Here is a 97,930-nt window from a genome sequence, read left to right as displayed (position 1 = left end):
CACGGGGGGGGGGGTTTGGGGGGGGGATTTGGGATGTTTCCTTTCCCCTCTTCCTCTCCCCCCCCCCCCCTGCCCCCCCCCTCCCCCCCTTCCCCCCCCCCCCCCCCCCGGCTCCGACGGCCCCACGGCCGGCGGCGGCGCCCGGATCCCCCGCCGGGCGCCGCCGCCTCTTCCGTACGGCCTTCTGTGCATGCGCCCCGTTCGGGCGGGTTGCATAGGATCGGTGTGTGATCATCCACGGCAACCGGACCGGAGCGGCGGCAGCCGCCGCCCTCGTCGCCCTCGCGCTGCTCGCGGGCGGCTGTACGGAGGCCTCGGGCGGCGTCCGGGGGACCCCCGGGTCCGCGGGGCTGCGCGACCCGTACTTCCCGAAGCTCGGCAACGGCGGGTACGACGTGGGGCACTACGCGCTGTCCCTGGCGTACGACCCCCGGACCGGGCGGCTCGACGGCACGGCCGAGATCACCGCCCGTGCCACCCAGGACCTCAGCGCCTTCAACCTCGACCTCGCCGGCCTCGCGGTGAGCGCGGCGACCGTCGACGGCGCGCCCGCGGCCCACCACCGGGCCGGGAACGAGCTGACGCTCCGGCCGCGCGAGGAGATCCCGGAGGGTGCGGAGTTCCGGGCCACCGTCCGGTACGCGGGGGTGCCCGAGCCGATCACGGACGCGGACGGCTCCGAGGAGGGCTGGATGCGCACGGCAGGCGGGGCGGTCGCCGTCGGCGAGCCGCAGGGCTCGATGAGCTGGTTCCCCGGCAACCACCATCCCTCCGACAAGGCCGCGTACGACATCACGCTGACCGTCCCGGCCGGTCTCGACGCCTTCTCCAACGGGGTCATGACCGAGCGGCGGACGGGGGCGGACGGCCGCGTCACCACCGTCTGGCACACGGCCGAGCCGATGGCGAGCTATCTCGCGACGGTGGCGATCGGCCGGTACGAGACGTCGACGGCGTCCGCGCCCGGCCCGGACGCGGACGGGGGCGACGGCTCCGGGGCGGGGTCCGACGCCGGTGCCGTGCCCGTCCTGACCGCCGCCGAGCGGCCGGTCGCGGAGGCCAGCGCCCCGCTGCGGAGCGAGATCCCGACGATCCTCGGCCGCCAGGCGGAACGTTTCGGCCCCTATCCCTTCTCCGCCGCCGGCGCGATCGTCATGACGGACGGGACCCTCGGCTACGCCCTGGAGACCCAGACCCGGCCGGTCTTCCCCGCCGCCTCCTTCGACCGGGAGACCCTCGTCCACGAGCTGGCCCATCAGTGGTTCGGCGACTCGGTCACCCCCGCCGGCTGGCGGGACCTGTGGCTGAACGAGGGCTTCGCGACGTACGCCGAGTGGCTGTATGCCGAGGAGTACGAGGACGTCCCCGCGCGCACCCGCTTCGAGACGGCCTTCGCCCAGGACGCCAACTGGGCCTTCCCGCCCGCCGCCCCGCCGTCCGCCGAGAACCTCTTCGACCCGCCCGTCTACCAGCGCGGGGCGATGGTCCTGCACAAGCTCCGCGAGACCGTCGGCGACCGGGTCTTCGACGAGATCCTGCGCGGCTGGCCCGCGAAGTACCGGCACGCCAACGCCACCACCGGCGACTTCACGGCCTACGCGGAGAGCGTGTCGGGCAAGGACCTCGACGCGCTGTGGGACGTCTGGCTGTACGGCGACGGGAAGCCGGCGCGTCCGTAGGGGGTCAGCCGAGGGGCTTGCGCAGCACGACGCAGGGCCGGCCGTGGGCGAGGTCAGGGCGCCGGGCGGTCTCCTCGTAACCGAGGGCGGTCCAGAAGGCCAGGGCGTCCGGGTTGTTCTCCAGCACGGCGAGCCGCAGTCCCGTGCGGCCCTCGGCGCGGAAGCGCTCCTCGACGTGGGCGGCGAGGCGGCGGCCGTGGCCGGCGCGCCGCTCCTCGGCGTGGACCATGAGGAGGCCGAGCCACGGGTCCGGGTCCGCCGGGTCGGGGTGGCGGCCGAGCGTCACGGCGACGGCCACGAGCCGGCCCCCGGAGCGGGCGAGCAGCACCTGGGCGGTGGGCTGGGCGAGCTCGTCGGCGAGCGCGGCGGCGACCTGCTCGGGCCGGATGTCGGACGGGTCCGGGAAGTCGCCGGTGAGCTGCTGGAACCCGGCGTTCGACGCGTACAGCGCGGTGAGTTCGGTCAGCAGCGCCCCGGGGAGGGCGGCGCCGTCCTCCAGGGCCTTGGGGGCGAGGGCTTCGACGATCACGCGCACAGGGTAGAGCCCCGGCCGGGACGTTCCGGCCGGGGCTCCACCGAGGTGCGACGGATCAGAGGTTGACGCCGAAGTCGCGGGCGATGCCCTCCAGGCCGGAGGCGTAGCCCTGGCCGACGGCGCGGAACTTCCACTCGGCGCCGTTGCGGTAGAGCTCGCCGAAGACCATGGCGGTCTCGACGGCCGCGTCCTCGGAGAGGTCGTAGCGGGCGAGCTCGGCGCCGCCGGCCTGGTTGACGATGCGGATGTACGCGTTGCGCACCTGGCCGAAGTTCTGCGAGCGGCTCACCGCGTCGTAGATCGAGACGGGGAAGACGATCTTGTCGACGTTCGGCGGGAGGGCCGCCAGGTTGACGTTGATCTGCTCGTCGTCGCCGCCGCCCTCGCCGGTGCGGTTGTCACCGGTGTGGACGATGGTCTGGTCCGGCGTCGACTTGTTGTTGAAGAAGACGAAGTGCGCGTCGGACGCGACCTTGCCGGCGGCGTCCACGCCGATCGCCGAGGCGTCGAGGTCGAAGTCGGTGCCGGTGGTGGTGCGGACGTCCCAGCCGAGGCCCACGGTGACGGCGGCGAGGCCGGGGGCCTCCTTGGTCAGGGAGACGTTGCCGCCCTTGGACAGGCTCACAGCCATGGAAAGTCCCTTTCATCGTGATGTCGTCGCCTGGAGAAACGCGTGCGCGGCTCCGGCGGTTCCCGACCGTTCCTCCCCGGGGTTCCCCGTGGGGTTCGCGGTGAAAACAGGATGACTCCCCCGGCCCCTTCCGGGGAACATGGGGGGCATGTCCGGTCCCTATCCCATCCGCGGCTCCGTCTCGCTCCCCGAGGCCGAGCTCCAGTGGCGTTTCTCGCGCTCGTCGGGGCCGGGCGGGCAGCACGTCAACACCAGTGACTCGCAGGTGGAGCTCCGTTTCGACCTCGCGGCCACCACCTCGCTCCCCGAGGTGTGGAAGGCGCGGGCGCTGGAGCGGCTCGCCTCCCGGCTGGTGGGCGGCGTCGTGACGGTCCGCGCCTCGGAGCACCGCTCCCAGTGGCGCAACCGCGAGACGGCCGCCGTCCGGCTCGCCGCCCTCCTCGCGGAGGCGACGGCCCCGCCGCCGAAGCCCCGCCGGCCGACGAAGATCCCCCGCGGGATCAACGAGCGGCGGCTGCGCGAGAAGAAGCAGCGCTCCGAGACCAAGCGGACCCGCCGGTCCCGCGACTGGGGCTGACCGGGGTCCGCGCTCGGCTCCTGGTCCTGCTGGACCGGGTCGAAGGGAGGAGTCCACCCCGGCGCCCCGGGCACCGGGGTCAGGACAGGTGGCGGTACTTCCCCTGGAAGTACGTGAGCGGGCCGCGGGCGGTGGCCGGGGAGAGGGCGGCCGTCAGGACGCGGCCCACGACCAGCGTGTGGTCGCCGGCGACGACCCGGCTCTCGGTGCGGCACTCCAGGGTGGCCAGCGCGTCGCCCATCAGCGGGGCGCCGCTCTCCTCGCCGCGGGTGTACGGCAGGTCGGCGAAGAGCAGCCGGTCGCTGACCCGGTTCTTCATGGCGAAGCGGCCGGCGACGTGCCGCTGGTCCTCGGCGAGCATCGACACGGCCCAGACGGGCACGTCGGTGAGCAGGTCGTCCATGCGGGAGCCGTTGCGGAGGCTGACCAGGACCAGGGGCGGGTCGAGGGAGACCGACATGAAGGCGGTGGCCGTCATGCCGACGTCCTCGCCGCGCGGACCGTCGTCGGGGTCGTGCGCGGTCACCAGGACCACGCCTGCCGCGAGGCGGGACATGGCCGCCCGGAACTCGTCGTTGCTCACCCCCTCAGCATGAGGGACGGCCAGGTCGGTGACGGGGGGCGGGGCGGGGGTCTTCTGCAGCACACCGGCCACGCTAGGCCGGTGCCCCGGTCCGCCGCATCGGGCCCGGGGACCAGTCCGGCACCCCCCGCCGGTCCTAGTCCCTGTCCGGAAATCGCCCCCTGGCCGCGCCCGGCGGGCCGCGTCGCCCTATGGCGCGCGGCCTCAGGAGGAAAGGCACGACCCGCAATGACCTGCTGTGACTTGAGTCACAGAGGGCAGTATTTGCTGACCCTGTGTACCGGGTGCGCAGCTCGCTGTGATTCAGTGGCAGTGACAGTGCAACACGTAGCCGATGAGAACCCTGGAGTTGCTGTCGAGGTCTCGGGGAGAGCGAGCGATGGAGACCGAGTCGGAGCCGTACGTCCGTCTCTCGACCCTGCGGCAGCTGCATCAGGTCGTGGCGGACCTCAACACTGCGCGCAGTCTGGCGGACACCCTGCAGACCGTCGCCGACGGTGTGGTCGCGGGCCTCAACTACGAGCTGGCCTGCGTCAACCTCGTACGCCCCGACGGTGACCTCGTCGTCGCCGCCTTCGCCGGAAGCTCCGCCGCCGAGGCCCTGATCACCGGCCGGGTCGGCTCCCGCGCCTCCTGGGAACGGCGTCTGTCCATGGGCTCCGCCTGGGGCGACCTGCGGTTCATACCGCACACCGAGGGCTGGGTGCTGATGGAGGACGACGTCCCCCAGTGGCACACCGACGGCCCGGCGCCCCGCTTCGAGGACGAGTGGCACCCGCACGACCGGCTGTACGCCCCGATGTACGCCTCCGGATCCGGCCGCGAACTCCTCGGCGTCATATCCGTCGACCGCCCGCGCAACGGACGGCACCCGGGACCCTGGGGCCAGGAGGCGCTCCAGATGTACGCCTCCCAGTCCGCCATCGCCATCAGCAACGCCCGGCTCCGCTCGAACATGCAGCGCGCCCTCGTCCGCCTGGAGCGGGAGCAGCAGGCCCTGCGCGCCAGCGAGGAATCCTTCCGGCAGGCCTTCGAGTACGCCCCGTCCGGCATGGCGATCGCCGAGATGGGCGGCGACCAGCACGGCCGGCTGCTGCGGACCAACGACGCCCTGTGCCGGCTCCTCGGCCGGCCCGCCTCGGTGATGCGGCGCTACTCCTTCGCCGACCTCGTCCACCCCGAGGACATAGGCACCCTGCTCCGGACCTCCGCCGAGGGCGGCCGGGCCGAGCTGCGGCTCGGCCGGCGCGACGGCACCTACGTCTGGGTCTCCCTGCGCAACTCGGTCGTCGCCGACACGGCCGACGGGCCGCGCTTCCTCCTCACCCACGTCGAGGACATCGAGGAGCGCAAGCGGCACGAGCTCCAGCTCGCCCACCGGGCCTCGCACGACGCCCTCACCGGACTCCCCAACAGCGCCGAACTGCGCTCCCGCCTCTCCGCCCGCATCTGCGAGCGCCCGTCCGCGCCGGGGGACGAGGCGGCGTACGGCGCGTACGACTCCGCCCGGGACGGCGGGTACGGGGCCAGCCACGGCTCCTCGTACGACACCTCCTACGACCCGGCGTACGACCCCGGGCCCGATCCGCAGACCTACGAGCACGAACACGAGCACGGCTTCGGTTTCGAGCCGGCCGGCGGCGCCGGGCCCTACGACCACCACGTGCACGCGGTCGCCCCCTCGGGCGGCGAGGTCGACGACGGCACCAAGGGGCTCGCGGTCCTCTTCTGCGACCTCGACGGCTTCAAGTCGATCAACGACCGCTTCGGGCACCACACCGGCGACGCCGTCCTCATCGAGGTCGCCCGCCGGCTCACCACCGGCGTGCGGGACGGCGACACGGTGGCGCGGCTCGGCGGGGACGAGTTCGTCGTCCTCGCCGACGGCCTCGGCGCCGCCGACGCCGCCGACCTGGCCGTGCGCCTGCGCAACGCGATCATCCCGCCCATCCGGGTCGACGGCCGGGCGGTCCGGGTCGGCGCCAGTTTCGGCATCGGCTGGGCCGAATGCGGGATGACCGTCGAAGAGGTCCTGAACTCCGCCGACCAGCGGATGTACGTCGAGAAGCGGTCCCGCGCCAAGGTGCACCGCCGGGCCGGCTGAGTCGCGCGCTCGTCCGTTCGGGGTAGGCTCGGCCGGTCGGCGACGGCTGGCGAGCATGGAGAGGATGACCCGGATGGCTGCCGGTAACGACGGCGCGAGCAAGCCCGAGGAAGACGATCCGTTCGGCTACCTGTACGCGGACGGGCAGGCGGCGGGCGCGCAGCCCCCACAGGGCGGCGGCTACGGCTACCCCGGCCCCGCCGCGGCGCAGCCGGGCGTGCCCCGCACCTCGTACAACCAGGTCAGGACGGTCGGCGAGCGCCAGTACGGCGGTCAGCCCCAGGGGCACCACCAGCCCTACGTCCCCCCGCAGCAGCAGGGCCCCTACGGCCAGCCGCAGGCGCAGTACGCCGCGCCCGAGACGTACGGCGGCCAGCCCACCCGCCACTCCCCGGCCCCGCCCCAGCGCGGCGGCTCCGGCCGCGGCCCCAACACCCGGGGCCTCCTCATCGGTGCCGTCGCGGTCGTCGCGGTCGTCGTCGTCGGCATCGCCGCCGCCGTGATCAGCAACTCCGGCGACGACACGTCCGACCGGTCCGGCGGCACCCCCTCCACCGCCCCCTCCTCCCAGCCCTCCGAACAGCCCAGCGGCGACCCCAGCCCGGACAAGACCCCGGAGGAACTGCCGAAGCAGGACGCGGCGACGCTGAAGCTCGGCGGCTCGGCCCTCACGGAGACCACCGTGAAGGGGGCCGAGGGCGCCGGCGGCGTGTACGTGTCGGGGTTCAACGCGATCGGGTCCTCGGTCACCTGGAAGGCGCACATGCCGTCGGACGGCAAGTACCGCCTGACCGTGCGCTACGCCATCCCGGCCGTCGACGCCAACGCCACCCTGACGGTCAACGGCAAGGCGAACTCCTCCCCGCTCGGCCTGAAGAACTTCGTCCACTCCACGGACCCGAACCTCGAGAAGAACTGGCAGACCACCTGGGCGCCGGTCACCCTCAAGAAGGGCGAGAACGAGATCCGCATCTCGTGCGAGCAGGGCAACCAGTGCAACGTCCTGCTGGACTGGCTGGAAGTCACTCCGGAACTCGGTCAGTAGCGGACCCGGTCCCTCAGAGGTCCTCCTCCGTCACCTTCACCCGCGTCAGCAGCTCCTCGTAGGCCGCGGCGTCGTACTCGCCGGCCACCGGGGAGAGGACCGTCGCCGCCGAGAGGGCGACGGCGCGGGTGAGGCGTTCGGGCCAGGGGGTGCCGTCGACGAGGCCGGAGAGCAGGCCCGCGACGGCGGAGTCGCCGGCGCCGGTGGGGTTGCCGCGCACGGCCGTGGGCGGCACGGCGCGCCAGACCCCCTCGGGGGTGACGGCGAGCAGGCCCTCGGGGCCGAGCGAGGAGATCACGGCGCGGGCGCCGCGGCGCCGGGCGTCGCGGGTGGCGCGGTGGGGTTCGCGGGAGCCGGTGAGCCGGGCGAGTTCGTCGGCGTTGGGCTTGACGAGGTCGGGACGGGCGGCGATGCCGCGCCGCAGGGGTTCGCCGCTGGTGTCGAGGAGGACGGGCACGGCGGCGGCGCGGGCGAGCCGGACGAGTTCGGCGTACGCGCCCACGTGGACGCCCGGCGGGAGGCTGCCGCAGAGGGCGACCGCCCGGGCGCCGTCGAGGAGTTCGGCGAAGCGGGTGCGGAAGGCGGTCCACTCGGCGGCGGTGACGGCCGGGCCGGGTTCGTTGAGCTGGGTGGTGTCGCCGGTGGCGGCGTCGACGACGGCGACGGTGCGGCGGCTGGATCCGGCGGTCTCGACGAGCGCGTCCCGTACGGGGGTGGCGGCGAGCTGGGTCCGGAGCGTCGCTCCGGTGGCGCCGCCCGCGAAGCCGGTGGCGACGGTCTCGTGACCGAGGGCGGCGAGCACGCGGGCGACGTTGAGGCCCTTGCCGCCGGGGCGTTCGATGACCTGGGTGACGCGGTGGGTGGCGTGCGGGGTGAGGGCGGGGACCCGATAGGTCAGGTCCAGCGCCGTGTTGAGGGTGACTGTGAGGATCACCTGTCCACCCCCGTACTCCGTACTCCGTGTGAAGTCCTGCGGAACACGTGTTCCGACGGGCACCGATCATGCCAAACGAAAGGCGATCGGCCCAGACCCCCGGCCGACCGCCTCGCGCATGACTCCTGATCAGACCGCTGCGGCCGCCGTGGGGTCGACGATCCACTCGCCCCTGCGCATGACGCCCTTGAGCTCGAAGTCGGCGTCGAGGACGACGATGTCGGCGTCCTTGCCGGGCTCCAGGGAGCCGACGCGGTCGTAGGCACCGAGGAGGCGGGCGGGGTTGGCGGAGAGGGCCTGGACGACGGACTCGACGGGGAGGCCGTCGACGGTGACGGCGCGCTTGAAGGCGCGGTCGAGGGTGAGGGTGGAGCCGGCGATGGAGCCGCCCTCGACGAGGCGGGCGACGCTGTCCTTCACCTCGACCTCCAGCGGGCCGAGCATGTAGCGGCCGTCGCCGAAGCCGGCGGCGTCCATGGCGTCGGTGATGAAGGCGACGCGCTCGGGGCCGGCGTGGTGGAAGGCGAGCTCCAGGGCGGCCGGGTGGAGGTGGGTGCCGTCGTTGATGAGCTCGACGGTGATCCGCTCGTCCTCCAGGAGGGCGGCGATCGGGCCGGGGGCGCGGTGGCCGAGGGCGGGCATCGCGTTGAAGAGGTGGGTGGCGACGGTGGCGCCGGCGTCGATGGCCGCGACGGTCTGCTCGTACGTGGCGTCGGTGTGGCCGATGGCGGCGATCACGCCGTGCTCGGCGAGGAGGCGCACGGAGTCCAGGCCGCCGGGCAGCTCGGTGGCGAGGGTGACCATCCGGGCCTGGCCGCGGCCGGCGTCGATCAGCTTGCGGACCTCGGCCGGGTCGGGGTCGCGGAGCAGCGTCTCGTCGTGGGCGCCCTTGCGGCAGGGGGAGATGAAGGGGCCCTCGAAGTGGAGGCCGGCGATCTCGCCCTGTTCGGCGAGCTCGGAGAGCAGGCCGGCGCGCCGGGCGAGGAAGTCCATCTCGCCGGTGACGAAGGAGGCGACGACGGTGGTCGTGCCGTGCAGGCGGTGGGTGTGGACGCCCTGGAGGACCTCGTCGGCGGTGCCGGAGGTGAAGGAGGCGCCGCCGCCGCCGTGGTTGTGCATGTCGACGAAGCCGGGGACGAGCCAGTGGCCGGCCAGGTCGACGCGGGGGGCTCCCTCGGGGGCGGAGCCGGTGATGCGGCCGCCTTCGACGATCACGCGTCCGTTCTCGACGATCCCGGTGGGCAGCACGACGTGTGCGCCGGCGAGAACCTTGTGATCGGCCATCAGGCGGAATCCTCCGAGTCGGTGGGGGGCTGGTCGGCGAGCAGGTCCCAGGCGAGGAGGCCCGCGCCCAGGCATCCGGCGGTGTCCCCGAGGGCCGCCGGGACGATGGCGGGCAGCTTCTGGAACGTGACTCGCTCCTCCACCGCGGCCCGGAGTGGTGTGAACAAGGTTTCCCCGGCCTCGGCCAGCCCGCCACCGATGATGAGCGTGCGGGGGTCCAGCAGGGTGAGGGCGGTGACGAGGCCGTCGGCGAGGGCGTCGACGGCGTCCTGCCAGACCCGCGTGGCGGCGGCGTCGCCGGATTCGACGGCCTTGGCGCAGTCGGCGGCGTCGGCGTCCGGGTCGCCGCTGGCGGCGGCCCATGCCTGGGAGACGGCGGAGGCGGAGGCGTACCGCTCCAGGCAGCCGCGCTGGCCGCAGCCGCAGTCGGTGCCGCCGGGGCGGACGACGATGTGGCCGATCTCGCCGGCGTAGCCGTGGGCGCCGGCCTCGATGCGGTCGCCGATGCCGATGGCGCCGGCGATGCCGGTGCCGAGGGGGACGAAGAGGAAGCGGTCGGCGCCGTTGCCGGCGCCGATGCGGCCTTCGGCGAGGCCGCCGGTGCGCACGTCGTGGCCGAGGGCGACGGGGATGCCGTCGAGCCGGCGGCTGAGGAGTTCGCGCATGGGAACGTCGCGCCAGCCGAGGTTGGCGGCGTAGACCGCGATGCCGTTCTCGGCGTCGACGATTCCGGGGACGGCGACTCCGGCCGCGGCGGCGGGTTCGCCGTACCGCTCCTGTCCGAGGGTACGGAGGTCCTCGGCGAAGCCGAGGATGGTCTCCACGACGGCCTCGGGGCCGCGCCTGCGGCCGGTGGCGCGGCGGGCCTCGTGGAGGAGGGTGCCGTCTGCCCCGACCAGGGCGGCCTTCATGCCGGTGCCGCCCACATCGAGGGCGATGACGTGTCTCACGGAGGACAGTTTGGCGCGCGGGGACCCAAAAGGTCTAGTCCACTGCCGAGGATTGTTGCGTACGGATACAAATTCGAGGTCCGGACTGCGTTGCGGAAGTGATACCCAAGTGGTGTAGACCTCATGCCCGGACGCACGAGAGACTTGCGGCCCTGCGACGAGCAAACACGCAGCTCAGCGCAGCTCAACGACGAGCAAAAGGTGGATGAAGCCGTGGAGCGGCGACGATTCCTTGGACTGACCGCGGCCGCCGCCGCCCTCGGGCTGACCTCCACGGTCGCCGGGTGCGGCTCCCTGGGGGGCGACTCCGGCGATGTGACCCTCCGGCTGGTCGCCGCCGAGTACGACCTGACCGGCGGCGACTCCACCAAGAAGTACTGGACCGACCTCGTCGCCGCCTTCGAGGCCGAGCACCCGGGCGTCACGGTCGAGATCCAGATCGAGTCCTGGGACGACGTCGACCGCAAGGTCGCCGAGATGGTCGCCGCCGGCGATGCCCCCGACATCGCGCAGATCGGCGCCTACGCCGACTACGCGGCCGCCGACAAGCTCTACGCGGCCGACGAGATCCTCTCGATCCCCGTCCAGGCCAACTTCCTCGCGCCGCTGGTCGCCGCCGGCGAGTCCAAGCGGACCCAGTACGGCCTGCCCTTCGTCGCCTCCACCCGGCCCCTCTTCTACAACGAGGACCTCTTCGCCGAGGCCGGGCTGAAGGCCCCCAAGACCTGGGACGAGCTCGCCGCGGCCGCCGAGAAGCTGAAGGACAACGGTGTCCGCACCCCCTTCGCGCTGCCCCTCGGTCCCGAGGAGGCCCAGGCCGAGACGCTGATGTGGCTGCTCAGCGGCGGCGGCGGCTGGACCGACGCCACCGACCACTACGCCGTCGACTCCGACGCCAACGTCCGCACCTTCGAGTGGCTGCGGACGAACCTGGTCGGCAAGGGCCTCACGGGCCCCGTCGCCCCCGGCAAGCTCAACCGCAAGGCCGCCTTCGCCGCCTTCGCGCGCGGCGAGGTCGGCATGCTCAACGGCCACCCCTCCCTCGTGAAGGAGGCCGCCAAGAAGGGCGTCAAGGTCGGCCAGGTCCCGCTGCCCGGCATCGACGGCACGCCCAAGAGCTCCATGGGCGTCGCCGACTGGATCATGGGCTTCAAGCAGAACGGCCACCGCAAGGAGATCGGCGACTTCCTCAACTTCGCCTTCAGCGACGAGAACGTCCTGAAGTTCGCCGGGGACAACGACCTCCTGCCGGTCACCGTCAGCGCCTCCGCCCGCATGGAGACCGACCCCGAGTACGCCAACCTGCGCGAGTTCCTCAAGGGTCTGCCCAACGCCCAGCTGCCGCCGGTCGGCAAGACCTCCTGGGCCAAGGTCAGCGAGAACGTCAAGCAGAACATCGGCAAGGCGGTCTCCCCGGACGGGAAGCCGGCCGCCGTCCTCGGCGCGATAGGCCGGGTGGCGACGGCGGCCGAGGCCGCCGAGTGACGCCCCGGCGGCCCACGGCGTGAGCCGCGTGGGCCGCCGGGTAATAGGTTGGTCGTATGACCGCGAGTGAGGAACGAGACGAGGACGGCCTCGCCGCGCGCGAACAGGCACTCCTCGCCGTCGAGCGCCGCTCCTGGCCCGGCCCCGGCGCCAAGGAGCGGGCCGTCCGCGAGCGGCTCGGCCTCTCGCCGACCCGCTACTACCAGCTGCTCAACGCCCTCCTCGACGACCCGCGGGCCCTCGCCCACGACCCGGTGACGGTCAACCGGCTCCGCCGGGTCCGGGAGGAGAAGCAGCGGCGACGCTAGGGCGCCCCGCCCCGCCCCCGCCTCCGCGCCCCTGCGGCCCCGCTGACGCGGCGGCCGTACGTCGGTAGGGTCGGGAGCATGGTCAGCAGCCTTCCGCACCCGACCACGTCCGCCGGCCGCGACGGCCTGGCCGCGCTCCTCGCGCGGCCCGAGAAGGCCGTCGTCGCCCTCGACTTCGACGGCACCCTCGCCGAGATCGTCGCCGACCCCGAACAGGCCCGCGCCCATCCCGGCGCGGTGGCCGCCCTCTCCGCCCTCGCCCCCGAGGTCGCCTCCGTCGCCGTCGTGACGGGCCGGCCCGCCGGGGTCGCCGTCCGCTACGGCGGCTTCGCCGGCGTCCCGGGCCTGGAGCACCTCGTCGTCCTCGGGCACTACGGCGCCGAACGCTGGGACGCCGTCACCGGGACCGTCCACGCCGCCGACCCGCACCCGGGCGTGGCGTCCGTCCGCGCCGAGCTCCCCGGCTTCCTCGACCGGGCCGGCGCCTGGCCCGGGGTCTGGATCGAGGAGAAGGGCCGGGCGGTCGCCGTGCACACCCGGCGCGCGCTCGACCCGGAAGGCGCCTTCGAGGCGCTCAAGGGGCCCCTCGGCGAGCTCGCCACCCACCACGGCCTGGTCGTCGAGCCGGGCCGCATGGTCCTGGAGCTGCGGCCTCCGGGCATGGACAAGGGCGTGGCCCTCGCCGCGTACCTCCGCGAGGTGGGCGCCGGGTCCGTGCTCTACGCCGGGGACGACCTCGGCGACCTGCCCGCCTTCGCCGCCGTCGAGAAGCTCCGTGCCGACGGCACCCCCGGCCTGCTGGTCTGCAGCGGCTCCACCGAGGTCCCGGAGCTCTCCGGCCGCGCCGACCTCTCGGTCGACGGACCGCCCGGGGTGGTCACCTTCCTGACGGACCTCGCCCGGGCCGTGCGCGAGCGCTGAGCCCGGAACGGCGGCGGGACCGGCGGGGAAGCCCCCGGCCCCCCGTCCGGTCCCGTCGTTCAGTCGAGCAGGAGGTCGACCAGGCCGGTCAGGCCCTCCTCGCCGCCGCCCATGTCCAGGCGGCGGCGCATCAGCGCGAAGTACGGCCGGAGCAGCTCCGGGCTGACGCCCTGTCCCGCGGCCGTGTCCAGGAAGGTGGGCGTGCCCGCCACCTGCATCGCCAGGCGGGAGACGACGTCCGTGGTGTGGTCGCCGCTCGCCAGGCGCCGGCCGGTCTCCGCGACGGCCGGGCCGGCCATCGCGGAGATCCACTTCCCGAGCAGCGGAGCGAACGCGACGGGGTCGACGTCCTCCCTGCGGACCAGCGCGAAGGCGTGGGCGACGCCCGCGAACATCCCGTACATGGCGCTCAGCAGGGCCACGTCGTGGAGGGCCGCGAAGCCGGCGTCCTCGCCGACGTACGCGGTGCCCACCGGCACGGCCAGCGTCTCCCGGTGCTCCTCGAACAGCTCCCGCGAACCGCTGTAGAACACGTACCCCCCGGCCTGCGGCACCCCCACCATCGGCGGTACGGCCATGATGCCGCCGTCCAGGTAGCGGGCCCCGCGCCCCTCGGCCCAGGCGGCACGGGCCCGGGCCGCGGCGGGGGTCGTGGTCGTGAGGTTGACGAGGTCCCTGCCGGTGAGGTCGACGCCGTCGACGGCCTCCTCGACGGAGGCGTCGTCGAGGAGGCAGAGGACGACCGGGCCGCCCGCGGCGACGGCCCCGGCGGCGGTGGCGGCCGCCACCGCCCCCTCGGCGACCAGCGGGGCGGCCCGGCCCGGGGTGCGGTTCCAGACGGTCAGGGGGTGCCCGGCGGCGAGCCAGGCACGGGCCAGGGCCGTGCCCATCGCGCCGAGGCCGAGGAGGGTGACGGGGGACTTCCCGGGAGGGTGAGCTGTCATGCCCACCAGGCTGCGCCGGCGTTCCGGCCTGCTCAAGTACCCACTTGGGAGTGGGTGGTTACCCTGAGGTGAGTGAACAGGCCAGAGGGGTGGGGGAGATGGCGACGCTGAACCGGCCCGGTGCCGAGGACGGTCACGTCTGCGGGATCGACGCCGCGCTGGAGGTGATCGGCGGCAAGTGGAAGGTCCTCATCCTGTGGGCCCTGCACGAACGGCCGCACCGGCGCTTCGGCGAGCTGCGCCGGCTCGTCCCCGGCATCACCGAGAAGGTCCTCGCCTCGCACCTGCGCGAGCTGGAGGCGGACGGGGTCGTGGAACGCGTCTCGTACGCCGAGGTCCCGCCCCGCGTCGAGTACGCCCTGACCCCGGCCGGCCTGCGGCTCAACGACGCCCTGGAGCCCCTCGCCGCCTGGGGCCGGGACCGGGCCGGGTCCCCTACCGGCTGAGGGCCTCCAGCTGGTCCAGGAACCAGCGCTGCGGGGGCAGGGCGGTGGCCGTGGCGGCGAGGCGCTTGGTGCGGTCGGCGCGGTCGGCGTCGGGCATCGACAGGGCGGTGTGGAGGGCCTCGGCGGTCGCGGAGACGTCGAAGGGGTTCACCGTGAGGGCGTCGTCCTTCAGCTCCTCGTAGGCGCCGGCGCCGGTGGACAGGACGAGGGCGCAGCCGGCCTCGGAGACGACCGGTATCTCCTTGGCGACGAGGTTCATGCCGTCGCGGACGGGGTTCACCAGGGCGACGTCCGCGAGGCGGTACGCGGCCAGGGAGCGGGCGAAGTCGTCCTGGACGGAGACCAGGACGGGCTGCCAGTCGGGGGTGCCGAACTCGGCGTTGATCCGCTCGGCCAGTTCGCCCACCGAGGCGGTGTAGGCGCGGTAGACGTCGAGGTCCTGGCGCGAGGGGTAGGCCGAGGCGAGGTGGACCACGCGCCCGCGCCACTCGGGATGGACCGTGAGCAGCTCGCGGTAGGCGAGGAGGCCGCGCAGGATGTTCTTCGACAGTTCGGTGCGGTCGACGCGGACGATGGTCCGCCGGTCGCCGACCTCCGCGCGGAGCCGGGCGAGCTTCTCGTCGACCTCGGGCCGGTGGGCGAGGGCCCGGAGCTCGTCGGCGTCGACGCCGAGGGGGTGGACGGAGACCCGGGTCGCGCCGGTCCCGCCGTCCGCGCACGCCTCGAACGAGGCCGCCCAGACCCGGGTGTGGAAGCCCAGCTCGTCGGCGCCGAGCATGCCGGCCATCAGCTCCTCGCGGATGTCGTCCGGGAGCATGCGCAGGTAGTCGGGGGAGGCCCAGGGGGTGTGGGTGAAGTGGGAGATGCGCAGGTCGGGGCGGAGGGCGCGGAGCTGCCCGGGGACGAGGGCGAGGTGGTAGTCCTGGACGAGGACCGCGGCCCCCTCGGCGGCCTCCTCGGCGAGGGCCTCGGCGAAGGCGCGGTTGTAGGCGCGGTAGGAGGCCCAGCGGCGGCGGAACGCGGCGTCGAAGACGGGGGCGCGGGGGATGTCGTAGAGGTGGTGGTGGAGGAACCACAGCACGGAGTTCGCGATGCCGTTGTAGGCGTCGTCGTAGACGTCCGGGGGGATCTCCAGCATGCGGACGCCGGGCTCGCCGATGCCGCGCCGGACGGCCTCCCGGTCGCCCTCGCCGAGGGCGGCGCAGACCCACAGGCTCTCCTGGGGCGTGTCCGAGGACACGGCGCTCAGGCCCGAGACCAGGCCGCCGCCGCCCCTTCGGGCGTCGAGTGAGCCGTCTTCGCCGCGTACGTACGAGACCGGGCCCCGGTTGGATGCCACGAGCACAGTAGCCATGTGGCGAACCTAGCCCGTCCCGTAAACGCTCAAACGTACGTATACGAGACGGGTGGATCCGGCCACGCTGCGTCGTCGCAGGTCAGCGCTGCGGCCGGGCGTCCCACCTGCCCTGTCGCCGGTGGCGTGGCGGGCCCGCCGCGGGATCAGTCGCGGCGGCCGCGCAGCGCGGCCCTGGCGACGAGGCCGGTCGCCGCGAGTGCGACGGCGAGGGCGCCGAGCAGCCAGAGGCGCTCGTCGCCGGCCCCGGCCGAGGAGCCGCCGCGGGGCGTGCCGGGGGCCTGGTGGCCGTTCCGCGCCGCGTGGGTGACGGTGGCGGCGCGGCCGCCCGGGACGGCTCCGGCGGGGCCGTCCGGCCGGTTCGTGCGGGAGGCCGGGCCGGGGTCCGTGCGGACGGCGGCGTGCGGCGTCGCGCCGTACCGCTCGCCGGGGGGCCCGGCTCCGTCCGCGGCGGCCGGTGCGGACGCCGTGAACGCGAGCGAGCCCGCCGTGAGGACGACGGCCGCCGTGCGGCCGATGACCGCCGGCAGGCGGCCCGGGTGGTGGTGTCTGCAGCCCATGAAGCGCAAAGGTATGCAGAACGGATCATCAGGGGGCGTTACGCCACGCGGCGGCGCGCGTACTCCGCGATCTCGGCCATCGGGGGCCGCTCCTCGGTGTCCACGGCGTAGGTCCGCGGCTCGAAGCCCTTCTCGCCCCGCTCGAACTGGGTCAGCCGGGGCCGCACCAGATGGCCCCGCGACAGCCGCAGCTGCGCGGTCCGGTAGATCGCCGCCGCCATCCGGCCCAGCGCCTGCCCGTCCTGGTGCCGGTGCCGCCGCACCCCCACGTCCACCTGGGCGAGCGCGTCCAGGCCCACCGTGTGCAGCGCGTCGACCAGCAGCCCCAGCTCGACCCCGTACCCCACCGGGAACGGCAGCCGTTCGAGGAGCGAGCGCCGCGCCGCGTACTCGCCGCCCAGCGGCTGCACGAAGCCGGCCAGCTGCGGCCAGTGCAGATTGAGCAGCGGACGCGCCACCAGCTCCGTCACCCGGCCGCCCTGGGCCGGGGCCGCGCCGGGCGCCGCCCCGTCGGGGGCGTCGCCGAACGGGCGGTCGTACATCGCCTTCACGAAGTCGACGTCCGGGTCGGTGAGCAGCGGGCCCACGATCCCCGTCACGAAGTCCGCGGAGAACTCCCGCAGGTCGGCGTCGACGAAGCACACCACGTCCCCGCGCGTCGCCATCAGCGACCGCCACAGGACCTCGCCCTTGCCGGGCACGGCCGGTATCCGGGGGAGTATCGCGTCGCGGGCGACCACCCGCGCCCCGGCCGCCGCCGCCACCTCCGCCGTGCGGTCCGTGGAGCCCGAGTCGATCACCACCAGCTCGTCGACGAGCGGCGCCGCGTCCGACATCAGCTCGCGGCGGATGACGGCGACGATGTCCCCGACCGTCGCCTCCTCGTTCAGCGCGGGCAGCACCACGCTGACGGTCGTCGAACGCTTGGCGGCGAGGATCCGCTCCAGCGGCCGGTCGGCCACTGACCAGGACCGCCGGTCCAGCCAGCGCTCCACCTCTTCCAGCACGTGATCTCCATCTCGCGTTACGGACGGCCGGTCCAAGCATCCGGGCCTTCGGTTACAGTCTTGAACAACGCGGATCCCCGATGCACGTCGGGGTGCCGACCGCGTCGGAGCACGGGAACGAAAGTCCACCGCGCTTCACAATCGAATACCGCTCATCCAGAGGGGCAGAGGGAAACGGCCCGTTGAAGCCCCGGCAACCCTCCAGTCGGTTACTCGTCCTCCAGCGAGGTCCCCGGCTAGGGAAGGTGCCAAATCCGTCTCATGGCGAAAAATTCGTCATGGGAAAGATGAGGAGAAAGGGCCTCGCCTCCATGGCTGCACAGACTGTCGCCTCCGCCACCACCGTCGACCTCGGTCCCGCTTCCGGGCTTTCGTGTCGCGAATGCGGAGAGCTCTTCCCGCTCGGTCCGATCTTCGCCTGTTCGCTCTGTTTCGGACCTCTTGAGGTCGCGTACGACCTTCCGACCGGCGACCCCGAGGCGCTGCGCAAGCAGATCGAGGCCGGTCCGGCCAACATCTGGCGCTACGCCCCGCTGCTGCCCGTCCCGGCCGACGTCGCCGAGAAGCCGAACCTGAACCCCGGCTGGACCAAGCTCGTCCAGGCCGACAACCTCGCCCGCGAGATCGGTGTCGCCCCCGGCAGGCTCTTCGTCAAGGACGACTCCGGCAACCCGACCCACTCCTTCAAGGACCGGGTCGTCGCGCAGGCCCTCGAAGCCGCCCGCGCCTTCGGCTTCACCACCCTCTCCTGCTCCTCCACCGGCAACCTGGCCGGCGCCGTCGGCGCCGCTGCCGCCCGCGCCGGCTTCCGCTCCTGCGTCTTCATCCCGCACGACCTGGAGCAGGGCAAGGTCGTCATGGCCGGTGTCTACGGCGGTGACCTGGTCGCCATCGAGGGCAACTACGACGACGTCAACCGCTTCTGCTCGGAGCTCATCGGCGACCCGCTGGGCGAGGGCTGGGGCTTCGTGAACGTCAACCTCCGCCCGTACTACGGCGAGGGCTCCAAGACGCTGGCGTACGAGATCTGCGAGCAGCTCGGCTGGGTCATCCCCGACCAGCTCGTCATCCCGATCGCCTCCGGATCGCAGCTCACCAAGATCGACAAGGGCCTGCAGGAGCTCATCAAGCTGGGCCTCGTCGAGGACAAGCCGTACAAGATCTTCGGCGCCCAGGCCGAGGGCTGTTCCCCGGTCTCCGCGGCCTTCAAGGCCGGCCACGACGTCGTCCGCCCGCAGAAGCCGAACACGATCGCCAAGTCGCTGGCCATCGGCAACCCGGCCGACGGCCCCTACGTCCTGGACATCGCCCGCCGCACCGGCGGCGCCGTGGAGGACGTGAACGACGAGCAGGTCGTGGACGCCATCAAGCTGCTCGCGCAGGCCGAGGGCATCTTCGCCGAGACCGCGGGCGGCGTGACCGTCGGCGTCACCCGGAAGCTCGTCGAGGCCGGTCTGATCGACCCGGAGCTCACCACCGTCGTCCTCAACACCGGCGACGGCCTCAAGACCCTCGACGCGGTGGCCGACACCTCTCAGGCGACCGTCACCATCCGCCCGAGCCTGGACGCGTTCCGCGACGCCGGCCTGGCCCTCTGAAAGGTTACGAAGACATGGCCGTGAACGTCCGCATCCCCACCATCCTCCGCACGTACACCGGCGGTCGGTCCGAGGTGCAGGCCGAGGGCGCGACCCTCGCCGAGGTCATCGCCGACCTGGAGAAGAACCACACGGGCATCGCCGCCCGCGTCCTGGACGACCAGGGCAAGCTGCGCCGCTTCGTCAACGTCTACGTGAACGACGACGACGTGCGCTTCGAGCAGGGTCTGGAGACGGCCACCCCGGCCGGTGCCGGCGTCTCGATCATCCCCGCGGTGGCCGGCGGCTGCTGAGCCGTTCCGCGTCCCGTCCCTCGTGAATTGCCCCTTCCGCGTCAATAAGCGGAAGGGGCAATTCTGCATGGTTGAGCGGGGTAGAGTTGGGGAAGTCCCCTCCGCTGCTCATGCCGGACGCATATGAAAAGGCGTCTCCGCGCGACAAGAAGCAGCCAAAGTCCCGGTGCGTTGTGTACGTTCTGCGCCTTTTGCCGGGCCCGACTTGCCCCGGCATCCAGGGGATTCTCCCCAATTCCCCTTTCCGCCTGGCCCAGAATTCTCGCTCGAATGACCTGTTGCAGAGGGCAGTTGGGCAGATACATTCAGCGGCGGTCGACGCGTTCCGGCGCAGGGTCTGACCCGGGTTCCGCGAGGTGCGGGTCCCGCGCAAGGGCCAGTAATAGGGGAGTTAGGCATGGCTCAGGGCACCGTCAAGTGGTTCAACGCGGAGAAGGGCTACGGCTTCATCGCGGTCGACGGTGGTGCGGATGTTTTCGTCCACTACAGCGCGATCCAGATGGATGGCTACCGCAGCCTCGAAGAGGGACAGCGAGTCGAGTTCGAGATCTCGCAGGGCCAGAAGGGTCCGCAGGCGGACATGGTCAAGCTCGCCGTCTGAGCGCGGCGCGATCGGCCACCGACGCAACGCCGTCGAGGGGTCCGCATCCCTGAGGGGATGCGGACCCCTCACGCGTTCCCGCTCCTTCCCCCGCGCCCCCGCTCACCCCTCCCGCCACGTCCCGATCGTCGAGAATCGCTTGCCCCCTCCCGCCGCCCGACCATCGCCCCTCATCGACGTTCCTCCGGAACGGCTTGCACTCTCCTATGCCGAGTGCTAATCATTGGCGTTAGCACTCGGAAGGTGAGAGTGCTTACGAGGATCGGGCAGATGAGGCCCGCGGCCAGGTGGGGCAAGGAACCATCGGGCACGCAGGCCGTCCGTCGCGGGCGTCGGCGCGGTCCTGGAGCGTTATCCACCCCATGTCCGGGAGGACCACTTCACATGGCCAAGATCATCGCGTTCGACGAGGAGGCCCGGCGCGGTCTCGAGCGCGGCATGAACCAGCTCGCTGACGCCGTCAAGGTCACCCTCGGCCCCAAGGGCCGCAACGTCGTCCTCGAGAAGAAGTGGGGCGCCCCCACGATCACCAACGATGGTGTCTCCATCGCCAAGGAGATCGAGCTCGAGGACCCGTACGAGAAGATCGGCGCCGAGCTGGTCAAGGAAGTCGCCAAGAAGACGGACGACGTCGCCGGCGACGGTACGACCACCGCCACCGTCCTCGCCCAGGCGCTCGTCCGCGAGGGTCTGCGCAACGTGGCCGCCGGTGCCAACCCGATGGCCCTCAAGCGTGGTATCGAGAAGGCCGTCGAGGCCGTCTCGGGCGCCCTGCTCGAGCAGGCGAAGGATGTCGAGACCAAGGAGCAGATCGCTTCGACGGCCTCCATCTCCGCCGCCGACACCCAGATCGGCGAGCTCATCGCCGAGGCGATGGACAAGGTCGGCAAGGAAGGCGTCATCACCGTCGAGGAGTCGCAGACCTTCGGTCTGGAGCTTGAGCTCACCGAGGGCATGCGCTTCGACAAGGGCTACATCTCGGCGTACTTCGCCACCGACATGGAGCGCATGGAGGCGTCGCTCGACGACCCCTACCTCCTGATCGTCAACTCCAAGATCTCCTCCGTGAAGGACCTGCTCCCGCTCCTGGAGAAGGTCATGCAGTCGGGCAAGCCGCTGCTGATCATCGCCGAGGACGTCGAGGGCGAGGCCCTGTCGACCCTGGTCGTCAACAAGATCCGCGGCACCTTCAAGTCCGTCGCGGTCAAGGCCCCGGGCTTCGGCGACCGTCGCAAGGCCATGCTGAACGACATCGCCATCCTCACCGGCGGCACGGTCATCTCCGAGGAGGTCGGCCTCAAGCTGGAGAATGCGGGCCTCGACCTGCTGGGCCGCGCCCGCAAGGTCGTCATCACCAAGGACGAGACCACCATCGTCGACGGTGCCGGTGACAGCGAGCAGGTCGCCGGTCGCGTGAACCAGATCCGCGCCGAGATCGAGAACTCCGACTCGGACTACGACCGCGAGAAGCTGCAGGAGCGCCTGGCGAAGCTCGCCGGCGGTGTCGCGGTCATCAAGGCCGGTGCCGCGACCGAGGTCGAGCTCAAGGAGCGCAAGCACCGCATCGAGGACGCCGTTCGCAACGCGAAGGCGGCCGTCGAGGAGGGCATCGTCGCCGGCGGTGGCGTCGCCCTGCTCCAGGCGTCGAACGTCTTCGAGAAGCTCGAGGCCGACCTCACGGGTGACGAGGCCACCGGCGCGAACATCGTGAAGCTGGCCCTCGAGGCCCCGCTGAAGCAGATCGCCGTCAACGCCGGCCTGGAGGGTGGCGTCGTCGCGGAGAAGGTCCGCAACCTGCCCGTCGGCCACGGCCTGAACGCCGCGACCAACGAGTACGTCGACCTCATCGCCGAGGGCATCATCGACCCGGCGAAGGTCACGCGCTCCGCGCTGCAGAACGCCGCGTCGATCGCCGCGCTGTTCCTCACCACCGAGGCCGTCATCGCCGACAAGCCGGAGAAGGCGTCCGCGCCGGCCGGCGGCGGCATGCCGGGCGGTGACATGGACTTCTGATCCTCCGGGATCGGCGGTTCATCGCTGAACGCGAACGAGGGCGGCACCCCCACGGGGGTGCCGCCCTCGGGCGTCGTGCGGACGTGATCAGCGCACGTCGACGTAGTCCGGCGTGGCGACCGGCGCGTGGAAGTGCGTGGCGTCGCCCCAGTACCGGACGCGCCAGCTGCCGTCGACGGTGGCCTTCGCCTTCAGCGTGACCTTGCCGGTGGACGCCGAGCGGCCGGTGGCGACGATGCGCCAGGTGGTGGAGCCCTTCGGTAGGAACTGCAGGGCCACGGCCCCGTTCCCGTACGCCCGCCAGGCGCCGCCCGTGTAGTGCTGGAGGGTGGCGGTCGTGGTGAGCGTGCCGCCCTTGGCGACCGGCTCGGGACCGGCGTTCAGGCCGATGACCCGGGCCTCGGTGCGGACCAGCCGGAAGACGGCGCTCGCGGTCCCGGCGAAGACGTCGGTCTCCGGGTGACGGAAGCGGTAGTAGCCGCCGCGGCTGGCCGCGGTCAGGGTGGTGGCGTAGTAGTTGCTCGCCGTGGTGAGGGCGATCCGGCGCCAGCCGGTGCGGCCGTCCGGCGAGACCTCCAGGTAGAGCGGCTCGTCGAAGTACGCCTCGGCGTCGTACGTGGCGCGCAGGGTGCCGGTCGCGGTGACCTTGCCCTCGTTGGTCAGGACGCGGGACCCGAGGAGGATCCGGGCCTCCTGCGGCATGGCGAGGCGGCCGCGGACGGGAACGGTGAAGTTCTGGTACGGGTCGACCGGGACGGCGGCCCAGCTGTCGACGCGCAGCCCCGGGAGGGCCGGGACGGTCGCGGTGAAGCGGCCGTCGGCGTCGGTGGTGACGGTCTTGCCGAAGCCGCTCATGAGGGAGCCGGACCAGGACGGGCCGACCTGGACCTGCTGGCCCGCGAGGGGCGCCCCGTCGTTCTGCGGGTCGGTCATCCGGCCCGTGACGACGGCCTGCTGGCCGGGCAGGACCCGGAAGCGGTCGGCGGTCGCCTGCACGGCCACCGTGTGCGGGCGCAGGGAGTACAGGGTGTGGGCGTACGAGACGCTGCCGTGCACCTCCTCGCTCGCCTCGGCGAAGGCGACGCGGAACTCGTCGCCCGGCTTGACGGCCGTGTACGCCTGGCCGGTGAAGGCGCCCGTCTCCGTGGTGACGGCGGACTGCACGGGGCCCGCCTCCGGGGTGGTCCGCCGGATGTCGACGGACCGGCCGGTGATCGGGACGAGGTCGCCCGAGCCCGGCTGGACGCCGGTCAGGGTCCCGCTGGGGACGGTGGTGCGGTCGTCCCAGCCGGGGGTGGAGAGGCCGAACTCCAGCTGCGGCCGCAGCGTGAAGTCGAGCGTGCCGGCGTCCGTGCGGGTGCTGGTGTTGCCCTGCGAGTCCGTGGCCGTGACGTCGAGGGAGTAGCGGCCGAGCGAGGGCAGCGTGCCGCCGTCCTCGGTGAGCTTGAGCGGGTCGGACGAGGTCAGCCCGTAGCGGCCCTTGACCCACCCGTACTCGGTGAGCGAGGGGATCTCGGCGACGACGGTGTCGCCCCTGCGGATCGTCACGGCGACCTTGGCGACCGTGACGCCGGGGACGTCGCTCCAGGCCGCGACGTGGAAGATGCCGCGCTGCTGGTCGTCGGTGAGGGCGGGGCCGATGGAGACCGGGGACGCCGCGGGGGCGTCGGCGGCCTGCGCGGGGGCCGCGCCGAGGAGCAGGGCGGTGGCGACGGCCGCTGCGAGCGTGGTGGCGGAGGTCCGCCGCAGGTCAGAGCGCATCGATGTACTTCACCTTCGTCTCGCTGTGGAAGTAGCCGCTCGCGGACTGCTTCACCATGGCCCAGGTGCCGTCGCCGTAGTTGGTGGCGCGGAAGCTGAAGGAGCCGTTGGCGTTGGTGGCGACGTCGCGGGTGACCCAGTACCACTCCGAGTAGCCCTTGGGCTTGAACACGAGCATCACCTTGGCGCCCTTGAGGGGCCGCCAGGCGCCGCTCGTGTACTGCTGGAGGGTGCCGGAGACGGTCATCTTGGCGTTCACGCGGGGCCGCGCGGGGCTGATGGTGAAGGCCGAGAAGCGGGTCGGGACGCGGCTGAGCCGGATGGTGCCGGTGACCTTGCCGACGAGCTGGTCGGTCTCGTAGTGGTACAGCCGGTACATCGCGTTGTGGTACCCGCGGGCGGAGATGTCGAACGGGCAGCCGCCCTCGGTGCCGCCCGCGGCCTTGCCGTTGGCCAGGTTCTTCCAGGTGCGGCCGTTGTCCACGGAGGTCTGGAGGAAGACGTACTGGTCCCAGCAGGTGAAGGTGTTCACGGACAGCTTGCCGGTGGCGCGGACCGTGCCGTACTCGTCGAGGGCGACGCGGACGCCGCCCCAGGCGAACGGCTGCGGGACGGCGATGGCCCCCTGGTCGTAGGCGCGGGAGGCGTAGTACACGGACGGGGCGACCGAGGTGTACACCTGCGTCGTGTGCGAGGCGCGCGCGGGGAACGAGAAGGAGCCGTCGGCCGCCGCCGCTCCGCTGCCCATGAGGCCGGAGACCGCGAGGGAGTGGTACTCGGGCTTGGCGGAGGTGGTGATGAGCGGCGCGCCCGCGTACGGCTTCCAGCCGTCGGGGGTGAGGCGCTCGACGCGGCCGGTGACGGTGACGTCCGTGCCGGCCTGGACCCGGTACTTGTTCAGGTCGGCGGTCAGCCGGTACGAGGTCTTCTCCACGCCGACCTCGGGGACGGCGACGGGCAGCGTGGCCACCGTGTCGGCGTTCGGCGCGACGACGACGGCGCTGCCGCCGCGGATCTCGGCGTTCGGGGAGAGCGGCAGCGAGAAGGCGCCGTCCTCACCGGTGGTGGCCGTGGCCTTCAGCGTCTTCCACTCGTCGGAGACGAGCTGGAACGTGATGCTGACGCCGGTGCCGGGCAGGGCGGGCGTCCGGGCCCCGGTGACCGGGTCCCAGGTGGTGGCCCGGCCGGACAGGACGACCTTCCGCTCGGTGAGGCTGGTGGTCTTCCGGTCGAAGGAGAGCCCCGAGACGCCGGTGTGCAGCTTGTGCACGTAGGTGCCGCCGGTCCACCGCTGGACGGTGCCGCCGGGCTGCCGGTACTCGACGACGACCGGGTAGGTGCCGTACGGCGTGCCCTCGGGCAGCCGCGGCGCGGTGTCGGAGACGTGGCCGTAGGGCCGGCCGGTGTCGTTGTCCCCGGCCTGCCACGTGAGGGCGTCGGCCGACGCGAGGACCGTGGCGTCGGGGGCGGTGGAGGACATGACGCTCGCCTTCACCCACAGCGGGTCGCCGCTGATCTGGACGCCGATCCTGGCGTCGTCGGTGGTGAAGGTGGCGGTGACGTCGGAGGCCGCGTGTGCGGCCGGTGCCGTGATGACGGCGGGTACGGCCATACCGGCCGAGAGTGCGAAGACGGCGGCCGCACGGACAAAGGCGTGCGGAAGCCTGCGCGTGGTGCGCGGCAAGAGGGACCCCCCACAGGTCTGAGAAGGCGGCTGCGCCTTTGGTCGAGGCGGCCGCATAGCAGGCACCTTAGCGCCCGGATGTTGAACATGTTCATTCGCTTTACGGGAGTGCCGGGGTGATCCTGGAATGAGCAGGAGAGGCGTCCGGGGGTGGTTTCGGTGCTTTCGGCGCCTTCGGTGTGCGGACCGGGAAGGGGTCGCGGCCATGGTCACCCTGATGACGACGCCGGCCGATCGTGAGCTGGTCGTCACCCGCACCTTCGACGCCCCGCCCGGCCGGGTCTGGAAGGCGTGGACGCGCCCCGAGCACGTCCGCCGGTGGTACGGGGCGGCCGCCCTGACCACGACGGTGGTCGAGATCGACCTGCGTCCCGGCGGCGCCTGGCGGTGGGGGCAGACCGCGCCCGACGGCCAGCAGATCGTCTTCTCCGGCGTGTACGAGGACGTGGTCCCGGCCGAACGGCTCGACTACACCGAGGTGTTCGAGCAGATGCCGGACGCCGCGCCGGTCCGCGTCACCCTCGCCTTCGACGCGACGCCCGACGGCGGCACGGCCCTGACCAGCACGTCCTTCTGGCCGTCGAACGCCATCAGGGACCAGGCCCTGGCCGCGGGCATGGAGGCGGGGATGCGGGAGCAGTACGACCGGCTCGCGGAGTACCTGACGTCGATGTGAGGCATCCTGGCCCCAGGCCGTCGGCCTAGGCCGGGCGCCGGAAGAGGGCGGTCCAGAGGAAGGACTCGCCGAACACCGGGGAGCCGGCCGGCTCGTCGCGCATCCGGCGCACTTCGATCTCCGTCAGCCCGGCGAAGACGGCCCGCAACTGCCCTTCCGTGTAGGCGAGTCCGCCCTCCAGGCTGCCGCGCCGGTAGAACTCGGCGTCCGGCAGTTCCGATCCCATCCCGCCCTCGCCCGCCGCGAACGAGGTCAGGGCGAAGAGCCCGCCGGGTGCCAGTACCCGTTCCAGGAGCGCCAGGTAGGCGACCCGGCGGTGCGGCGGCAGGTGGTGGAAGCATCCCGAGTCGTAGACCAGGTCGTACGGCCCGTCGAGCGCGGTCGTGAAGGCGTCCCCGCACACGAACCGGATGCCGTCGCGGCCCGTCTCGCGCGCCCGCTCCCGGGCCCATCCGATCGCCGTCGCGGAGAGGTCGACCGCGTCCACCCGGTATCCCAGCGAGGCGAGGTGCAGCGCGTTCCGTCCCGGTCCGCACCCCAGGTCCAGGGCCCGGCCCCGGACCGGCAGCAGCCCCCGTTCCCCGTACGCCACCACATTCTCGTCCGGCTTCCGCACGAAGAACGGCACGGGCCTGTCCCGGTCCTCGTAGAAGCCGTCCCACCACTCCGCGCCGCCCGCCGTCCAGCGGTCCCCGCCGCCGGCGAACAGGCCGTCCAGCATCCCCAGAACATCCTCGATCGTGCGCACGCCACGGTCGTTCCCACCCATGCGGATCTCCCCTCCGAGTTCCTCTCCAGATTAGTGGCCGGGGTGGCGAAATCCCAGGTCAGAGCATGTTCGGTGAGGTCGCCGACGCTCCCTGGGGAGCCTCCTGGCAGCGTCTCGGCACCGGACCCCCGCCGACGCCCGGCCGTCCCCGCGCCGCCGCTTCCAGGGCCGTGCGGGGGCCTTCCCGGGCGGCGCGCGGAGCACTTTCCGGAGCGTTCCCCCGTGCCCGGGCCGCCGCCGCGTATGGGGGTCGCCGGGCAGGGAGGAAAGGCGTCAATCTGGCGGACGCCCCGGTTCCGTGGGGCGGCCGAAACCCCTCCGGTTTGAACCGGGTGGTACCCGCGCGGACCGGTCGCGCGGAGCGGGAGCGGGCCCGCGGGGCTGTCCGGTAGGCGGTGCACCGGATTGGCCGGACTGCCCGGTTGCCGTCGACTCCGGCGGCCGGTAGGGGCATTGGCGGGCGCGGGCGGGCTGCCCATCATCGTCCGGGGTGGGTGGGACGGAGGGGCGGTCGGGTGGCCGACGGAGGTGCGGGGGGTGGGGGACGGATGACTTCGTTCACCGGGCAGCGCTTGGGCAGGCTCATTGCCGAGCGGACCGGGCAGCCGGAGCTCGGGCACGACGCCGAGGTCGTCGGGAGGGTGCTGCCGTTCAAGGTCAGCGCCCATGTCGTCGACGAGCTGATCGACTGGGCCCGGGCGCCCGACGACCCGCTCTACCGGCTCGTGATGCCGCACCGCGACATGCTCGCGCCCGCGGACTTCGCGGCCGTCGAGGCGGCGCTGCGCGACCGCGACCGGGTCAGGCTGCGGCTGGTCGTGGACGGGCTGAGGGAGCGGCTCCACCCGCATCCGGGCGGCCGGCTCCACCCGGACGTGCCCGAGGACGCCCGGGGACTCCGGCACACGTACCCGGAGACGCTCCTCGTCTTCCCGCGCCAGGGGCAGACCTGCCACGGCTACTGCGCGCACTGCTTCCGCCGGCCGCAGTTCACCGGCGACGCGGAGCGGCGGCAGGCGGTGGACGGGCCGGCGGCGGCCGACGCCTACCTCGCGGACCACCCGGAGGTCACCGACGTGCTGCTCACCGGCGGCGACCCCCTCGTCATGCGGGCCGGGCTGCTCGACACGTACGTCGCGCCGCTCCTCGCCCGGCCCCACGTCCGCACGGTCCGCATCGGCACGCAGGCCGTGTCGTTCTCCCCGGAGCGCTTCCTCACCGCGCCCGACGCCGACGACCTGCTGCGGCTCTTCGAGCGGATCGTGGCCTCCGGGCGCCGTCTCGCCCTCATGCTGCACGTCTCCCACCCCCGGGAGCTCCACCCGGAGCCGGCGCGGCGCGCCCTGCGGCGGCTGCGCGCCACCGGTGCCGTCCTGCGCACCCGGGCGCCCGTCGTCCGGCACGTCAACGACGACGTCGACGTGTGGGCCCGCATGTGGCGGGAGCAGGTCGCACTGGGGCTGGTGCCGTACTCCATGTGCGTGGAGCGCGAGACCGGCCCGCGCCGCTCCTTCGGCCTGCCGCTCGCCCGCGCCCTCGCCCTCCACGCCGACGCCGCGCGCCGGGTGCCGGGGCTCGCACGGACCGCGGGCGGCCCCGTCATGTCCACCGGTCTCGGCACGCTCGTCCTCGACGGTGTCGTCCACCTGCCCGGGGGCCCCGCCTTCGCCCTGCGGGCCCTCCGGACCCCTGACCCGGACCTGACGGGGACCGTGGCGCACGCCCGCTTCGACCCCGCGGCCCGGTGGTGGGACGACCTCCTCCCGTACGGGCCCCGGGACCGGGTCCTCGTACCGGGCCGGCCGCTGACGCTGGAGGGCGTGGTGGGGTAGGCCGGGCGCGGGACGACCGGACCCGGCACGCCGTCGGACGCCGGAGCCGCCGGCCCGGCACGCGGGCGGAGGGGTCAGGCGGGCGGGGCGGCGAGGGCCGCGTCCTGGCCGGAGCGGCGGAGGGCGTCCGCGACGAAACCGTTCGCCTTCAGCTCCTCGACGGTGCCGCGGAGGAAGGCGACCGTCTGCGGGGCGCGGCTCACCGTCGTGCCCACGGCCTGCCGGATCTCCATGAACCGCTCGTCGAGCAGCCGCACCTCCGGGTGCGCGGCGGCGTACGCGGCCATGGGCTGGCGGATGCCCGCGCCCGCCTCCAGGCCCGCCTCGCGGAAGGTGTCGACGCCCTCCTCGCCGCGCACGACGGTCGCGTGCGTGAGGGTCCTGGACAGGAACAGGTCGTACGCCGAGCCCTTCTTGACCCCGATCCGCACGCCGGGCGCGTCCACCTCGGCGACGCCGGTCAGCGCGGAGTCGCGCGGGACGGCGTACACGCCCTCGATGAGGACGTACGGGGCGGTGAACGCGACCTCCGCCTCCCGCGCCGGGTCCACCGCCAGGAAGCAGAGGTCGGCCCGGCCCTCCGCCATCGCCTCGAAGGACTTGCGGGCCGCGTCGAAGCAGAGCAGCTCCACCCCCACCCCGAGCCGCGCCGCGATCTCCCGCGCCAGGTCCACGGTGATCCCGGCCGGGGCGTCGGGGGTCCCCTGGGCGAGGACGGGGTTGCCGAGGTTGACGGAGGCCCGCAGGGTCCCGGTGGGCGCGAGGTCGGCGACGACGGCGGGGTCCGGGACGGGGTGCGGGGTGCGGGGCGTCATGGGGGTGGAGTCTAGGTCGTCCCGTCCGGATCGTGCGGGCGGGCGGGATCCGGAAGGGACGTCCTAGGCGGCGGCGCGGTGCGCCCGGTCGAGGCGGGCGAGTTCGCCGGGGGTGAGGCGCAGGGCACCGGCGGCGACGTCGGCGGCGAGGTGGGCGGGGTCGCCGGTGCCGGGGATGGCGAGGAGGTGGGGGCCCTGGTGGAGGGTCCAGGCGATGCGGACCTCGGCGGGGCCGACGCCGTGGGCGCGGGCGACGGCGAGGACCTCCTCGTGCTCGGCGGAGGTGGCTCCGGTCTCGCGGCCCGCGGCGGCGATCGCGTAGAAGGGGACGAAGGCGATGCCCTGCTCGCCGCAGTGCCGGACGAACGCGTCGTACTCGGGGCGGACCCCGATGCCGTACATGTTCTGCACGCAGACGACCGGGGCGATGGCGCGGGCCTCGGCGAGCTGGTCGGGGGTGACGTTGGAGAGGCCGAGGTGGCGGATGAGGCCGGCCTGCCGGAGGTCGGCGAGGGCGCCGAAGCGCTCGGCGATCGAATCCGTGCCGAGGACACGGAGGTTGACGACGTCGAGCCGGTCCCGGCCGAGCTGCCGCAGGTTCTCCTCGACCTGGGCGCGCAGCCCGGCGGGGGTGCGGGCGTGCTCGCTCCAGGCTCCCGAGAGGTCGCGGGCGGGCCCGACCTTGGTGGCGATGACGAGGTCGTCGGGGTAGGGCCCGCCGAGCGCGCTGTTGATCAGCTCGTTCGCGGAGCGGAGCGGCGAGAAGTAGAAGGCCGCCGTGTCGATGTGGTTCACCCCGAGCTCGACCGCCGTGCGCAGGACGGAGATCGCCTCGTCGCGGTCCCTCGGCACGGCGTTCTCGACGAGCGCCGGGCCGCGCTGGGGCAGGCGCATGGCGCCGAATCCGACGCGGTGGACGGTGAGGTCGCCGCCGAGGGTCCAGGTGCCGGAGGCGGAGGCGTGGGCAGGGGTGGTCGCGCGGGTCGTGGTCATGCCGGGGATGATCTCCCGGCGTGCCCGGCGGTGCCACCGGGTTCTCGGCGGCACGGCGGGTGTCAACGGGACCCGTGGGGGCGGGGGTTGACCCCACCCTCGACCGGCGTGCCTGCCGGATGGGGCGGTGGTCGCCGGTGCGTGAGGCTGAGCGCATGACGACGAACCGTGGACGCAAGGCCCTGATGCTCGCCCTCTCCGCCGCCGCCGTGGCCGGTGCCGGACTCGCCGGCGGTGGGGCGGCCGCCGCTTCGGCTCCCGCCGCGGAGGGTCTCGTGTGGGGGGAGTGCGCGCCGGCGGTGAAGCCGCTGCCCGGACAGCAGTGCGCGACGCTGTCCGTACCCCTGGACTACGCCCGCCCCGACGGCGAGCGGATCGGCCTGGCCGTGGCCCGGCTGCGCAGCACCCGGCCCGAGGCCCGGCGCGGGACGCTGATGGTGATCCCCGGGGGACCCGGGAGCTCCGGTGTGCAGCGGCTGGGGCAGAAGGGCGCGGCGCTGGCCGCGGAGATGGACGGGGCCTACGACCTGGTGGCGTTCGACCCGCGGGGCGTCGGGGGGTCCGCGAAGGCCCGGTGCGGTTTCGAGGAGGACGACCGGCGCCTGGTGACCCTGCGGTCGTGGCCCGCGGCCGACGGCGGCATCGGGGAGAACGTGGCCCGCTCGCGCCGCATGGCCGAGGCGTGTGCCCGGAACGGCGGGGCGATGCTGCGGGGTCTGACGACGGCGAACCAGGCGCGGGACCTGGACCGGCTGCGGGAGGCGCTCGGCGAGCGGAGGCTGTCGGCGTGGAGCGTGTCCTACGGGACGTACGTCGCCGCGGTGTACGCGGAGAAGTTCCCCGGGCGGACGGACCGTTGGGTCCTCGACAGCAGCGCCGACCCGGACCCGCGGCGGGTGGCCCGCGGCTGGCTCGCGGACATGGCGCGCGGTGCGGAGGACCGCTTCCCCGACTTCGCCGCCTGGGCGTCGGACCCGGCCCGTCCGGCCGCGCTGCGGCTGGCCGAACGCCCCGAGGACGTAAGGCCCCTGGTCCTGGACCTCGCGGCGCGGCTCGACCGCGAGCCGCGTCCGTCGACGACTCCCGGCGTGCCGCTCACCGGCACGGCGCTGCGCCAGGCCCTCCAGCAGGCCCTGTACGCCGACACCGCCTTCGAGTCCTTCGCCCGGCTCGTGTCCCAGGCCCTCGACCCGGCGGGCGTGCCGGTGCTGCCGCCGGAGCTGGCCGGGCCGATGCCGGACGAGGCCGCGACCGTCAGCGTCGGCGTGATCTGCAACGACGTGGACTGGCCGCGTTCCGTCCCGGCGTACGAGCGGGCCGTCGCCGCCGACCGGGTGCTCCACCCGCTCACGGCGGGCATGCCGGCGAACATCACGCCGTGCTCCTTCTGGAAGGGCGGCGCGGTGGAGGAGCCGACGCGGATCACCGACCGCGGCCCCTCGAACGTCCTCATGATCCAGAACCTGCGCGACCCGGCGACCCCCTACGGCTCCGGTCTGAGGATGCGTGCGGCCTTCGGCGACCGCGCCCGGCTCGTCTCCGTCGACGAGGGCGGCCACGCCGTCTACCTCGGCAGCGGCAACGCCTGCGGCGACCGGGCGGTGACCCGCTTCCTGACGGAGGGCGTCCGGCCCGCCGGGGACGTCCTCTGCCGGTAGGGGGCGTCCCCTCCCGGTCCGGGCCGGCCCGTGTGTACGGCAGGGTCCGGTGGACGGTCGTCCACCGGACCCTGCCGGGTGCCCTCCCGGTCCGGCCGGAGGGCCGTGCGTCAGACCTTCACCGGCTGGGGCTCCGGTCCGGCGCCCGGCGCCGGCGCGGCGGGCGCGGCCGGGGACCCGGCCGCCACCGGGGAGGCCGCGGGCTCCGCGGTGGCCTCCGCGTCCGTCTCCACGTTGAACTCCTCCAGGAGCTCCTTGCCGAAGCCCCAGAAGTACGTCGCCGCGAAGCCGACCAGGTAGCCGACGAGGAGTCCGCCGCCGTAGATCGCGATCGTCGCGCCGAGGCCCTTGTTGCCGTCGAGGAGCGGGAAGAGCGCCCAGCCGGAGGGGCCGATCGCGGTCGAGCCGACCTTGTCGCCCAGCATGCTGAAGAAGCCGATGAACGCGCCGCCGGCCGCGCCGCCGAAGCAGGCGGTGACGAACGGGCGGCCCAGGGGCAGGGAGACGCCGTAGATGAGCGGCTCGCCGACGCCGAGGAAACCGGCCGGGAGGGCGGACTTGATGGTGCGGCGGATGGAGCCGTTGCGGGGGAGCTTCAGGTAGACGGCCATGGCCGCGCCGACCTGGCCGGCGCCCGCCATCGCGAGGATGGGGAGCAGGACGGTGTACCCCTGCTGCTCGATCAGCGTCGTGTGGATCGGGATGAGCGCCTGGTGCAGGCCGAGCATCACCAGCGGCAGGAAGAGACCACCGAGGACGAGTCCGGCGCCCGCTCCGGCGTGGACGAGGAGCCAGTCGGCGCCCTCGCCGATGGCCCGGGAGATCTCGCCGGCGACGAACATCAGGCCGAAGACGGTGACGAGGCCCGAGACCAGCACGGTGAGCGTCGGGGTGACCAGGACGTCGAGGGACTCCGGCACCCAGCGGCGGCACCACTTCTCCACGTACACGGCGAGGACCGCGGCGCCCAGCGCGCCGAGGACGCCGCCCTGGCCGGGGGAGAGCGTCTGGCCGAAGACGTCGACCTTGGCGACGCCCGCGAAGACGATGATGGAGGCGACGGCGCCGCCGAGGATCGGCGTGCCGCCGAACTCCTTGGCCGTGTTGTACCCGACGAAGACCGCGATGAGCGCCATGAAGCCGCTGGCGATGGCGGCGAGCGCGGGGGTGACGCCGGGCAGCCAGCCGAGGTTGACGAGCAGGCCGTTGAGGCCGGCGATGATGCCGCAGCCGATGAGGGCGGGGATCAGCGGGACGAAGATGTTCGCGATCCTGCGGAGGAAGAGCTTGAACGGGGTGGCGTTCTTCGCCTTCCGCTCGGCCCTCAGGGCCGCCCCCTGCGCCGCGAGGTCCTCGGCGGAGTGCGCGGGCCGCGGCGCCTCGGCCACCAGCGCCTCCAGTTCCGGGGTCACGCGGGCGACCGTGCCGGGGCCGAGGACGATCTGGTACGTGTCGTCCTCGACCACGCCCATCACGGACGGCAGGGCCTTGAGGGCCTCGTCCTGGACGAGCGAGCGGTCGTGCAGACCCAGCCGGAGGCGGGTCATGCAGTGGGCCACGGAGCTGATGTTCCCGGCGCCGCCGACGAGGGGGAGGATCGCGGCGGCGATGGCGCGGTTCTTGTCGTCTGTGCTCATGGTGCGGTGGGCCTTGCTGTGAGGGGGTGCCGTGCGGTGGGGACTACGGGGTGGGCTCGGTCGCGTGCAGCGCCGCCCGCAGATGGCCGCGGGAGTCCGTGAGCCGCCGGGCGGCTGTCGGGGCGTCGACCTCGGCGAGGATCATGAGGATGGCGTTCTTCACCTCGCCGTCGGCGGCGGCGAGCGCCGTCTCGATCTGCTCGTCGGGGGCGCCGGTGGCGAGGGCGACGATCCGCCGCGAGCGGGCCTGGAGCTTCTCGTTGGAGGCGCGGACGTCGACCATGAGGTTTCCGTAGGTCTTGCCGAGGCGGATCATCGTGATCGTCGAGATCATGTTGAGGACGAGCTTCTGCGCGGTGCCGGCCTTGAGCCGGGTGGAGCCGGTGAGGAGCTCGGGGCCGGGGACGACCTCGATGCCGTGCTCGGCGGCGGCGGCCAGCGCGCTGTCGGCGTTGCAGGACAGTCCGATGGTCAGCGCGCCGAGCCGCCGGGCGTGCTCGACGGCGCCGATGGCGTACGGGGTGCGGCCGGAGGCGGAGATGCCGACGACGGTGTCGTCGGCGGTGAGGCCCAGTTCCGTGAGGTCCTCGACGGCCAGTTCCTTGGAGTCCTCGGCGCCCTCGACGGCCTTGACCATGGCGGACGGGCCGCCCGCGATCAGACCGACGACCCGGGAGGGGTCGGTGTTGAAGGTGGGCGGGCACTCGCTGGCGTCGAGGACGCCGAGGCGGCCGGCGGTGCCGGCGCCCATGTAGACGAGCCGTCCCCCGCGGGCCATGCGGGCGGCGGTGGCGTCGATCGCGGCGGCGATGGCGGGGAGCTGGCGGGCGACGGCGGCGGGGACGGTCTGGTCCTCGCCGTTCATGGTCCGGGCGATGTCCAGGGTCGGGAGCTGGTCGATCTCGGCGAGCTCCGGCCGGAACGCCTCCGTGGTGAGGGTGGCGAGCTGGGCGCGGAGTTCGGAGTACGTGGAAGCGGACATGTGCGGCTCTTTCGGTGCGTGGACGTCGTCGGCGGCGTTGGCGTCGACGTATGACGCTCGGCGGGCGGATCGGCGGGCGGGGTCGGGGTGGGGTTCGGGGTCGGAGGGGCGGGGCGGCGGCCGGGGCGGCCGGCGGGTCAGCGGGTGCGCGGGGAGTGGCGGTGGGCGAGGGCCTCGTAGGAGGCGGCGAGGGCAGGAGCCGCCGTCTCGTACGTACGCTGCGTCACGCAGGTGAACAGGCAGTCCACGACCAGGAGTTGGCTGGTCCGGGACGACATGGCCGCGGGGCGCAGCTCGCTCTCGCGGGCGGTGGAGGTGGTCAGCACGTGGTCGGCGTACTGGGTGACGGGGCCGTCCGGGCGGCCGGTGATCGCGACGGTGGTGGCGCCGTGGTCGAAGGCGACCCGGAGCGGTTCTATGACGTCGCCGGTCGAGCCGGAGTGGGTGATGGCGAGGGCGACGTCGCCGGAGCGGAGCTGCACCGCGTTGGTGACCGCGAGGTGCGGGTCGCTGTGGGCGTGGGCGATCAGGCCGATGCGGAGGAGCTTCTGCGCGAGGTCCTGGGCGACGAGGCCGGAGGCGCCGACGCCGTAGATGTCGACGCGGCGGGCGCCGGCGAGGGCGGCGACGGCGGCGCCGAGCTGGACGGTGTCGAGGCCGGCCGCGGTGTCGGCGAGGGTCTGCTGCTCGTCGTGGGCGAGCTTGGCGACGACGTCGGCGATCGGGTCGTCGACGGCGATGTCGGCGGTGACGGCGGGCGCGCGGCCGGACTGCTGCTGGGCGGCGAGGCCGGCGAGGGCGAGGCGCAGGTCGCGGTAGCCGGGGTAGCCGAGGAGGCGGGCGGTGCGGACGACGGTCGCCTCACTGGTGCCGGTGAGCTCGGCGAGGCCGGTGACCGTGAGGGCGGCGCAGCCGGCCGGGTCTCCGGCGACGGCTTCGGCGACCCGCTGCATGGAGCGGGTCATGGAGGGTGCGAGGGTCCGCACCTTGGCCGCGAGCGCGGCGGGAGGCGGCGGCGCGTCGCCTGTGAAACTTTCCTTCACGTCATTGGTCACAACTGAAAGATACTTTCGGCATCGGGGTCCGACAAGACCCCCCAGGTCCCGGAGGGGTCCCGGATTCCGGCGGGACCTTCGTCCTGGCCCCGCACCGGGTGACAATGAGTGCATGGACGACATCGACCCCCTGGAGCAGGCCCTGCACACCGCCCGCGCCCTGGTACTGGCCGACCTCGCCGCCCGCGAGGTCGCCGCCGCCGAGGTCGTCTCGATGGTGGAGGAGTCCGTCGCCCACCGGCGCTGGTGGGTCGAGCAGTGGCCGGAGGGCCTCACCTACGTCGCCGGTCTCGTCGCCCAGGACGTCCAGGACGCCCTCCTCGAACGGTACGGACGATGGCCCCTCTGCCCCGTCTGCTCCTCCGGCGGCCCGCACGCCCTCGACGTCGAGCCCGAACTCGGCCCCGACCCCCACTGGGTCTGCTCCGAGCAGGGCGTCGTGGTGGCCCCGGTGGGCGGTCTGACATGAGGCGCCGACCGGAAGGACCCCGCGCGTGACCCTCTACATCGACCCGCCGACCTGGCCGGGCCACGGCCGCATGTGGTCCCACCTCGTCAGCGACGTCTCCTTCGAGGAGCTGCACGCGTTCGCCGCCTCGATAGGGGCCCCGCCCCGGGCCTTCGAGCGCGACCACTACGACATTCCCGCCGACCACTACGCCGCCGCCGTCGAGGGCGGCGCCGTCGAGGTCGGCTCCAAGGAGCTCCTCCTGCGCCTCACCACCGCCGGCCTGCGCCGCCCGAAGAGCCGCCCGGTCGGGTAGGCGTCAGCCCACCCGGGCGGCGACGGCCCGGGCGCAGGCCAGGGACTCGGTGCGGGTGGTGTCGACCTCGACGTCGTAGGTGACGCCCTCGTGGACGACGCGGGACTGCCGGGCCGCCATGCCGGGGGTGCGGTCGCCGCGGGCGATCTCGCGGCCGGCGGCGACCTCCGGGTCGCAGCGGACGGCGACCCACAGGGCGGGGAGGCCGGCGAGGGCGGTGCGCCAGCGCTGCTGGGAGGCGGCGCCGCCGAGGAAGACGTCGTCGACGATCACGCGGGCGCCGGCGCGGGCCATGGTGACGACGCCCTCGGTCCAGGCGGCTTCGAGGGCGCGGAAGTCCTCGCCGACGCCGACCCCGCCGTCCTCGTCGAAGACGATCCCGCCCGGCGAGCCCCACATCCTCTTGGGCAGGGCGTCGACGAACGAGTCGCAGCCGAAGGTGAGCCAGGGGTCCGGCAGGACCGACTGCAGACACCGGACGATGCCGGACTTGCCCGAGCTGGAGGCGCCGTTGAGGATGATCATCCGAGTCGTCACGGGGTCACCGTACGGAGGCGCGGGGCGGCGCGCAGCCGGATTTCGGCCGGGGTCAGTGTGGGGAGACGGCCCGCTTCCCGGCCGGGGAGCCGGAGGTGACCACGCGGGACGCGGACGTGTGGAGCCGGAGCGCGACCGCGACCGTGCCGAGGCCGGCGGCGGTCATGGCGGCGCCCGCCCAGGCGGTGGAGCCGAAGCCGAGGCCGGCGTCGATGACGGCGCCGCCGAGCCAGGGGCCGCCGGTGTTGCCGAGGTTGAACGCGGCGGTGGTGGTGGCGCCGGCCAGGGTGGGCGCGGCTCCCGCGACGTTGAACATGCGCGCGTTGAGGGCGGGCGCGGTGTAGAACGCGGAGACGCCGAGGAGGAAGGTCAGCACGATCGTGGCGACCGGGCTCGACGCGAGGAGGGCCAGCGCGACCAGGAAGACGGTCGAGGCCGCGATGCCGCTGAGCAGGACGCCGAAGAGGTGGGCGTCGGCGACGCGGCCGCCGATCGTCGTGCCGACGACGGCGCCGATGCCGAAGAGCGCGAGGACGCCGGACACCCAGCCGTCGTCGAGGCCGGAGACCTCGGTGAGCAGCGGGGCGAGGTAGGAGAAGGCGCAGAAGACGCCGCCGGCGGCCAGGGCGGTGACGACGACCGAGAGGAGGACCTGACGGTCGCGGTAGATGCCGAGCTCGCGCCGCAGCAGGGGCCTGGTCGCGGGGAGGGGGATGTGCGGGATGCGGGCCGCGACGCCGACGAGCGCGATCGCGGAGGCCGCGCCGACGGCCCAGAACGCCGACCGCCAGCCGAGGTGCTCGCCGAGGAACGCCCCGGCGGGGACGCCGAGGACGTTGGCGATGGAGAGGCCGCCGATCATGACGGCCATGGCCCGGGCCCGGGCGCCGACGGGCACCATGGCGATGGCGACGGCCGCACCGACCGCCCAGAACCCGGCGCACGCGAGGGCGCTCACGATCCGCGAGGCGAAGAGGACGGCGTAGTTCGGTGCCAGCGCTCCCGCGACCTGGCCGAGGCCGAAGACGGTGATGAGCGCGAGGAGCGTGGTCTTGCGGGGGAGCCGCAGCGTCGCGACGGCGAGGAGCGGCGCTCCGACGACCATGCCGATGGCGAAGGCCGATATGAGGAGGCCGGCGCGGGGGATGGAGACCCCCATGTCCTCCGCGATGGGCGGCAGGAGCCCGGACAGCATGAACTCGCTCGTGCCGAGCGCGAAGACGGAGAGCCCCAGGATGTAGACGGCCAGCGGCATGCGGCCGCCGGGCGGGGCGTCGGTGACGGATGTCGTGTGCTCGGCGGAGGAAGACGGCATGACATGCGTCAACGAGCGATTTGTTCCTGTCATTCCGCGGGCCGGGGATGTCTTGCCATGCGAGACGCCCGCCCCGCCCCGGTGCGGGAGACGCCCTGGCCTGCCCGGGTCCGGTGCGGCCGGCGGCGGGCCCGTCCGCGCTGTCGGTGCTCCGTGATAGCGAGGTCCCATGAGCTTCGACATCTTCGTGTGCCGGTTCGAGCACGGCGAGCCGGCGCCGCTGGACATGGACACGGCCTACGAGGTCCTGGGCCCCCACGTGGTGGCGCGGGACCCCGAGCCGGGCTTCCTCCGGATCGTCACGGGCGAGCGGGAGGAGGCGGACGTCTATGTCCACCCGCCCCACGGCATCACCTTCAACCGGTTCGGCGGGGAGGGGGTCATGGACCTCCTGGCGGTCCTGCTGGAGCGCCTCGACGCCTGGCTCGTGGTCCCCGGCGGGACCGTCGTCGTCCGGCGGGAGGGGGAGCGGGCACACCTGCCGCCGGCGGCGGCGGGCGGCAGCACGGTGGTCGTCGCCCGCACGGGCGCGGAGATCGCCGCGGCGATCCGGGCCGCCTGAGCGGGGCGGGGGGATGAGCCGCACCCTGTTCCTGCTCCGGTTCCGCGACGGCGAGCCGGAGCCGCTGCCCCTGGAGACCGTCCGGGAGGTCCTGGCGCCGTACGTCGTCGCGGCGGGCGAGGACCTGAGGGACGGCGTGCTGATCCGCACGGCCGACGGGTACGAGGTCGACGTGGACGTCGACGACCTGTGCGTCGCGGTCAGCCGGTTCCCGCGCGGCCCGTTCTCCGACGTCCTGGCCCGGCTGGTGGTGCGGCTCGGGGCGACGGTCGTCCCGACGGACCGGCCGGTGGCGATCCGGGAGGAGGGGGACCGGGCGCACCTGTCGGCGGACCTCCGGGACGGCGCCGTCGTGGTCGCGCCGACGGGACCGTCCCTGGAGGCGTACCTCGGCGGGGCCTGAGGCAGGGCCCGCGGACCGGGGCGTCCGCGGGCCCGCGGGTCGCGCGCCCGCCGCCCGTGCGCCGCGGGGTCGCGCCGCCGTCGCTCAGTCCCGTCCGGCCGGGTCCGTCAGCCGGGCGAGTTCGCGCTCCACGTTCTCCCGGGCGGGTGCCTCCCAGGCGGCGGCGCCGTAGGGGGTGCGGAAGAGGCGGGGGAGGGCGAGGAGCTGGCGGAGGACGGCGGCGCGGCCTTCGCGGAAGGCGTCGTCGGGGACGAAGCCGTACTCCTCGCGGACGGCGGCGGCGTACCCCCCGTATGTATCGGGGTCGGAGGCCAGGACGGCGAGGTCGGCGTCGCAGAGGGTCTCGCCGTCGAGGTCGCCCGGGTCGGGGTCGTGGGTCGTGGTGAGGCGGACGAGGCGGGCGACCTCGGCGACCTCGTGGGGGGTGAGCCCGGCTTCGGCGAGGGCCTTCTCGGCGAGGGCGGCCGAGCGTTCCTCGTTCTCCGAGCGGTCGGGGCGGTAGACGGCGTCGTGGAACCAGGCGGCGAGCCGGACGAGCTCCAGTTCGCCGCCTTCGCCGCCCTGGTCGGCGAGTTCGTCGATGCGGTCGAGGACGGCGCGGAGGTGGTCGACCGTGTGGTAGCGGCGCTGCGGCTCGGCCCAGCGGGCGAGGAGGTTGCGGCCGTACGGGGCGGGGTCGGGGCCCTCGCGGCCGGCGCGGGCGGCGAGCAGGGTGGCGGTCCAGCGGCGGAGGAGCGCGGGGTCCTGGTCTGCGGTCATGGGGGCATTCTGCCCGGCGGGGGGCGGGGAGGGGGCGCTTCCCGGGTGCCGTCGTGAGCGCCCATCCCTCTCTCTTACATACCCCCCATGGGTATGCTACGGTGCTCCGCACAAGTACCCCCTAGGGGTATGCCCCGGCGGTGGTCGGGGGCCGACGCGAGCGAAGGGTCAGGGCAATGTCAACCGTCAATCCCCGGCGCTGGTGGGCACTTGTCGTGCTCGCCGCCGCCCAGTTCATGGTCATCATGGACACGTCGATCATCGGGGTCGCGCTCCCGGAGATGCAGAAGGACCTGGGCTTCACCCAGGGCGAGCTCCAGTGGGTCTTCAACGCGTACGTGATCGTCTTCGGCGGCCTCCTGCTCCTCGGCGGACGCCTCTCCGACCTGGTCGGGGCTCGGAAGATCTTCGTCACCGGCTGGGCCGTGATGATCGCCGGCTCGGTCCTCGCCGCCGCCGCGCAGACCGCCTGGGTCGAGATCGCCGGCCGCGCCGTGCAGGGCGTCGGCGGTGCCCTGATCGCGCCCTCCGCCATGACCCTGCTGATGATGCTCTTCATGCACGACCCGAAGGAGCTCGGCAAGGCGATGGCGCTCTACGGCGCCGCGGCTCCCGCCGGCGGCACCGCGGGCGTCTTCCTCGGCGGCGTCTTCACCGAGTGGGCGGCCTGGCAGTGGGTCTTCGTCATCTACATCCCCATCGGCCTGGCGACCCTCGCCGCGACCCGGCTCCTGCCGGAGGTCGGCGCGCGCCGCGGCTCCGTCGACGTCCTCGGTGCCGTCGCCGTCACCGCCGGTCTCGCGCTCGCCGTCTTCGCCGTCGTCCGCGCCCCCGAGGTCGGCTGGGGGGCCACCGCCACCGTCCTGGAACTGGCCGGCGCCGCCGCCCTGCTCGTCCTGTTCTTCGTGATCCAGAAGTCCGTCCGCGAGCCCCTCATGCCGCTCGGCGTGTGGCGGGTGCCGCGCCTCGGCTCGGCCAACCTGGCGATGACGCTGCTCGGCGCCGCCTGGATCCCGATGTGGTACTTCCTCAACCTCTACCTCCAGCAGGTCCTCGGCTACGGCGCCTTCGCGTCGGGCGCCGCGCTGCTGCCGATGACCGTGCTCCTGATGATCTTCATGACGGCCGTCACCGCTCGCCTCATGGGCCGCTTCGGGGCCAAGCCGCTCATCGGCGCGGGCCTCCTCGTGCTCGCCGCCGGCCTGGTCTGGCTCGCGGCCGTCCCGCCCACCGGCACGTTCCTGGTCGACGTCCTGCCGGCCTCGCTCGTCGCCGCGCTGGGCATGTCCCTCGCGTACATCCCGGCGATGATCGCCGCGATGTCGGGCGCCCCGCAGGAGCAGGCCGGTCTCGCCTCCGGCATCGTCAACACCACCTACAACGTGGGTTCCGCGCTCGGCCTCGCCGCCCTGACGGCCGTCGCCATGTCCCAGGGCGCCGACCGGCTCGGCGACCTGCCCCGGCTGACCGACGGCTTCTCGGCCGCCTTCATCGGGGCCGCGATCGTCGCCGCCGTCGGCGGTGTCGTGACCCTCCTCGTCATGAAGGGCGACAAGGCGGTCGCCGCCGAGGCCGCCGCCGCTCCCGCGCCGCAGGGCGAGAAGGTCTCCGCCTGAGCCGTCCCCGAAGGGGCCGCCCGACGTCCGACTCCGGACGCCGGGCGGCCCCTTTCCCGTACCCCCAGCAGCTGTGGAAAGGAAAGCCGTGGAACTGGACACCCGCGCCGTGCACGTCGTCAACGAGCCCTTCCCCGACGGCAGCCGGCCGCTCTCCGTGCCGCTCGTGCAGTCGTCCGCCTTCGCCTTCGACTCCGCCGCCGACCTCGCCGAGGCGATGGCCGGGCCCGACGGGCGGTACGTGTACGGCCGCCGGGGCAATCCGACCGTGCGGGCCCTGGAGCGGACGCTCGCGGGCCTGGAGGGCGGTGAGGGGGCGCTCGCGTTCGCCTCGGGGATGGGCGCGATCAGCGGGGTGCTCCTCGCGCTCCTGCGGCCCGGTGACCGGGTGGTGGCCCAGCGGTGCCTGTACGGGGGGACGCACGCGGTCCTCGCGGACCTGGCGGAGCGGTACGGGATCGAGGTGGTGCGGATATCCGGCGACGACCCGGCCGAGCTGGAGGCGGCGGCGGTCCACCCCGCCGCCCGGCTGCTGGTCCTGGAGACCATCGCCAACCCCACCGGGCAGGTCCCGGACCTGCCAGGACTGCTGGCGGCGGCGCGGGCCCTGGGGGTGACGAGCCTGGTGGACAACTCGCTGGCCTCGCCGGTGCTGTGCCGGCCGCTCGCGCTCGGCGCGGACGTCGTCGTCCACTCCACCACCAAGTACCTCTCCGGGCACTCGGACGTCCTCGGCGGGGCCGCGGTGTTCGCGGACGACGGGCTGCGTCGGCGGATCTGGCCCCGGACGGTCGAACTGGGCGCCTGTGCCGACCCGTTCGCGGCCTGGCTGACCCTGCGCGGGATACCGACGCTGCCGCTGCGGATGCGGGCGCACTGCGCGAACGCGGCGGTGCTGGCCGGACGGCTGGCGGACCGCGAGGAGGTGACGGCCGTCCACTATCCCCGACTCCCGGGCCATCCCTCGTACGCCCGCGCGCGCACGGTGCTCTCGGGCGGCGGCGGGCTGCTCTCCTTCGAGCTGGCGGGGGGCCGGGAAGCGGGCCGGGACTTCATCGAACGCGTGCGGGTGGCGCGCCTCGCGCTGTCGCTGGGCGGGGTGGAGACCCTCGTGACGCATCCGGCGTCCACCTCCCACCGGGAGCTGGACGAGGGCGAGTTGGCGGCCGCGGGGATCGGCGCCGGGCTGGTGCGGATGTCGGTCGGGATCGAGGACGCGGAGGACCTGTGGGCCGACGTCGAACAGGCCCTCGCATGAGCCTTTTTTGGGTTGACAAAATAAATGGTCAATTCGTAGATTGGGGTGTGCCAGGGAAAGACCACTCCTAGGTCAAGGGGGGAGCGCGATGCGCTACTTCGAGGACTTCCGGCCCGGCGACGTCCACGAGCTGGGCACCGTCACCGTCACGGAGGAGGAGGTGCTGGAGTTCGGCAGGCGCTTCGACCCCCAGCCCTTCCACACGGACCCCGAGCGCGCCGGGCACTCGCAGTTCGGCGGTCTGATCGCGAGCGGGTTCCACACCCAGGCGATGTTCATGCGGCGCTACGTCGACGGACTCCTCGCCTACAGCGCCTGTATGGGCTCGCCCGGCATCGACGAGGTGCGCTACCTGCGGCCCGTGCGCCCGGGCGACGTCCTCACCGCACGCGTCGAGATCCTCGGCTCCACCCCGTCGCCGTTCCACCGCGCCACCGGCACCGTCAAGCCCCGGTGCACCCTGGTGGCCCCCGACGGGACGGCCGTGTTCAGCATGATCCTGCACAGCATCTTCCGCCGGCGCCCCGCCGACTCCGAGGCCGACCATCTGTCGTCGATGCCCGCGGCCGAGGACCCCGTCGCCTGCGCGCGACCGGCCAAGACCTGTGTCCCGGTCATGAGCGCCTGACGGGCCGTCCTTCGTCGGGCCCCGAACACGGCCGTCCGTACCTCTCCGTACCTCCGTTGCCCACGTGAAGGGGGACCTCCTGTGGAGGCCGTATCCCGCACCGCCCAGTGGACCGCCGCCGCGCGCGCCCTGGAGACCGAGCGCGAGGACCGGCTGTTCGCCGATCCCTACGCGCGCACCGTCGCCGACGCGATCGGCTTCGAACTGCTCGCGCGCTACGACGGGGGCGGCATCGTGCCGTTCCTCGCCATCCGCACCACCTACCTCGACCGGGCCGTCGTCAAGGCGGTGGAGGAGCGCGGCATCCGGCAGGTCGTCTTCCTCGCCGCCGGCATGGACACCCGCTTCTTCCGGCTGCCCTGGCCCGACGGCGTCACCGTCTACGAGCTCGACCGCCCGGCCCTCCTGGAGGCCAAGGCGGAGATGCTCGCCGGCGAGCCGCAGCCCGCCGGCCGCACCCGCGTCACCGTCCCGGTCGACCTCACCCAGGACTGGACCGGCCCCCTGAAGGAGGCGGGCTGGAAGAGCGAGGAGCCCGTCCTCTGGGTGGTCGAGGGACTGCTGTTCTTCCTGCCCGAGCAGGCCGTGCGGACCCTCGTCTCGACGCTCTCCGCACACGCCGCCCCCGGCTCCGTGCTGCTCGGCGACGTCATCTCCCGGGCGGCCCTGGACAACCCGCTGGCCCGCGGCTTCATGGCGGCGCTGGAGGAGGACGGCAACCCGTGGCTCTTCGGCACCGAGGAGCCCGAGGCGCTGCTCGCCGACTGCGGCTGGGACGTGCGGGAGGTCCGGCAGCCCGGTGAGGAGGGCGCCGACTTCGGGCGCTGGCCCTACCGGGTCGCCCCGCGGGCGCTGCCCCGCGTCCCCCGCTCCTTCCTGTTCACCTGTGATCTCCCCACCCACCGCGAGGAGGAGGCGGCATGAGCGCCCACGACTTCCACCAGAGGGTCATCGGCGACGCGGGCGCGGCCGTCCGCGGTCTGACCGTCGCCCTCGGCGAGCGCCTCGGCCTCTACCGGGCGCTGGCCGCCGACGGTCCGCTGACCGCCGAGCAGCTCGCCGGGCGGACCGGCACGAACCCGCGCTACGTCGAGGAGTGGCTGCACGCCCAGCTCTCCGCCGGGTACGTCGAGCGGCACCCGAGCTCCCTCACGTACACGCTCCCCGCCGACCACGTCGAGGTGCTCGCCGACCCCGGCGCCGTGACCTACGCGGCCGGGTTCTTCACCGCGCTCAAGGCGCTGTACGCCACCGAGGACCTCCTCGTGGAGGCGTACCGCACCGGGGACGGCGTCGGCTGGGCCGAGCACGACGCGGCCCTCGACACCGGCATGGGCTCCTTCTTCCAGCCGACGTACGAGCACAAGCTGGTCCCGGACTGGCTGCCCGCCCTGCACGGCGTCACCGGCAAGCTCGCCGCCGGCGGCACGGTCGCCGACGTCGGCTGCGGCGTCGGCCACACCACGCTGCTGATCGCCCGGGCGTTCCCGCAGGCCACCGTCCACGGCTTCGACTACTCGGAGGAGGCCGTCGCGATCGCGCGGCAGCTGGCCGAGGAGGCCGGGCTCTCCGACCGGGTCGTCTTCGAGGTGGCGTCCGCCGACGACTACCCGGGCTCCGGCTACGACCTGGTGTGCTTCTTCAACGCCCTGCACGACATGGGTGACCCGGTCGCCGCCGCCCAGCACGTCCACAAGTCCCTGGACGCGGACGGCACCTGGATGCTCGTCGAATCCAACGTGTCGCCGCAGGACGTCGACACGCAGACCCCGGCCGCCCGCATGTTCATGGCGCTGTCGGCCGTGATGTGCCTGCCGGTCGCGGTCGCGCAGCGCGGCCCGCACGCGCTGGGCAACCACTCCGGCGAGAAGGCGTTCCGGGCCATCGCGGAGGAGGCCGGCTTCACCCGCTGGCGGCGCGCGACGGAGACCCCGGTGAACGCGGTCTACGAAGTCCGCCCGTAACCCCCACCGTCAGCGAGCGAGGAGCCACCCATGGGCACAGCCGCCCCCCTTCCCGTCACCGACCGGTTCCTGGAGGTCCTGGAACGCCTCAGCGAGCGTTCGGTCGAGGACTACTACAACCCGTACCAGACCTTCCAGTGGCCCGAGAAGCTGGAGGAGAACCGTTTCTGGATGACGCCGGAGCTGCTCACCGTCCACGGCACCGAGCACTACGACACCCTCGGCGAGGAAACGCTTCAGCGCCTGTCGAAGTGGGAGTCGGTCAACTTCTACAGCCTCAACGTGCACGGCATCCGCGAACTCCTCATCGAGGTCGTCGGACGCATCCACATGCCCGGCTTCGAGGTGCCCTCCGACTTCTTCCACCACTTCATCGGCGAGGAGAACGAACACATGTGGTTCTTCTCGGAGTTCTGCCGCCGCTACGGCAACAAGATCTACGGCTCCACCGCGATGCGCGCCGACGCGGCATGGGAGCCGGAGGTGGAGAACTTCCTGGTCTTCACCCGCATCCTCTTCTTCGAGGAGCTCGTCGACCACTACAACTCCCGGATGGCGAAGGACGACTCCCTCTGCCACACCATCCGCGAGGTCAACCGCATCCACCACCAGGACGAGTCCCGCCACATCGCCTTCGGCCGCGAGCTGGTCTCCCTCCTCCACGCCCGGATGTGCCAGGCGGTCAGCGCCGAACGGGTCCGCGAGGTGGAGGCGTACCTCAAGCGGTACGTCGTCTACAGCATCAACTCCCTCTACAACCCGCACGTCTACCGCGACGCCGGCATCGCCGACCCGCTCGCCCTGCGCAACGCGCTGGTCGCCGACCCGAGCCGCCGCCCCCACGAGCGCAAGGCCATCCGCAAGCCGCTCGCCTTCTTCCTCAGGACCGGGATCTTCTCCGACGACACCCTGCCCGTCGTCTGACCCGACCGGTCCACCCGGCCCGAGACCTCCCACCCGAGAGGTGCAGAGACCATGACCGTGACGACCCCCGCGACCGTCGGGGAAGCCCAGGGGCAGGCGAGGGGCCTGCCCTCGCTCGGCCCGGAGGGGACCCGCCTGCTGCGGCTCCTCGACGACACCTTCGAGCGCTGGGGCGTGACCGCAGGCGCCCGCCCGATGACCATGCCCCCGCTCCTGCCGGCCGCCGACCTGGCCAAGCTCGACTACTACGACAACTTCCCCCACCAGGCCGTCGTCGCCGCCCCGCTCGACCTGGAGCGCCGCACGACGACCCCGTTCTCCGCCGACACCGGCACCTTCCCCAGCGAGGCCCTCCAGCCGGCCGCGCTCGGGCTGCCGTCGGCGTCCTGCTACGCCGTCTACCTCGACCACCAGGGCCGCCGGGTCGCCGACGACACCCTCGTCACGGTCTGCTCCTGGTGCTTCCGCAAGGAGACCCACTACGAGGGCATGCGGCGCCAGCTCGGCTTCCGCATGCGCGAGATCGTGGCGATCGGCACGCGCGAGCACGCCGAGGCCCACCTCGCGGACTTCACCGGCCGCATCCAGGCGTTCGCGAACGCCCTCGACCTGCCGCTGCGCAGGGAGGCCGCCTGCGACCCCTTCTTCGACAAGGGCGGCTCGAAGGCGCTCCTCCAGCGGCTCACCCCGGTGAAGTACGAGTTCCTGTACGAGGACCTGGCGATCGCCTCGGTCAACACCCACCGGAACTTCTTCGGCGACCGCTGCGACATCACCCTGGCCTCGACCGGCGGACCCGCCTTCACCAGCTGCGTCGCCTTCGGCCTGGAGCGATGGCTGTCCGCACTGACCCGGCGCCACGGCGACTGGGAGTCCGCCGCCCGGGCGGTCCTCGACGCGAACGCCCGCCTGCGGGCCGAGGCGAGCGGCGCGGCCGGGCCGGTGATCTGACGTGCCGGCCCGTCCCGCCGCCCCGCCGGCGGGCGGCCTGGGGTGGGCGAACCTCGGCATGGACATCGTGTCCGTCAACCGTGTCCGCAGGCTCCTCGCCCAGTACGGGGAGCGGTTCTTCGAGCGGATGCTCACCCCCGGCGAGCTCGCCGACTGCCGGACGTCCTCCGGGCTCGACGTCCTGAGCCTGTGCGGGCGGATCGCGGCCAAGGAGGCGGCCTTCAAGACCCTCCGGGTCAGAGGCAGGTTCCTGCCCTGGCCGGACATCGTCGTGCGCCGCTCCGAGGGCGGCTGGCCGCTCGTGGAGCTGCACCGGGCCGCCGCCGAGATGGCGGCCGAGTCCGGCATCACCGAGATCACCGTGTCCATCAGCCACGACGTGGACTACGCCGTCGCGGTGGCCGCCCCGATCATCGCCCCGGCGCCCGTGCCCGCGCCCCCCACCCCTTCCGTATCCAGCAGCAGCTAAAAGGAGAGCAACCATGGCCGACGGCCTGCAGACGGTGAAGAACTGGATCCTGGAGCGCCACCCCGAGCGTGACGACATCGCCTCCGACCTCGACCTCATCGAGAACCGGCTCATCGACTCGCTGTCCTTCGTCGAGTTCGTCTTCCTCCTTGAGCAGGAGAGCGGCACCGCCATCCAGATGGAGACCCTGGAGGTCGACTCCATCCGGACCCTCGGCGCCATCGAGCAGCACTTCTTCAAGGCGCCGGCGGAGGTCCAGGCATGAGCCGCCGCCTCTTCACCTCGGAGTCCGTGACCGAGGGACACCCCGACAAGATCGCCGACCGGATCAGCGACACCATCCTCGACGCGCTCCTCGCCCAGGACCCCGCCTCGCGCGTGGCCGTCGAGACCCTCATCACCACCGGCATCGTCCACATCGCCGGCGAGGTCACCACCACCGCGTACGCCCCGATGGCGAAACTGGTCCGCGAGGCCGTCCTCGACATCGGCTACGACTCCTCCGCCAAGGGCTTCGACGGTGCCTCGTGCGGCGTCTCGGTCTCCATCGGCGCCCAGTCCCCGGACATCGCGCAGGGCGTCGACACGGCGTACGAGTCCCGCGTCGAGGGCGCGGGCGACGCGCTCGACGCCCAGGGCGCCGGCGACCAGGGCCTGATGTTCGGCTACGCCTGCGACGACACGGCCGAGCTGATGCCGCTGCCGATCGCGCTCGCCCACCGGCTCTCCCGCCGGCTCACCGAGGTCCGCAAGGACGGCACCGTGCCCTACCTGCGGCCCGACGGCAAGACGCAGGTCACCATCGAGTACGACGGCGACCGTCCCGTCCGCCTCGACACGGTGGTCGTCTCCTCCCAGCACGCCGCCGACATCTCCGTCGAGGGCCTGCTCACCCCGGACGTCCGCGAGTACGTCGTCGAGCACGTCCTCAAGGAGCTGGTGGAGGAGGGCGTCAGCCTGGAGTCCGACGGCTACCGCCTGCTGGTCAACCCGACCGGGCGCTTCGAGGTCGGCGGCCCGATGGGCGACGCCGGACTCACCGGCCGCAAGATCATCATCGACACGTACGGCGGGATGGCCCGGCACGGCGGCGGCGCCTTCTCCGGCAAGGACCCCTCGAAGGTCGACCGCTCGGCCGCCTACGCGATGCGCTGGGTCGCCAAGAACGTCGTCGCGGCCGGGCTCGCCCGCCGCTGCGAGGTCCAGGTCGCCTACGCGATCGGCAAGGCCGAGCCCGTCGGCCTCTTCGTGGAGACCTTCGGCACCGGCACCCTCCCGGACGAGGAGATCCAGGCGGCCGTCGGCGCCGTCTTCGACCTGCGCCCCGCGGCCATCATCCGCGACCTGGACCTCAAGCGGCCCATCTACGCGGCGACGGCGGCCTACGGACACTTCGGCCGCGAGCTCCCCGAGTTCACCTGGGAGCGCACGGACCGCGTGGAGCAGCTGAAGAAGGCCGTCCACGCGGGGGAAGGGGTCTGACGGAGATGCGCATCGCTGTCACCGGATCCATCGCGACCGACCATCTGATGACCTTCCCCGGCTGGTTCAGCGAGCAGCTCATCGCCGACCGGCTCGACCGGGTCTCCCTGTCGTTCCTCGCCGACGACCTGGAGGTCAGGCGCGGTGGGGTGGCGGCGAACATCGCCTTCGGGCTCGGGGTCCTCGGACTGCGGCCCGCCCTCGTGGGCGCGGTCGGCGCCGACTTCGAGCCGTACCGGGTCTGGCTGAAGGACCACGGCGTCGACACCGACTCCGTGCGCGTCAGCGGGACGCTCCACACCGCGCGCTTCGTCTGTACCACCGACCGCGCCCAGAACCAGATCGCCACCTTCTACGCGGGGGCGATGGCCGAGGCGCGCGCGATCGACCTGCGGGAGGTCGTGGCGCGCACCGGCCGGCTGGAACTGGTCCTGGTCTCCCCGGACGACCCCCAGGCCATGCTCCGGCACACCCGCACCTGCCGTGACCTGGGCATCCCCTTCGCCGCCGACCCGTCGCAGCAGCTGGCTCGGCTCGACGGGGGAGAGGTGCGGGAGCTGGTGGACGGGGCGCGGTTCCTCTTCACCAACGCGTACGAGACGGCCCTGCTCCTGGAGAAGACCGGCTGGACCGACGCCGAGGTGCTGCGCCGGGTCCGCACCTGGGTCACCACCCACGGCGAGGCGGGCGTCCGCGTCCGGGGCGAGGGCCGCGCCCCGCTGTCCGTGCCGGCGGTCGCGGTCCCCGCGGTCGTCGACCCGACCGGGGTCGGCGACGCCTTCCGGGCCGGGTTCCTCGCCGGGACCCTGTGGGGGGTGCCGGAGCGGTGCGCGGCGCAGCTGGGCTGCGCGGTCGCCGCCACCGTCCTCGACTACGTGGGGACCCAGGAGTACCGGCTGCACCGGGACTCCCTCCTCGACCGTATCAGGACGACGTACGGGGTGGGCTGCACGGCCGCCCTCGTCACGCACCTGGGCGGACTGTCGTGAGCGCGGCCCGCCGTTCGCTCCGCGAGGAGTTCGCCACCCGGGTCGTCGTCGCCGACGGGGCGATGGGCACCATGCTCCAGGCCGCCGACCCGACGATGGACGACTTCCGGAACCTGGAGGGCTGCAACGAGATCCTCAACCTCACCCGGCCCGACATCGTCGCCTCCGTCCACGACGCGTACTTCTCCGTCGGGGTGGACTGCGTGGAGACCAACACCTTCGGGGCCAACCTGGCGGCGCTCGCCGAGTACGGCATCGAGAACCAGGTGTACGAGCTGTCCGAGGCCGGCGCCCGGATCGCCCGCGCCTGTGCGGACGCCCACACGGCCGCCGACGGACGCCCCCGCTGGGTCCTCGGCTCCATGGGCCCCGGCACGAAGCTGCCGACGCTCGGCCACGTCCCCTACGCGCCGCTGCGGGACGCCTTCCGGCAGAACGCGGAGGGCCTGATCCGCGGCGGCGCGGACGCCCTGCTCATCGAGACCTCGCAGGACCTGCTCCAGACGAAGGCGGCCGTCATCGGCGCCCGCCGCGCCCTGGACTGGGTGGGCGTCGACCTGCCCGTCATCGTCCAGGTCACCGTCGAGACCACCGGCACCATGCTGCTCGGCTCGGAGATCGGCGCGGCGCTGACCGCCCTGGAGCCGCTCGGCATCGACATGATCGGCCTGAACTGCGCCACGGGCCCGGCCGAGATGACCGAGCACCTGCGCCACCTGTCCCGGCACGCCCGCGTCCCGATCTCCGTCATGCCGAACGCGGGCCTGCCCGTCCTGACCTCCGACGGCGCGCACTACCCCCTCTCGCCGGCCGAACTGGCCGACGCCCAGGAGGCGTTCGTCCGTGAATACGGCCCCGCCCTGGTCGGCGGCTGCTGCGGCACGACCCCGGAGCACCTGCGGGAGATCGTGGAACGGGTGCGGGGAGCCGCGGTGCTCGACCGCCGCCCGACGCCGGAACCCGGCGTCTCCTCCCTCTACGGCCACGTGCCGTTCCGCCAGGACAGCTCGTACCTGGCGATCGGCGAGCGGACCAACGCCAACGGCTCGAAGAAGTTCCGCGAGGCCATGCTCGAAGGCCGCTGGGACGACTGCGTCGAGATGGCCCGCGACCAGATCCGCGAGGGCGCGCACCTGCTCGACCTCTGCGTCGACTACGTGGGCCGCGACGGCGTCGCCGACATGGAGGAGCTGGCCGGCCGCTTCGCGACCGCCTCCACCCTCCCCGTCGTCCTGGACTCCACCGAGGTCGACGTCCTGCGCGCCGGCCTGGAGAAGCTCGGCGGCCGCGCGGTCGTCAACTCCGTCAACTACGAGGACGGCGACGGCCCCGACTCCCGCTTCGCCCAGGTCACGGCCCTCGCCAGGGAGCACGGCGCCGCCCTCATGGCGCTGACCATCGACGAGGAGGGCCAGGCCCGCACCGTCGAGCACAAGGTCGCGATCGCCGAACGGCTCATCGAGGACCTCACCGGCACCTGGGGCATCAGGGAGTGCGACATCCTGATCGACACCCTGACCTTCACCATCTGCACCGGTCAGGAGGAGTCCCGCAAGGACGGCATCGCCACCATCGAGGCCATCCGCGAGCTCAAGCGGCGCCACCCCGACGTCCAGACGACGCTGGGCCTGTCCAACATCTCCTTCGGCCTCAACCCGGCCGCCCGCATCGTCCTGAACTCGGTCTTCCTCGACGAGTGCGTCAAGGCCGGCCTCGACTCGGCGATCGTCCACGCCTCCAAGATCCTGCCCATCGCCCGCCTCGCACCGGAACAGGTCCGCGTCGCGCTCGACCTGATCCACGACCGGCGCGCCGAGGGCTACGACCCGCTCCAGCGGTTCCTGGAGATGTTCGAGGGTGCCACGGCGACGTCCCTGAAGGCCGGCAAGACCGAGGAACTCCTCGCCCTGCCCCTCGACGAGCGCCTCAAGCGCCGCATCGTCGACGGCGAGAAGAACGGCCTGGAGGCCGACCTCGATGCCGCGCTCGCCCTCCGCCCCGCCCTGGAGATCGTCAACGAGATCCTGCTCGACGGCATGAAGACCGTGGGCGAGCTCTTCGGCTCCGGTCGGATGCAGCTGCCGTTCGTGCTCCAGTCCGCCGAGGTCATGAAGACCGCGGTGGCGCACCTGGAGCCGCACATGGAGAAGTCGGACGCGGAGGGCAAGGGCACGATCGTGCTCGCCACCGTCCGCGGCGACGTCCACGACATCGGCAAGAACCTCGTCGACATCATCCTGTCGAACAACGGCTACAACGTGGTCAACATCGGCATCAAGCAGCCCGTCTCCGCGATCCTGGAGGCCGCCGAGGAGCACTCCGCCGACGTCATCGGCATGTCGGGCCTCCTCGTGAAGTCCACCGTGATCATGAAGGAGAACCTCCAGGAGCTCAACCAGCGCGAACTGGCGGCGAAGTACCCGGTGATCCTCGGCGGAGCCGCCCTCACCCGCGCCTACGTCGAACAGGACCTGCACGAGATCTACCAGGGCGAGGTGCGCTACGCCCGCGACGCCTTCGAGGGCCTGCGCCTCATGGACGCCCTCATGGGCCTCAGACGGGGCGTCCCCGGCGCCGCCCTCCCGCCCCTCAAACAGCGCCGCGTACCGAAGCGCGCCACCCCGCCCGCCGAGGCCCGCACCCCCGAACCCGCCGGCCGCTCCGACGTCGCCGCCGACAACCCCGTACCCGAACCCCCCTTCCTCGGCACCCGCGTCGTCCGGGACATCCCCCTCGCCGCCTACGCCCCCTGGCTCGACGAGACCGCCCTCTTCAAGGGCCAGTGGGGCCTCAAGGACGCCGCCACCGTCGAGACCGAGGGCCGACCGCGGCTCCGCGCCCTGCTCGACCGCGTGGAACGCGAGAACCTGGCCGAGGCCGCCGTCGTCCACGGCTGGTTCCCCTGCGTCTCCAAGGGCGACGACCTGATCGTCCTGGACGAGGACGGAGGCGAGCGGACCCGCTTCACCTTCCCCCGCCAGCAGCGGGGCCGCCGCCTCTGCCTGGCCGACTTCCACCGCGCCGAGGACTCCGGCGAGGTCGACGCCGTCGCCCTCCAGATCGTCACCGTCGGCCCCCGGATCGGCGAGGAGACCGCCCGCCTCTTCGCCGCCGACGCCTACCGCGACTACCTCGAACTCCACGGCCTCTCCGTCCAGCTCGCCGAGGCCCTCGCCGAGTACTGGCACGCCCGCGTCCGCGCCGACTGGGGCATCGCCGGCGCCTCCAAACCGGCCGGCCTCGACGGCATGCTGCGCACCGAGTACCAGGGCTGCCGCTACTCCCTCGGCTACCCCGCCTGCCCCGACCTGGAGGACCGGGCGAAGATCGCCGCACTCCTGCGCCCCGAACGGATCGGCGTCGAGCTCTCGGAGGAGTACCAGCTCCACCCCGAGCAGTCGACGGACGCGATCGTCGTCCACCACCCGGAGGCGAGCTACTTCAACGCCGGAGGCAGACGCCTGTGAACCCCACCTTCTCCTTCGAGTTCTTCCCGCCCCGGAGCGACCGCGGCGAACAGACCCTCTGGGACGCCCTCCGCCGCGTCGAGGCGCTCCGGCCGGACTTCGTCTCCGTGACGTACGGCGCCGGCGGGTCCTCCCGCGACCGCACCATCGACGTCACCCAGCGGATCGTCACCGAGACCACCCTGCGGCCCGTCGCCCACCTGACGGCCGTCGGCCACTCCGTCGCCGAACTGCGCGCCATCATCGGCGCCTACGCGGACGCCGGCGTCCGGGACGTCCTCGTCCTGCGCGGCGACCCGCCGGGCGACCCCCGGGGCCCCTGGACCCCGCACCCCGAGGGCTTCACCCACGCCCACGAACTCGTCTCGCTCGTCCGCTCCCTGGGCGATTTCCGGATCGGGGTGGCCGCCTTCCCCGAAGGCCACCCCCGCTCCCCGGACCCCGCCGCCGACCTCGCCCACTTCGTCGCCAAGTGCCGGGCCGGCGCCGACTACGCCATCACGCAGATGTTCTTCGACCCCGAGGACTACCTGCGGCTGCGCGACCGGGTCGCCGCCGCCGGCTGCGACACCCCGATCATCCCGGAGATCATGCCCGCCACCGACGTCCGCCAGATCCGGCGCTTCGCCGAACTGAGCGACGCCGCCTTCCCCGAGGACCTCGCCCACCGCCTCGAAGCAGCCCGGGACGACCCCGCCGCCGCGTACCGCACCGGCGTCGAGCACGCGACCGCCATGGGCCTGCGCCTCCTCGACGAGGGCGCGCCCGGCCTGCACTACATCACGCTCAACAAGTCGACGGCGGCCCTCGAAATCCACCGCACCATCCTCAGCGCAAGGAGCGTTGTCCATGTCTGACGTCACCACCGGCTTCTCCGACTTCAAGGTCGCGGACCTCTCCCTGGCCGCCTTCGGCCGCAAGGAGATCACCCTCGCCGAGCACGAGATGCCCGGCCTGATGGCGATCCGCCGCGAGTACGCCGCCGCACAGCCCCTCGCCGGCGCCCGCATCACCGGCTCCCTGCACATGACCGTGCAGACCGCCGTCCTCATCGAGACCCTGGTCGCCCTCGGCGCCCAGGTCCGCTGGGTGTCCTGCAACATCTACTCGACCCAGGACCACGCCGCCGCCGCGATCGCCGCGGCCGGCATCCCGGTCTTCGCCTGGAAGGGCGAGACCCTGGAGGAGTACTGGTGGTGCACCGAGCGGGCCCTCACCTGGCCCGGCGCCGACGGGCCCAACATGATCCTCGACGACGGCGGCGACGCCACCCTCCTCGTCCACAAGGGCGTGGAGTACCAGAAGGCCGGCGCCGTCCCCGACCCCTCCATCGCCGACAACGACGAGCACCGCGTCATCCTGGAGCTGCTCCGGGACACCACCCTCGACTGGACCGCCCTCGCCGCCTCGGTCCGCGGCGTCACCGAGGAGACCACCACCGGCGTCCACCGCCTGTACGAGATGCACCAGGCCGGCGACCTGCTCTTCCCGGCGATCAATGTGAACGATGCCGTGACCAAGTCGAAGTTCGACAACAAGTACGGCTGCCGGCACTCGCTGATCGACGGCATCAACCGTGCCACCGACGTCCTCATCGGCGGCAAGACCGCTGTCGTCTGCGGCTATGGCGACGTGGGCAAGGGTTGCGCCGAGTCCCTCCGTGGCCAGGGCGCGCGTGTCATCGTCACGGAGATCGACCCGATCTGCGCGCTTCAGGCGGCGATGGACGGCTACCAGGTCACGACTCTGGACGAGGTCGTGGAGACCGCCGACATCTTCATCACCACGACGGGCAACAAGGACATCATCATGGCCGCCGACATGGCCAAGATGAAGCACCAGGCCATCGTGGGCAACATCGGTCACTTCGACAACGAGATCGACATGGCCGGCCTCGCCAAGACCGCGGGTATCGTCAAGGACGAGGTCAAGCCGCAGGTCCACACCTGGACCTACCCCGACGGCAAGGTCCTGATCGTCCTCTCCGAGGGCCGTCTGCTGAACCTGGGCAACGCGACCGGTCACCCGTCCTTCGTGATGTCGAACTCCTTCGCGGACCAGACCCTGGCCCAGATCGAGCTCTTCACGAAGCCCGAGGAGTACCCGACCGACGTCTACGTCCTCCCCAAGCACCTGGACGAGAAGGTCGCCCGGCTCCACCTCGACGCCCTCGGCGTCAAGCTGACGACCCTCCGTCCCGACCAGGCCGCCTACATCGGCGTCGAGGTCGACGGCCCCTTCAAGCCGGACCACTACCGCTACTGATGTGTACCGCATGCGTCCACGACACCCGTGACCCGTGGCTCCCCGACCGTCTCCTCACGACGGAACGGGACCACCTGATGCCCCTCCTCCGCCGCACCCCCGAGGAGGCGTACGCGCTCCGCACCGCCTGCCCGGGCTGGACCGTCCGCCAGGTCCTCGCCCACTGCGGGGCCGCGCTCGTCCGCATCGTCGAGGACCGCCTCGAAGAAGGCGTCTTCCTCCCCGAGGCCAACGCCGCCGACGTCGCCGAACGCGAGGACTGGACCCTCGACCGCGTCCTCGACGAACTCGAACGCGGCCTCACCGACGCCGGCCCCGTCATCGCGGCCCGCGACGACGGCCGCCTCGACGCCGTCGCCCTCGGCGAGTGGGTCCACGCAGGCGACGTCCGCGAAGCCCTCGGCGCCCCCCACGCCTACTGCGGAGCCAGCCTCGACCTGGCCCTCCCCCTGCTCTCCGTCACCAGCCGCCGCCGCGAGACCCCCCGCCTCCTCGGCCTCCTCCCCGACCGCGACCACCCTCTCGCCCTCGGCAACGAGCTCCCCGGCCGCCCCGCCGCCCACTTCCGCGGTGACGCGCCCACCCTCATCCGCATCTACTCCGGCCGCCCCCTCGTCCGCACCCTCTACCACCTCACCGGCGCCACCGAACAAGAACTCTGCCTCTACCGCTGACCCCTGGCCCGGCATGGACCATGCCGGGCCTGCGGGAGTTGGTGAAAAGGTCCGCTATCGGCTGGGGGTGTGGTCGGGAGGGGGAGGCATGGCCGCGAGGGTGGCACGCAAGGCGCGGGTGTGGGGGTGGTCGGGCCCCTGTACGCGTTCGGAGTCCGCCGCCGCTTCCTCGACCAGGCGGCGCGCTTCATCGGTGCGGCCCGTATCCCAGTAGATGGAGGCGAGGGTGTCGCGCGCGGCGAGGTAGTCGGGGTGGTCGTCCCCGAGGACGTGTCGGCTGGCGCTGACCACATCGTCGAGGATCTCCCCGGCTTCGTCCTTCCGGCCCGCCTCCGAGTAGATGGCGGCGAGGTTGGCCCGTGCCATGAGGGTGTCAGGGTGGTCGTTGCCCAGGATCCGCTGTTGGGTGGTGATCACGTCGTCGAAGATGTCCAAGGCTTCGGCGGTGCGGCCGGCTCGCTGGTAGACGGTGGCCAGATTGGCACGGGCGAGGAGGGAGACGGGGTGGTCGGCGCCCAGGAGTCGCCTTCGGCTGGAGACCACCACCTCCTGGATGTCGACGGCCTCGCCGTTTCGGCCGGCTTGCCAGTAGCTGCTGGCAAGTGTGTTGAGGGCCGTGAGCGTTTGGGGGTGGTCGTCTCCTAGACGCTCCTTGAACACCGCGGCCACCTCTTCCTGGATCTGGACGCCCTCGTCGATGCGGCCTGCTCGCAGGTAACTGGCGGCGAGGTTGTTGAGGGCGACCAGGGCATGCGGGTGGTCGACGCCCAGCTGTTCGCGATGGGCGGCGACCACGTGCTCCTGGATCTCGATGGCTTCGTTGATCCGGCCGGCTCGCTGGTAACTGTTCGCCAGATTGTTGAGGGCGATGCGTGTGTCGAGAGCGCCTTCGCCTGACACCCGCCGACGGGCGGCGACCACGTGCTCCTGGATCTCGATGGCTTCGTTGATCCGGCCCATGTGCCCGTAGCTGCTGGCGAGGTTGTTGAGGACGGTCAGGGTTTCGATGTGGTCGGCTCCCAGGATGCGTTCGTGGTCGGCCACCGCTTGCTCCTCGATCGTGATGGCCTCGGAGATGCGCCCTGCCCGTTGCAGTGACATGGCGAGGTGGACGCGGGAGACGAGGGTGTTGTTGTGTTCGGGGCCCAGCAACCTGTGGGCGGTGTCCGCCATGCCCTTCCAGTAGGCGACCGCGGCCTCGGCAAGACCCGCGTCGAAGAGGCTGAGGCCGGATCGATGCAGCACGCCATGGCCCTGGGGTTTCCAGAAATGGTCCTGGGCATGGTCGGACAGGACGTCGGTGTTGGCACGCAGGGTGGCGGCGAGGTCCCGGTGGACCTGGTCGACCTCCGGCCAGATGTCGAGGAGTGCGCCCCCGACCACGCGCGTGAGTGGGCCGAGGTCGGCCTCGGGAATGTTCTCGCGGACCGCTCGTGCGGTGAGGGCGTGGATGCGGACCGCCCGGGGCTCGGCGCGGGTGTCGTGGGTGATCAATGCGTAGCGGTGGAGAAGGCGCAGGGCCGCGTGCGTCCGGTCCGGGGTGGCGGGTGCGCCGGTGGTCTCGGTGAGGTGGCCGAGGAGGGACGGCGTCGTCCACAGGCTGTGGGGATGGCCGGCCGGGTCGAGGAAGGCGGTGATGCAGAGGGCCGGGATGGCGAGGCCGGTGCGGTCGGCGGCCTGGGCGGCTTCCAGCGAGAGGAGGAGGGCGGCGGTGATCTGGCGGCCGTAGCGCTCTGTCTCCACGCCCCCGGGCAGGGCTTCTGCCAGGCGGGTGGCGCGGTTGGTGAAGCGTCCGAGGTAGGTCGTGCAGGTCAGTGCCTCGTCGATCATGTGGGCGGCTGCGAGGCTCAGGGCGAGCGGGAGGTGTCCCAGGGCCTCGGCGAGGGCGGTGGCCCGGTCGTCGAGGAGGTGGGCCATGTCGTCGCCCGTGAGGCGCTCCCGCAGGTAGGCGTCGGCTTCCTCGGGGGTGTAGACGTCGATGTCGATGCGGTTGCGTCCGCCGCCGGTGAGGCGGGAGTCGTTGAGCCGGGTGGTGGCGAGGACCCATCCGGTACCCCTGCGGCTGGCGGGCCACCAGGGGCCGGGGTCGGTGGGGTGGGTGATGTCGTCCAGGACGACGAGCCAGCGGCGGGTCGTCGTGGCGAGCCATTTCAGGAGGGTGCGGGCGTCGGACTCGGGGTCCTTGCCGGTCGCGCCCGGGAGGTGGAGGTCGGCGGCCGCCTGGGCGTACTGGGTGACGATCTGCCGGGCCTCGGTCGCGGACGCCCAGATCACCAGATCCACCCCGTCGGCCAGTGCGTCGAGGGCGCAGGACGCCGCCAGTTGGGTCTTGCCGAAGCCGCCGCCGCCGGACAGGACCTGGGTGAGGACGACGGTGCCGCGGGCGGACCGGAGGGCGTCGATGCGGTCGCGGAGGCCGGTGCGGGGCTGGAAGGCGGAGGCGAGGGTGGGGATGGGGCCGACTTCGACGGGCCAGGTGACGCCGTCGGCGCCGGGTGCGGCGGGTTGTGCGGTGACGGGTTCGGCGGTGGTGGTGGTGCCGGGGTGGCCGTGGCGGGCGATGAGCGGGGCGAAGCCGGGGCGGTCGAGGGCTTCGTGGAGGGGGACGGCGTGGAGGCGGCGCCAGCCCATGGTGCGGTCGTCCTCGACGGCGACGCCGACGAGCCGGTCCTGGCAGAAGATCGCCGAGCCGGAGGCGCCGGCCCATGGGCGTTGTCCGTCGGGGCGGGGTGCGGGCCAGACCGGGCAGTCGAGGACCCAGCCCGGGAGGGAGGTGCCGATGACGGACAGGTGGCCGTGCAGGTCCTCGAACTGGGCGGCGTGGGCCTCGTCGGCCGCGAAGGCCGGGAAGCCGGCGCCGGTGAAGGGGATGCGGGCGGTGCCGTCCGGACGCCCCCACCGCACGGGCCCCTCTCCGGCGCGCACGGGTGCGTCGAGCCAGAGCAGGGCGATGTCCGGGGCGTCGTCGGGGGGTATGCCGTCCCGGGTGTCCGGCCAGCACACCTCGGCCCTGCGCTCCGTGGTCTCCCCGAAGCGGGGGTGGCCGACGCGGGCTTCGACCCGTCCGGCCCACCGGCCGTCGTCGAGCACGACGTGCAGCGCGGTGAGGACGAGCCGGGGGCCGACGAGATAGCCGGAGCCCGACCCCTGGGGGTCGGCGGTGCGGACCCGGACGAGTCGCTGTGGGTCCATCGCGGGCCTCCCGTTCGACCGAGGACGCCAAGGAGCGGCGTCCCGTCATCAGTGTCGCCCAACCGCTCCGCCCGGCGCAGGGGTTCGGCGGGCGGCGTGGATCACTCGGAGGTGATGAAGCGGAGCGCGAGGCCCGAGCGAGGCCGTGTCCGCTCGCTCGCACGGTGGCGCGGGCGAGCGGAGCCTGCTCGGTGCGACGTCCCCGCACGCCTGCAGGAAGGTTCTTCTACCGACTCAGGGCAGGGAGGGGTCCGTTCCGTCGGCACGCGCCGCAGTGCGTCTCGCTGCCGTCGGGCCGGAACAGCATCGGCTGTGTGTGCCCCTCGCCCGCGCACTCCCGCGCGCCCTCCAGCCGCCCCGACAGCCGTGGCCCGGGCGGTCCCTCCGGCTCCCGGGCCGCCACCGGAACCACCCGAGGCGGCACCTCCCGCAGCAGGTACCTCACCAGCCCGCCCGGCCGGTGTACGGGCGTCCCCGCGCCCGGCAGTCCGCGCAGGACGTGCTCGTGCACCTCGGCCGGGCCGTAGCCGGCGTCCAGCCACCGGGCGGCGAGCCCGGTCAGTTCCTCCCGCATCCCCGGGGGGATGTTCCGCAGCACGGGGGAGAGCAGGGGCAGGACGCCGACGAGCGCACGGGCCTCTTCCCGGAGCGGGCTGTCGGACGCCGTCGGTTCCTGGGCCGCCGGTGGTTCCTGCTCCGCCGGGACGGGCGGTGGGGTCTCTTCCGCCCCCGTCCCCGGAAGGTCGGAGGTGTCTTCTCCCGGTTGTTCTTCTGGATGACCGCCGGTGCGCCGGGTTCCCGGTCCACCGGCGGCCGGGTCACCGACCGCCGGAGAACGGCGACTCGGTGCGACCTGCGGAGACACGGGCTCGGTCGCGAGGAGCTTCACGGCCTGTTCGGGGCTCAACGGCACGCTCGACAACACCTGTTGGGTCGCCCACCGTCCCCCCGCCGCCTGCACGCGCCGCTCGTGGAGGAATCCCTCGTCCTTCAGCTGCCGCTTGGCCCTGGTGAAGGCGCATGCCCCGATCCGGGCACGTTCTGCTGTTCGGGCCAGGGATTCCCTGGCGCCCCGCGGAAGGGAGAGCTGCCAGGTCAGCAGTCGGACCGCGTCGGAACTCAGCCGTGGATGGCGGATGATCTCGTGCGAGAGCTGGGTGAACGCGCGCAGGGGCGCGTTAAAGTGCCGGTAGATCACGGTGGACTCGTATTCCACTAGTGGTTCAGGCCCCCGTCGACGGTTGCGAGCCATCGGCGGGGGCTGTTTCGCGCGAAACGTAACGCAGGAATCGGCGCCGTCCAGGCGCACTTCATGAAGATCGCTCGTGTGGGTGACGCACTCCCCACTGGCCCCCTGGCCAGGCGAAACGTTCGTCTGTCAGGAGGTCCGCCGCACGGGCGCCGTACTGATCACCCGCACCGCCCCCCGCGGCGTCAGGCTCGCCCGCTCCTCGGGACTCGCCGTCCAGCACTGATCCGCCACGGCCTCCCACAGATACCCACTGGGCCGTACGAGCGTCAGCCACGCGCCGTGCACGTACCGCACCCGTCCCGTCAGCGCCCGCTGCGCGTCCGTCACCACGTCCCCGACCCGGTACCTCACCGGGCGTCCGTCCCCGCCACCGCCGTGCAGAGCAGCACCGTCAGCAACTTCGCCCCACCGACCCCGACCACCCCCAGCCCGAAGCGGTGCACGTCCCCGCCCGGCGCGTGCGTCACGTCCCGGTACAGGCCGTTCGTGGGCAGACCCGCGGCCTCCATCGCCGCCTTGAGATCGCGGTACACACGGGCGGCTTCGGGCTCCGAGACGGGGCGGATCGGGGGTGCGTTCGTGGTCGTCGGCATGGAGGGCTCTCTTTCTGGTGGATCTCCTCCGGGATGCCTCAACGATGACGGTGACGCCCTTACGCTCGCCAGGAGTTGGGTTTCCCGAGCAGATCAGGAAACGAGGCATATGCCGGCGCAGAACGAGATCGACCCGAGCGAGAGCCTGGAGAGCTTCATCGCGGACATGATCCGGGACGCTCGCAAGCGTCGCGGATGGCGGCAGCAGGATCTCGCCGCCAAGGTCTTCAGCAGCACGACCCGGATCTCAGAGATCGAGAACGGTGACCCTCCGGAGCTCAAGCTCGGCCGTCAGCTCGACCAAGTGCTGGAACTCGGCGATGCGTTGGCGAACCTGCTGCTCATCCGGGATCGCACGGCCTTCCGCGACTACGCGCAGGGGTTCCTGCGGGACCAGGCGCGGGCGCGGACGATACACGAGTTCTCGCTCGTCGTTCCGGGGCTGCTTCAGACGCCCGAGTACGCACGGGCGATCATGCAGCAGGCGGACCCCGGCGGCAGCAACGACATCGACGGCGCCGTGCGTCGGCGTGCCGAACGGCAGGCGGTCTTCGACGGTCCGCAGCCGCCGTGGTTCTGGGTGGTGCTCGACGAGAACGCCCTTTCCAAGGTGATCGGATCGAGGCAGGTGATGCGCGGACAGATCGAGCGACTGCTCGAAGCGATCCGGACGCCGTTCATCAATGTGCAGATCCTTGAGGCGAACCGTGCCGGCATCTCGGGATCGGTGAGTCTCCTGACCCTCCCGTCGGGCGAGCGTACGGCGTATACGGAGGGTTTCAGCACAGGTCGCTACATGGTCGAACCGGCAGACGTCGACCGGTTCCAGCGGATCTATGATCGGCTCCACGCCGACGCCCTCGGGACCGTTGAGTCAGAAGAGATCATCCGCGAAGCACTGGGGAAGCACGATGACTGAGCCCAACTGGCACAAGAGCAGCTACAGCGGCGACAACGACAACTGCATCGAGGTCGCCGACAACCTCCCCGGTGCCGTCCTCGTCCGCGACAGCAAGGACCACGCCCGGGGTGAGGTCACCGCCACCCCCGCCGCCTGGTCGGTGTTCACCGCGTTCGCGCGGGCGTACGCGGTCTGACGCAGGGCGGGACCGGAGGCGCGTTGACGTCTCAACGCGCTTGGCGCTGTTGGCGGTTGGGGCGTACGACGCGCACGGTGGTGTCGAGGGCGCCGGCGGCCGCGCGGATGTGGGAGGAGCCGCGGCGGAGGCGTTCGCCGGCGCACCACCAGGAGAGGTACCGGAGGGGCTTCCGGTCGGGGAGCGTGGCGGCCAGGTCGCGGTTGAGGAGGGCGAGGGCGTCGTCCCACAGGGGGTACCGGCCCGGCGGGACGGGCCGGGGGTCGAAGAAGGAGGCCATGGCGCCATCTTGCGGCACGGCGGGGATCGCTCGTTCGGGGGGCGTCGCCGTGCGGGGCGGGAGGTGCGCTGCTGTGCTGGTCGGGACCCGTCCCGCACGTACAGGAGCAGAGCCATGGCCGTCATCGTGACCGTCGAGATCCCGGGTGGGACGCAGCAGCAGTACGAGGAGACGACGGCGCAGCTGAGGCAGGAGGCGTGGTTCCCGCCGGAGGGGTTCCTCGCGCACGCGGCGGGGCCGGACGGGTCGGGCGGGTGGCGGGTGGTGGACTTCTGGGACTCGGAGGACGCGTTCCTGGCGTTCATGGAGAACGCCCGACCGATCTTCGAACGGAACGGGATGCGGACGGTCCTGCCGACGGTGCAGGAGGCCGTGAGCGTGATGCTCAAGCAGTAGCGGAAGGGCGGGCCGACCGCTCGGCGGACCGGCGGCGGTGATCCCCGCAGTGGTCGTGGCGGGCGCCGAAAACCCTTTGCGGGGCGGGCGCGGCGGGCGGCAGTCTTCCGGCCATGACCAGTCATTCCGACCGCCCTGCCGCGGACTCCGACCTGCCCGCAGCGGGCCCCCGACCCGTCGGGGACCTGTTCGCCGCCGACGGGCGACTCAAGGCGATCCCCCGGAGGCCCGCCCGCCGGGAGGCGCTGCTCGCGCACCTCGCCGAGACGCTGTTCGACGCGGAGCGGGACTACCGCGAGCGGGAGATCAACGAGGCGCTGCTGACCGTGCACGAGGACTTCTCGGCCCTGCGCCGGTATCTCGTGATCGGCGGGTTCCTGGCCCGCACGAAGGACGGGTCGGCCTACCACCGACAGCAGCGGACCGGCGTCCCCGGAGGTTCGATTCCCGCCGTCGCGTGACCGGGGCGGTGGTGGCCGGCCTGCTGGCCGGCTACGGGATCGCGATTCCGGTCGGCGCCGTGGGGGCGCACCTGGTGGCGGTCGCGGCACGCTCCCCGTGGCGCACGGGTGCGGGCGCGGCGCTGGGCATCGCCGCCGCGGACGGGCTGTACGCGCTGGTCGCCGTCGTCGGCGGCGCGGCGCTCGTACCGCTGATCACGCCGGTGACGGGACCGCTGCGCTGGGTGTCGGCGCTGGTGCTCCTCGGGCTTGCCGGCCGGGCGACCTGGACGGCCGTACGGGCCTACCGGGCGCGGTCGGCGCCGACCCGGGACGGGGCGGACGCCCCGCTCACCCCGGGCAGGGCGTTCCTGGCCTTCCTCGGCATCACGATCCTCAACCCGATGACCGTGATCTACTTCGCCGCCCTGATCCTCGCCCGCGGCCCGTCGGCCGCCTCGACGTTCACCGAGGGCGCCGTCTTCGTGGTGGCCGCGCTGGCGGCCTCCGTCAGCTGGCAGCTGCTGCTGTCGACGGGCGGCACCCTGCTGGGCCGTGTCCTGACCGGTCCGCGGGGGCGCCTGGTGACCGCTCTCGCGTCGAGCGCGCTGATCGCGGTGCTCGCGGTGGGGCTGGTGAGCTGACGGGTGAAGGGCCGGTCTCCGGAGGCGGCACGCCTCCGGAGACCGGCCCTTCACCGGTTCAGTTCCGGCTCGGGATGTGGGCGGCGCAACCGCCGCCGCCGTAGGTGGCGATGAGGAGGTCGCCGCCGGTCTGGGGGCCGACGATGCCGTCGGGGCGCAGGCCGTCCCAGCTCTGGAACGCCCTGATGGCGCCGGCGGTGTCCGGACCGAAGGCGCCGTCCTCGGCGATCGGGTGGTAACCGATCGTGTGCTGCAGGTCGTTGAAGAGCTCCTGGAAGCAGCGCACTCCGTTGTAGGTGTTCGCCTGGCCGGGCCCGATCCACGGGGCGGAGGGGTTGGCCTGGGCCGGGGCGATCCACGCGCCCGCGGCGAGAGCGGTGCTCGCGGCGACGAATCCGAGTCGCGCCAGCGGCGTCCTGACGTTCATGGGCAAGCCTCGATTTCTGCTGGTGTCGGCGTTTCGGCTGCCCCACACCCCCGTGCCGGGGCAACACGACCACCCTGCCGCCGCCGTCCAACACCCCGCCAACAGCGGATCAACGGTGAGGGGTCCCCACCCGCCCGGTCATGCGTCAGGCAGCAGTCGCACCATGTCGATGCCTGGGCACACCTTGGCGATGGCGGCGAAGTCGTCGTCGACGTGCAGCAGCGTCAGCCGGTGCTGTTCGGCCGTCAGTGCGATGAGGATGTCCATGGGAGAGGGGCCCCGATGGTGACCGGTACCGAGCAGGTCCCGCTGGATCGCGATGACTCGGGGCCACGGGTCGTCCGGTGTGGGCACCCAGGCGAAAGTCTGGCTGAGCATCGTGGTGAAGGGCTCGTTGTCCCGGTCCGAGCGCAGGGCGCGCATCAACTCGGCCTCGACCGGCGGGCAAATGGAGACCTGGCCCTGCGCCTCGTCCCGGCCAGGGCTCGCGTACCTGTCGGCGGAGGAGGCGCCACACGGCCGACGTGGCGGCGAGGTGGTTCACCGGTCCGACCGCTCCTGCGCTTCCAGGAAGTCGATATCGCGAGCGTGGGAGGCGTGTGCCGCAGCGTGCTCCGCCGGTGGGATCTCCCCCCCCGACGCGTCGTCCCCCCCCGGTCCCGGGACGTCTCGGGGAGCGGTACCGGGTTGCGGGGGCGGGGGAGGGGGAGTCAGGCTCCTGCGCTGGTCGGTGCGACGGGTCGAGGGTGCGGGGGAAGCGTGACGGGGCGGGGACTGGGCGGGGGGCTGCGGCAGCGGCACCTGGCGATGATCGCGATGGGGGGTGCGATCGGGGCGGGGCTGTTCGTGGGCTCGGGGTTCGGGATCGCGGCGGCGGGGCCCGGCATTCTCGTGGCGTACGCGGCGGCCGGGGTGCTGACGGCGCTGGTGATGCGGATGCTGGGGGAGATGTCCGCGGCGCACCCGGTGACCGGGTCGTTCGCGGAGCACGCGCGGCGGGCGTTCGGGCCGTGGGCGGGGCTGCTCGCCGGGTGGATGTACTGGGCGCTGCTGGTGGTGAGCGTCGCCGCGGAGGCCGTGGGGGCGGCGCACCTCGTGGGCGGCTGGGTGCCGGGGGTGCCGGGCTGGGCGTGGGTGGCGCTGTTCATGAGCGTCCTCACGGCGAGCAACCTGGCCGGGGTGCGGAACTTCGGCGAGCTGGAGTTCTGGTTCGCCGGACTGAAGATCGCCGCCATCGCCGGCTTCCTCGTCCTCGGTGCCGTCGTCCTCGCGGGCCTGCTGCCGGGCAGCCCCTCACCGGGGACCGGGCACCTCACCGGCGACGGCGGCTTCCTGCCGCACGGCTGGCACGGCGTGGCCGTCGGCATGGTGGCGGCGGTGTTCGCCTTCGGCGGGCTGGAGACCGTGACCATCGCGGCGGCGGAGTCCGCCGACCCCGTCCGCGCGGTGCGGACCGGCGTACGGGCCGTCATGTGGCGGGTCGCGGTCTGCTACCTGGGGTCCATGGCGGTGATCGTGCTGCTCGTCCCGTGGAACGCGCCGGGCGTCGCCGAGGGGCCGTACGCCGCCGTGATGGACCGCATCGGCGTCCCGGGCGCCGGCGACGTCATGAAGGCCGTCGTCCTCGTCGCCCTCCTGTCGGCGATGAACGCCAACATCTACGGTTCCTCGCGCATGCTGTACGCCCTCGTCGGGCGCGGCGACGCACCCCGCGCACTCGGCCGGCTCCGCACCGGCGTGCCCCGCGCGGCGGTGCTCGCCTCCGCCGCGTTCGGCTTCGTGTCGGTCGTCCTCAGCCTGCTCTGGCCGCGGACGGTCTTCCCGTTCCTGCTGAACTCCATCGGCGCCGCGATCCTCGTCGTCTGGGCCCTGATCGCCGCCTCCCACCTGCGCCTGCACGGCCCGTCGGCACGGGCCTGCCTCGCCCTCGCGGGCATCGGCGGCGTCCTGCTCTTCATGCTCGGCGACGCGGCCAGCCGCACCCAGCTCCTCACCACCGGCGGCTGGGCGGCGGCCCTGCTGGTCTGGGCGTGGATCAGGAGCCTCAGGAACGCGCGTACCGGGCCAGGAACAGATCCACTCCCGAGCTGATCACCCGCGTCAGCTCCGCGTCGTCGATCTCGGCGTCGGGGGAGAAGGTGCGGACGAGCTGCGGCACGCCCAGCGTCGCCGCCACCAGCTGCTGCACGGCGAGTGCCGGGTCGGGCGCGTCGAGGGCGCCCCGCGCGTTCAGCTCGGTGAACGCCTCGACGAGCGGGCCGTTGTTCATGTCGTAGCTGACCCGGTACCAGAGCTGTCCGAGCTGCGGGAACCGGTCGATCTCGCCGATCACCAGCCGCCGCAGCGACATGATGTCCGGGCGCAGCAGGATCCGCGCCCAGTCCGTCGTGAGCTTCACGAGCGCGGCCCGCAGGTCGGGGGCGTCGGCGATCGTGGAGTTGGACGGCTCCAGGTCCGCGTACGTCTTCGGCAGGACACCGCCGATGACCGCGAGGAACAGCCGCTCCTTGCTGCCGAAGTGCTTGTAGATCGTCGCCTTCGAGACGCCGGAGCCCCGGGTGATCGCGTCCATCGAGGCCGCCGAGTACCCCTCCGCCAGGAACTCCGCGAGGGCCGCGTCGATGATCGCCTGACGCTTGCGCGAGGCCGCGTCCGCGGGGTCCGGGATGATCGGGATGCCGTACTCGTCCACGGCGTCCTGGGTCTCGGCTCCGGCTCCCATGGGGCTGTCCTTACGAGGGGTGACGGGGGAACGGTCAGTATATGAACTGAACGGTTCGGTCTGTAAAGCGCGGCCGAGGGCGGGCCGGGGCGGGCCGGGACCCGCGGTGGCCGGGGTCCCTCCCTCGGGTCGTCCGGCGTTCACGCCGCCGGGGCGGCCAGGGCCGCCAGCGCCGGGCCCGCCGCCACGCCGGTCAGGAACGCCAGGTTGAAGAGGCTGATCGCGAGCCCGTGGCGGGCCGGCGGCAGACCGCCGGTCGCCGCGCCGGTGAGCAGCCCCTGACCGGCGGCGGTGACGAGGGCGCTCGTCCCCGAGGCGACGAGGACCACCGCGGGCCACGGCGCGGCGAGGGCGAGGGCGAGCGCCCCCACCGACCCGGCCGCCAGGAGGGCACGGACCCGGCGGGCCCCCAGCACCAGCGCCGAGCGGATCAGCAGCCACGACAGCAGGGCTCCGGCCAGCGCCGCCAGCGACGCGGCCGCCCCCGTCTCCACCGCGCTCCAGCCGGTGAGGGCGGCGACCCGGCGCGGAGCCGCGTACAGCAGGGCGAAGTTGACCGTGGAGACGGCGAGCATCAGCCCGGCGGCGGCCCGGAAACGGCGGTCGCCGAGGACGTCGAGGGGGACGGGGGCGCCGCCCTTGCCGCGGCGGCCGCCCGTCCCGCGGCGGCTGCCCTTCCCGGCGGCGGGACCGGCCGGACCGGGGGTGCGGCCCGTGCCCGTCGCCGGTGCGGGGGTGCGGCCCGTCTCTCCGCACGGCCTCGCGCCACCGTCCGGGGCCGCGCCCGGGCCGGGGCTCCCGCCGAGGATCACGGACCGGCCCCGCTCCGGCTCCCGCTCCGTCAGGCGGAGGACCGGGACGAGCGCCAGGAAGCCGAGGAGGGGGAGGACGAGGGCCGCGCGCCAGCCCAGCGCACCGGCGACCGCCGCTCCGGCGAAGAGGCCGACGGTGCCGCCCGCGGCGCTGCCGATGGCGACGAGCCCCGCCGTGCGGCCGGTGGGGTCCCGGCCGGCGAGCTGGAAGGCGGCGACGTTCAGACCGGCCGCGCCCGCGGCCTCCAGGGCCCGGCCGGCGACCGCCAGGGGCAGGCCGGGGGCGACCAGGACGAGCAGCGCGCCGAGCGCGACGAGGGCGGCGGCGGCCCGCACGACCCCGGCGGGGCCGTGCCGCCGGCCCGCCGTGGCGGACAGGAGGGGGGTCCCGGCCGCCATGCCGATGCCGAACGCCGTCATCAGCCAGGCCGCCGACGCCGGCGAGACCGCCAGCGCGCGGGCCGCCTCCGGCAGGGCGAGGCTCGGGCCGGACACGCCCATCGCGGCCGGCGCGGCGAGGGCGGCCAGCAGCAGCCCGGCCCTCGCCGCGCCCCGGGGGGCGGCCTTCCGCGCGGGCGCCGACAGGGCCGTCACGGCGCCATCCGTCCCATGAGACCGCGCCGGAAGTCCCGCTCCGCCTGCCGCAGTTCGGCGGCGGTGTTCATCACGAACGGGCCGCTGCGGGCGACCGGTTCGCCGATCGGCTCCCCGGCGAGGACGAGCACCTCGGCCGCCCGGCCGGACGGGGCCGACGGCCCGTCCCCGTCCCCGTCCGCGGCCGCCCCGACCGTGAACCGCTCGCCGTCCCGGGCCAGGACCGCGAGGTGGCCGTCGGCCAGGTGCGCGCCGGACACGGTGGCGGCGCCCTGGAGGACGTACACCATCGCGTTGTGCCCGGCCGGGACCGTGAACTCGGCGCGGCCGTCGGCCGAGAACCGCGCGTGGACGACGAGCAGGGGCGTACGGGGGACGAACGGGCCGGTCACGCCGTGGCTGCTGCCGGCGAGGACGGTCAGCGCGGAGCCGTCCGGGGTGACGGCGACGGGGAGGTCGGCGGCCTCCGCGTTCCGGCTGTGCGGCGGGACGCCCTTGAGGCGCGCGGGCAGGTTCACCCAGATCTGGAGCATGTGCTGACGGCCGCCCGCCGCGAGGAACTCCTCGGTGGGCAGGGCCTCGTGGACGATCCCGGAGCCGGCGGTGAGCCACTGGACGCCGCCGGAGCGGACGACGGCCCGGTGACCGCGTGAGTCGGCGTTCGCGACGTCGCCGTCGAGGACGTACTGGATCGTCTCGAAGCCGCGGTGCGGATGCGGGGGCGCGCCCTTGGCCTCCCCGGGGCCGAGCTCGGTGGGTCCCACCTGGTCGACCATCAGGAACGGGTCGAGGAAGGGGACGTCCTCGGTGGGGAAGGGCCTGCGGACCGGGAATCCGGCGCCTTCGTGCGTGTGGACGGGGCGGGTGACGCGGGCGACGGTCCGCTCGGTGACGGCCTGGTCGGCCGCGACGGTCGGGGACTCGCTCGGGTGAGTGGCCATGCGCCGACGGAACTACACCACTCGGTTCACTGTCAAGACTGAACCGTTTGATTGACAGACTGAACCGTTCGGTTTAGCTTCAGCCCGTCGAGCCCGGCGCCCGCCGGCTCACCCGACGAAACGGGGGACCCCATGTCCGCGTCCACGATCCTCGCCCTGTCCGGCTCGCTCCGCGCCGACTCGCACAACACCCGACTGCTCCGCGCCGCACAGAAGTTCAACCCCGGCACCCGGGAGATCGAGATCTACGAAGGACTGCGCGACATCCCGCCGTACGACCTCGACCTCGACACCCCCGAACGGCGGCCGGCCGCCGTCGGCGAGCTCCGCCGCCGCGCCGCGGCGTCGGTCGGACTGCTCATCGCCACCCCGGAGTTCAACTACTCCGTCCCCGGCGTCCTCAAGAACGCCCTCGACTGGCTCAGCACCGACTGGACCGGCACCGAGGGCCTGCCCCTGCGCCACAAGCCCACCGCGATCCTCGGCGCCGGCCCCGGCAGCTTCGGCACCGTCCGCGCGCAGCTCGCCCTCCGCCAGATCCTCCTCTGCACGGACACCGACGTCGTCGCGAAGCCCGAAGTCCACGTCCTCCGCTCCCACGAGCGCTTCGACGCCGACGGCAACCTCACCGACGAGCTCACCGTCGAGCTCCTCCAGAGCCTCCTGACCGGCCTCCAGGACAAGATCGACGCCGCGGCGGCCCGGCCGTGACCCGCCCCGCGACCGTCACCCACGTCGGGACGGCGACCGTCCTCCTCCGCCTCGGCGACCTCACCGTCCTCACCGACCCCGCCCTCGACCCGGCCCCCGCCGACTACCCCGGCGCCCGGCCCCTGCGCCGCACCGCGAGCCCCGCCCTCACCCCCGACGAGCTGCCGCCGCCCGACCTCGTCCTGCTCTCCCACGACCAGCACGCCGACAACCTCGACCACGCCGGCCGCGCGGTCCTCGCCCGCGCCGCGACCGTCCTCACCACGCCCGAGGCCGCCGAACGCCTCCGTGCCGACCGCCGCGTCACCGGCCGCGTCGAGGGCCTCGCGCCCTGGGACACCCGGCGGATCACCGCCGGCGCCACCACCGTCACGGTCACCGCCACCCCCGCCCGCCACGGCCCCGAGGGCACCGAACCCGTCACCGGCCCCGTCACCGGCTTCGTCCTCCAACACGACGGCCGCGCCCACTACTTCTCCGGCGACACCGTCCGCCACGACGCCCTCGCCGAGATCGGCGTCCGCTTCCCCCTCGACACCGCCTTCCTCCACCTCGGCGACGCCCACTTCCCCGCCACCGGCGACCGCGCCTTCTCCCTCTCCGCCCACGAAGGAGCCGCTCTCGCCCGCACCCTCGGCGCCCGCACCGTCGTCCCCCTCCACTTCGACGCCTGGGACCACCTCGCCGAGGACCCCGCCCGCATCGACGAGGCCTTCGCCGCCCCGGACCTGGCGGGCCGCCTGCGCCGCCTCCGGCCGGGCGTGCCCGAAACGCTGTGAGCCGGCGTTCTCAGGAGGTGCGGCGGGCCCGCGCGGTGAGGGCGAGCGTGGTGACGAGGGCGACCCCGGCACCGGCGGCCAGGACGCCGCGACGCGAGCGCCAGGAGAGGACGGACCAGGTCGAGCAGGCGGAGAGGAGGGAACCGGCGCTGGCCCAGGAGCCTACGGAGGCGACCGACGCGGCCGATCCGACGGAGCCGACCGAGAGGAAGGAGCCGACGGAGCCGATGGAGAGCGCGGAGCCGACGGAGCCGATGGAGAGGAAGGAGTCCCGGGACCACAGGGACATGCAGGACCGTGTCGAGGCGGGTCGGTGGGTGGTCATGCGGCGATCCTAGGCACGGGCCGGGCGGTTCGTGCCGGATCCGGCGCCGGAAGGGCGATGAGTCCGCGCCGTGCGGGCGGTCCACCCCCTGTCGGCAGGTACGAGCGAGGAGGACGGACATGGAGCAGTTGTTGCGGGTGCAGAACTTCAACGTCTCCGGCGACGGTTACGGGGCGGGCGTCGGGCAGAGCCTGGAGCGGCCGTTCGGCCACGCGGATCCCGGGGCGATGTTCTCGTGGGCCGGGGCGACGGCGAGCTGGCCCATGCGGACGGACCCCGGCGGCAGCAGGGGGCTGGACGACTACCTGACCCGGGACTACCCGCGGAACATCGGCGCGGAGATCATGGGCAGGAACAAGTTCGGTCCCCAGCGCGGACCGTGGCAGGACCACGAGTGGCAGGGCTGGTGGGGCGACGAACCGCCCTTCCGCACGCCGGTGTTCGTGATGACCCACCACCCGCGGCCGTCGTTCGCGCTGGGCGAGACGACCTTCCACTTCGTGGACGACGAGCCGGAGAAGGTCCTCGCGCTCGCGCGGGAGGCCGCCGGAGGCAAGGACGTGCGGCTCGGCGGCGGGGCGACGACGATCCGGGAGTTCCTGGACGCCGGCCTCGTGGACACCCTGCACGTGGCGGTCTCGCCCCTGGAACTCGGCGACGGGGCGCGGCTCTGGGAGTCGCCGGACGAGCTGGACGACCGCTTCCACCACGACGTCGTGCCGAGCCCGGGCGGCCGGGTGACCCACCACCTGTTCTGGCGGCGGTGAGGCGCGCCGGCGGTCGGCGCCGGTCATTCCCGGGTCACTCCCGGGTCACTCCTCGGTCAGCGGCGACACCGGGCGCTCGAAGAACGTCTCCAGGACGACGGTGGCCTGGGTGCCGCTGACGCCGTCGATGGCGTAGAGGCGGCGCAGCACGTCCTGGAGCCGTTCGGTGGTGGTGGTCCTGACCTTCACGAGGACGGCGGCGCTGCCGGCGATGACGTGGGCCTCCAGGATCTCGGGGAGGGCGGCGAAGGCGTCGGCCGAGTCGCCCATCCAGGAGGTGGAGTCGACCATCACGTAGGCGAGGACGCCGCCGCCGACGGCCGCCGGGTCGACCTCGGCGGCCGTGCGCCGGATGACCCCGCGCTCCCGGAGCTTGCGCACCCGCTCGTGGGCGGCCCCCGCGGAGAGGCCGGCGGCCTGGCCCAGGGCGGCGTAGGACTGGGTCGCGTCCTGCTGGAGCCGGGCCAGCAGGACGCGGTCGATGTGATCCACGACTCTCCGTTCGGTGATGTGTTGTCATGACCGTATCCCATCCTGCAATGTTCACGTCCAGCAGGATGGCATTCGGTCGGCGGCCGACGGTCGGCGTCGGCGGAGGGGGAGGGGTTCCATGGCCAGCGAGCACCCTGGGCTGTACGAGATGTTCGACGAGCGGTTCCGCACCGGGCGGTGCATGAACGGCGACGACGCGCCGGAGGTGCTGTTCACCGGCTGCCGCTGGGCCGAGGGCCCGGTCTACGTGCCCGCCTGGCGGCAGGTCGTGTGGAGCGACATCCCCAACGACCGGATGCTGCGGTGGGACGAGGAGACCGGCGCGGTGAGCGTCTTCCGCCGCACCGCCGGCCACGCCAACGGCAACACGCTCGACCGGCAGGGCCGCCTCGTCAGCTGCGAGCAGGGCAACCGCCGGGTGACCCGCACCGAGCACGACGGCACCGTGACCGTCCTCGCGGACCGGTGGAACGGCAAGCGGCTGAACAGCCCGAACGACGCCACCGTGAAGTCCGACGGGTCGGTCTGGTTCTCCGACCCCGACTTCGGCATCACCAGCGACTACGAGGGCTACCGGGCGGAGAGCGAGATCGGCGGCAACAACGTCTACCGCGTCGACCCCGGCACGGGCGAGGTGCGGCTGGTCGCCGACTGCTTCGGCGCGCCGAACGGGCTGGTCTTCTCGCACGACGAGCGGCAGCTGTACGTCTCCGACACCCGCGCGGGCCTCATCCGGGTCTTCGACGTCCGCGACGACGGCACCCTCTCCGACGGCGAGGTCTTCGCCGACGCCGCCCACCGCGAGCACGCCCGCTTCGACAACCTCCGCTTCGACGACGGGGGCCGCCTCTGGGCGGCCGCCATGAACGACGGCGTGCACTGCTACGACCCCGACGGCACGCTCATCGGCCGGCTGGACCTCCCCGAGGCGGTCGCCAACATCTCCTGGGGCGGTGCCAAGCGCAACCGCCTCTTCATCGCCGCCGAGACGAGCCTCTACTCCGTCGTCATGGCCGTCACGGGCACGCACCCGACGGGCCCGGGCCACCGGCCGTGGCGGACCGCCGCGGCCTGACCCTGCCGTACGGTCCGGCCCTCCGGTACGACCCGGCCCTCCGGTGTGGTCCGGCCCTCCGGTACGACCCGGCCCTCCGGTGTGGTCCGGTCCGCCCGGTCGGGGCGCCGTGCCCGGATGGTCCCGCCCCTCGTGGCGGGGCCGTCCCTCAGTGGTTCCGGAAGCCGAAGCGGTCGCGCCGGGTGTCGTCGGTGTCCTTCTGGTCCCGCGCCATGGCGACGACCAGGGAACGGAGGGGGCCGTCGAGGTGGTCGGCGAGCGCGCGGCCGGCGAGGTCGAGGTCGGCGAGGAGGGGGCTGTAGTCGGCGGCGACGGCGGCGCCGAGGGAGCCGCTCGCGGCGAGGGCGTCCAGGTCGTACATCGCCCGGGCGAGCGTCGTCGTGGTCGTGCCGCGGAGGTGCTCGGCGGCCTTGGCGAGGCCGTCGGCCGCGCGCCGGTGCTCGTCGTGGTCGACGAAGACGTTCCAGCTGCTCGCGGTCCTGCCGGCCAGGGGACCCGCGTGCCGGGCGCCCCCCGCGCCCGTGATCCCGGCCCCCGCGATCCCGGCGCCCGTACCGAGGCCGCCGGCGGCGGCGCCGGCCGCCCCGCCGATCCCCACTCCGCCGCCGACGGCCCGGCCCGCGCCGCCCGTCGCCCCGGCGCCGATGCCCTGGCCCGGGCCGCCGGTCGCGCCGCCGAGGGAGGCGGGGACCGACGGGAGGGCGGCGACGTCCGCGGAGCTCCGCGCGCGGGACGCGCCGTCGTGGGCGTCGGCGGTGGTCGCCCTGACGTTCTCCTCCAGGTCCTCCCGGGCGACGTCGACATGGCGCTGGAGGGCGGCGTCCGGAGGGGTGGCGGCCAGGTCGGGGTGGACCGCCGCGAGGTACCCGACGATCTGCTGGGCCCGGTGCTTGCCGATGACGACGGTGTCGCCGCAGGACTGGACCCCGGCGGCGATCTCGACGGCGGCGCGGGCGGTCCGCCCGAAGCAGGCGCGGACGCGGGACCAGTGCTCCTCCAGCGCCTCCAGCGCCTCGCCGCGCCCGCTGGAGAGCAGCCGCTCCACGGCCTTGTTCGCGTCGGCCCCGTCGTTCGCGAGCGCCGAGGAGTACGCGCGCAGGTTGCCGTCGGCGTCCCCGGAGCGGTCCTCGTCCGCCTCGATCCACGGCAGTGCGTACCGGCGCATCAACGCCGCTTCCTCGTCCGACCGTTCGACCGCCATGACGTGAACTCCCCCCAGGTCACGAGCTGTTGGGCGAAGACGGTCTCATGTGTCCCCTGCACCTACAAGGGTCGTGAAGAGGTCCGGCCGACGGGTCCGGCCGAAGGGTCAGTCGATGTGGACGATCTGGAACGCCTCCGCCATGCGGCCCGCGGGCAGGCCGCCCGCCGCCGCGTGCTCGCCGAGCCAGGTGCGCAGGAGACCGGCGAGGTCGTCGAAGTGGGCGGTCTGGGAGGTGTGGATGCGCAGCGCCTCGACCTTGCGGTCGAAGACGGGGGTGACGTCGACGTACTGGTTCGGGGTGGGACCGGTCATCAGCCACAGCTCATGGACGGTCCACGGCTCCAGCCCCTCCTCCTTGAGGAGCTCGGGGTGGGCGAAGGGGTTGCGGGCCTCGGGGTACACCGCGCGCAGACAGGCGTCCCCGACCGCCCGGTGGTCGGGGTGGAGGTCGGCGACGCGCGCCCAGTTGATCTCGGGCGAGGGGATGACCGCCCGCTGGGGGCGCACCTCGCGGATGACCCGGCACAGGTCGCGGCGCAGCTCCACGGTGGCCTCCACGAAACTGTCCGGGTAGCCGAGGAAGCGGACGTCCGCGACGCCGCTGAGCTTGGCGGAGTGGACCTGCTCGGCGCGGCGCAGGTCCGCCATCGCCTGGCGGGGGAGCTGTTCGTCGTAACCGCCGGCGCCGCCGTCCGTGACGATGCAGTACGTGACGCGGGTGCCGCGCGCGATCCACTGCATGACCGTGCCGCTGACGCAGAACTCGATGTCGTCCGGGTGCGCGGCCACGACCAGCAGGGATTCGGGCGCGCCCCGGTCGGTGAGCTGGGTGAGATCGGTCGCCAAGTCCTCCATGGAACCCAGCCTGTTGGGGCGGCCGGGGGCGTCGCAAGGCCGACCCGTGGCGTGAACTGGACATGGCACTTACGCGCCATTCAAAAACTTGGTAGATTCAAATCATTGAGCTCGACCAGTGTGGTCGGTGCGGCGGGCGCGACGGAGCGCCGGCGCGCAGACGTGAACGCGTGAGGACACCGGCGCGCGCAGGACAGTGACTTCGGACTCGGAGGCGACCGCCATGTGCAGGATTCTCGGCTCCCTCGCCGCGGGAGCGGACCGGCCCGACCCCGCCGGACTCGCGGCGGCCTCCGCCCGCCAGCGGCACGGCGGCCCCGACGAGCACCACGTGCTCAGCGGACCCGGCTGGGCCCTCGGCTGCGACCGGCTCGCCGTGACCGACCCGCGCGGCGGCCAACAGCCCTACCGGCTGCCCCACCTCCCCGGCATCCTCGCCGTGCTCAACGGCGAGATCTACAACCACGCCGCACTGCGCCGCACCCTCGCCGCCCGCGGTCACCGCTTCCCCGACCTCTGCGACGGCACCGTCCTCCCCGCGCTCTACGCCGAGTACGGCCCCGCCTTCGCCGAACACCTCGACGGCATGTTCGCCGTCGCCGTCCTCGACCTGCGCCCCGGAACCACCGGACTCGTCCTCGCCGTCGACGACATGGGCATGAAACCCCTCCACCTCCACCACGACCCCCGCGACGGATCCACCCGCTTCGCCTCCGAGATCCCCGCCCTCCTCGCCTTCGACGGCGTACGGGCCGCCCCCCGCGAAGACGCCCTCGACACCCTCCTCGCCACCCGCACCTCCTTCTCCACCCACACCGCCCTCGACGGCGTCACCGTCCTCCCGCCCGGCGCCACCGCCCTCGTACGCCCCGGCGCCACCCCCGTCGTCCGTCGCCGCACGACCCACCCCGCCGCACCCGACGGCGACACCCAGGACGTCCTGCGCCACGAGGTCCGCCGCCTCGCCCGCGCCGAACTCCCCGTCTGCGCCATCACCAGCGGCGGCCTCGACTCCGGCCTCGTCACCGCACTCGCCGCCGAACACGCCCGCGAGACCGACGCGCCGCCGCTCCACACCTTCCACCTCACCTACCGCGGCCGCTGGCCCGGATCCGAAGCCGCCCACGCCCGCTCCGTCGCCCGCCGCGCCCGCACCGTCCACCACGAGATCGCCGTCGACCCCGACGAACTCGGCTCCCTCCTCACCCGCACCGTCCGCCACCTCGGCCAGCCCAACGCCGACCCCATCACCGTCTCCACCTACGCGCTCTTCCGCGCCGTCCGCCAGAACGGCTTCACCGTCGCCCTCACCGGCGACGGCGCCGACGAACTCTTCGGCGGCTACGACCGGATGAACACCGCACTCGCCGCCCCCGCGGGCGCCGACTGGGCCGGCGCCTACACCGACGCCCTCTCCGCCGCCCCGCGCCTCCTCCGCGAACACCTCTACACCTCCCACTACCGCGCCTACATCGCCGACCAAGGCTCCGCCGCCGACCGCATCGCCCAGGAACTCCGCTCCGCCGAGGCCGGCGGCCAGGACCGGCTCACCGCCATGACCGCCTTCGAGACCCGCTGGCGGCTCCCCGCCTACCACCTGCGGCGCGTCGACCACCTCTCCATGGCCTGGGCCGTCGAAGCCCGGATGCCCTTCTGCCAGCCCTCCGTCGTCGCCCACGCCCGCGCCCTCCCCACCGCCGCGCGCACCGGCAAGGCCGCACTCCACGCCGCCGGCGCCGAGCTCCTCCCCGCCGGGATCCTCCGGCGCCCCAAACAGCCCTTCACCCTCCCCGTCGCCGCCCTGCTCGCCCCCGGCACGCCCCTCCTCGACACCGTCCGCGAACTCCTCTCCCCCGCCCGCCTCGTCCTCGGCGGACGCCTTCGCGCCGACCGCGTCTCCCGGCTCCTCGCCCGCCACCTCGAACGGCCCAGCCACCATGACGCCCAGGCGCTCTGGGCTCTCGCCGTCCACGAACTCTGGCTCGACATCGTCCAAACCCTCCGCCTCCCCCTCGACTACGCCGCATGACCCCCTCACGGGCCGCGCCCCCGTGCCGCGCCGCGCCGCGCCGCCCGCCGCGTCGGCCCCGCCCCACCGGAGTGTGGGCAATCGTCCCGCTGGGGCGATGGGGGTCCCCCCTGCTCGAGCGAAGCCGAGAGCTTGGGGGAGGGTGGGCACGCGGGACGGCGCGCCGCACGATCCCCCGTGTGGGCAATCGTCCCGCTGGGGCGGGACGGGTGGGCACACGGGACGGCGCCCTTGGCGGCGCCTCCGCCCCTCGTGCCTGGACCCGCACCAAGCCGTGCGACGCGCACGGGGTGCGGGGCCCAGGCGCGGAAGCCTAGGCCCGGCAGGGGGCGCCGTTCCGTTGTGCCCACCCGTTCCGCCCCAGCGGAACGACTGCCCACAACGGGGCTGGCACCGGCCCCGTCCCAGGGGTGGGCACCGCCCCAGCGGAACAGTTGCCCACAACGAGGCGGCACCGGTTCCGCCCCAGCGGAACGAAGGCTCAGAACGAGGTTGGCGCCGGCCGTGGGGAAGGAGGGGTGGTGAGGGTGGTGGTGGTGGCGGCGGAGGGGGCGCCGGGGCCGACGCTGGTGGTGAGGGGGGCGTCGCTGCGCGTGGGGACGGGCGGCGAGCTCGCGAGGGTCCGGGCGGCGCTGGCGGGCACGCCGTACGAGGGGATCGGGAAGATCGCGCTGTACGAGAGGGCGGGGACGGCCCTGCGGTACCGCTTCGTGCAGGCCCTGCCCGACGGCGGGTTCGACTTCCGCGCGGGGTGCGGGCATTCGCTGCTGGCCTGCGTCGTGGCGGAGGGGCGGCGCGGACCGGTGGAGGTGAGGGCGGTGACGACGGGGGACGTGGTGCGGTGCGAGCCGGAGGGGGACGCGTACACGCTGAGTTTCCTGAGGGCGCCGGGCGGTCCGGGGACGCTGCCGACGGGGAGGCCGGTGGACGTGCTGGACGGGGTGCCGGTGTCGATCGTGCGCTACGGAAATCCGTACGTGTTCGTGGACGCGGCCCGGGTGCCCCCGGAGGAGGGGGCGTTGAGGAGGCGGCTGCTGGAGCTGCGGGCGGAGGCCGCCCGTGTGCTGGGGTACGCGGAGGGCTCGGCGCTGCCGAAGATCGCGGTGTTCACGGGCGGAGACGAAGCGGCGGACACCGATCCGGACACCGACACCGCCGCCGCCCGCACCGCCACCCGCACCCCCGCCGTGCGCGCCCTCACGGTCGGTGGCTGGCACCCGCGGCTGGCGGTGACGGGCGCCGCCGCGTTCGCCGCGGCGGGGGCGATCGGGGGGACGGTCGTGCCGGCGGTGGACGGTGAGGTGCGGACGCCGGGCGGGGCGGTGACGGTGTCGGCGGCGCGGGACCGGGTGCGGGTCCACCACAAGCGGGCCGAGGTGCTGGACCGCCTGGAACTGCCCTGGCGTGTCCACGCAACGGCGTGAACGCGCAGGCTGCTCACGAGGGTGGGCGACCGTTTCCTCTGCCACGCTGAAATGGACCGGCAACCGGTATCCGTGGGGAGAGCAGACACACATGAAATTCGAGAATCTGCGTGTCGTCGTGACCGGGGCGTCCCGCTATTTCGGTCGCGCGCTCGCCGTCGGATTCGCGCATCTCGGCGCGGAGGTCTACGTGTCGGCGAGGACCGTCGAGGCCGCCGAGCGGACGCGCGCGGAGGTGATGGGTTCGGCGCGTGACCGGATCCACGCGTTCGGCTGCGACCTGAGCCGGCCCGCGGAGATCCGGGAGTTCGCGGCCCGCGTCGGCGAACGCACCGACCGGGTGGACCTGCTGGTGAACAACGGGGCCCGCTGGCTGGACGGCATGGACCTGGAGGCCGCGAGCGACGCGGAGATCGTGGAGACGATCGAGTCGACGGCCGGCGGCACGGTCCTGATGGTCAAGCACTTCCTGCCGTTGCTGCGCGGCTCGCTGCGGCCCGACATCGTGAACATGGTGGCCGTCCGCGACGCCGAGGGCGCCTCCGCGGCGACGGCGGGCGCGGCGCACGAGGCGTTCTGGGCGGCGAAGAGCGCCCAGGCCGGGTTCGCGGACATCCTGTCGCGGCGGCTGCGGCCGTCGGGGGTGCGCGTCTTCTCCCTGTTCCCGCCGGACTTCTCGACGTCGGACCCGCGCTTCGCGGAGTGGGACGGCTCCGACCCGGACGGGGTGGCGCCCGACGAGAAGCTGACCACGCAGGCCCTCTTCGAGTGCGTCGTCTACGCCGTCGAGCAGCCCCGCGACTGCTTCATCCGCTCGTTCCACTTCGAGCCCCGCTGACCCTTCCCGAACGACCGAGACCCGCTGACCGCCCTGCGCCGACGGCGCTCCGCCGCACGCGACCGCCGAAGCCCACCGCACCACAGCGTCAAGGAGGTCCCATGAGCACCCCTATCTGGATCACCGCGACCCCTCCCGCCACCCACGGCGAACTCCACATCGGCCATCTGGCCGGGCCGTACGTCGCCGCCGACGTCCTGACCCGCTTCCTGCGCGCGGAGGGCGAGGCCGTCCGGTTCACCACCGGCACCGCGGACCACGCCTCCTCCGTCGAGGTGCGGGCGCTGCGGCACCACCGCAAGCCCGAGGAGGTCGCGGAGGGCTACCGGGCCGCGATCACCGCGGACTGGCTGCGCTCGGGCGTGGAGTTCGACCACATCGTGCGTCCGCGCCGCGACAAGGGCTACGGGCGCTGGGTGCAGGACCTCTTCGCCCGGCTGTTCGCGCAGGGGGTCATCGCGCCCCGCACGCGGCTCCTGCCGTACTGCGAGCCCTGCGACCGCTGGCTGTACGGGGCGCACGCGACGGGCGCCTGCCCGCACTGCGGCGCCGTCAGCGACGGCGGCATGTGCCACGAGTGCGCCCGGCCCAACGACGGCGGTGACCTCGTCGGGGCCCGCTGCGCGCTGTGCGACACCCCGGCGGTGCCCCGCCGCTGCCGCCGGCTGTACGTGCCCCTGGAGCCCTTCCGGGAGACGCTGGCGGAGTACTGGGCGACGGCCGGCCTGCCGCCGCGCCTCGCGGCGCTCTGCGAGTCGCTCGTCGAGGACGGCCTGCCGGACATCGCCGTCGGCCATCCCGCCGAGTGGGGCCTGCCGGTGCCGGTGGAGGGCTTCCCCGACCACCGGATCGACGGCTGTTTCGAGGCCGCCGCGATGCATCTCTTCGGCTACGACACCACGGGCCCGCTGCCCCGCCGCGCCATCCACTTCTGCGGCTTCGGGCACGCCTTCTGCCACGCGGTGCTGCTTCCGGTGCTGCTCCTGGCGCAGGACGTCAAGCTGCCGCAGGACTTCAACGTCAACGAGTCGTACGTCATCGAGGAGGGCGTCCAGGAGGGCAACGTGTGGGCGCTTGACCTGCTCACCGAGTACGGCTCCGACAGCCTGCGCCGCCACGTCCTTCAGGCCCGTCCGCTGGGCCGGCGCACGGTCTTCCGGCGGGAGCGGCTCGCCGCGGCCCGGCAGGAGCTGGACGAGAGCTGGAACAGCTGGCTGTCGCGGCTCTTCTCGTCGGTGCGGGAGGAGTGCGGCGGGCTCGCCCCGCAGGCGCTGCCCGGCGGCACCGGCTGGGACGTCCTGGAGCGGCGGCTGCACCGGGGGGTCGACGATCTGCGCGAGGCGTACGGCCCCGACGCCTTCGACCCGCGGCGGGCGATGGCCCTCCTCGACGAGATGGTCCGTTCGGTGGCCGACTTCGGCCATGTGAACGCCCACGAGCGCTGCCGGCCCAGCACCTCCTGCCGTCATCTCCCGGCGCTCGCGGCCCAGTTGTCGGTGGCGTCCGCACTGTCCGCGTGGGCGCGGCCGGTGATGCCGGAGGGCGCCGACCGTCTCGCGGCGGCGCTCCGGGCGGAGCCGGGCCGGCCGGTCGACTGGCAGGCCCTGTCGGCCCCGCTGCCGGGGACGCGACTGGCGCCGCCCTCGGGCCCGGTCTTCGGCTTCTGACGGCCCGGGCCCGGCCCGGAGGGCCTGCCCCGGACGAGTCCGGCTCCGGAGGACCCGCCCCGGACGACCCGGCGGCGCGCGACCCGCACGCGCGCCCCGTACCGCCCCCACCCACGCACCGCCCCGCTCCACCCGCACCCACGCACCGCCCCGCACCCCGCACGACCCGCACCCTCACCCACCCTGCCGCGTGACCGTGCGCGCCAGCGACGCGCAGGGACACGTGGCCCCCCACTCCTCAGGAGTTCCACGTGTCCCTGCGCGTCGCCATGCTCAGCGTCCACACCTCCCCGCTCCACCAGCCCGGGACGGGGGACGCCGGCGGCATGAACGTCTACATGGTCGAACTCTCCCGTGCCCTGGCCGAACAGGGCCTGGAGGTCGATCTGTTCACCCGCTGCCGGGGCGAGGACCGGCCCCGCGTCGTGGAGCCGGCGCCGGGGGTGCGGGTGCGCCATCTGCACGCGGGGCCGCGCGGCCCGCTGCCCAAGGAGGCCATGCCCGACCTGGTGGTGCCGTTCTCGCTGGCGCTGCTCAAGGAGGAGCGGCGGTACGACCTGATCCACTCGCACTACTGGCTCTCGGGGCAGGCGGGCCGGATCGCCTCGGTGGGCTGGCGGGTGCCGCTCGTGCACACCGCCCATACGCTGGCGCGGGTGAAGAACGCCTCGCTGGCGGCGGGCGACACGCCCGAACCGGAGCTGCGCGTGCGCGGGGAGCACCAGGTGGTGGGCGCCGCCGACCGGCTGATCGCCAACACCGCGGCCGAGGCAGGGGCGTTGCGCACGCTGTACGGGGCGGAGGAGGAGCGGACCGAGGTCGTCCGGCCCGGGGTGGATCTGCGGACCTTCCACCGGGGCGAGGGCAGGGCGGCCGCGCGGGCGCGGCTGGGGCTGCCGGCCGACGCGTTCGTGCCGCTCTACGCGGGCCGCATCCAGCCGCTCAAGGGGCCGGACGTCCTGGTGCGGGCGGTCGCCGAGCTGCTGCGGGAGGCGCCGGGGCTGCGTCGCAGGCTGCTGGTGCCGGTGATCGGGGGGCACTCGGGCGCGACCCGGGAGGGGACGGTGTGGCGGCTGGCGGAGGAGCTGGGCGTCGTCGACGTGCTGCGGCCCCTGCCGCCGGTCCCGCAGGCCGCGCTGGCGGAGTGGTACCGGGCGGCCGACGTCCTGGTGGTGCCGTCGCGCAGCGAGTCGTTCGGTCTGGTCGCCCTGGAGGCGCAGGCGTGCGGGACGCCGGTGCTCGCGGCGGCGGTCGGCGGGCTGCCGACGGCGGTGTGGGACGGGGTGACGGGGCTGCTGGTGCGCGGACACGACCCGGTGGAGTACGCCCGCCGGCTGCGGTGGCTTGCGGCCCGTCCGGAGGCGGTGGAGACGATGGGGGAGGCGGCGGTCCACCACGCGGGCGGGATGAGCTGGCGCGCGTCCGCCGCGCGGACGGTCGAGGTGTACCGGGGGGCGCTGGCGGAGACGCGCCGGGCTGCCGTGCGCGGAAGGGTGGGGCAGGGGCGGCGGCACGCCCCTGCCCCGGCGGCCCCTCTCTCCTGGAGGAACGAGAAGGCCGTAGCACAAGTCTAGCATCTCTTTTGGTTCAACCAAAGGTATGGCGAGCTCCGGATGCCTCAATTCCGTTGTGGGAAAGGCGCATTGACGCATCCACGCCATGGCGGGTCCACGCAGCGAGCATCTCTGGATTCGTTCTCGAGGGCGGGACAGTATGGAGATGTCTTCAGGGAACGCCCGGCGGCACGGGCCCCCGGAAGGCGGAAATCCCCATTCCGAATCCTGGAGGAATCATGTCCGCGCAGAACGCCCGCCTCACCAAGGCCGCCCGTCAGCTCCTGGTCGCGATGGTCGCCTGTACGGCCGTCGCGGGTGGCGCCGCCCTCGCCGTCTCGCCGGACGCCGCCCCCGTCGTCCCGCAGACCGTCGCCGGCGTCGCGGACGACAACGGATGGCCGGTCGCCCCGCCGAAGCCGACCCCCAGCCCCACCAACTGACGTCATTTCCCCGGGCATTACTCCCGGCAATACGTGACCTTCCGGCCCCGTGATCGCTGCCACGATCGCGGGGTCCGGTGTTTTCCGTGATTCCGGCCTTTCACGGAGAACCCCGCGCACTCCTCAGTCGAGCCAGCCGAGCCGCACCGCCCGGGCCCCCGCCTCGAATCGGCTCGTGGCCCCCAATTCCTGCATCAGCTCCGAGATCATCCGGCTGACCGTCCGCAGCGACACCCCGAGCGTCCGCGCGATCCGCTCGTCCTTCATCCCCGAGGCCAGCATGTGCAGCGCCGCCCGCTGCTGCTCCGACAGGCCGTCCCCGCCCGCCTCCGTCGCCGCCTCCACCCCGTACGGGGTCGCCGTGTGCCAGCAGTGCTCGTACAGGCTCAGATAGGGCCGCACCAGCGCGCTGCCCCGCGCCAGGATCGCGCCCTCGCCCGGCTCCTCGGGCCGGATCGGCACCAGCGCGAACTGCTGGTCGGCGATGATCAGGTTCATCGGCACGACCGGGGCCAGCCGGATCTCCACCCCCAGCTCGGCCCGCTGCCCGAGGAACTTCTCCATGTGCGGGTCCGTCGCCTCCTGCCGCCCGTAGATGGCGCGCACCCGCACCCCGTTGGCGATCTGGCGCCGGTCCCGGTCGAGCATCCGGTCCGGGTTCTGCCGGCCCGGCGTCCCCGGGTGCAGCGCCGCCGAACTCTCCTGCATCACGTCCGTGATGTCCTCGATGGCCTGCTGGATCCTGCGGTAGTCGGTCAGCGCCTCGACGTGCGCCTCCGCCCGGGTCAGCGCCTCGGCCCGCAGATAGGAGCCGGCGAGGATCTCCAGCGTGCCGTACGCCTCGTCCGCCTCGGCCAGGTGCTCCCGCAGCCGCTCCCGCTCCCGCTCCAGCAGCCGCAGCAGCGCGATCTCCGGATCGATCGCCGCCACCGAGTCCGTCTCGGACCGCCAGCTGCCGTCCTGCACGGCCGTGACCGTGGCGTGTGCCTGCCCCGTCGGCACGATCAGACCCAGGGCGAGGAGTTCGGCGCGACATCGCTCGTACTCCTCCGCCGCCAGCCCCAGCGTCCTGCGGACCTCCTCGAAGTCCGAGACGCCACGGCGGCGCAGCTCCTGGTACACGGCCAGCAGGACGTCGGTCGCGCCGTCCCCGATGCCGTCGCCCGCAGTGACCATGGCGAAGTGACCCCCCTCATCCTCCGAGTCGCCCCGCCCTCACCCTGTCATACGGCTCGGCGGGCATCCGTGGTGCAGCCGGTGCGGATCGCGCGGTGTGCGGGGCGGCCGTGGTCGATGCGGTCCCCGCGCACCGCGCGTCTGTTCCGTGCCATGTGAACTCCTCGTACTAGGCCACGGGTTCCGGCCCCTCGCCGTCCAGCAGGCCGAGCCGCGCGGCCTTCACCCCGGCCTCGAAGCGGCTGGCCGCGCCGAGCTCCTGCATGACCTCCGACAGCAGCCGGCTGACCGTCCGCAGCGACACCCCGAGACTGCGCGCGATCTGCTCGTCCTTGATACCGGACGCCAGCATGTGCAGCGCGGCCCGCTGCTGGTCGGACAGGCCGTCGCCGCCGCTCTCGCCCGGTTCCTCGCCGTACCGGGAGGCCGCCTGCCAGCAGTACTCGTACAGCGCGAGGTAGGAGCGGACCAGGCCCGGGCCGCGGGCGAGGATGACGGGCGAGCCCGGGTCGTGCGGATCGGTCGGCAGCAGGGCGAAGTTCTCGTCGGCCAGCACCATGTTCATCGGGACGACGGGCGAGAGGCGCAGCTCCACGCCGAGGGCGGCCCGGTCCGCCAGGTGCTGGGTCATCTCGGGGACGGTGCCGACCCGGCGGCTGTACATCGCGCGGACCCGCACCCCGCGGGCCGCCCGCGAGCGGTCCCGCTCCAGCTCGGCGGCCATGTCGTCGCGCCGGACCGAGCCCGTGTGCATGACGTGGACGGCGCCGCGGACCGACCGCGTCAGCTCCGCCAGCTCACGCGCCACCCGCTGCGGGTCGGTGACGATCTCCACCTCGACCTCGGAGCTCGGGGCGGTGCCGGCCCGCAGGAACGGCCCGGCGAGGGCCTCGATCGCGGTGTGCGCCCGGCTGGTGGCGGCGAGCCGGTCCCGCAGCCGGTCACGCTCGCGGCGCAGCAGCCGCAGCAGGGCGACGTCGGGGTCGACGACGCGGGTGGGGGTGGCGAGGGCGGCCGGGTCCGCGGCGGTGGTCAGTCCTAAGGAGACGAGTTCGTCGAGGCAGCGCCGCCGCTCCTCGGCGGAGAGGCCGAACCGGTCCGCCACCTCGTCGAAGCCGGTGTCGGGGCGCGCCCGCAGCTCCTGGTACAGGGCGAGGGCCTGTTCGCTCCCCACGCGGGTCACGGCGGCGTTTCTGGACACGGCGCAGCTGACTCCCCTCGGATCCCACCGGATCCCTGATGAATCGCCCCGCTAGACCCTGCCACATATTCCAACGACACGCACGGAGTTGACCGTGCCTCAGGCAGGGGAGGCGCTCGCCCGGCAGTCGGGGCACAGCCCCTTGAAGACGATCTCCGCGTCGTCCACCCGCCACTGCGGAAGGGCGCGGCGGGGCGGCTCCGGGGCGGCCGCGGTCACGTTCTCCACGCGGCCGCAGCCGGTGCACAGGGCGTGCTGGTGGGCCGGGCCCGAGATCTCGAAGACGGCGGGCAGACCCGGCCGGTCGAACTTGCTGACCAGGCCGGTCTCCTGGAAGTGCCGCAGCATCTCGTACACGGCCTGGCTCGTCAGCGTGCCGAGCCGCTCGCGGGCCGTGGTGGTGATCGCCTCGACGTCGAGATGGCCGCCGGCGGCGAGCACCGTGAGCACCTCCAGGCGCGGACCCGTGACCCGCAGCCCGACGTCGCGCAGGCGCTGGATCACCGCCTCGCGGCCCGTCGGCTCTTCCACGACCGTCCTCTTCTCCGCCCGTCCGCGCCGCCTGGTCGGCTCAAACATTTGTGGGCATCGTACCTCTTGCCCGCCAACCCCGTCAGGCGTCCTTCGGCCGTTCCGCCCGGTCAGTCGCCGGTCCTGCACACCAGCAGGACGCTCTCGGTGCGGTCGTCGATCCGGTGCCGGCGCCGCCCCTCGACGTGCAGTCCGGCCGCGTGCAGCTCGGCCGCCAGCCGCTCCGGGTCCACGATCCACTTGTCGGTGGTCAGCACCACCCTCTCCGTGGACAGCTTCCCGGTCCGGGCCGCGTAGTACGTGATCCGCTCGCTCATCGACGGCAGGTCGAAGACCTGCCGCGCCACCACCCACTCGTCGATGCCGTCGAAGCGGGGCACCTGGAAGGCCCAGGTCCGCTGCGGCTCCGCGATCAGCCCCGGCATCCGGTGCGCCGTGTAGTCCAGGGCCAGCGCCCCGCCCGTCTCCAGGTGGGCGGCGACCTCCCGCAGCAGCGCCGGCCTGCTCGCCGGCGGGACGGCGGCGACCATGGCGCCCGCCAGGAGCGCCAGCCGGTAGCTGCGGTCGAGCCGGAGCTCCGTGAGGTCGGCCCGGTGGGTGACGACGAGCCCGGCCACCTGGGGGCCGATCCGGCGGGCCCAGCCGGCGAGGCGCTCCAGGGCCGAGGGGTCCCGGTCCACGGCCTCCACGGCGAAGCCGTGGCGGGCGAAGGGGACGGCGAGCCGCCCCGCTCCGGAGCCGAGGTCCAGGACGGGTCCGCCGGTGGACCGGGCGAGGCCGAGATAGCGGACGATGTCCGCGCTGTGCGGGCCGAGCAGGGCGTCGTGCAGCCACACGGAGCCCTCGTCCGCGGGGGAGACCGACTCCAGCCCGGGCAGGGTGTCCGCGGTGACCCGGACGCCGGAGCCGGGGGAGGGCTCCGCGCCGCGGTCGTATCGGGACGGCAGGACCGGCGCGAGCGCTGCGGGCACGACGGGCAGGGAAGTGCCGCTCGGTGTGTGCATCCGCTCCTCCAGGGGCTCGCTCGGTCCATGCCGTCCGGACGAGGTACCCGTGCCGCCGGGACCGCGCCGCTGGACCCATCGTGACCGGGGGAGGGAGCGCCGATCCACCGGATCGGGCTGCGTGAACACGCGATGGCGTGGATCTGCCACGGTCGCGTTCCGGACCGGGCCTCCGGAGCGGACCGGCGTCCCGGGGCGGGCCCCCGGAGCGGAGGCCCTAGAGCGGCCTGGCCAGGCGGCCGGGGCCCAGCGGGGTGAACCCCTGGTCGGCGTAGAAGGGGAGGGCGGGGTCGGCGTCGACCGGGAGCTTCACGCGCTGCTCGTGCGCGTCGTAGGCCCGCATCCGCTCGCTCGCCGCGCCGAGCAGGGCCGTCCCGACGCCGTTGCGGCGGGAGCCGGGCGCGACCGCCAGCGCGTACACCTCGCCCTCGCCGGGCACCGGGACGCCGCCCGCGGCCATGCCCACGACCGCGCCCCCGGAGTCCGTGGCGACGAGCCAGCCGAGCCAACCGGGCGCTCCGCCCGGAATTTCAATTTCCGCGCGTATGCGGGGGAGTGCGCATTGGGCCGAGATCAGCCGTCGCATCGGGATTTCGTCCAGTATTCCGGCGTAGCTGCTCCGGATGATGTCGGCCAGCAGCCTGGATATCGTCGTCGCGTCGCCGGCCGCTGCCGTGCGAACGCCAGCGAGCTGCATTGGTTTTGCACCCTTCGACGTGCCGTGTCCAAGCCCCAACGTACCCACGATAGCGGCGAATTCGACGCTCCGTGACCGATGCGAAATCTACGAATTCGCTTAGTAAATACGGACGTTCACCATTACCGGGGGAACGCGCAGCAGGCGACGATCAGAGGGGTCATCGCGAGCGTCGCCGCCGCGATCGTGAACAGCCCGCGCAGAACGGGATGTCCGGCGCTGTACGGCATGAGGATGCGGCGCATGCGCAGCGCCGCCGACGGCCCGCCCGCGGCGAACGCCGAGCGCGGCGCCCGCCCCGAGGCCAGCGCGTACAGCGCGGTCGCCAGCGCGTCGCGGGTGCACCGGCGCAGCGCCCGGTCGTCGGCGGCCATCTCCAGCAGCAGCGGGACGGCCCCGCCGCCGTGCCGGGCCAGCGGAAGGCGGGGGAAGACGGCGGCGAACGCCTCGGCCGCCGCGACGAGCAGGTGGTGCCGTCCGGCGATGTGCGCCCGCTCGTGGGCCAGCGCCGCCCCCAGCTGGGCGGCGGTCAGGGTGTCGACCGCGCCCGAGGTGACGACGACCCGGCGCGAGCGGCCCGGCAGGCAGTAGACCGCGGGCCGGTCGTCGTCGAGGACGGTGGCGCGCAGGACGGGGTCGTACCGTCCGACCAGCCGCAGCACCCCGGCGTGCCGCACCCGCACCCGGCGGGCGCGGAGCAGCCGGCCGGCGAAGGCGGTGGCGGGCACGGCCAGGACGGCGAGCGCGAGCGCCAGGGCGAGCGTCTCGCGTCCGTCGAGCGCGCCCCACTGCGCGGGTGTGGGCGGCCGCAGGGTGAGCGCCATGTCCGTGAGCCGGTGACTGCTCTCCCTGGTCAGGACCATCTGGGCCGGGAGCAGGGCCGTGGCGCCCGCGAAGACGGCGCCGCAGGCGGCCCAGACGCCGAGCGCCAGCCGGGGGGCCTGCTGGGCCCAGCGGGCCCGGACCACCAGCCAGGGGACGAGACAGCCGGTCAGCAGGACCAGCCCGAGCGGGACGAGCACGTGGTGGTTCACGCGGCGCCCCCGGCCGGGCCGTCGGACGCCGTCCCGCGGGCGGCGCGCAGGGCCGCGTCCAGGGCGGCCATGTCCTCGTCCGAGATGGCCTCGACGAAGCGGAGCAGGGCGGCCGGGCGGTCCCGGCTGTCGCCGAGGGCGTCCCGCATCAGGCCGGCCGTGTACTCCTCGCGGCCGCGGACCGGTTCGTACAGCCAGGCCCGGCCGGCCTTCTCTCGGCGGAGCCAGCCCTTGCGGTGCAGGATGTCCGCGACGGTCATCACGGTCGTGTAGGCGACCCTGCGCTCCCGGTTGATGTCGTCGACGACCTCGCGGACCGTGGCGGGCCGTCGCCAGGCCCACAGCCGGTCCATGATCTCGGCCTCCAGCTCTCCCAGCCGGCGCACATGGATCCCCTTCCCCCTGGGCGGTTCATCGTACGGTCCGCCTCCCCGCCCCAGGTATACCCCCCAGGGGTACGATGGCGGGATGTCGACCCCCATGAGGAACCGCCCCTGCGCGAAGGTCTGCGGCCCCGGCCTGCCCGGCTCGGCGGAGCTGGTGCTCCTCCGGCAGGTGCTCGGGCTCTGTCTCCGCCTGAGCGTCAGGCTCTCCGCCGGCTGTCCTTCGCCCCAGGGCGGTCGACCCCCCGCGGTCCCTACGTCCGGATGAGCCGGGCGATCGCCTTCGACGCCTCGCCCACCTTCTCCTTCGCCTGGTCCCCGCCCTGGGCGATGGCCTCCGTGACGCAGCAGCTCAGGTGCTCGTCCAGGAGGGCCACCGCACAGGACTGGAGAGCCGCGTTGATCGCCGAGACCTGGGTGAGGACGTCGATGCAGTAGACGTCCTCGTCGACCATCCGCTGAACCCCCCTGACCTGGCCCTCGATGCGCCGCAGGCGTCTGATGATGTCTTCCTTGTGCTGTCCGTAACCGGCCACGGCGGGCTCCTCGGGGTTCGGCGGGAAGGGGGTGTCAGCGGTCGGCGGCCTGGAAGCCGCGCAGCCGCAGGCTGTTGCCGACCACGAAGACCGAGGAGAAGGCCATCGCCGCGCCCGCGATCATCGGGTTGAGCAGCCCCGCCGCGGCGAGCGGCAGCGCGGCCACGTTGTACGCGAAGGCCCAGAAGAGGTTCGAGCGGATCGTCCCCAGCGTCCGGCGCGAGAGCCGGATGGCGTCGGCCGCCGCCCGCAGGTCGCCCCGGACCAGGGTCAGGTCCCCGGCCTCGATCGCGGCGTCCGTGCCCGTGCCCATCGCCAGACCCAGATCGGCCTGCGCGAGCGCCGCCGCGTCGTTGACGCCGTCGCCGACCATCGCGACCGAACGCCCCTCCGCCTGCAGCCGCTTCACGACGTCCACCTTGTCCTGCGGCATGACCTCCGCGATGACCTCGTCGATGCCGACCTCGGCCGCGACGGCCTCCGCGACCGCCGTGTTGTCACCGGTGAGCAGGATCGGGGTCAGCCCCAGGGCCCGCAGCCGCCGGATCGCCTCCGGACTGGTCTCCTTGACCGCGTCGGCCACCTCGAGGACCGCGCGCGCCTCGCCGTCCCACGCCACCGCGATGGCGGTCCGGCCGGCCCGCTCGGCCTCGTCCTTCGCGGCCTTCAGCCCGGCGGGGAGGGCCATCGCCCACTCGTCGAGCAGCTTCTCGCGGCCGACGAGGACGGCGTGTCCGTCGACGACGCCCTGCACGCCGAGGCCGGGGATGTTCGCGAAGTCCTCCGGGGCGGGCAGCGTGCCCACCCGGGCGGCGGCCCCGGCCGCCACCGCCTGCGCGATCGGGTGCTCGGAGGAGTGCTCCAGGGCGCCCGCGAGACGCAGCACGTCCGACTCGTCGGTGCCCTCGGCGGAGTGCACCGTGAGCAGCGTCATCCGGCCCGTGGTGACCGTGCCGGTCTTGTCCAGGACGATCGTGTCGACCTTGCGGGTCGTCTCCAGGACCTCCGGCCCCTTGATGAGGATGCCGAGCTGCGCACCGCGGCCGGTGCCGACCATGAGGGCGGTCGGGGTCGCCAGACCGAGGGCGCAGGGGCAGGCGATGATCAGGACCGCGACGGCCGCCGTGAACGCGGCGGTCAGCCCCTGCCCGGTGCCGAGCCAGAAACCGAGCGTGCCGAGCGCGAGCGCGATGACCACCGGCACGAAGACCGCGGAGATCCGGTCGGCCAGACGCTGGGCGGCCGCCTTGCCGTTCTGCGCGTCCTCGACGAGCTTCGCCATCCGGGCGAGCTGGGTGTCCGAGCCGACGCGGGTCGCCTCGACGACGAGCCGGCCGCCGGCGTTCAGCGTGGCGCCCGTCACCGCGTCGCCCACGCCGACCTCCACGGGGACGGACTCGCCGGTCAGCATCGACGCGTCCACGGCGGACGAGCCCTCGACGACCGTGCCGTCGGTGGCGATCTTCTCGCCCGGACGGACCAGGAAGCGGTCCCCGACCTGGAGTTCGGCCGTCGGCACGGTGACCTCGCGGCCGTTCCTGAGGACCGTCACCTCCTTCGCGCCCAGCTGCATCAGCGCCTTCAGCGCGGCGCCCGCCTTGCGCTTCGAGCGCGCCTCGAAGTACCGGCCGGCCAGGATGAACGCGGTGACGCCGGCCGCCGCCTCCAGATAGATGTTCCCGGCCCCGTCGGAACGGGCGATCGTGAACTCGAAGGGATGCGTCATCCCCGGGGTGCCGGCGGTGCCGAAGAACAGCGCCCACAGCGACCACAGGAACGCGGCGATCGTGCCGACCGAGATCAGGGTGTCCATGGTCGCCGCGCCGTGCCGCGCGTTGGTCCAGGCGGCCCGGTGGAACGGCCAGGCGGCGTAGACCACGACCGGCGCCGCCAGCGTCAGGCTCAGCCACTGCCAGTACTCGATCTGCAGCGCCGGGACCATCGCCATCGCGATCACCGGCACGGCCAGCGAGACGGCCGTGACCAGCCGCTGCCGGAGGGGACGCAGCTCCTCGTCCGCCCGCTCCTCGTCGGACGGCCCGTCCTCGCCGCCGCCCGCGGGCCGCTCCGGCTCCGGCTCGGCGGCGGTGTAACCGGTGGCCTCGACCGTCGCGATCAGGTCGGCGACGTCGATGTCGGCGTCGAAGGTGACCTTCGCCTTCTCCGTGGCGTAGTTGACGGTGGCCTCCACCCCGTCCATGCGGTTCAGCTTCTTCTCGATGCGGGCCGCGCACGAGGCGCAGGTCATGCCGCCGATGGCGAGCTCGACCTGGGCGCTGCCCGGAGTGGTCGTGGTCATTTCCTGCTCCTCTTTTTCTGGGGGCTCGGTTCGCCTCCGGGGCGCTGGTGCCCCTTTGTTCGGGGCTCGGTTCGCCTCCGGGGCGCTGGTGCCCCTTTGTCCGGGGCTCGGTTCGCCTCCGGGGCGCTGGTGCCGGGCTCACAGAGCCGGTCGTGCTCGGCCCGCTCGTTCCTCGCGGGCCTGCGCGCGTCCGGCTCTGTTCCCCCGGCGCGCCCCTTCGGCTCACTCGCCCTGGGGGCCGGGGGCCGGGCTGACCGGGGTACCGGGACGGGGGATGCCGGTGGGTGGCGGTCGGCCCGGCGCGGGGTCAGGCCCGGCCGGTGAGCTCGTAGCCCGCGTCGTCGACGGCGGCGGTGATGGCGGCGTCGTCGGGCTCGCCGCCGGTGGTGACGGTCACCAGGCCGCCGTCGACGTCGACGTCGACGGAGATGACGCCGTCGAGCGCGCCGACGGAGGTGGTGATCGCGGTCCTGCAGTGGCCGCACGTCATGCCGGAGACGGCGTAGACGGTGACGGTGCTGTCGGCGACCGCGGTGGCGGTGGTCTCACCGGTGGTCGAGCAGCTGTTGTCGGGGGTGCAGCAGGAGCCCATGGCTTCCTCCTCGGTCGGTTCCACTTCACGGATACCCTAGGGGGGTATCTGTCGTGAGTCCATGTATACCCCCCGGTCGTATGAGTCCGCAAGCGGATCCACGACTTGACTTGATACCCCCTGGGGGTATGGTGAAGTGCATTGAAGGCGGTGCCACGGCGCACCACGTCCACCCACGCACGGGAGAGCAGCCATGAACACCGGAGTGAAGATCACTGCCTATGCCGCCGCGCTCGCCGCGACCTTCGGGACCGCGTACGGGGTGGGCGTGGGGGGCGGTCCCGTCGAGGAGCCGGCGAAGGCCGGGCACGGGGAGCACGCGGCCGCGCCCTCGGAGAGCCCGGCCGCCGACGGGCACGGGGGTCACGAGGAGGGGGCGACCGCGGACGCCGCCGGAGCAGCGGAGCTTCCCGGGGGGCTCCAGGTCTCCCAGGACGGCTACACGCTCGCCCTGGAGACGCCGACGCCCGCGGCCGGCCGGAGCGTCCTGAAGTTCTCGATCAAGGACGCGGCGGGCCGGAAGGTCACCGCCTTCACCACCGAGCACGGCAAGGAGCTGCACTTCATCGTCGCGTCGCGGGACCTCACCACCTTCCGGCACCTGCACCCGGTCAAGGCCGCCGACGGCACCTGGTCGGTGACCGCGGACCTTCCGGCCGCCGGCGGCTACAAGGCCTTCGCCGACTTCAGGCCCGCCGCCCCCGGTGCCGAGGGCGTGACGCTCGGCGCCGACCTCTCCGTGCCGGGGGCGTACGCGCCGAAGCCGCTGCCGGCCGCCGCCGCGACCGCCGCCGTCGACGGCTACCAGGTCCGGCTCGGCGGCACGCTGGACCCGGGGAAGGCCGGCGAGCTCCTCCTCACCGTGACCAAGGGCGGGAAGCCGGTCACCGACCTGGAGCCGTACCTCGGGGCGTACGGTCACCTCGTCGCCCTGCGCTCCGGCGACCTCGCCTATCTGCACGTGCACCCGAACGAGGGCGGCCCCGGCCCGGACGTGTCCTTCACGGCGACCGCGCCGAGCGCCGGGACGTACCGTCTCTTCCTGGACTTCCAGCACCAGGGCAGGGTGCGGACGGCTGCCTTCACCGTCACGGCGGGGGCCGCCGGTGCGAGCGGTCCGGCGACCGTTCCCGGGGCCGACGGGGGCACGCACGGTGCGGGAGGCCACGCGCACGGCTAGTCTGGTCATTGGACTAGACCTGTAGCCGGCATTGCGTGGAGGAATGGGCTCGATGAGCAACCGTGCAGTCCTTGAGGTGATCGCCCTCGACGAGGAAGACGCGGTCGCCGCCCAGACGGGCGGGGCCGACCGCCTCGAACTCGTCACCGACATGGCGGCGGACGGGCTCACCCCGTCCCGGGCGCGCTTCGCCGCGATCCACGCGGCCGTCGACATCCCGCTGCGGGTGATGCTCCGGCTCTCCGACGGATTCTCGGCCGGCGGCCCCGAGGGCGTCGACGCCCTGGTCGCACGGGCCGCGGAACTCCGTGAGGCAGGCGCCGACGAGTTCGTCCTCGGCTTCCTCACCCCGGACGGCGAGCCGGACCTCGTGGCCGTCGAACGGCTGATCACCGTCCTCGACGGCTGCCGCTGGACCTTCCACCGGGCCATCGACCGCGCCGCCGACCGCGACGGCCTGCGCAAGCGGCTCGCCGACCTCCCCGGGCTCGACACCTACCTCACCGCGGGCTCCGCCACCGGCGTCGACGACGGCCTCGCCACCCTCAAGGCCGAGGCCGCGCGGACCGGCGAGCCCGGCTACGAGGCCCGCGTCCTCGTCGGCGGCGGCCTCCGCCTCGACCACCTTCCCGAGCTCCGCGCCGCCGGACTCGACGCCTTCCACATCGGCGGCGCCGCCCGGCCGCAAGGCTGGACCGCACCGGTGTCCGCGGACGCCGTCCGGACCTGGCGCGCCGCGATCGACGCGTAGGCCCCCCGGAGACGACCGGTCTCCACCCCGCCCGACCGCCCGTCCCCCCGAGGGAAATCGCCTCGCCGGACGGGCGGGACGGCCGCTACCCTCCGCGCCATGGCAGCCACCCCGACGCGACCCGACGAACCCGGCCCCGCCCTCGTCGCGCGGCTCGTCGCCCGCCGCTTCCCCGCCTGGGCCGGGCTCCCGGTCCGGGCCGTGGACTCGGCCGGCACCGACAACGCCATGTTCCGGCTCGGCGACGACCTCGTCGTACGCCTTCCCCGCGTGCCCTCCGCGGCGCACCAGGTGGAGAAGGAACAGCGCTGGCTGCCCCTCCTCGCCCCGCACCTGCCGCTGGCCGTCCCCGTGCCCGTGGGACGGGCCGGTGCGGGGGACGGCTTCCCGCTGCCCTGGTCCGTCTACCGCTGGCTCGACGGCGCCGACGCCTTCGACGCCCCCGTCACCGACCACGCCCACGCGGCCGTCGCCCTGGGCCGCTTCGGACGGGCCCTGCGCGGCATCGACGCGCGCGGGGGACCCCGGTCGTTCCGGGGCGGCCCGGTCACCGCGTGGGAGGACGGCCACCTCCCCGGCGCGATCCGCGACCTCGCCGCCGACGGCGCCGTCGACGCGGAACCGGCCACCGCCGCCTGGGAGTCGGTGCTGCGCCTGCCGCAGTGGGAGGACGACCCCGTCTGGGTCCACTCCGACCTGCTGCCCGGCAACCTGCTCACCCGCGACGGCCGTCTCAGCGCCGTCATCGACTTCGGCGGTCTCGGCACCGGCGACCCGGCCTGCGACATGATGCCCGCCTGGACGCTGCTCACGGCCGGCACCCGGGACCTCTTCCGCGAGGCGTCCGGCGCCGACGACGCCACCTGGGCGCGCGGCCGCGGCTGGGCCCTCGCCTGGGGCCTGGTCACCGAGCACTTCTACCGGGTGCGCAACCCGGTCCTCGCCGAGGTCGCCCGCCGTACCCGCACCGAGGCCCTGGCGGAGTTCGCCGCCGCCTCCTGACCCGTACCCGAGAACGTCCCGCGGGCACGACGAAGGCCCGTCACCGCCGTCGGGGACGGCGGTGACGGGCCTTCGCGGCTCCGGGCCGGGGGAGGGGGTCCTGCTCGTGCCGGGTCGTCCGGCCGTCGGGGCGCTTCCGCCCGCGTCACCGCGGCTCCTACCGGGGGTCGCGGTCGAACTGGGCCTTGGACCAGCGGTATCCGAGTGCGGTGAGGGCCAGGCACCAGGCGACGGCGATCCAGCCGTCGGCGCCGATCTCGGTGCCGAGGAGCAGGCCGCGGAGGGTCTCGATGGCGGGGGTGAAGGGCTGGTACTCGGCGATGGGCTGGAACCAGCCCGGCATGGTCTCCAGCGGGACGAAGGCGCTGGAGATCATCGGCAGCAGGATCAGGGGCGTGGCGCTGTTGCTGGCGGCCTCGGCGTTGGGGCTGCCCATGCCCATACCGACGGCGATCCAGGTGAAGGCGAGGGCGAAGAGGGCCACCAGACCGAAGGCCGCCAGCCACTCCAGGGCGGTGGCGTCGGTGGAGCGGAAGCCGATCGCCGCCGCGACGCCGCCGACGAGGACCACGCTCGCGATCGACTGCAGGACGCTGCCGGCGACGTGTCCGAAGAGGACCGAGCCGCGGTGGATCGCCATGGTGCGGAAGCGGGCGACGATGCCCTCGGTCATGTCGGTGCAGACCGAGACGGCGGTGCCGACGGTGGTGGCGCCGATGGTCATCATCAGGACGCCGGGAACGATGTAGGCGATGTAGGCCGGGCGGCCTCCGCCGCCGTCGAGCCCGGCGCTCATCGCGTCTCCGAAGATGTAGACGAAGAGCAGGAGCAGCATGATCGGGGTGAGGAGGAGGTTGAGGGTGAGGGAGGGGTAGCGGCGGGCGTGCAGGAGGTTGCGGCGGAGCATGGTGGAGGAGTCGCGGACGGCGAGGGAGAGGGAGCTCATCGGACGTTCTCCTTGGTCGGGTTCTGCTGGCCGGGGATGTCGGGTGTGCCGGTGAGGGCGAAGAAGACGTCGTCGAGGTCGGGGGTGTGGACGGTGAGTTCGTCGGCTTCGATGCCGGCGGTGTCGAGGCGGTCGAGGAGGGTGCGCAGGGTGTGCTGGCTGCCGTCGCCGGGGATGTGGAGGGTGAGGGCCTGGTCGTCGTGGGTGGCTTTGTCCCAGAGGGTGGTGGCGGTGCGGTAGGTGTCGGGGTGGGTGAAGCGGAGGCGGATGTGGCCGCCGGGGACGAGGCGTTTGAGTTCTTCGGG

Annotated in this window: 99 protein-coding genes, 1 pseudogene and 1 riboswitch; of the genes and pseudogenes, 53 read left to right on the top strand and 47 right to left on the bottom strand. The window is 73.5% G+C overall.

What is annotated here, in order from left to right; translation table 11 throughout:
* Positions 1-227: 227 nt before the first annotated feature.
* A complete protein-coding gene (locus ACZ60W_RS18830) occupies positions 228-1,679 on the top strand; it encodes a M1 family metallopeptidase (RefSeq protein WP_469756433.1) in 1,452 nt (483 codons plus the stop codon).
* A gap of 4 nt (positions 1,680-1,683) precedes the next feature.
* Here ACZ60W_RS18830 and ACZ60W_RS18825 read toward each other — a convergent pair whose 3' ends face one another.
* Both ACZ60W_RS18825 and ACZ60W_RS18820 read right to left on the bottom strand, forming a co-directional pair.
* On the bottom strand, positions 1,684-2,208 hold the full coding sequence (locus ACZ60W_RS18825) for a GNAT family N-acetyltransferase (protein ID WP_469756432.1): 525 nt from the start codon (positions 2,206-2,208) through the stop codon (positions 1,684-1,686).
* A gap of 61 nt (positions 2,209-2,269) precedes the next feature.
* A complete protein-coding gene (locus ACZ60W_RS18820; RefSeq protein ID WP_073911578.1) occupies positions 2,270-2,845 on the bottom strand; it encodes a TerD family protein in 576 nt (191 codons plus the stop codon).
* Positions 2,846-2,984: 139 nt separating this feature from the next.
* On the opposite strand from ACZ60W_RS18820, the gene arfB reads away from it, so the two are divergent.
* Positions 2,985-3,422 carry an alternative ribosome rescue aminoacyl-tRNA hydrolase ArfB gene (arfB, locus tag ACZ60W_RS18815; RefSeq protein ID WP_469756431.1) on the top strand — a complete coding sequence of 146 codons (438 nt, stop codon included), beginning with the start codon at positions 2,985-2,987 and terminating at the stop codon, positions 3,420-3,422.
* A 79-nt stretch (positions 3,423-3,501) separates the two neighbouring features.
* Here arfB and ACZ60W_RS18810 read toward each other — a convergent pair whose 3' ends face one another.
* On the bottom strand, positions 3,502-4,068 hold the full coding sequence (locus tag ACZ60W_RS18810; protein ID WP_469756430.1) for a flavin reductase family protein: 567 nt from the start codon (positions 4,066-4,068) through the stop codon (positions 3,502-3,504).
* A gap of 316 nt (positions 4,069-4,384) precedes the next feature.
* Here ACZ60W_RS18810 and cdgB point away from each other — a divergent pair, with 316 nt between their 5' ends.
* Together cdgB and ACZ60W_RS18800 are read left to right on the top strand one after the other, a co-directional pair.
* The gene (cdgB, locus tag ACZ60W_RS18805) at positions 4,385-6,109 is read left to right on the top strand and encodes a diguanylate cyclase CdgB (protein ID WP_469756429.1); all 1,725 of its coding nucleotides are present in this window, start codon (positions 4,385-4,387) and stop codon (positions 6,107-6,109) included.
* Between the two features lie 73 nt (positions 6,110-6,182).
* The gene (locus ACZ60W_RS18800; protein WP_469756428.1) at positions 6,183-7,154 is read left to right on the top strand and encodes a CBM35 domain-containing protein; all 972 of its coding nucleotides are present in this window, start codon (positions 6,183-6,185) and stop codon (positions 7,152-7,154) included.
* 13 nt (positions 7,155-7,167) lie between these two features.
* Here ACZ60W_RS18800 and ACZ60W_RS18795 read toward each other — a convergent pair whose 3' ends face one another.
* The 3 genes from ACZ60W_RS18795 to ACZ60W_RS18785 all read right to left on the bottom strand — a co-directional run bounded on the left by ACZ60W_RS18795 (position 7,168) and on the right by ACZ60W_RS18785 (position 10,322).
* Entirely contained in the window at positions 7,168-8,088 is a 921-nt protein-coding gene (locus ACZ60W_RS18795) for a 1-phosphofructokinase family hexose kinase (RefSeq protein WP_469756427.1), read from the bottom strand.
* A gap of 129 nt (positions 8,089-8,217) precedes the next feature.
* Positions 8,218-9,372 (bottom strand): N-acetylglucosamine-6-phosphate deacetylase, encoded by a 1,155-nt coding sequence (gene nagA, locus ACZ60W_RS18790; RefSeq protein WP_469756426.1) that lies wholly within the window; start codon positions 9,370-9,372, stop codon positions 8,218-8,220.
* Entirely contained in the window at positions 9,372-10,322 is a 951-nt protein-coding gene (locus ACZ60W_RS18785; protein ID WP_469756425.1) for an ROK family protein, read from the bottom strand. The genes nagA and ACZ60W_RS18785 overlap by 1 nt, the downstream gene beginning before the upstream one ends.
* 201 nt (positions 10,323-10,523) lie before the next feature.
* Between ACZ60W_RS18785 and ACZ60W_RS18780 the strand changes: the two genes are divergently transcribed.
* From ACZ60W_RS18780 to otsB, 3 genes are all read left to right on the top strand, one after another.
* Positions 10,524-11,807 (top strand): extracellular solute-binding protein, encoded by a 1,284-nt coding sequence (locus tag ACZ60W_RS18780; RefSeq protein ID WP_469756424.1) that lies wholly within the window; start codon positions 10,524-10,526, stop codon positions 11,805-11,807.
* A 56-nt stretch (positions 11,808-11,863) separates the two neighbouring features.
* A complete protein-coding gene (locus ACZ60W_RS18775) occupies positions 11,864-12,115 on the top strand; it encodes a DUF3263 domain-containing protein (RefSeq protein ID WP_469756423.1) in 252 nt (83 codons plus the stop codon).
* Between the two features lie 78 nt (positions 12,116-12,193).
* On the top strand, positions 12,194-13,036 hold the full coding sequence (otsB, locus tag ACZ60W_RS18770; protein WP_469756422.1) for a trehalose-phosphatase: 843 nt from the start codon (positions 12,194-12,196) through the stop codon (positions 13,034-13,036).
* Positions 13,037-13,095: 59 nt separating this feature from the next.
* On the opposite strand, the gene ACZ60W_RS18765 is transcribed toward otsB, so the two are convergent.
* Positions 13,096-13,980, bottom strand: coding sequence for an imine reductase family protein (locus ACZ60W_RS18765; protein ID WP_469756421.1), 885 nt, complete (start codon positions 13,978-13,980; stop codon positions 13,096-13,098).
* A gap of 98 nt (positions 13,981-14,078) precedes the next feature.
* Here ACZ60W_RS18765 and ACZ60W_RS18760 point away from each other — a divergent pair, with 98 nt between their 5' ends.
* Positions 14,079-14,426: a winged helix-turn-helix transcriptional regulator gene (locus ACZ60W_RS18760; RefSeq protein WP_469756420.1), complete on the top strand. Its 348-nt coding sequence runs from the start codon at positions 14,079-14,081 to the stop codon at positions 14,424-14,426.
* On the opposite strand, the gene ACZ60W_RS18755 is transcribed toward ACZ60W_RS18760, so the two are convergent.
* From ACZ60W_RS18755 to ACZ60W_RS18745, 3 genes are all read right to left on the bottom strand, one after another.
* Positions 14,416-15,780 (bottom strand): alpha,alpha-trehalose-phosphate synthase (UDP-forming), encoded by a 1,365-nt coding sequence (locus ACZ60W_RS18755; RefSeq protein ID WP_469756419.1) that lies wholly within the window; start codon positions 15,778-15,780, stop codon positions 14,416-14,418. The two genes, ACZ60W_RS18760 and ACZ60W_RS18755, sit on opposite strands and share 11 nt — an antisense overlap.
* A gap of 146 nt (positions 15,781-15,926) precedes the next feature.
* Positions 15,927-16,340 (bottom strand): hypothetical protein, encoded by a 414-nt coding sequence (locus ACZ60W_RS18750; protein ID WP_469756418.1) that lies wholly within the window; start codon positions 16,338-16,340, stop codon positions 15,927-15,929.
* Positions 16,341-16,378: 38 nt separating this feature from the next.
* On the bottom strand, positions 16,379-17,347 hold the full coding sequence (locus ACZ60W_RS18745; protein ID WP_469756417.1) for a glucosyl-3-phosphoglycerate synthase: 969 nt from the start codon (positions 17,345-17,347) through the stop codon (positions 16,379-16,381).
* Between the two features lie 149 nt (positions 17,348-17,496).
* A riboswitch (SAM riboswitch) is annotated at positions 17,497-17,641 on the top strand.
* Here ACZ60W_RS18745 and thrC point away from each other — a divergent pair.
* The 4 genes from thrC to groL all read left to right on the top strand — a co-directional run bounded on the left by thrC (position 17,635) and on the right by groL (position 21,852).
* Complete coding sequence (gene thrC, locus ACZ60W_RS18740) at positions 17,635-18,945, top strand: threonine synthase (RefSeq protein WP_469756439.1); 1,311 nt, start codon at positions 17,635-17,637, stop codon at positions 18,943-18,945. Its footprint overlaps the riboswitch before it by 7 nt.
* A gap of 14 nt (positions 18,946-18,959) precedes the next feature.
* Complete coding sequence (locus tag ACZ60W_RS18735; protein ID WP_015035244.1) at positions 18,960-19,238, top strand: MoaD/ThiS family protein; 279 nt, start codon at positions 18,960-18,962, stop codon at positions 19,236-19,238.
* A gap of 397 nt (positions 19,239-19,635) precedes the next feature.
* Positions 19,636-19,839: a cold-shock protein gene (locus tag ACZ60W_RS18730; RefSeq protein WP_015035246.1), complete on the top strand. Its 204-nt coding sequence runs from the start codon at positions 19,636-19,638 to the stop codon at positions 19,837-19,839.
* Between the two features lie 384 nt (positions 19,840-20,223).
* Positions 20,224-21,852: a chaperonin GroEL gene (groL, locus tag ACZ60W_RS18725; RefSeq protein WP_366307986.1), complete on the top strand. Its 1,629-nt coding sequence runs from the start codon at positions 20,224-20,226 to the stop codon at positions 21,850-21,852.
* Between the two features lie 87 nt (positions 21,853-21,939).
* Here groL and ACZ60W_RS18720 read toward each other — a convergent pair whose 3' ends face one another.
* Together ACZ60W_RS18720 and ACZ60W_RS18715 are read right to left on the bottom strand one after the other, a co-directional pair.
* Positions 21,940-23,613: a hypothetical protein gene (locus ACZ60W_RS18720; RefSeq protein WP_469756416.1), complete on the bottom strand. Its 1,674-nt coding sequence runs from the start codon at positions 23,611-23,613 to the stop codon at positions 21,940-21,942.
* On the bottom strand, positions 23,603-25,225 hold the full coding sequence (locus ACZ60W_RS18715; protein WP_469756415.1) for a hypothetical protein: 1,623 nt from the start codon (positions 25,223-25,225) through the stop codon (positions 23,603-23,605). The genes ACZ60W_RS18720 and ACZ60W_RS18715 overlap by 11 nt, the downstream gene beginning before the upstream one ends.
* Positions 25,226-25,502: 277 nt before the next feature.
* Here ACZ60W_RS18715 and ACZ60W_RS18710 point away from each other — a divergent pair, with 277 nt between their 5' ends.
* On the top strand, positions 25,503-25,973 hold the full coding sequence (locus ACZ60W_RS18710; protein ID WP_469756414.1) for an SRPBCC family protein: 471 nt from the start codon (positions 25,503-25,505) through the stop codon (positions 25,971-25,973).
* Positions 25,974-25,998: 25 nt separating this feature from the next.
* On the opposite strand, the gene ACZ60W_RS18705 is transcribed toward ACZ60W_RS18710, so the two are convergent.
* On the bottom strand, positions 25,999-26,742 hold the full coding sequence (locus ACZ60W_RS18705; RefSeq protein WP_469756413.1) for a class I SAM-dependent methyltransferase: 744 nt from the start codon (positions 26,740-26,742) through the stop codon (positions 25,999-26,001).
* A gap of 548 nt (positions 26,743-27,290) precedes the next feature.
* On the opposite strand from ACZ60W_RS18705, the gene ACZ60W_RS18700 reads away from it, so the two are divergent.
* A complete protein-coding gene (locus ACZ60W_RS18700; protein ID WP_469756412.1) occupies positions 27,291-28,574 on the top strand; it encodes a KamA family radical SAM protein in 1,284 nt (427 codons plus the stop codon).
* 74 nt (positions 28,575-28,648) lie between these two features.
* Here ACZ60W_RS18700 and ACZ60W_RS18695 read toward each other — a convergent pair whose 3' ends face one another.
* Both ACZ60W_RS18695 and ACZ60W_RS18690 read right to left on the bottom strand, forming a co-directional pair.
* Positions 28,649-29,389: a transporter substrate-binding domain-containing protein gene (locus ACZ60W_RS18695; RefSeq protein WP_469756411.1), complete on the bottom strand. Its 741-nt coding sequence runs from the start codon at positions 29,387-29,389 to the stop codon at positions 28,649-28,651.
* Positions 29,390-29,452: 63 nt separating this feature from the next.
* Positions 29,453-30,382 carry an aldo/keto reductase gene (locus tag ACZ60W_RS18690; protein WP_469756410.1) on the bottom strand — a complete coding sequence of 310 codons (930 nt, stop codon included), beginning with the start codon at positions 30,380-30,382 and terminating at the stop codon, positions 29,453-29,455.
* Between the two features lie 155 nt (positions 30,383-30,537).
* Here ACZ60W_RS18690 and ACZ60W_RS18685 point away from each other — a divergent pair, with 155 nt between their 5' ends.
* On the top strand, positions 30,538-32,040 hold the full coding sequence (locus ACZ60W_RS18685) for an alpha/beta hydrolase (protein ID WP_469756409.1): 1,503 nt from the start codon (positions 30,538-30,540) through the stop codon (positions 32,038-32,040).
* Positions 32,041-32,150: 110 nt separating this feature from the next.
* Here ACZ60W_RS18685 and ACZ60W_RS18680 read toward each other — a convergent pair whose 3' ends face one another.
* From ACZ60W_RS18680 to ACZ60W_RS18670, 3 genes are all read right to left on the bottom strand, one after another.
* Complete coding sequence (locus tag ACZ60W_RS18680) at positions 32,151-33,677, bottom strand: PTS transporter subunit EIIC (RefSeq protein ID WP_469756408.1); 1,527 nt, start codon at positions 33,675-33,677, stop codon at positions 32,151-32,153.
* Positions 33,678-33,720: 43 nt separating this feature from the next.
* Positions 33,721-34,659, bottom strand: coding sequence for an N-acetylmuramic acid 6-phosphate etherase (gene murQ, locus ACZ60W_RS18675; RefSeq protein WP_469756407.1), 939 nt, complete (start codon positions 34,657-34,659; stop codon positions 33,721-33,723).
* A 137-nt stretch (positions 34,660-34,796) separates the two neighbouring features.
* Positions 34,797-35,714 carry a MurR/RpiR family transcriptional regulator gene (locus ACZ60W_RS18670; RefSeq protein ID WP_469756406.1) on the bottom strand — a complete coding sequence of 306 codons (918 nt, stop codon included), beginning with the start codon at positions 35,712-35,714 and terminating at the stop codon, positions 34,797-34,799.
* A 112-nt stretch (positions 35,715-35,826) separates the two neighbouring features.
* On the opposite strand from ACZ60W_RS18670, the gene ACZ60W_RS18665 reads away from it, so the two are divergent.
* Both ACZ60W_RS18665 and ACZ60W_RS18660 read left to right on the top strand, forming a co-directional pair.
* Entirely contained in the window at positions 35,827-36,183 is a 357-nt protein-coding gene (locus ACZ60W_RS18665; protein ID WP_469756405.1) for a hypothetical protein, read from the top strand.
* A 25-nt stretch (positions 36,184-36,208) separates the two neighbouring features.
* A complete protein-coding gene (locus tag ACZ60W_RS18660) occupies positions 36,209-36,478 on the top strand; it encodes a DUF4031 domain-containing protein (protein WP_469756404.1) in 270 nt (89 codons plus the stop codon).
* A 3-nt stretch (positions 36,479-36,481) separates the two neighbouring features.
* On the opposite strand, the gene cpt is transcribed toward ACZ60W_RS18660, so the two are convergent.
* Positions 36,482-37,003 (bottom strand): chloramphenicol phosphotransferase CPT, encoded by a 522-nt coding sequence (gene cpt / locus ACZ60W_RS18655; RefSeq protein ID WP_469756438.1) that lies wholly within the window; start codon positions 37,001-37,003, stop codon positions 36,482-36,484.
* Between the two features lie 64 nt (positions 37,004-37,067).
* Positions 37,068-38,270 carry a Cmx/CmrA family chloramphenicol efflux MFS transporter gene (locus ACZ60W_RS18650; RefSeq protein WP_469756437.1) on the bottom strand — a complete coding sequence of 401 codons (1,203 nt, stop codon included), beginning with the start codon at positions 38,268-38,270 and terminating at the stop codon, positions 37,068-37,070.
* A 229-nt stretch (positions 38,271-38,499) separates the two neighbouring features.
* Between ACZ60W_RS18650 and ACZ60W_RS18645 the strand changes: the two genes are divergently transcribed.
* Together ACZ60W_RS18645 and ACZ60W_RS18640 are read left to right on the top strand one after the other, a co-directional pair.
* Entirely contained in the window at positions 38,500-38,892 is a 393-nt protein-coding gene (locus ACZ60W_RS18645; RefSeq protein ID WP_469756403.1) for a hypothetical protein, read from the top strand.
* A gap of 13 nt (positions 38,893-38,905) precedes the next feature.
* Positions 38,906-39,295 carry a hypothetical protein gene (locus tag ACZ60W_RS18640; RefSeq protein WP_469756402.1) on the top strand — a complete coding sequence of 130 codons (390 nt, stop codon included), beginning with the start codon at positions 38,906-38,908 and terminating at the stop codon, positions 39,293-39,295.
* 84 nt (positions 39,296-39,379) lie between these two features.
* Here ACZ60W_RS18640 and ACZ60W_RS18635 read toward each other — a convergent pair whose 3' ends face one another.
* Positions 39,380-40,054 (bottom strand): HD domain-containing protein, encoded by a 675-nt coding sequence (locus tag ACZ60W_RS18635; protein ID WP_469756401.1) that lies wholly within the window; start codon positions 40,052-40,054, stop codon positions 39,380-39,382.
* A gap of 176 nt (positions 40,055-40,230) precedes the next feature.
* On the opposite strand from ACZ60W_RS18635, the gene ACZ60W_RS18630 reads away from it, so the two are divergent.
* The 15 genes from ACZ60W_RS18630 (at position 40,231) to ACZ60W_RS18560 (ending at position 56,741) form a co-directional block, all read left to right on the top strand.
* A complete protein-coding gene (locus tag ACZ60W_RS18630; protein ID WP_469756400.1) occupies positions 40,231-41,670 on the top strand; it encodes an MFS transporter in 1,440 nt (479 codons plus the stop codon).
* An 88-nt stretch (positions 41,671-41,758) separates the two neighbouring features.
* Entirely contained in the window at positions 41,759-42,928 is a 1,170-nt protein-coding gene (locus ACZ60W_RS18625; protein ID WP_469756399.1) for a trans-sulfuration enzyme family protein, read from the top strand.
* An 88-nt stretch (positions 42,929-43,016) separates the two neighbouring features.
* Complete coding sequence (locus tag ACZ60W_RS18620; RefSeq protein ID WP_469756398.1) at positions 43,017-43,556, top strand: MaoC family dehydratase; 540 nt, start codon at positions 43,017-43,019, stop codon at positions 43,554-43,556.
* A gap of 81 nt (positions 43,557-43,637) precedes the next feature.
* Positions 43,638-44,480, top strand: coding sequence for a class I SAM-dependent methyltransferase (locus ACZ60W_RS18615; protein WP_469756397.1), 843 nt, complete (start codon positions 43,638-43,640; stop codon positions 44,478-44,480).
* A complete protein-coding gene (locus tag ACZ60W_RS18610; protein ID WP_469756396.1) occupies positions 44,477-45,520 on the top strand; it encodes a methyltransferase domain-containing protein in 1,044 nt (347 codons plus the stop codon). Before ACZ60W_RS18615 ends, ACZ60W_RS18610 begins: the two co-directional genes overlap by 4 nt.
* Positions 45,521-45,550: 30 nt before the next feature.
* Entirely contained in the window at positions 45,551-46,444 is an 894-nt protein-coding gene (locus ACZ60W_RS18605; RefSeq protein ID WP_469756395.1) for a diiron oxygenase, read from the top strand.
* Between the two features lie 51 nt (positions 46,445-46,495).
* Complete coding sequence (locus ACZ60W_RS18600) at positions 46,496-47,395, top strand: class-II aminoacyl-tRNA synthetase family protein (RefSeq protein WP_469756394.1); 900 nt, start codon at positions 46,496-46,498, stop codon at positions 47,393-47,395.
* A gap of 1 nt (position 47,396) precedes the next feature.
* Positions 47,397-47,864 carry a holo-ACP synthase gene (acpS, locus tag ACZ60W_RS18595; RefSeq protein WP_469756393.1) on the top strand — a complete coding sequence of 156 codons (468 nt, stop codon included), beginning with the start codon at positions 47,397-47,399 and terminating at the stop codon, positions 47,862-47,864.
* Positions 47,865-47,877: 13 nt separating this feature from the next.
* Positions 47,878-48,129, top strand: a complete 252-nt coding sequence (locus ACZ60W_RS18590; RefSeq protein WP_190160773.1) for a phosphopantetheine-binding protein — start codon at positions 47,878-47,880, stop codon at positions 48,127-48,129.
* A complete protein-coding gene (gene metK / locus ACZ60W_RS18585; RefSeq protein ID WP_469756392.1) occupies positions 48,126-49,346 on the top strand; it encodes a methionine adenosyltransferase in 1,221 nt (406 codons plus the stop codon). The genes ACZ60W_RS18590 and metK overlap by 4 nt, the downstream gene beginning before the upstream one ends.
* Positions 49,347-49,351: 5 nt before the next feature.
* Positions 49,352-50,335: a carbohydrate kinase family protein gene (locus ACZ60W_RS18580; RefSeq protein ID WP_469756391.1), complete on the top strand. Its 984-nt coding sequence runs from the start codon at positions 49,352-49,354 to the stop codon at positions 50,333-50,335.
* Complete coding sequence (gene metH, locus ACZ60W_RS18575; RefSeq protein WP_469756390.1) at positions 50,332-53,802, top strand: methionine synthase; 3,471 nt, start codon at positions 50,332-50,334, stop codon at positions 53,800-53,802. Before ACZ60W_RS18580 ends, metH begins: the two co-directional genes overlap by 4 nt.
* Positions 53,799-54,659 (top strand): methylenetetrahydrofolate reductase [NAD(P)H], encoded by an 861-nt coding sequence (gene metF / locus ACZ60W_RS18570; RefSeq protein WP_469756389.1) that lies wholly within the window; start codon positions 53,799-53,801, stop codon positions 54,657-54,659. The genes metH and metF overlap by 4 nt, the downstream gene beginning before the upstream one ends.
* A complete protein-coding gene (gene ahcY / locus ACZ60W_RS18565) occupies positions 54,652-56,067 on the top strand; it encodes an adenosylhomocysteinase (RefSeq protein ID WP_469756388.1) in 1,416 nt (471 codons plus the stop codon). The genes metF and ahcY overlap by 8 nt, the downstream gene beginning before the upstream one ends.
* Positions 56,067-56,741, top strand: coding sequence for a maleylpyruvate isomerase family mycothiol-dependent enzyme (locus ACZ60W_RS18560; protein ID WP_469756387.1), 675 nt, complete (start codon positions 56,067-56,069; stop codon positions 56,739-56,741). Before ahcY ends, ACZ60W_RS18560 begins: the two co-directional genes overlap by 1 nt.
* Positions 56,742-56,795: 54 nt before the next feature.
* On the opposite strand, the gene ACZ60W_RS18555 is transcribed toward ACZ60W_RS18560, so the two are convergent.
* From ACZ60W_RS18555 to ACZ60W_RS18540, 4 genes are all read right to left on the bottom strand, one after another.
* The gene (locus ACZ60W_RS18555; protein WP_469756386.1) at positions 56,796-59,933 is read right to left on the bottom strand and encodes a tetratricopeptide repeat protein; all 3,138 of its coding nucleotides are present in this window, start codon (positions 59,931-59,933) and stop codon (positions 56,796-56,798) included.
* A gap of 226 nt (positions 59,934-60,159) precedes the next feature.
* Positions 60,160-61,131, bottom strand: coding sequence for a hypothetical protein (locus tag ACZ60W_RS18550; protein WP_469756385.1), 972 nt, complete (start codon positions 61,129-61,131; stop codon positions 60,160-60,162).
* A gap of 180 nt (positions 61,132-61,311) precedes the next feature.
* A complete protein-coding gene (locus tag ACZ60W_RS18545) occupies positions 61,312-61,536 on the bottom strand; it encodes a hypothetical protein (protein ID WP_469756384.1) in 225 nt (74 codons plus the stop codon).
* Positions 61,533-61,778, bottom strand: a complete 246-nt coding sequence (locus tag ACZ60W_RS18540; protein WP_469756383.1) for a hypothetical protein — start codon at positions 61,776-61,778, stop codon at positions 61,533-61,535. The genes ACZ60W_RS18545 and ACZ60W_RS18540 overlap by 4 nt, the downstream gene beginning before the upstream one ends.
* 109 nt (positions 61,779-61,887) lie before the next feature.
* Here ACZ60W_RS18540 and ACZ60W_RS18535 point away from each other — a divergent pair, with 109 nt between their 5' ends.
* Entirely contained in the window at positions 61,888-62,697 is an 810-nt protein-coding gene (locus ACZ60W_RS18535) for a helix-turn-helix domain-containing protein (RefSeq protein WP_469756382.1), read from the top strand.
* A complete protein-coding gene (locus ACZ60W_RS18530; RefSeq protein WP_469756381.1) occupies positions 62,690-62,875 on the top strand; it encodes a DUF397 domain-containing protein in 186 nt (61 codons plus the stop codon). Before ACZ60W_RS18535 ends, ACZ60W_RS18530 begins: the two co-directional genes overlap by 8 nt.
* Before the next feature lie 31 nt (positions 62,876-62,906).
* Here ACZ60W_RS18530 and ACZ60W_RS18525 read toward each other — a convergent pair whose 3' ends face one another.
* The gene (locus tag ACZ60W_RS18525; protein WP_469756380.1) at positions 62,907-63,155 is read right to left on the bottom strand and encodes a hypothetical protein; all 249 of its coding nucleotides are present in this window, start codon (positions 63,153-63,155) and stop codon (positions 62,907-62,909) included.
* Positions 63,156-63,269: 114 nt separating this feature from the next.
* Here ACZ60W_RS18525 and ACZ60W_RS18520 point away from each other — a divergent pair, with 114 nt between their 5' ends.
* From ACZ60W_RS18520 to ACZ60W_RS18510, 3 genes are all read left to right on the top strand, one after another.
* Positions 63,270-63,551, top strand: coding sequence for an antibiotic biosynthesis monooxygenase (locus ACZ60W_RS18520; RefSeq protein WP_469756379.1), 282 nt, complete (start codon positions 63,270-63,272; stop codon positions 63,549-63,551).
* Between the two features lie 113 nt (positions 63,552-63,664).
* On the top strand, positions 63,665-64,012 hold the full coding sequence (locus tag ACZ60W_RS18515; protein WP_469756378.1) for a DUF2087 domain-containing protein: 348 nt from the start codon (positions 63,665-63,667) through the stop codon (positions 64,010-64,012).
* Positions 64,009-64,635, top strand: coding sequence for a LysE family transporter (locus tag ACZ60W_RS18510; RefSeq protein ID WP_469756377.1), 627 nt, complete (start codon positions 64,009-64,011; stop codon positions 64,633-64,635). Before ACZ60W_RS18515 ends, ACZ60W_RS18510 begins: the two co-directional genes overlap by 4 nt.
* A gap of 58 nt (positions 64,636-64,693) precedes the next feature.
* Here ACZ60W_RS18510 and ACZ60W_RS18505 read toward each other — a convergent pair whose 3' ends face one another.
* Together ACZ60W_RS18505 and ACZ60W_RS18500 are read right to left on the bottom strand one after the other, a co-directional pair.
* Positions 64,694-65,062: a peptidoglycan-binding domain-containing protein gene (locus ACZ60W_RS18505; protein WP_469756376.1), complete on the bottom strand. Its 369-nt coding sequence runs from the start codon at positions 65,060-65,062 to the stop codon at positions 64,694-64,696.
* Positions 65,063-65,200: 138 nt separating this feature from the next.
* Complete coding sequence (locus ACZ60W_RS18500; protein WP_469756375.1) at positions 65,201-65,485, bottom strand: PIN domain-containing protein; 285 nt, start codon at positions 65,483-65,485, stop codon at positions 65,201-65,203.
* Positions 65,486-65,869: 384 nt separating this feature from the next.
* Here ACZ60W_RS18500 and ACZ60W_RS18495 point away from each other — a divergent pair, with 384 nt between their 5' ends.
* Complete coding sequence (locus ACZ60W_RS18495; protein ID WP_469756436.1) at positions 65,870-67,153, top strand: amino acid permease; 1,284 nt, start codon at positions 65,870-65,872, stop codon at positions 67,151-67,153.
* Here ACZ60W_RS18495 and ACZ60W_RS18490 read toward each other — a convergent pair.
* From ACZ60W_RS18490 to ACZ60W_RS18480, 3 genes are all read right to left on the bottom strand, one after another.
* Positions 67,107-67,784, bottom strand: coding sequence for a TetR/AcrR family transcriptional regulator (locus tag ACZ60W_RS18490; protein ID WP_469756374.1), 678 nt, complete (start codon positions 67,782-67,784; stop codon positions 67,107-67,109). The two genes, ACZ60W_RS18495 and ACZ60W_RS18490, sit on opposite strands and share 47 nt — an antisense overlap.
* 140 nt (positions 67,785-67,924) lie before the next feature.
* Positions 67,925-69,190 (bottom strand): MFS transporter, encoded by a 1,266-nt coding sequence (locus ACZ60W_RS18485; RefSeq protein ID WP_469756373.1) that lies wholly within the window; start codon positions 69,188-69,190, stop codon positions 67,925-67,927.
* Positions 69,187-70,131 (bottom strand): pirin family protein, encoded by a 945-nt coding sequence (locus ACZ60W_RS18480; protein WP_469756372.1) that lies wholly within the window; start codon positions 70,129-70,131, stop codon positions 69,187-69,189. The genes ACZ60W_RS18485 and ACZ60W_RS18480 overlap by 4 nt, the downstream gene beginning before the upstream one ends.
* Positions 70,132-70,263: 132 nt before the next feature.
* On the opposite strand from ACZ60W_RS18480, the gene ACZ60W_RS18475 reads away from it, so the two are divergent.
* Together ACZ60W_RS18475 and ACZ60W_RS18470 are read left to right on the top strand one after the other, a co-directional pair.
* Positions 70,264-70,842 carry an NADPH-dependent FMN reductase gene (locus tag ACZ60W_RS18475; RefSeq protein ID WP_469756371.1) on the top strand — a complete coding sequence of 193 codons (579 nt, stop codon included), beginning with the start codon at positions 70,264-70,266 and terminating at the stop codon, positions 70,840-70,842.
* Positions 70,839-71,621 carry an MBL fold metallo-hydrolase gene (locus tag ACZ60W_RS18470; protein WP_469756370.1) on the top strand — a complete coding sequence of 261 codons (783 nt, stop codon included), beginning with the start codon at positions 70,839-70,841 and terminating at the stop codon, positions 71,619-71,621. Before ACZ60W_RS18475 ends, ACZ60W_RS18470 begins: the two co-directional genes overlap by 4 nt.
* Positions 71,622-71,631: 10 nt before the next feature.
* On the opposite strand, the gene ACZ60W_RS18465 is transcribed toward ACZ60W_RS18470, so the two are convergent.
* Positions 71,632-71,946, bottom strand: a complete 315-nt coding sequence (locus ACZ60W_RS18465) for a hypothetical protein (protein WP_469756369.1) — start codon at positions 71,944-71,946, stop codon at positions 71,632-71,634.
* Positions 71,947-72,065: 119 nt separating this feature from the next.
* On the opposite strand from ACZ60W_RS18465, the gene ACZ60W_RS18460 reads away from it, so the two are divergent.
* Entirely contained in the window at positions 72,066-72,713 is a 648-nt protein-coding gene (locus ACZ60W_RS18460) for a dihydrofolate reductase family protein (protein WP_469756368.1), read from the top strand.
* Between the two features lie 45 nt (positions 72,714-72,758).
* Here the strand turns inward: ACZ60W_RS18460 and ACZ60W_RS18455 are convergent, their stop codons facing one another.
* Positions 72,759-73,205, bottom strand: a complete 447-nt coding sequence (locus tag ACZ60W_RS18455; protein ID WP_469756367.1) for an Lrp/AsnC family transcriptional regulator — start codon at positions 73,203-73,205, stop codon at positions 72,759-72,761.
* Positions 73,206-73,323: 118 nt separating this feature from the next.
* Between ACZ60W_RS18455 and ACZ60W_RS18450 the strand changes: the two genes are divergently transcribed.
* Complete coding sequence (locus ACZ60W_RS18450; protein ID WP_469756366.1) at positions 73,324-74,280, top strand: SMP-30/gluconolactonase/LRE family protein; 957 nt, start codon at positions 73,324-73,326, stop codon at positions 74,278-74,280.
* A 148-nt stretch (positions 74,281-74,428) separates the two neighbouring features.
* Here ACZ60W_RS18450 and ACZ60W_RS18445 read toward each other — a convergent pair whose 3' ends face one another.
* Positions 74,429-75,481 carry a hypothetical protein gene (locus ACZ60W_RS18445; RefSeq protein WP_469756365.1) on the bottom strand — a complete coding sequence of 351 codons (1,053 nt, stop codon included), beginning with the start codon at positions 75,479-75,481 and terminating at the stop codon, positions 74,429-74,431.
* 108 nt (positions 75,482-75,589) lie between these two features.
* Positions 75,590-76,339, bottom strand: a complete 750-nt coding sequence (locus ACZ60W_RS18440; protein WP_469756364.1) for a PIG-L deacetylase family protein — start codon at positions 76,337-76,339, stop codon at positions 75,590-75,592.
* Between the two features lie 223 nt (positions 76,340-76,562).
* On the opposite strand from ACZ60W_RS18440, the gene asnB reads away from it, so the two are divergent.
* From asnB to ACZ60W_RS18410, 6 genes are all read left to right on the top strand, one after another.
* Entirely contained in the window at positions 76,563-78,368 is a 1,806-nt protein-coding gene (gene asnB / locus ACZ60W_RS18435; protein ID WP_469756363.1) for an asparagine synthase (glutamine-hydrolyzing), read from the top strand.
* Positions 78,369-78,889: 521 nt separating this feature from the next.
* Positions 78,890-79,792: a PrpF domain-containing protein gene (locus tag ACZ60W_RS18430; RefSeq protein WP_469756362.1), complete on the top strand. Its 903-nt coding sequence runs from the start codon at positions 78,890-78,892 to the stop codon at positions 79,790-79,792.
* A 91-nt stretch (positions 79,793-79,883) separates the two neighbouring features.
* Positions 79,884-80,630 (top strand): SDR family oxidoreductase, encoded by a 747-nt coding sequence (locus ACZ60W_RS18425; protein WP_469756361.1) that lies wholly within the window; start codon positions 79,884-79,886, stop codon positions 80,628-80,630.
* 101 nt (positions 80,631-80,731) lie between these two features.
* Positions 80,732-82,297 (top strand): class I tRNA ligase family protein, encoded by a 1,566-nt coding sequence (locus ACZ60W_RS18420; protein ID WP_469756360.1) that lies wholly within the window; start codon positions 80,732-80,734, stop codon positions 82,295-82,297.
* 269 nt (positions 82,298-82,566) lie between these two features.
* Positions 82,567-83,871 (top strand): D-inositol-3-phosphate glycosyltransferase, encoded by a 1,305-nt coding sequence (mshA, locus tag ACZ60W_RS18415; protein WP_469756435.1) that lies wholly within the window; start codon positions 82,567-82,569, stop codon positions 83,869-83,871.
* A 218-nt stretch (positions 83,872-84,089) separates the two neighbouring features.
* Complete coding sequence (locus tag ACZ60W_RS18410; RefSeq protein ID WP_469756359.1) at positions 84,090-84,293, top strand: hypothetical protein; 204 nt, start codon at positions 84,090-84,092, stop codon at positions 84,291-84,293.
* A 123-nt stretch (positions 84,294-84,416) separates the two neighbouring features.
* Here the strand turns inward: ACZ60W_RS18410 and ACZ60W_RS18405 are convergent, their stop codons facing one another.
* The 10 genes from ACZ60W_RS18405 to ACZ60W_RS18360 form a co-directional block, all read right to left on the bottom strand.
* Positions 84,417-85,469 (bottom strand): helix-turn-helix transcriptional regulator, encoded by a 1,053-nt coding sequence (locus tag ACZ60W_RS18405; RefSeq protein ID WP_469756358.1) that lies wholly within the window; start codon positions 85,467-85,469, stop codon positions 84,417-84,419.
* 169 nt (positions 85,470-85,638) lie between these two features.
* Positions 85,639-86,670, bottom strand: a complete 1,032-nt coding sequence (locus ACZ60W_RS18400; RefSeq protein WP_469756357.1) for a LuxR C-terminal-related transcriptional regulator — start codon at positions 86,668-86,670, stop codon at positions 85,639-85,641.
* 99 nt (positions 86,671-86,769) lie between these two features.
* Positions 86,770-87,201, bottom strand: coding sequence for a Fur family transcriptional regulator (locus ACZ60W_RS18395; RefSeq protein ID WP_469756356.1), 432 nt, complete (start codon positions 87,199-87,201; stop codon positions 86,770-86,772).
* Between the two features lie 110 nt (positions 87,202-87,311).
* The gene (locus tag ACZ60W_RS18390; RefSeq protein WP_469756355.1) at positions 87,312-88,172 is read right to left on the bottom strand and encodes an SAM-dependent methyltransferase; all 861 of its coding nucleotides are present in this window, start codon (positions 88,170-88,172) and stop codon (positions 87,312-87,314) included.
* 250 nt (positions 88,173-88,422) lie between these two features.
* Positions 88,423-88,902, bottom strand: a complete 480-nt coding sequence (locus ACZ60W_RS18385) for a GNAT family N-acetyltransferase (protein ID WP_469756354.1) — start codon at positions 88,900-88,902, stop codon at positions 88,423-88,425.
* Positions 88,903-89,024: 122 nt separating this feature from the next.
* Positions 89,025-89,936, bottom strand: coding sequence for a M56 family metallopeptidase (locus ACZ60W_RS18380; protein WP_469756353.1), 912 nt, complete (start codon positions 89,934-89,936; stop codon positions 89,025-89,027).
* On the bottom strand, positions 89,933-90,322 hold the full coding sequence (locus tag ACZ60W_RS18375) for a BlaI/MecI/CopY family transcriptional regulator (protein ID WP_469756352.1): 390 nt from the start codon (positions 90,320-90,322) through the stop codon (positions 89,933-89,935). The genes ACZ60W_RS18380 and ACZ60W_RS18375 overlap by 4 nt, the downstream gene beginning before the upstream one ends.
* 251 nt (positions 90,323-90,573) lie before the next feature.
* Positions 90,574-90,855 carry a metal-sensitive transcriptional regulator gene (locus tag ACZ60W_RS18370; protein ID WP_189834861.1) on the bottom strand — a complete coding sequence of 94 codons (282 nt, stop codon included), beginning with the start codon at positions 90,853-90,855 and terminating at the stop codon, positions 90,574-90,576.
* Positions 90,856-90,889: 34 nt separating this feature from the next.
* A complete protein-coding gene (locus ACZ60W_RS18365; RefSeq protein ID WP_469756351.1) occupies positions 90,890-93,154 on the bottom strand; it encodes a heavy metal translocating P-type ATPase in 2,265 nt (754 codons plus the stop codon).
* Positions 93,155-93,461: 307 nt separating this feature from the next.
* The gene (locus ACZ60W_RS18360) at positions 93,462-93,746 is read right to left on the bottom strand and encodes a heavy-metal-associated domain-containing protein (protein WP_469756434.1); all 285 of its coding nucleotides are present in this window, start codon (positions 93,744-93,746) and stop codon (positions 93,462-93,464) included.
* 193 nt (positions 93,747-93,939) lie between these two features.
* Between ACZ60W_RS18360 and ACZ60W_RS18355 the strand changes: the two genes are divergently transcribed.
* The 3 genes from ACZ60W_RS18355 (at position 93,940) to ACZ60W_RS18345 (ending at position 96,679) form a co-directional block, all read left to right on the top strand.
* Complete coding sequence (locus tag ACZ60W_RS18355; protein ID WP_469756350.1) at positions 93,940-94,926, top strand: hypothetical protein; 987 nt, start codon at positions 93,940-93,942, stop codon at positions 94,924-94,926.
* Positions 94,927-94,978: 52 nt separating this feature from the next.
* Positions 94,979-95,677: a copper homeostasis protein CutC gene (locus ACZ60W_RS18350; RefSeq protein WP_469756349.1), complete on the top strand. Its 699-nt coding sequence runs from the start codon at positions 94,979-94,981 to the stop codon at positions 95,675-95,677.
* Positions 95,678-95,776: 99 nt separating this feature from the next.
* Entirely contained in the window at positions 95,777-96,679 is a 903-nt protein-coding gene (locus ACZ60W_RS18345; protein WP_469756348.1) for an aminoglycoside phosphotransferase family protein, read from the top strand.
* 157 nt (positions 96,680-96,836) lie between these two features.
* Here ACZ60W_RS18345 and ACZ60W_RS18340 read toward each other — a convergent pair whose 3' ends face one another.
* Together ACZ60W_RS18340 and ACZ60W_RS18335 are read right to left on the bottom strand one after the other, a co-directional pair.
* The gene (locus ACZ60W_RS18340; RefSeq protein ID WP_469756347.1) at positions 96,837-97,625 is read right to left on the bottom strand and encodes an ABC transporter permease; all 789 of its coding nucleotides are present in this window, start codon (positions 97,623-97,625) and stop codon (positions 96,837-96,839) included.
* Positions 97,622-97,930 (bottom strand): annotated as a pseudogene (locus ACZ60W_RS18335) (ABC transporter); the annotation flags it as partial. The pseudogene ACZ60W_RS18335 and the gene ACZ60W_RS18340, both read right to left, overlap by 4 nt.

The organism is Streptomyces sp. NPDC104202 (assembly GCF_055584185.1).
This window is presented reverse-complemented; position numbering and strand designations above follow the sequence as displayed.

Excerpts from the sequence above, each read along its gene's own strand:
- ACZ60W_RS18820 (WP_073911578.1), bottom strand. The coding sequence starts at position 2,845 with ATGGCTGTGAGCCTGTCCAAGGGCGGCAACGTCTCCCTGACCAAGGAG.
- arfB (WP_469756431.1), top strand. The coding sequence starts at position 2,985 with ATGGGGGGCATGTCCGGTCCCTATCCCATCCGCGGCTCCGTCTCGCTC.
- cdgB (WP_469756429.1), top strand. The coding sequence starts at position 4,385 with ATGGAGACCGAGTCGGAGCCGTACGTCCGTCTCTCGACCCTGCGGCAG.
- ACZ60W_RS18800 (WP_469756428.1), top strand. The coding sequence starts at position 6,183 with ATGGCTGCCGGTAACGACGGCGCGAGCAAGCCCGAGGAAGACGATCCG.
- nagA (WP_469756426.1), bottom strand. The coding sequence starts at position 9,372 with ATGGCCGATCACAAGGTTCTCGCCGGCGCACACGTCGTGCTGCCCACC.
- ACZ60W_RS18775 (WP_469756423.1), top strand. The coding sequence starts at position 11,864 with ATGACCGCGAGTGAGGAACGAGACGAGGACGGCCTCGCCGCGCGCGAA.
- otsB (WP_469756422.1), top strand. The coding sequence starts at position 12,194 with ATGGTCAGCAGCCTTCCGCACCCGACCACGTCCGCCGGCCGCGACGGC.
- ACZ60W_RS18765 (WP_469756421.1), bottom strand. The coding sequence starts at position 13,980 with ATGACAGCTCACCCTCCCGGGAAGTCCCCCGTCACCCTCCTCGGCCTC.
- ACZ60W_RS18760 (WP_469756420.1), top strand. The coding sequence starts at position 14,079 with ATGGCGACGCTGAACCGGCCCGGTGCCGAGGACGGTCACGTCTGCGGG.
- ACZ60W_RS18755 (WP_469756419.1), bottom strand. The coding sequence starts at position 15,780 with ATGGCTACTGTGCTCGTGGCATCCAACCGGGGCCCGGTCTCGTACGTA.
- ACZ60W_RS18750 (WP_469756418.1), bottom strand. The coding sequence starts at position 16,340 with ATGGGCTGCAGACACCACCACCCGGGCCGCCTGCCGGCGGTCATCGGC.
- thrC (WP_469756439.1), top strand. The coding sequence starts at position 17,635 with ATGAGGAGAAAGGGCCTCGCCTCCATGGCTGCACAGACTGTCGCCTCC.
- ACZ60W_RS18735 (WP_015035244.1), top strand. The coding sequence starts at position 18,960 with ATGGCCGTGAACGTCCGCATCCCCACCATCCTCCGCACGTACACCGGC.
- ACZ60W_RS18730 (WP_015035246.1), top strand. The coding sequence starts at position 19,636 with ATGGCTCAGGGCACCGTCAAGTGGTTCAACGCGGAGAAGGGCTACGGC.
- groL (WP_366307986.1), top strand. The coding sequence starts at position 20,224 with ATGGCCAAGATCATCGCGTTCGACGAGGAGGCCCGGCGCGGTCTCGAG.
- ACZ60W_RS18720 (WP_469756416.1), bottom strand. The coding sequence starts at position 23,613 with ATGCGCTCTGACCTGCGGCGGACCTCCGCCACCACGCTCGCAGCGGCC.
- ACZ60W_RS18715 (WP_469756415.1), bottom strand. The coding sequence starts at position 25,225 with ATGGCCGTACCCGCCGTCATCACGGCACCGGCCGCACACGCGGCCTCC.
- ACZ60W_RS18710 (WP_469756414.1), top strand. The coding sequence starts at position 25,503 with ATGGTCACCCTGATGACGACGCCGGCCGATCGTGAGCTGGTCGTCACC.
- ACZ60W_RS18705 (WP_469756413.1), bottom strand. The coding sequence starts at position 26,742 with ATGGGTGGGAACGACCGTGGCGTGCGCACGATCGAGGATGTTCTGGGG.
- ACZ60W_RS18700 (WP_469756412.1), top strand. The coding sequence starts at position 27,291 with ATGACTTCGTTCACCGGGCAGCGCTTGGGCAGGCTCATTGCCGAGCGG.
- ACZ60W_RS18695 (WP_469756411.1), bottom strand. The coding sequence starts at position 29,389 with ATGACGCCCCGCACCCCGCACCCCGTCCCGGACCCCGCCGTCGTCGCC.
- ACZ60W_RS18690 (WP_469756410.1), bottom strand. The coding sequence starts at position 30,382 with ATGACCACGACCCGCGCGACCACCCCTGCCCACGCCTCCGCCTCCGGC.
- ACZ60W_RS18685 (WP_469756409.1), top strand. The coding sequence starts at position 30,538 with ATGACGACGAACCGTGGACGCAAGGCCCTGATGCTCGCCCTCTCCGCC.
- ACZ60W_RS18680 (WP_469756408.1), bottom strand. The coding sequence starts at position 33,677 with ATGAGCACAGACGACAAGAACCGCGCCATCGCCGCCGCGATCCTCCCC.
- murQ (WP_469756407.1), bottom strand. The coding sequence starts at position 34,659 with ATGTCCGCTTCCACGTACTCCGAACTCCGCGCCCAGCTCGCCACCCTC.
- ACZ60W_RS18665 (WP_469756405.1), top strand. The coding sequence starts at position 35,827 with ATGGACGACATCGACCCCCTGGAGCAGGCCCTGCACACCGCCCGCGCC.
- cpt (WP_469756438.1), bottom strand. The coding sequence starts at position 37,003 with ATGATCATCCTCAACGGCGCCTCCAGCTCGGGCAAGTCCGGCATCGTC.
- ACZ60W_RS18650 (WP_469756437.1), bottom strand. The coding sequence starts at position 38,270 with ATGCCGCTGGCCGTCTACATCCTGGGGCTCTCCGTCTTCGCGCTCGGC.
- ACZ60W_RS18645 (WP_469756403.1), top strand. The coding sequence starts at position 38,500 with ATGAGCTTCGACATCTTCGTGTGCCGGTTCGAGCACGGCGAGCCGGCG.
- ACZ60W_RS18640 (WP_469756402.1), top strand. The coding sequence starts at position 38,906 with ATGAGCCGCACCCTGTTCCTGCTCCGGTTCCGCGACGGCGAGCCGGAG.
- ACZ60W_RS18635 (WP_469756401.1), bottom strand. The coding sequence starts at position 40,054 with ATGACCGCAGACCAGGACCCCGCGCTCCTCCGCCGCTGGACCGCCACC.
- ACZ60W_RS18630 (WP_469756400.1), top strand. The coding sequence starts at position 40,231 with ATGTCAACCGTCAATCCCCGGCGCTGGTGGGCACTTGTCGTGCTCGCC.
- ACZ60W_RS18620 (WP_469756398.1), top strand. The coding sequence starts at position 43,017 with ATGCGCTACTTCGAGGACTTCCGGCCCGGCGACGTCCACGAGCTGGGC.
- ACZ60W_RS18610 (WP_469756396.1), top strand. The coding sequence starts at position 44,477 with ATGAGCGCCCACGACTTCCACCAGAGGGTCATCGGCGACGCGGGCGCG.
- ACZ60W_RS18605 (WP_469756395.1), top strand. The coding sequence starts at position 45,551 with ATGGGCACAGCCGCCCCCCTTCCCGTCACCGACCGGTTCCTGGAGGTC.
- ACZ60W_RS18600 (WP_469756394.1), top strand. The coding sequence starts at position 46,496 with ATGACCGTGACGACCCCCGCGACCGTCGGGGAAGCCCAGGGGCAGGCG.
- ACZ60W_RS18590 (WP_190160773.1), top strand. The coding sequence starts at position 47,878 with ATGGCCGACGGCCTGCAGACGGTGAAGAACTGGATCCTGGAGCGCCAC.
- metK (WP_469756392.1), top strand. The coding sequence starts at position 48,126 with ATGAGCCGCCGCCTCTTCACCTCGGAGTCCGTGACCGAGGGACACCCC.
- ACZ60W_RS18580 (WP_469756391.1), top strand. The coding sequence starts at position 49,352 with ATGCGCATCGCTGTCACCGGATCCATCGCGACCGACCATCTGATGACC.
- ahcY (WP_469756388.1), top strand. The coding sequence starts at position 54,652 with ATGTCTGACGTCACCACCGGCTTCTCCGACTTCAAGGTCGCGGACCTC.
- ACZ60W_RS18560 (WP_469756387.1), top strand. The coding sequence starts at position 56,067 with ATGTGTACCGCATGCGTCCACGACACCCGTGACCCGTGGCTCCCCGAC.
- ACZ60W_RS18555 (WP_469756386.1), bottom strand. The coding sequence starts at position 59,933 with ATGGACCCACAGCGACTCGTCCGGGTCCGCACCGCCGACCCCCAGGGG.
- ACZ60W_RS18540 (WP_469756383.1), bottom strand. The coding sequence starts at position 61,778 with ATGCCGACGACCACGAACGCACCCCCGATCCGCCCCGTCTCGGAGCCC.
- ACZ60W_RS18535 (WP_469756382.1), top strand. The coding sequence starts at position 61,888 with ATGCCGGCGCAGAACGAGATCGACCCGAGCGAGAGCCTGGAGAGCTTC.
- ACZ60W_RS18530 (WP_469756381.1), top strand. The coding sequence starts at position 62,690 with ATGACTGAGCCCAACTGGCACAAGAGCAGCTACAGCGGCGACAACGAC.
- ACZ60W_RS18525 (WP_469756380.1), bottom strand. The coding sequence starts at position 63,155 with ATGGCCTCCTTCTTCGACCCCCGGCCCGTCCCGCCGGGCCGGTACCCC.
- ACZ60W_RS18520 (WP_469756379.1), top strand. The coding sequence starts at position 63,270 with ATGGCCGTCATCGTGACCGTCGAGATCCCGGGTGGGACGCAGCAGCAG.
- ACZ60W_RS18515 (WP_469756378.1), top strand. The coding sequence starts at position 63,665 with ATGACCAGTCATTCCGACCGCCCTGCCGCGGACTCCGACCTGCCCGCA.
- ACZ60W_RS18505 (WP_469756376.1), bottom strand. The coding sequence starts at position 65,062 with ATGAACGTCAGGACGCCGCTGGCGCGACTCGGATTCGTCGCCGCGAGC.
- ACZ60W_RS18500 (WP_469756375.1), bottom strand. The coding sequence starts at position 65,485 with ATGCGCGCCCTGCGCTCGGACCGGGACAACGAGCCCTTCACCACGATG.
- ACZ60W_RS18495 (WP_469756436.1), top strand. The coding sequence starts at position 65,870 with ATGATCGCGATGGGGGGTGCGATCGGGGCGGGGCTGTTCGTGGGCTCG.
- ACZ60W_RS18490 (WP_469756374.1), bottom strand. The coding sequence starts at position 67,784 with ATGGGAGCCGGAGCCGAGACCCAGGACGCCGTGGACGAGTACGGCATC.
- ACZ60W_RS18480 (WP_469756372.1), bottom strand. The coding sequence starts at position 70,131 with ATGGCCACTCACCCGAGCGAGTCCCCGACCGTCGCGGCCGACCAGGCC.
- ACZ60W_RS18475 (WP_469756371.1), top strand. The coding sequence starts at position 70,264 with ATGTCCGCGTCCACGATCCTCGCCCTGTCCGGCTCGCTCCGCGCCGAC.
- ACZ60W_RS18465 (WP_469756369.1), bottom strand. The coding sequence starts at position 71,946 with ATGACCACCCACCGACCCGCCTCGACACGGTCCTGCATGTCCCTGTGG.
- ACZ60W_RS18460 (WP_469756368.1), top strand. The coding sequence starts at position 72,066 with ATGGAGCAGTTGTTGCGGGTGCAGAACTTCAACGTCTCCGGCGACGGT.
- ACZ60W_RS18450 (WP_469756366.1), top strand. The coding sequence starts at position 73,324 with ATGGCCAGCGAGCACCCTGGGCTGTACGAGATGTTCGACGAGCGGTTC.
- ACZ60W_RS18445 (WP_469756365.1), bottom strand. The coding sequence starts at position 75,481 with ATGGCGGTCGAACGGTCGGACGAGGAAGCGGCGTTGATGCGCCGGTAC.
- ACZ60W_RS18440 (WP_469756364.1), bottom strand. The coding sequence starts at position 76,339 with ATGGAGGACTTGGCGACCGATCTCACCCAGCTCACCGACCGGGGCGCG.
- asnB (WP_469756363.1), top strand. The coding sequence starts at position 76,563 with ATGTGCAGGATTCTCGGCTCCCTCGCCGCGGGAGCGGACCGGCCCGAC.
- ACZ60W_RS18425 (WP_469756361.1), top strand. The coding sequence starts at position 79,884 with ATGAAATTCGAGAATCTGCGTGTCGTCGTGACCGGGGCGTCCCGCTAT.
- ACZ60W_RS18420 (WP_469756360.1), top strand. The coding sequence starts at position 80,732 with ATGAGCACCCCTATCTGGATCACCGCGACCCCTCCCGCCACCCACGGC.
- mshA (WP_469756435.1), top strand. The coding sequence starts at position 82,567 with ATGCTCAGCGTCCACACCTCCCCGCTCCACCAGCCCGGGACGGGGGAC.
- ACZ60W_RS18410 (WP_469756359.1), top strand. The coding sequence starts at position 84,090 with ATGTCCGCGCAGAACGCCCGCCTCACCAAGGCCGCCCGTCAGCTCCTG.
- ACZ60W_RS18405 (WP_469756358.1), bottom strand. The coding sequence starts at position 85,469 with ATGGTCACTGCGGGCGACGGCATCGGGGACGGCGCGACCGACGTCCTG.
- ACZ60W_RS18385 (WP_469756354.1), bottom strand. The coding sequence starts at position 88,902 with ATGCAGCTCGCTGGCGTTCGCACGGCAGCGGCCGGCGACGCGACGACG.
- ACZ60W_RS18365 (WP_469756351.1), bottom strand. The coding sequence starts at position 93,154 with ATGACCACGACCACTCCGGGCAGCGCCCAGGTCGAGCTCGCCATCGGC.
- ACZ60W_RS18360 (WP_469756434.1), bottom strand. The coding sequence starts at position 93,746 with ATGGGCTCCTGCTGCACCCCCGACAACAGCTGCTCGACCACCGGTGAG.
- ACZ60W_RS18355 (WP_469756350.1), top strand. The coding sequence starts at position 93,940 with ATGAACACCGGAGTGAAGATCACTGCCTATGCCGCCGCGCTCGCCGCG.
- ACZ60W_RS18350 (WP_469756349.1), top strand. The coding sequence starts at position 94,979 with ATGAGCAACCGTGCAGTCCTTGAGGTGATCGCCCTCGACGAGGAAGAC.
- ACZ60W_RS18345 (WP_469756348.1), top strand. The coding sequence starts at position 95,777 with ATGGCAGCCACCCCGACGCGACCCGACGAACCCGGCCCCGCCCTCGTC.
- ACZ60W_RS18340 (WP_469756347.1), bottom strand. The coding sequence starts at position 97,625 with ATGAGCTCCCTCTCCCTCGCCGTCCGCGACTCCTCCACCATGCTCCGC.